Source organism: Pseudomonas putida (assembly GCF_025905425.1).
GTDB classification, from domain to species: domain Bacteria; phylum Pseudomonadota; class Gammaproteobacteria; order Pseudomonadales; family Pseudomonadaceae; genus Aquipseudomonas; species Aquipseudomonas putida_AF.
Genome location: NZ_CP109603.1, coordinates 3,817,893 through 3,933,235, shown reverse-complemented (window position 1 = coordinate 3,933,235; position 115,343 = coordinate 3,817,893). Strand labels below are relative to the sequence as shown.

General features: G+C 61.6%; 99 protein-coding genes and 1 pseudogene (2 of these 100 cut by a window edge). 64 read left to right on the top strand and 36 right to left on the bottom strand.

Going from position 1 to position 115,343, the window contains the following annotated elements:
* Positions 1-773: the 3' portion of an IS110 family transposase gene (locus OGV19_RS17500; protein WP_264309399.1), read on the top strand. It extends 163 nt beyond the left edge of the window; 773 of the gene's 936 nt are visible here — the last part of the coding sequence; its start codon lies off the left edge, out of view; its stop codon occupies positions 771-773.
* 115 nt (positions 774-888) lie between these two features.
* On the opposite strand, the gene map is transcribed toward OGV19_RS17500, so the two are convergent.
* Entirely contained in the window at positions 889-1,665 is a 777-nt protein-coding gene (map, locus tag OGV19_RS17495) for a type I methionyl aminopeptidase (protein WP_264309904.1), read from the bottom strand.
* A 290-nt stretch (positions 1,666-1,955) separates the two neighbouring features.
* Between map and OGV19_RS17490 the strand changes: the two genes are divergently transcribed.
* The 8 genes from OGV19_RS17490 to OGV19_RS17455 all read left to right on the top strand — a co-directional run bounded on the left by OGV19_RS17490 (position 1,956) and on the right by OGV19_RS17455 (position 12,726).
* Positions 1,956-5,987 carry a bifunctional nitrate reductase/sulfite reductase flavoprotein subunit alpha gene (locus tag OGV19_RS17490; protein WP_264309903.1) on the top strand — a complete coding sequence of 1,344 codons (4,032 nt, stop codon included), beginning with the start codon at positions 1,956-1,958 and terminating at the stop codon, positions 5,985-5,987.
* Between the two features lie 309 nt (positions 5,988-6,296).
* Positions 6,297-8,849 (top strand): nitrite reductase large subunit NirB, encoded by a 2,553-nt coding sequence (gene nirB / locus OGV19_RS17485; protein WP_264309902.1) that lies wholly within the window; start codon positions 6,297-6,299, stop codon positions 8,847-8,849.
* Positions 8,849-9,211: a nitrite reductase small subunit NirD gene (gene nirD / locus OGV19_RS17480; protein WP_264309901.1), complete on the top strand. Its 363-nt coding sequence runs from the start codon at positions 8,849-8,851 to the stop codon at positions 9,209-9,211. The genes nirB and nirD overlap by 1 nt, the downstream gene beginning before the upstream one ends.
* 46 nt (positions 9,212-9,257) lie before the next feature.
* Positions 9,258-10,190 carry a pca operon transcription factor PcaQ gene (gene pcaQ, locus OGV19_RS17475; protein WP_264309900.1) on the top strand — a complete coding sequence of 311 codons (933 nt, stop codon included), beginning with the start codon at positions 9,258-9,260 and terminating at the stop codon, positions 10,188-10,190.
* A gap of 222 nt (positions 10,191-10,412) precedes the next feature.
* Positions 10,413-11,201 (top strand): BamJ family beta-barrel-assembly machinery protein, encoded by a 789-nt coding sequence (locus tag OGV19_RS17470; protein WP_264309899.1) that lies wholly within the window; start codon positions 10,413-10,415, stop codon positions 11,199-11,201.
* Between the two features lie 280 nt (positions 11,202-11,481).
* Positions 11,482-11,922: a YkvA family protein gene (locus OGV19_RS17465; protein ID WP_027595901.1), complete on the top strand. Its 441-nt coding sequence runs from the start codon at positions 11,482-11,484 to the stop codon at positions 11,920-11,922.
* 100 nt (positions 11,923-12,022) lie between these two features.
* Entirely contained in the window at positions 12,023-12,361 is a 339-nt protein-coding gene (locus OGV19_RS17460; protein WP_264309898.1) for a helix-turn-helix domain-containing protein, read from the top strand.
* Positions 12,358-12,726, top strand: coding sequence for a hypothetical protein (locus OGV19_RS17455; RefSeq protein WP_264309897.1), 369 nt, complete (start codon positions 12,358-12,360; stop codon positions 12,724-12,726). The genes OGV19_RS17460 and OGV19_RS17455 overlap by 4 nt, the downstream gene beginning before the upstream one ends.
* Positions 12,727-12,825: 99 nt before the next feature.
* On the opposite strand, the gene OGV19_RS17450 is transcribed toward OGV19_RS17455, so the two are convergent.
* The gene (locus tag OGV19_RS17450) at positions 12,826-14,907 is read right to left on the bottom strand and encodes a carboxy terminal-processing peptidase (protein ID WP_264309896.1); all 2,082 of its coding nucleotides are present in this window, start codon (positions 14,905-14,907) and stop codon (positions 12,826-12,828) included.
* 138 nt (positions 14,908-15,045) lie between these two features.
* Here OGV19_RS17450 and OGV19_RS17445 point away from each other — a divergent pair, with 138 nt between their 5' ends.
* Entirely contained in the window at positions 15,046-16,008 is a 963-nt protein-coding gene (locus OGV19_RS17445; RefSeq protein WP_264309895.1) for an NAD(P)H-quinone oxidoreductase, read from the top strand.
* Between the two features lie 123 nt (positions 16,009-16,131).
* On the opposite strand, the gene OGV19_RS17440 is transcribed toward OGV19_RS17445, so the two are convergent.
* The 6 genes from OGV19_RS17440 to OGV19_RS17415 form a co-directional block, all read right to left on the bottom strand.
* A complete protein-coding gene (locus OGV19_RS17440; RefSeq protein WP_264309894.1) occupies positions 16,132-16,785 on the bottom strand; it encodes an HAD family hydrolase in 654 nt (217 codons plus the stop codon).
* 12 nt (positions 16,786-16,797) lie between these two features.
* Positions 16,798-17,787 carry an ABC transporter ATP-binding protein gene (locus OGV19_RS17435; protein WP_264309893.1) on the bottom strand — a complete coding sequence of 330 codons (990 nt, stop codon included), beginning with the start codon at positions 17,785-17,787 and terminating at the stop codon, positions 16,798-16,800.
* A 1-nt stretch (position 17,788) separates the two neighbouring features.
* Positions 17,789-18,583, bottom strand: a complete 795-nt coding sequence (locus OGV19_RS17430) for an ABC transporter permease (RefSeq protein WP_264309892.1) — start codon at positions 18,581-18,583, stop codon at positions 17,789-17,791.
* Positions 18,573-19,412 carry an ABC transporter permease gene (locus OGV19_RS17425; RefSeq protein WP_264309891.1) on the bottom strand — a complete coding sequence of 280 codons (840 nt, stop codon included), beginning with the start codon at positions 19,410-19,412 and terminating at the stop codon, positions 18,573-18,575. The genes OGV19_RS17430 and OGV19_RS17425 overlap by 11 nt, the downstream gene beginning before the upstream one ends.
* Positions 19,409-20,215 (bottom strand): alkaline phosphatase family protein, encoded by an 807-nt coding sequence (locus OGV19_RS17420; protein ID WP_264309890.1) that lies wholly within the window; start codon positions 20,213-20,215, stop codon positions 19,409-19,411. Before OGV19_RS17420 ends, OGV19_RS17425 begins: the two co-directional genes overlap by 4 nt.
* A gap of 137 nt (positions 20,216-20,352) precedes the next feature.
* A complete protein-coding gene (locus OGV19_RS17415) occupies positions 20,353-21,417 on the bottom strand; it encodes an ABC transporter substrate-binding protein (RefSeq protein WP_264309889.1) in 1,065 nt (354 codons plus the stop codon).
* 328 nt (positions 21,418-21,745) lie between these two features.
* Between OGV19_RS17415 and OGV19_RS17410 the strand changes: the two genes are divergently transcribed.
* Entirely contained in the window at positions 21,746-22,459 is a 714-nt protein-coding gene (locus OGV19_RS17410; RefSeq protein ID WP_264309888.1) for a UTRA domain-containing protein, read from the top strand.
* 79 nt (positions 22,460-22,538) lie between these two features.
* Here OGV19_RS17410 and OGV19_RS17405 read toward each other — a convergent pair whose 3' ends face one another.
* From OGV19_RS17405 to minC, 7 genes are all read right to left on the bottom strand, one after another.
* The gene (locus tag OGV19_RS17405) at positions 22,539-24,692 is read right to left on the bottom strand and encodes a mechanosensitive ion channel family protein (RefSeq protein WP_264309887.1); all 2,154 of its coding nucleotides are present in this window, start codon (positions 24,690-24,692) and stop codon (positions 22,539-22,541) included.
* A 44-nt stretch (positions 24,693-24,736) separates the two neighbouring features.
* Complete coding sequence (locus OGV19_RS17400; RefSeq protein WP_011532728.1) at positions 24,737-24,904, bottom strand: hypothetical protein; 168 nt, start codon at positions 24,902-24,904, stop codon at positions 24,737-24,739.
* A 209-nt stretch (positions 24,905-25,113) separates the two neighbouring features.
* Complete coding sequence (locus OGV19_RS17395; protein ID WP_264309886.1) at positions 25,114-26,403, bottom strand: M18 family aminopeptidase; 1,290 nt, start codon at positions 26,401-26,403, stop codon at positions 25,114-25,116.
* Between the two features lie 151 nt (positions 26,404-26,554).
* Positions 26,555-27,190, bottom strand: coding sequence for an RluA family pseudouridine synthase (locus tag OGV19_RS17390; RefSeq protein WP_264309885.1), 636 nt, complete (start codon positions 27,188-27,190; stop codon positions 26,555-26,557).
* Between the two features lie 157 nt (positions 27,191-27,347).
* Positions 27,348-27,602, bottom strand: a complete 255-nt coding sequence (minE, locus tag OGV19_RS17385; protein WP_003252572.1) for a cell division topological specificity factor MinE — start codon at positions 27,600-27,602, stop codon at positions 27,348-27,350.
* A gap of 3 nt (positions 27,603-27,605) precedes the next feature.
* Positions 27,606-28,418 (bottom strand): septum site-determining protein MinD, encoded by an 813-nt coding sequence (minD, locus tag OGV19_RS17380; protein WP_264309884.1) that lies wholly within the window; start codon positions 28,416-28,418, stop codon positions 27,606-27,608.
* Between the two features lie 100 nt (positions 28,419-28,518).
* On the bottom strand, positions 28,519-29,271 hold the full coding sequence (minC, locus tag OGV19_RS17375; RefSeq protein ID WP_264309883.1) for a septum site-determining protein MinC: 753 nt from the start codon (positions 29,269-29,271) through the stop codon (positions 28,519-28,521).
* A 111-nt stretch (positions 29,272-29,382) separates the two neighbouring features.
* Between minC and OGV19_RS17370 the strand changes: the two genes are divergently transcribed.
* From OGV19_RS17370 to OGV19_RS17360, 3 genes are all read left to right on the top strand, one after another.
* Positions 29,383-30,318, top strand: coding sequence for a lipid A biosynthesis lauroyl acyltransferase (locus tag OGV19_RS17370; protein ID WP_264309882.1), 936 nt, complete (start codon positions 29,383-29,385; stop codon positions 30,316-30,318).
* A gap of 150 nt (positions 30,319-30,468) precedes the next feature.
* On the top strand, positions 30,469-31,617 hold the full coding sequence (locus OGV19_RS17365) for a patatin-like phospholipase family protein (protein WP_264309881.1): 1,149 nt from the start codon (positions 30,469-30,471) through the stop codon (positions 31,615-31,617).
* Between the two features lie 249 nt (positions 31,618-31,866).
* Positions 31,867-32,802 (top strand): IS110 family transposase, encoded by a 936-nt coding sequence (locus tag OGV19_RS17360; RefSeq protein WP_264309880.1) that lies wholly within the window; start codon positions 31,867-31,869, stop codon positions 32,800-32,802.
* A 174-nt stretch (positions 32,803-32,976) separates the two neighbouring features.
* Here the strand turns inward: OGV19_RS17360 and OGV19_RS17355 are convergent, their stop codons facing one another.
* On the bottom strand, positions 32,977-33,720 hold the full coding sequence (locus OGV19_RS17355) for an MlaA family lipoprotein (protein WP_413470141.1): 744 nt from the start codon (positions 33,718-33,720) through the stop codon (positions 32,977-32,979).
* A gap of 73 nt (positions 33,721-33,793) precedes the next feature.
* The gene (locus OGV19_RS17350; RefSeq protein WP_264309878.1) at positions 33,794-35,092 is read right to left on the bottom strand and encodes a lipid asymmetry maintenance lipase MlaY; all 1,299 of its coding nucleotides are present in this window, start codon (positions 35,090-35,092) and stop codon (positions 33,794-33,796) included.
* Positions 35,093-35,283: 191 nt separating this feature from the next.
* Here OGV19_RS17350 and OGV19_RS17345 point away from each other — a divergent pair, with 191 nt between their 5' ends.
* Positions 35,284-35,652: a hypothetical protein gene (locus OGV19_RS17345; protein WP_264309877.1), complete on the top strand. Its 369-nt coding sequence runs from the start codon at positions 35,284-35,286 to the stop codon at positions 35,650-35,652.
* Between the two features lie 38 nt (positions 35,653-35,690).
* Here the strand turns inward: OGV19_RS17345 and OGV19_RS17340 are convergent, their stop codons facing one another.
* Positions 35,691-37,256 carry a glycoside hydrolase family 17 protein gene (locus tag OGV19_RS17340; protein WP_264309876.1) on the bottom strand — a complete coding sequence of 522 codons (1,566 nt, stop codon included), beginning with the start codon at positions 37,254-37,256 and terminating at the stop codon, positions 35,691-35,693.
* Between the two features lie 196 nt (positions 37,257-37,452).
* On the opposite strand from OGV19_RS17340, the gene OGV19_RS17335 reads away from it, so the two are divergent.
* From OGV19_RS17335 to OGV19_RS17295, 9 genes are all read left to right on the top strand, one after another.
* Entirely contained in the window at positions 37,453-38,313 is an 861-nt protein-coding gene (locus OGV19_RS17335; protein WP_264309875.1) for a glycine betaine ABC transporter substrate-binding protein, read from the top strand.
* A gap of 251 nt (positions 38,314-38,564) precedes the next feature.
* Positions 38,565-38,876: a DUF485 domain-containing protein gene (locus OGV19_RS17330; RefSeq protein WP_264309874.1), complete on the top strand. Its 312-nt coding sequence runs from the start codon at positions 38,565-38,567 to the stop codon at positions 38,874-38,876.
* On the top strand, positions 38,873-40,537 hold the full coding sequence (locus OGV19_RS17325; protein ID WP_264309873.1) for a cation acetate symporter: 1,665 nt from the start codon (positions 38,873-38,875) through the stop codon (positions 40,535-40,537). The genes OGV19_RS17330 and OGV19_RS17325 overlap by 4 nt, the downstream gene beginning before the upstream one ends.
* A 194-nt stretch (positions 40,538-40,731) precedes the next feature.
* Positions 40,732-41,211: a CS1 type fimbrial major subunit gene (locus OGV19_RS17320; RefSeq protein ID WP_264309872.1), complete on the top strand. Its 480-nt coding sequence runs from the start codon at positions 40,732-40,734 to the stop codon at positions 41,209-41,211.
* Between the two features lie 149 nt (positions 41,212-41,360).
* On the top strand, positions 41,361-43,814 hold the full coding sequence (locus tag OGV19_RS17315; protein WP_264309871.1) for a CS1-pili formation C-terminal domain-containing protein: 2,454 nt from the start codon (positions 41,361-41,363) through the stop codon (positions 43,812-43,814).
* Positions 43,815-43,951: 137 nt separating this feature from the next.
* Positions 43,952-44,689 (top strand): molecular chaperone, encoded by a 738-nt coding sequence (locus OGV19_RS17310; protein WP_264309870.1) that lies wholly within the window; start codon positions 43,952-43,954, stop codon positions 44,687-44,689.
* Complete coding sequence (locus OGV19_RS17305) at positions 44,686-45,873, top strand: hypothetical protein (protein WP_264309869.1); 1,188 nt, start codon at positions 44,686-44,688, stop codon at positions 45,871-45,873. Before OGV19_RS17310 ends, OGV19_RS17305 begins: the two co-directional genes overlap by 4 nt.
* 26 nt (positions 45,874-45,899) lie before the next feature.
* Positions 45,900-46,526, top strand: a complete 627-nt coding sequence (locus OGV19_RS17300) for a response regulator transcription factor (protein ID WP_264309868.1) — start codon at positions 45,900-45,902, stop codon at positions 46,524-46,526.
* A gap of 12 nt (positions 46,527-46,538) precedes the next feature.
* Positions 46,539-49,739 (top strand): transporter substrate-binding domain-containing protein, encoded by a 3,201-nt coding sequence (locus tag OGV19_RS17295; RefSeq protein ID WP_264309867.1) that lies wholly within the window; start codon positions 46,539-46,541, stop codon positions 49,737-49,739.
* On the opposite strand, the gene OGV19_RS17290 is transcribed toward OGV19_RS17295, so the two are convergent.
* A complete protein-coding gene (locus OGV19_RS17290; RefSeq protein WP_003252624.1) occupies positions 49,722-49,874 on the bottom strand; it encodes a DUF3309 family protein in 153 nt (50 codons plus the stop codon). The genes OGV19_RS17295 and OGV19_RS17290 overlap by 18 nt on opposite strands.
* Before the next feature lie 206 nt (positions 49,875-50,080).
* On the opposite strand from OGV19_RS17290, the gene OGV19_RS17285 reads away from it, so the two are divergent.
* Together OGV19_RS17285 and csrA are read left to right on the top strand one after the other, a co-directional pair.
* Positions 50,081-50,890, top strand: coding sequence for an SDR family oxidoreductase (locus OGV19_RS17285; protein WP_264309866.1), 810 nt, complete (start codon positions 50,081-50,083; stop codon positions 50,888-50,890).
* Between the two features lie 120 nt (positions 50,891-51,010).
* A complete protein-coding gene (gene csrA / locus OGV19_RS17280; protein WP_264309865.1) occupies positions 51,011-51,199 on the top strand; it encodes a carbon storage regulator CsrA in 189 nt (62 codons plus the stop codon).
* A 5-nt stretch (positions 51,200-51,204) separates the two neighbouring features.
* Here csrA and OGV19_RS17275 read toward each other — a convergent pair whose 3' ends face one another.
* From OGV19_RS17275 to mnmC, 5 genes are all read right to left on the bottom strand, one after another.
* Entirely contained in the window at positions 51,205-51,432 is a 228-nt protein-coding gene (locus OGV19_RS17275) for a YheU family protein (RefSeq protein ID WP_016501031.1), read from the bottom strand.
* An 82-nt stretch (positions 51,433-51,514) separates the two neighbouring features.
* Positions 51,515-52,699, bottom strand: coding sequence for an osmoprotectant NAGGN system M42 family peptidase (locus OGV19_RS17270; protein WP_264309864.1), 1,185 nt, complete (start codon positions 52,697-52,699; stop codon positions 51,515-51,517).
* 118 nt (positions 52,700-52,817) lie between these two features.
* Positions 52,818-54,563: an N-acetylglutaminylglutamine synthetase gene (ngg, locus tag OGV19_RS17265; RefSeq protein WP_264309863.1), complete on the bottom strand. Its 1,746-nt coding sequence runs from the start codon at positions 54,561-54,563 to the stop codon at positions 52,818-52,820.
* Between the two features lie 3 nt (positions 54,564-54,566).
* Positions 54,567-56,354 carry an N-acetylglutaminylglutamine amidotransferase gene (locus OGV19_RS17260; protein WP_264309862.1) on the bottom strand — a complete coding sequence of 596 codons (1,788 nt, stop codon included), beginning with the start codon at positions 56,352-56,354 and terminating at the stop codon, positions 54,567-54,569.
* A 174-nt stretch (positions 56,355-56,528) separates the two neighbouring features.
* Entirely contained in the window at positions 56,529-58,496 is a 1,968-nt protein-coding gene (gene mnmC / locus OGV19_RS17255) for a bifunctional tRNA (5-methylaminomethyl-2-thiouridine)(34)-methyltransferase MnmC2/FAD-dependent 5-carboxymethylaminomethyl-2-thiouridine(34) oxidoreductase MnmC1 (RefSeq protein ID WP_264309861.1), read from the bottom strand.
* Between the two features lie 121 nt (positions 58,497-58,617).
* Between mnmC and pap the strand changes: the two genes are divergently transcribed.
* Positions 58,618-60,111: a polyphosphate:AMP phosphotransferase gene (pap, locus tag OGV19_RS17250; RefSeq protein ID WP_264309860.1), complete on the top strand. Its 1,494-nt coding sequence runs from the start codon at positions 58,618-58,620 to the stop codon at positions 60,109-60,111.
* A gap of 125 nt (positions 60,112-60,236) precedes the next feature.
* Complete coding sequence (locus OGV19_RS17245) at positions 60,237-61,199, top strand: DMT family transporter (protein WP_264309859.1); 963 nt, start codon at positions 60,237-60,239, stop codon at positions 61,197-61,199.
* Between the two features lie 126 nt (positions 61,200-61,325).
* Here OGV19_RS17245 and OGV19_RS17240 read toward each other — a convergent pair whose 3' ends face one another.
* On the bottom strand, positions 61,326-62,720 hold the full coding sequence (locus OGV19_RS17240) for a class II fumarate hydratase (protein ID WP_264309858.1): 1,395 nt from the start codon (positions 62,718-62,720) through the stop codon (positions 61,326-61,328).
* Positions 62,721-62,874: 154 nt separating this feature from the next.
* Here OGV19_RS17240 and OGV19_RS17235 point away from each other — a divergent pair, with 154 nt between their 5' ends.
* The 7 genes from OGV19_RS17235 (at position 62,875) to OGV19_RS17205 (ending at position 70,724) form a co-directional block, all read left to right on the top strand.
* Positions 62,875-63,396 carry a DUF2059 domain-containing protein gene (locus OGV19_RS17235; RefSeq protein ID WP_264309857.1) on the top strand — a complete coding sequence of 174 codons (522 nt, stop codon included), beginning with the start codon at positions 62,875-62,877 and terminating at the stop codon, positions 63,394-63,396.
* Between the two features lie 10 nt (positions 63,397-63,406).
* Positions 63,407-63,703, top strand: a complete 297-nt coding sequence (locus OGV19_RS17230; protein WP_264309856.1) for a BolA family protein — start codon at positions 63,407-63,409, stop codon at positions 63,701-63,703.
* A 194-nt stretch (positions 63,704-63,897) separates the two neighbouring features.
* Positions 63,898-64,830: an oxygen-dependent tRNA uridine(34) hydroxylase TrhO gene (locus tag OGV19_RS17225; protein WP_264309855.1), complete on the top strand. Its 933-nt coding sequence runs from the start codon at positions 63,898-63,900 to the stop codon at positions 64,828-64,830.
* A gap of 3 nt (positions 64,831-64,833) precedes the next feature.
* Complete coding sequence (locus OGV19_RS17220; protein ID WP_264309854.1) at positions 64,834-65,466, top strand: DsbA family protein; 633 nt, start codon at positions 64,834-64,836, stop codon at positions 65,464-65,466.
* Positions 65,459-67,291: an ABC transporter ATP-binding protein gene (locus tag OGV19_RS17215; RefSeq protein WP_264309853.1), complete on the top strand. Its 1,833-nt coding sequence runs from the start codon at positions 65,459-65,461 to the stop codon at positions 67,289-67,291. Before OGV19_RS17220 ends, OGV19_RS17215 begins: the two co-directional genes overlap by 8 nt.
* Positions 67,292-67,419: 128 nt before the next feature.
* Positions 67,420-69,876, top strand: coding sequence for an EAL domain-containing protein (locus OGV19_RS17210; RefSeq protein WP_264309852.1), 2,457 nt, complete (start codon positions 67,420-67,422; stop codon positions 69,874-69,876).
* A gap of 62 nt (positions 69,877-69,938) precedes the next feature.
* On the top strand, positions 69,939-70,724 hold the full coding sequence (locus OGV19_RS17205) for an iron-containing redox enzyme family protein (protein ID WP_264309851.1): 786 nt from the start codon (positions 69,939-69,941) through the stop codon (positions 70,722-70,724).
* A 124-nt stretch (positions 70,725-70,848) separates the two neighbouring features.
* On the opposite strand, the gene OGV19_RS17200 is transcribed toward OGV19_RS17205, so the two are convergent.
* From OGV19_RS17200 to ubiG, 3 genes are all read right to left on the bottom strand, one after another.
* Positions 70,849-71,589, bottom strand: coding sequence for a YciK family oxidoreductase (locus OGV19_RS17200; protein ID WP_264309850.1), 741 nt, complete (start codon positions 71,587-71,589; stop codon positions 70,849-70,851).
* A gap of 148 nt (positions 71,590-71,737) precedes the next feature.
* A complete protein-coding gene (gene mupP / locus OGV19_RS17195) occupies positions 71,738-72,409 on the bottom strand; it encodes an N-acetylmuramic acid 6-phosphate phosphatase MupP (protein ID WP_264309849.1) in 672 nt (223 codons plus the stop codon).
* 2 nt (positions 72,410-72,411) lie between these two features.
* Positions 72,412-73,110, bottom strand: coding sequence for a bifunctional 2-polyprenyl-6-hydroxyphenol methylase/3-demethylubiquinol 3-O-methyltransferase UbiG (gene ubiG / locus OGV19_RS17190; RefSeq protein ID WP_264309848.1), 699 nt, complete (start codon positions 73,108-73,110; stop codon positions 72,412-72,414).
* Positions 73,111-73,220: 110 nt separating this feature from the next.
* On the opposite strand from ubiG, the gene mtnA reads away from it, so the two are divergent.
* From mtnA to rfbA, 29 genes and pseudogenes are all read left to right on the top strand, one after another.
* A complete protein-coding gene (mtnA, locus tag OGV19_RS17185; RefSeq protein ID WP_264309847.1) occupies positions 73,221-74,297 on the top strand; it encodes an S-methyl-5-thioribose-1-phosphate isomerase in 1,077 nt (358 codons plus the stop codon).
* A 347-nt stretch (positions 74,298-74,644) separates the two neighbouring features.
* Complete coding sequence (gene gyrA / locus OGV19_RS17180) at positions 74,645-77,410, top strand: DNA gyrase subunit A (protein ID WP_264309846.1); 2,766 nt, start codon at positions 74,645-74,647, stop codon at positions 77,408-77,410.
* Positions 77,411-77,614: 204 nt separating this feature from the next.
* Entirely contained in the window at positions 77,615-78,700 is a 1,086-nt protein-coding gene (gene serC, locus OGV19_RS17175; protein WP_264309845.1) for a 3-phosphoserine/phosphohydroxythreonine transaminase, read from the top strand.
* A complete protein-coding gene (pheA, locus tag OGV19_RS17170; RefSeq protein ID WP_264309844.1) occupies positions 78,700-79,794 on the top strand; it encodes a prephenate dehydratase in 1,095 nt (364 codons plus the stop codon). The genes serC and pheA overlap by 1 nt, the downstream gene beginning before the upstream one ends.
* 159 nt (positions 79,795-79,953) lie before the next feature.
* Positions 79,954-82,194 carry a bifunctional prephenate dehydrogenase/3-phosphoshikimate 1-carboxyvinyltransferase gene (locus OGV19_RS17165; protein WP_264309843.1) on the top strand — a complete coding sequence of 747 codons (2,241 nt, stop codon included), beginning with the start codon at positions 79,954-79,956 and terminating at the stop codon, positions 82,192-82,194.
* Positions 82,191-82,874, top strand: coding sequence for a (d)CMP kinase (gene cmk, locus OGV19_RS17160; RefSeq protein ID WP_264309842.1), 684 nt, complete (start codon positions 82,191-82,193; stop codon positions 82,872-82,874). The genes OGV19_RS17165 and cmk overlap by 4 nt, the downstream gene beginning before the upstream one ends.
* 127 nt (positions 82,875-83,001) lie before the next feature.
* Positions 83,002-84,678, top strand: a complete 1,677-nt coding sequence (rpsA, locus tag OGV19_RS17155; protein ID WP_003252673.1) for a 30S ribosomal protein S1 — start codon at positions 83,002-83,004, stop codon at positions 84,676-84,678.
* A gap of 101 nt (positions 84,679-84,779) precedes the next feature.
* Complete coding sequence (locus OGV19_RS17150; RefSeq protein ID WP_319026085.1) at positions 84,780-85,844, top strand: acyltransferase family protein; 1,065 nt, start codon at positions 84,780-84,782, stop codon at positions 85,842-85,844.
* A gap of 155 nt (positions 85,845-85,999) precedes the next feature.
* Positions 86,000-86,296 carry an integration host factor subunit beta gene (gene ihfB / locus OGV19_RS17145; protein WP_003252675.1) on the top strand — a complete coding sequence of 99 codons (297 nt, stop codon included), beginning with the start codon at positions 86,000-86,002 and terminating at the stop codon, positions 86,294-86,296.
* 18 nt (positions 86,297-86,314) lie between these two features.
* The gene (locus OGV19_RS17140; RefSeq protein WP_264309841.1) at positions 86,315-86,578 is read left to right on the top strand and encodes a lipopolysaccharide assembly protein LapA domain-containing protein; all 264 of its coding nucleotides are present in this window, start codon (positions 86,315-86,317) and stop codon (positions 86,576-86,578) included.
* A 103-nt stretch (positions 86,579-86,681) separates the two neighbouring features.
* Positions 86,682-88,112, top strand: coding sequence for an MBL fold metallo-hydrolase (locus tag OGV19_RS17135; protein WP_264309840.1), 1,431 nt, complete (start codon positions 86,682-86,684; stop codon positions 88,110-88,112).
* Positions 88,113-88,333: 221 nt separating this feature from the next.
* Positions 88,334-89,380 carry an LPS O-antigen chain length determinant protein WzzB gene (locus OGV19_RS17130; RefSeq protein WP_264309839.1) on the top strand — a complete coding sequence of 349 codons (1,047 nt, stop codon included), beginning with the start codon at positions 88,334-88,336 and terminating at the stop codon, positions 89,378-89,380.
* Between the two features lie 129 nt (positions 89,381-89,509).
* A pseudogene (rfbC, locus tag OGV19_RS17125) lies at positions 89,510-90,040 on the top strand (dTDP-4-dehydrorhamnose 3,5-epimerase); the annotation flags it as partial.
* Positions 90,041-90,082: 42 nt separating this feature from the next.
* On the top strand, positions 90,083-90,481 hold the full coding sequence (locus OGV19_RS17120) for a sugar 3,4-ketoisomerase (protein WP_264313961.1): 399 nt from the start codon (positions 90,083-90,085) through the stop codon (positions 90,479-90,481).
* Positions 90,474-90,944 carry an acyltransferase gene (locus OGV19_RS17115; RefSeq protein WP_264309838.1) on the top strand — a complete coding sequence of 157 codons (471 nt, stop codon included), beginning with the start codon at positions 90,474-90,476 and terminating at the stop codon, positions 90,942-90,944. The genes OGV19_RS17120 and OGV19_RS17115 overlap by 8 nt, the downstream gene beginning before the upstream one ends.
* Positions 90,937-92,043, top strand: coding sequence for a DegT/DnrJ/EryC1/StrS family aminotransferase (locus OGV19_RS17110; RefSeq protein ID WP_264309837.1), 1,107 nt, complete (start codon positions 90,937-90,939; stop codon positions 92,041-92,043). Before OGV19_RS17115 ends, OGV19_RS17110 begins: the two co-directional genes overlap by 8 nt.
* 9 nt (positions 92,044-92,052) lie before the next feature.
* A complete protein-coding gene (locus OGV19_RS17105; RefSeq protein ID WP_264309836.1) occupies positions 92,053-93,324 on the top strand; it encodes an O-antigen translocase in 1,272 nt (423 codons plus the stop codon).
* Positions 93,325-93,327: 3 nt separating this feature from the next.
* Positions 93,328-94,767 carry a hypothetical protein gene (locus tag OGV19_RS17100; protein WP_264309835.1) on the top strand — a complete coding sequence of 480 codons (1,440 nt, stop codon included), beginning with the start codon at positions 93,328-93,330 and terminating at the stop codon, positions 94,765-94,767.
* Positions 94,764-96,029: an O-antigen ligase family protein gene (locus OGV19_RS17095; protein WP_264309834.1), complete on the top strand. Its 1,266-nt coding sequence runs from the start codon at positions 94,764-94,766 to the stop codon at positions 96,027-96,029. Before OGV19_RS17100 ends, OGV19_RS17095 begins: the two co-directional genes overlap by 4 nt.
* Positions 95,989-96,837: a glycosyltransferase family protein gene (locus OGV19_RS17090; protein ID WP_264309833.1), complete on the top strand. Its 849-nt coding sequence runs from the start codon at positions 95,989-95,991 to the stop codon at positions 96,835-96,837. The genes OGV19_RS17095 and OGV19_RS17090 overlap by 41 nt, the downstream gene beginning before the upstream one ends.
* The gene (locus OGV19_RS17085) at positions 96,834-97,541 is read left to right on the top strand and encodes an acyltransferase (protein WP_264309832.1); all 708 of its coding nucleotides are present in this window, start codon (positions 96,834-96,836) and stop codon (positions 97,539-97,541) included. Before OGV19_RS17090 ends, OGV19_RS17085 begins: the two co-directional genes overlap by 4 nt.
* The gene (locus OGV19_RS17080) at positions 97,538-98,629 is read left to right on the top strand and encodes a glycosyltransferase family 4 protein (protein ID WP_264309831.1); all 1,092 of its coding nucleotides are present in this window, start codon (positions 97,538-97,540) and stop codon (positions 98,627-98,629) included. The genes OGV19_RS17085 and OGV19_RS17080 overlap by 4 nt, the downstream gene beginning before the upstream one ends.
* On the top strand, positions 98,619-99,728 hold the full coding sequence (locus OGV19_RS17075) for a DUF1972 domain-containing protein (RefSeq protein WP_264309830.1): 1,110 nt from the start codon (positions 98,619-98,621) through the stop codon (positions 99,726-99,728). The genes OGV19_RS17080 and OGV19_RS17075 overlap by 11 nt, the downstream gene beginning before the upstream one ends.
* Positions 99,728-100,717: a UDP-glucose 4-epimerase family protein gene (locus tag OGV19_RS17070; RefSeq protein ID WP_264309829.1), complete on the top strand. Its 990-nt coding sequence runs from the start codon at positions 99,728-99,730 to the stop codon at positions 100,715-100,717. Before OGV19_RS17075 ends, OGV19_RS17070 begins: the two co-directional genes overlap by 1 nt.
* The gene (locus tag OGV19_RS17065) at positions 100,714-101,727 is read left to right on the top strand and encodes an MraY family glycosyltransferase (RefSeq protein WP_264309828.1); all 1,014 of its coding nucleotides are present in this window, start codon (positions 100,714-100,716) and stop codon (positions 101,725-101,727) included. Before OGV19_RS17070 ends, OGV19_RS17065 begins: the two co-directional genes overlap by 4 nt.
* Positions 101,728-101,785: 58 nt before the next feature.
* Positions 101,786-103,783: a polysaccharide biosynthesis protein gene (locus tag OGV19_RS17060; RefSeq protein ID WP_264309827.1), complete on the top strand. Its 1,998-nt coding sequence runs from the start codon at positions 101,786-101,788 to the stop codon at positions 103,781-103,783.
* 116 nt (positions 103,784-103,899) lie between these two features.
* A complete protein-coding gene (gene rfbB, locus OGV19_RS17055) occupies positions 103,900-104,970 on the top strand; it encodes a dTDP-glucose 4,6-dehydratase (RefSeq protein ID WP_264309826.1) in 1,071 nt (356 codons plus the stop codon).
* Positions 104,967-105,863 carry a dTDP-4-dehydrorhamnose reductase gene (rfbD, locus tag OGV19_RS17050; RefSeq protein WP_264309825.1) on the top strand — a complete coding sequence of 299 codons (897 nt, stop codon included), beginning with the start codon at positions 104,967-104,969 and terminating at the stop codon, positions 105,861-105,863. Before rfbB ends, rfbD begins: the two co-directional genes overlap by 4 nt.
* Positions 105,864-105,868: 5 nt before the next feature.
* Complete coding sequence (rfbA, locus tag OGV19_RS17045) at positions 105,869-106,750, top strand: glucose-1-phosphate thymidylyltransferase RfbA (protein WP_264313960.1); 882 nt, start codon at positions 105,869-105,871, stop codon at positions 106,748-106,750.
* Between the two features lie 138 nt (positions 106,751-106,888).
* Here rfbA and OGV19_RS17040 read toward each other — a convergent pair whose 3' ends face one another.
* The 8 genes from OGV19_RS17040 to OGV19_RS17005 form a co-directional block, all read right to left on the bottom strand.
* Positions 106,889-107,968, bottom strand: coding sequence for a DUF6270 domain-containing protein (locus OGV19_RS17040; RefSeq protein WP_264309824.1), 1,080 nt, complete (start codon positions 107,966-107,968; stop codon positions 106,889-106,891).
* A 616-nt stretch (positions 107,969-108,584) separates the two neighbouring features.
* A complete protein-coding gene (locus tag OGV19_RS17035) occupies positions 108,585-109,559 on the bottom strand; it encodes a hypothetical protein (protein WP_264309823.1) in 975 nt (324 codons plus the stop codon).
* 368 nt (positions 109,560-109,927) lie between these two features.
* Positions 109,928-110,311, bottom strand: a complete 384-nt coding sequence (locus OGV19_RS17030; protein WP_264309822.1) for a hypothetical protein — start codon at positions 110,309-110,311, stop codon at positions 109,928-109,930.
* A gap of 72 nt (positions 110,312-110,383) precedes the next feature.
* Entirely contained in the window at positions 110,384-111,601 is a 1,218-nt protein-coding gene (locus tag OGV19_RS17025; protein ID WP_264309821.1) for a glycosyltransferase family 4 protein, read from the bottom strand.
* Positions 111,602-111,609: 8 nt separating this feature from the next.
* Positions 111,610-112,845 carry a glycosyltransferase family 4 protein gene (locus OGV19_RS17020; RefSeq protein ID WP_264309820.1) on the bottom strand — a complete coding sequence of 412 codons (1,236 nt, stop codon included), beginning with the start codon at positions 112,843-112,845 and terminating at the stop codon, positions 111,610-111,612.
* A complete protein-coding gene (locus tag OGV19_RS17015) occupies positions 112,842-114,578 on the bottom strand; it encodes a hypothetical protein (protein WP_264309819.1) in 1,737 nt (578 codons plus the stop codon). The genes OGV19_RS17020 and OGV19_RS17015 overlap by 4 nt, the downstream gene beginning before the upstream one ends.
* 42 nt (positions 114,579-114,620) lie before the next feature.
* Positions 114,621-115,034, bottom strand: coding sequence for a hypothetical protein (locus OGV19_RS17010; protein ID WP_264309818.1), 414 nt, complete (start codon positions 115,032-115,034; stop codon positions 114,621-114,623).
* 12 nt (positions 115,035-115,046) lie between these two features.
* Positions 115,047-115,343: the 3' portion of a glycosyltransferase gene (locus tag OGV19_RS17005; protein ID WP_264309817.1), read on the bottom strand. The gene runs 1,503 nt beyond the window's last position; only the last 297 of its 1,800 coding nucleotides appear in the window; its start codon lies beyond the right edge, outside the window; its stop codon occupies positions 115,047-115,049.

Below are 115,343 nucleotides of genomic sequence, written 5' to 3'. Positions count from 1 at the left end.
GTGGCTACGAGTGCAATGTCCTCAAAGCGCTGCAGGATGCCGATTTTCCGGTTTGCCGGATCAATCCCAGTCGTGCCCGGGACTTTGCCAAGTCGATGGGTAAACGCGCCAAGACCGATCCCATTGACGCAGCTGTTTTGGCTCACCTGGCTGAAGTTATGCCCCCACGGCCTTGCCAGGTGATGACACCCGAGCGGGCCTTGCTGCGCGAACTGCTTATGCAGCGGGATCGCTTCGTCCAACAGCGCGACGATGACAAGCGGCGCCTGAAGCAGGCGCGGGCTCCCAGTGTTTGTTTGCGGTTGGAACAACACATCGCCTATCTGAAGGGTGAAATTCGAGCGCTGGAACAAGAGATCGCACAGCAGGCAGCAGCTTTGCCTGATGACCGGGTTAAACAGCTCACTCAAGTCAAAGGAATTGGTCTGATTACTGCCGGAAAGCTGATGGCCTTGCTGCCAGAGCTGGGCCAGGTGGATAAGAAGGAAATTGCTGCCTTGGTCGGTGTTGCGCCGTTCAACCAGGACAGCGGCAAGCAGTCGGGCAAGCGTTCAATCTGGGGGGGGCGCTCACAAGTCAGGCGGGCGCTCTATATGGCCTGCTGGGTGGTGATACGGCACAACAAGGACTTCTGCGAGCGCTACAAAGCACTGCGAGCCCAGGGGAAGTGCGCGAAAGTATCGGTGGTGGCGTGTATGCGAGTATTGATAGTGAGGCTAAATGCGATGCTCAAGACCGGAACGCCCTGGAAGGAGCAAATAGCTCATTCGTAGGAGCAAGCCTTGCTGGCGATGCCCGGCACAGCCGGGCCTGGGGCGCTACGCGCCCCATCGCCGGCAAGGCCAGCTTCCACAAGAAGACAGTTGCTCCCACATGTTCGATGGCGCCTCAACGCTGGCGTTCTTCCTCCCGCAACGTCAGCACCTCAACCCCGTCCTCCGTCACCGCCACGGTATGTTCCCACTGCGCTGACAGCGCATGATCGCGGGTAATCACCGTCCACCCGTCTTTCAATGTCCGTGTTCCACGCCCGCCCTGGTTGATCATCGGCTCGATGGTAAACACCATGCCAGGCGTGAGCTTCATGCCCATGCCACGCTGGCCGTAGTGCAGCACTTCCGGCCCCTCATGCATCTGCTGGCCAATGCCATGGCCGCAGTACTCACGCACGACGCTGTAGCCCGCTGCCTCGGCATGGGCCTGGATGGCATGGCCAATATCGCCAAGCGTCGCGCCGGGGCGCACCTGCTCGATGCCTTTCCATAGCGCATCATAGGTGGTGTCGACCAGCCGCCGGGCCTCATCGCTGATCGCGCCAAGGCAGTACATTTTCGACGAATCGGCGATGTAGCCGCCCTGTTCCAGGGTGATATCGACATTGATGATCGACCCTTCCTTCAGTACTTCATCAGCCTTCGGCATGCCGTGGCAGACCACATGGTCCACGGAAGTATTGAGCGCGTAAGGGAAGCCGTATTGGCCTTTGCTCGCCGGGCGTGCCTTCAGGCTGTCGACGATGAACGCCTCGGCAAGGTCGTTGATCTGCATCGTGGTCACGCCAGGGCGTATGAAACGGTCGAGCTCGGCAAACACTTGGGCCAGTAATTGGCCGGCGTTGCGCATCAGGTCGAGTTGGGCGGGGGTTTTGAGGATCACCTGGGACATGGGGGGAGGGCAGTAACTCTGGCTGAAATGTGCCCCAGCATAGCGCCATGGGCCTTTGCGGTGCCACCGCATGGTGCGGCAAACCGGCCCTGCAAGCGCTTGAACCTGTACCAGGGCTTTCTCACGAAGCGGCCTGCACAGCTGGCCCGGTAATTGCTGACCTGCTCCTATCAAGGGCAATCAATGCCGATTGCCCGCACATTCTCACGACAAAGGCGCCGTGTTGCCCTGCTTGCCATGCGAGCCGGAGCAGCCGGCGCCTTTTGCGTTTCCAAACAGGAGACCGGCCCATGAGCAGCAGCGAAACACGCAGTGTCTGCCCGTATTGCGGTGTCGGCTGCGGCATTGTCATGAGCGTTGCCGATGGCAAGGTCGTCAAGATCAGCGGCGACAAGCAGCACCCCAGCAACTTCGGCCGCCTGTGCACCAAGGGCCTCACCGCGCACGTGCCGCTGACCGCCGCCGGGCGCATGGAGGATGCCTACCTGCGCCAGCAGCGCAGCCAGCAACCGGCGCGCACGGGCCTGGACCAGGCCATCAGCCAGGCCGCCGAGCGCCTGCGCGGCATCATCGAGCAGCACGGCGCCGATGCCGTGGCGTTGTATGTGTCCGGGCAGATGTCGCTGGAGGCCCAGTACCTGGCCAACAAACTGGCCAAGGGCTTTATTCGCACTCGTCATATCGAGTCCAACTCGCGGCTGTGCATGGCCAGTGCCGGTAGCGGCTACAAGCTGTCGTTGGGCGCCGATGGCCCGCCCGGTAGCTATCAGGATTTCGAGCGTGCCGACGTGTTTCTGGTGATCGGCGCGAACATGGCCGACTGTCATCCGATCCTGTTCCTGCGCCTGCTGGACCGGCTCAAGGCCGGGGCCAGGCTGATCGTCGTCGATCCACGGCGCACGGCCACCGCTGACAAGGCCGACTTGTTCCTGCAGGTACGCCCAGGCACCGACATGGCCTTGCTCAATGGCCTGCTGTACCTGCTGCACCAGAACGGCCAGACCAACGCTGACTTCATCGCCCGGCATACCGAGGGCTGGGAAGATCTGCCGCCTTTTCTAGAGGACTACAGCCCCGAGCGCGTCGCTGCCATCACCGGCCTGAGCGAAGCCGACATCCGCACCGCCGCCCAATGGCTCGGCGGCGCCAGGGACTGGATGAGCTGCTGGACCATGGGCCTTAACCAGAGCATTCATGGCACTTGGCACAGCAACGCCATCTGCAACCTGCACCTGGCCACCGGCGCCATTTGCCGCCCTGGCAGCGGCCCGTTCTCCCTGACAGGCCAACCCAACGCCATGGGTGGCCGCGAGATGGGCTACATGGGGGTGGGCCTGCCGGGCCAGCGCTCGGCGCTGGTGGAGGCCGACCGCGCTTTTGTCGAGAACCAGTGGAACCTGGCCCCTGGCAGCCTGCGAAGCGAAGGTGGCGAGGGCACCGTGGCGCTGTTCGAGCAGATGAAGGCCGGTGAGGTGAAGGCCTGTTGGATCATCTGCAGCAACCCAGTGGCCAGTGTCGCCAACCGCCAGCAGGTGATCGACGGCCTGCGCCAGGCTGAACTGGTGATCACCCAGGACGCGTTTCTCGACACCGAAACCAACCGTTACGCCGACATCCTCCTGCCGGCGGCGCTCTGGGCCGAAGGCGAGGGGGTGATGATCAACAGCGAGCGCAACCTGACCTTGATGCCCCGCGCCGTGGAGCCTCCAGGCCAGAGCCTGCCGGACTGGCAGATCATCGCCCGGGTCGCTTGTGCCATGGGCTATGCCGATGCCTTCGACTACCCCGATGCCGAAACAGTCTACGAAGAGATTCGGCGCTTCCATAACCCCGCTACCGGCTACGACCTGCGCGGCATCGGCTACCCCGACCTGCGCACGCAACCGCGCCAGTGGCCCTGCGCGCCAGGCCATGAAGCGCCGCGCAGCCCGCTGCGTTATCAGAACGACGGCAGCAGCCAACAACTGCTGCAGGACGCCGAGGGCAACCGCCCGGCGCTGGCATTCCCTACGGCCAGTGGCAAGGCGCGGTTTTTCGCACGGCCCTGGCTGCCCGCGTCAGAGCTGCCCGATGCTGACTACCCGATAGTGCTCAACACCGGCCGCGTGCAGCACCAATGGCACACCTTGACCAAGACCGGCAAGGTGCCTGCGCTGAACAAGCTCGAACCTGGCCCTTTTGTCGAACTTCACCCTGACGATGCCGCGCGCCTGGGTATCCGCGACAAGGACCAGGTGGCCATCCGCTCGCGGCGCGGGCAGGCGCTGTTACCCGCGCGCATCACTGATCGGGTCATGCCGGGTAACTGCTTTGCCCCCTTTCACTGGAACGATGTGATCGGCGAGCAGTTGGCCATCAATGCCGTGACCTGCGATGCGGTCGACCCACTGTCGCTGCAGCCCGCCTTCAAACACTGCGCCGTGGCCCTTGAGCGGGTTGCCGGCGAACGTATCGACGCCCTTGACCTGAGCGCCGCCACTGCCAACCCGGAGCCTGCCCGCATGCCGACCGCCACCCTGTCCCGTCTGCTTGGCCTGGACACCTTGCCGGCCCCGGTTCTGGCCGAGGAAGAGCGTCTTTACCTGCAGGGTTTTTTGCTCGGCCTGGACCAGGGCCGCGCTGAGGGTGTACCCAGCCTGCCGGCCAGTGCGCCGCTGGCCGCAAGCCGGCGGCTGTTTGTCGATGGGCTGTTGGCTGGCGTGTTCGCGCAGCCTTCGGTAGTGCCCAGCCTGACGCTGGCGGCGCCGCAGCACCAGGTGCTGTGGGCCTCGCAAACCGGTAACGGCGAGGCACTGGCCGAGCGCTGTGCCGAACGCCTACGTGGCGCCGGCCTTGCCGTGCAGCTCAGTTGCATGGACGCGGTCAGCCCGCAGCACTTGCACGGCGCCGCCAGTGTCGTGCTGATCGCCAGCACCTTCGGCGATGGCGATGCGCCCGACAGTGCGACGGCGTTCTGGCAAGCGCTGCAAGGCGAGGAGGGCGCTCACTGTGCCGACGTGCCCTATGCCGTGTTGGCTTTGGGCGACTCCAGTTACGACCAGTTTTGCGGGTTTGGCCGCAAGCTCGATCAGCGCCTGGCCGAACTGGGTGGGCGCAGGCTGCTGCAACGGGTGGATTGCGAGCCGGACTTCGATGAAGCGTTCGCCACCTGGCTCGACGCCTTGTCATCGCAGTTGGGTAGCGCCGCCGCGCCCCAGGCAAGCAGTGCGCCCTTGCCCGTGGAGGCCTACAGCAGGCAGCAACCCTGGTCGGCCACCTTGCTGGAAAACCGCGTGCTCAACGCCCCAGGTGCCAGCAAGGAGACCCGCCAATTGGTATTCGATCTGTCTGGCAGCACGTTTACCTACCAGGCGGGCGACGCCTTGGGCGTATGGCCGCGCAACTGCCCGGCACTGGTCGAAGAGTTGTTGGCGTTGATGCGCCTCGATGGCCAGGCCTTGGTTCACATCAAGGGCCAACCTGCGCTGCCGCTGGCCGTTGCCTTGGAAGCGCACCTGGAAATCGCCCAAGTCACCCCTGCACAGTTGCAGGTGTTCAGCCAGCGTGCCGAGGGCCTGCGCCGGTTGCTTGAGCCTGAGCACAAGGCCGAACTGCAAGGCTGGTTGTGGGGGCGGCAGTTGGCCGACGTCCTGCGCGAGTTCCCGCAGGACCTGCCCTTGGCCACTTGGCTCGACCTGCTCAAACCCTTGCAACCGCGCCTGTACTCGATCAGCTCCAGCCCGTTGGCGCACCCCGGCCAGGTTCATCTGACCGTCTCCACGGTGCGTTACGGGCAGCGCAAAGGTACCTGCTCGACCTTCCTCGCCGACCGCGCGCAAGGCATCAAGGTGGCGATCTTCCCGCAGGCATCGAAGCACTTTCGCCTGCCTGAAGACGACAACGTAGCGCTGATCATGGTCGGTCCGGGCACTGGCATCGCGCCGTTTCGGGCGTTTCTCGAAGAGCGCGAAGCGCGTGGGGCCAGCGGGCAGAACTGGCTGTTCTTCGGTGAGCAGTATGCTGCCAGCGACTTCTATTACCAGCAGCAGTTGCAGGCCTGGCAGGCGACCGGCCACGTGCGCCTGGAGACTGCGTTCTCCCGAGACCAGACCGAGAAAATCTATGTGCAGCAGCGCATGCACGAGCAGGGCGCTGACCTTTGGCGGTGGCTGGAAGCGGGGGCGTTCTTTTATGTGTGCGGCGATGCTCAGCGCATGGCCAAGGATGTGGACAGTGCCTTGCGCGCGATCGTCGCCGAGCATGGCGGTATGAGCGCGGCGGCGGCGGATGCTTATGTGGCGGCGCTGAGCAAGGCCAAGCGCTATCGGCGCGATGTGTATTGAGTGCACCGGGATGGTGAGGTGTGCACCTTGGCTGTGCGGTGTGTGTTGCTTGTGCCGGCCTCTTCGCGGGCAAGCCCGCTCCCACAGGATCTCTACTGATCCTGAAGCAGTGGGGATCCTGTGGGGGCGGGCTTACCCGCGAAGAGGGCCTAACAGGCGCTGCAGCATTTGGCACATTCCCTGCTTTACCAGATTCACAAACACGCCCCACTGATCAACGGCGATCAACCAGGGGCACACCCTGATGAGTACAGGCAAAGGCGCCTGGAGCTTCGGCTCCAGGCGTTTTTTTTTGATCGAGGATCGGCTATGAAGGCAACAGCGAACGGCGGACAACGAGAGAAACTGGTCATTGTCGGCAACGGCATGGTCGGCCACCACTGCGTCGAACAACTGATCGAGCGTGGCGCCTTGCAGCACTTCGAGGTGCGGGTGTTCGGCGAAGAGCGCCAGCGGGCCTACGACCGTGTGCACCTGTCCGAGTACTTTGGCGGCAGCTGCGCCGAAACCCTGGCCATGTGCGAGCAGGGCTTCTACACAAGTCAAGGTGTGCACCTGCACCTGGGCGAAGCCGTGCAGGAGATCGACCGCACGCGCCGCGAAGTGGTCACCGCCGAAGGCCGCTATGGCTACGATCAGTTGATTCTGGCCACCGGTTCCTACCCATTCGTGCCCCCGATCGAAGGCTCCAGCGGCAATGCCCGCCTGGTCTACCGCACCCTTGACGACCTCGACGCGATCCGCGCCGCCGCCCACGATGCCCGCCGAGGCGTGGTGGTTGGCGGGGGCTTGTTGGGCCTTGAAGCGGCCAATGCACTCAAGTCGCTAGGCCTGGAAGCCCATGTGGTGGAGTTCGCCCCACGCTTGATGCCGGTGCAGCTGGACAGCGAAGGCGGGGCGGCACTCAAGGCCCAGATCGAGGCGCTGGGTGTGGGGGTGCACCTGTCCCGCGCTACCCAGTCGATCAGTGCCGGCGAGGGCTATCGCTACCGCATGAACTTCGACGGCGGCGAGCACCTGGAAACCGACCTGATCGTGTTCTCCGCCGGTATTCGCCCGCAGGATGCCCTGGGGCGTGCCTGCGGCCTGGAAATTGCCGCACGCGGTGGGGTGGTGATCGACAATCACTGCCGCACCAGCGACGCGCGCATCTTCGCCATCGGTGAATGCGCTTCGTGGAACGGCAGCGTGTTCGGCCTGGTTGCGCCGGGCTACAGCATGGCGCGCAACCTCGCGGCGTTGCTGGTAGGGGACGCCGCGGTCGCGTTCACCGGCGCCGACATGTCGACCAAGCTCAAGCTGCTGGGCGTGGATGTCGGCTCGATCGGCGATGCCCATGGCGCCACGCCGGGCTCGCGCAGCTATCGCTTCATTGACGAAGCCAACGCGGCCTACCGCCGGCTGGTGGTGGATGCCAGCGGCAAGCATGTGCTGGGCGCGGTACTGGTCGGCGACAACAGCTACTACGACACCCTGCTGCAATACGCGCAGAACGGTATCGCCCTGCCTGCCGACCCCGCAGCACTGATTTTGCCGCAGACGGGTGGCGTACCCGCCCTGGGCGCCGATGCCCTGCCCGACAGCGCGACCATCTGCTCGTGCCACAACGTCAGCAAGGGCGCGGTGTGCGCTGCCATCGACAGTGGCTGCAGCGACCTCGCTGCAGTCAAGGGCTGCACCAAGGCCGCCAGCGGCTGTGGCGGCTGCGCGGCCCTGCTCAAGCAGGTGTTCGAGCACGAACTCACTGCACGCGGCGTGACGGTCGACAAGAGCCTGTGCGAGCACTTCGCCTACACCCGCCAGGAGCTGTACGGCTTGGTGCGGGTCGGGGGGATCCGCACTTTCCATGATCTGCTGGTTCGCCATGGCAAAGGCCATGTGGGTTGCGATATCTGCAAGCCGGCAGTGGGCAATATCCTCGCCTCGTGCTGGAACCAGCCGATCATGGACCCGGCGCTGGTGTCGCTGCAGGACACCAACGACACCTTCATGGCCAACATGCAGAAGAACGGCACGTATTCGGTGGTGCCGCGCATCCCCGGTGGCGAAATTACCCCGGACAAGCTCATCGTCATCGGCCAGGTGGCGAAAAAATACGACCTCTACACCAAGATCACCGGCGGCCAACGCATTGACCTGTTCGGCGCCCAACTGCACGAATTGCCGCTGATCTGGGGTGAGTTGATCGAGGCCGGCTTCGAGACGGGCCATGCCTACGGCAAGTCGACGCGCACGGTGAAGTCGTGCGTGGGCAGCACTTGGTGCCGCTATGGTGTGCAGGACAGCGTCGCCATGGCCTTGCGCCTGGAAGACCGCTACAAGGGCCTGCGCAGCCCGCACAAGCTCAAGTTCGCGGTCTCTGGCTGCACCCGCGAATGCGCCGAGGCGCAGAGCAAGGACATCGGCGTGATCGCCACCGACAAGGGCTGGAACCTGTATGTGTGCGGCAACGGCGGCATGCGCCCGCGCCACGCCGAGCTGTTCGCCACCGACCTGGACGACGAGACCTTGGTCCGCCTGATCGACCGTGTGCTGATGTTCTACATCCGCACTGCCGACAAGCTGCAACGCACCTCGGTGTGGCGCGAAAGCCTGGAGGGCGGGCTGGATTACCTCAAGCAGGTCATCCTCGACGACAGCCTGGGCCTGGCCACTGAGCTTGAGGCGCAGATGCAGCATGTGGTCGATCACTATGAATGCGAATGGGCCAATGCCCTCAACGACCCGGAGAAGCTCAAGCGCTTCCGCACCTTCGTCAACGACCACCGCGCCGACCCGGACGTGCACTTCGTCCGCGAGCGCGAACAACGTCGCCCTGCTGCACCCTTGCACCTGATCCCCACTGTCGAGGAGGCTGTCTGATGAACCTGTCCAATACCGCTGTAGCGCACCAACCCAACTGGCAAACGGTCTGCCAGGCCCATGACCTGGTTGCTGATTCCGGCGTGGTGGTCTGGCACGCGGGTGCCCAGGTGGCGCTGTTTTATCTGCCAGGGCAGGAGCAGGCGTTGTATGCGCTGGACAACCGTGACCCGCGCTCTGGCGCCAACATCATCGGCCGCGGGTTGGTGGGGAGTGTGCAAGGGCAGTTGGTGGTGGCGGCGCCGCTCTACAAACAGCATTTCAGCTTGCACAGCGGGCATTGCCTGGAGGATGCGGGGCAACGGCTGCGGGTGTGGCCGGTGCGGATAAATGGCGACGCGATAGAGTTGGCGGTGGCCTGAGCGGTAGCGCGCTGCATGGGGCCTGCGATGCGGTAAGCTTGGGGCCATGAACCTCGACACCCGCATCAAGTACCGCCACCTGCTGTGTTTCCTGGAGATTGCCCGGCAGGGCAGTCTGGCCAGGGCTGCAGACATCCTTGCGATCAGCCAGCCCGCGATTTCCAAGACCCTCAAGGAACTCGAAGCGCTGCTTGAAACACGCCTGTTCGAGCGCAGCCGGCAGGGCGTCGAGCTGACCCCGGCCGGCACCCGCTTCATGCGCTACGCCGGGCCCAGCGTACAGGCCCTGCGCGATGGCGTGAGCAGCCTGCGCGGCGAGGCACGTGCGCCGTCTCAGGTGCGCATCGGCGTGCTATCCACGGTCGAGGGCTTGTTGATGCCCGAGGTGCTGTGCCGCCTGCATCAACGCCATGAGGCGTTGCTGATCAGCGTGGTGACCGGCGCCAGTGCGCAGTTGCTCGGGCAGTTGCGCCTGGGTGAGCTGGAACTGGTGGTTGGGCGCATGACCGACAGCCCGCAGATTCAGGGGCTGTCGTTCGAGCACTTGTACAGCGAGTCGATGAGCCTGGTCGTGCGGCCGGGGCACCCGCTGCTGGCGAACACGCCAGTGGAGCGGGCGCAGGTAGGGCGTTATCCATTGGTCTTGCCACCCCCTGGCACCACCATTCGCCAGCACGCCGACAGCCTGTTCGTTCAATGTGGTATCCAGATGCCTGCGCAGCGGCTGGAGACCTTGTCGCTGGCCTTGAGCCGCCGCTACCTGCTGGGCAGTGATGCGGTGTGGGTGGCACCGCGTGACGCCGTGCTGATCGACCTTGGTCGCGGTGAGCTGGTCGAGCTCGACCTGGGTGTGCGTGAGCCGGGCGGCTCGGTGGGAATCTGTCGCAATGCGGCGTTGGCGCAGAGCCTGCCGGGGCAGTGGGTGTGCGAGGTGCTGCGCGAGGTGGCGGGGCAGTACCGGGAAGGCCAATACCCCTGACGCTTCAGAACACTGTGAAATAAACAGCCCTTAAACCCAGGCGAATTCGGCCCAAAGGGTCAATACTGGCCAGTGGCTGTAATGCGTCAGATGAATCATCGTTTAACTACTGAACTTCCTTAGCAAAACCCGCTCCTATGCCGGTAGCCATTGGTCATGGCCGCCTGCTAAGCTCGCGGCTTTACCCTGATTGCCCTTATGGCGCATGAACAAGGAAATAGCATGAAACAGCATCGTTTGGCGGCTGCGGTTGCCCTGGTAGGCCTGGTATTGGCTGGCTGCGACCAACAGGCCAGCAGCCCCGAGCTGAAGACTCCGGCACAGAAAGCCTCCTACGGTATCGGCCTGAACATGGGCAAGAGCCTGGCTCAGGAAGGCATGGAAGACCTTGATTCGAAAGCGGTCGCCCTCGGCATCGAAGACGCCGTCAGCAAGAAAGAGCAACGCATCAAGGACGAAGAGCTGGTAGAAGCCTTCACCTCGCTGCAGAAGCGCGCCGAAGAGCGTCTGGCCAAGGCCAGCGAAGAAGCCGCCTCCGCCGGCAAGAAGTTCCTTGAAGACAATGCCAAGAAGCCAGGCGTGGTCACTACCGCCTCGGGCCTGCAGTACGAAGTGATCAAGAAGGCCGACGGCCCGCAGCCTAAGCCGACTGACGTCGTCACCGTTCATTACGAAGGCAAGTTGACCGATGGCAAGGTGTTCGACAGCTCCGTCGAGCGCGGCAGCCCGATCGACCTGCCCGTCAGCGGCGTCATCCCGGGTTGGGTTGAAGGCCTGCAGCTGATGCACGTCGGCGAGAAATACAAGCTGTTCATCCCGGCCGAACTGGCCTACGGCGCCCAGAGCCCTAGCCCGCTGATTCCGGCCAACTCGGTATTGGTGTTCGACCTTGAGCTGATCGCCATCAAGGACCCGGCACAACTGCAAGGTGCAGAGCCGGAAGCCGAAGCACCGGCGCAAGCGCCAGCAGAAGCTCCAGCTGAAGCGCCAGCAGAAGAACCTGCCAAGTAATATTGGCTGGTTTGCGTAAAACGCCCCGTCTTGACGGGGCGTTTTCGTTTTGGCGCCAGATGCTTGGAAGAACCTCTGTCGGCTGGTACTGTCCGAGCAATAGCAGCGTGATGAAGTAGGATGCTTCTGACGCAAATCGTTTGCGGAACTGAAACGACTGTGTAAAAAACGCCCGATCTGACCGGGGCCCTTGCTTCGTGGGCACCTGACGTCAGAAACTTCGCCCTGTTCACAAGGTTATCCACAATAAATGTGGATAACCCTCCCTCTCGGAGGCTCCATGAGCGCACCCTGGAATTTCGCCCGTTTCCTGCCGCTGGCCGAGCGCCTGCTCAGCCGCGGACGGTTGCCGGCCCTGCTGTTCGCCGTGGCCCGCAAAGGCCCGCGGATCGGCCAGCTGCGCGAGGATGTAAAGCTGCTGCAGTCGCTGTGCCTGGCCTGGTGGCGTGGCGAATACCGCGCCATCAGCCCCAAGGCGTTGGTGACCATCGTTGCCGGCCTGTTGTACTTCGTCAGCCCTATCGATGCCATCCCCGACTGGTTGCTGGGCGTGGGTTTTCTTGACGACATCGCCGTGCTTGGCTGGGTACTGAAGACTGTCGCCGATGAGCTGGCGCGTTTCAAAGCCTGGCGCGACAGCCAGGCCCCAGAGCGGTTGCGGGTGGTCGAGCGGTTGCCGGATACCCCAGAAGCGTTGCGCTTGGAACGCAATACGCAGTGAAATCAGCCTGAGCTGCACAGACTCCCGTACTTGGTAATATAATTGGCATAAGGATTATGCCTACGGATTACATGCCGTAATCCTACGTAAGGGGGTTGTAATGGGTATTCAGGTTATTAGCAGGGACGGTCAGCCCGAGTACGCCGTCGTTCCCTGGGAGCAGTACCAGGCACTGCTCAAGGCAGCGGGGCAGGCGCCCGTCGAAGCGAATCTGAGTGAAGCGCAGGACAGTACCGCCAGTGCACCTTTGCCAGCTTTTGGCGAGGTTGCGCAGATCCGTCAGGCCAAGGGCATCGCCCCAGAGCTATTGGCGCGCAATGTGGGTGTAAGCCCAGCGTACCTGGCCATGATCGAGTCAGGCGAGCGACTGCCGGACGCCGCTATCCGCCGCGCCCTGGCCTGGCACCTGGGTGTGGCGGGTTGGAGTGAGCCATCATGAGCCAGGTCAGGATCAGCCGCCAGCATTGGCAGAGCCTGCTGGACGAGCTTGACCTGGCCCGTCGTCAACGTCATTTGCTGACGTATCGCGCGCTCATCGAGCGCTTGCAATTGCCCAGCCCGGCCATGCAGACGCTGACCGCCGCGCTGGAGTACCTGGCGGTGCTCGACGCTCGCGCCGAGCAGCCGTTGCGCAGTTCGTTGGTGATAAGCCAGGGCGCCAGCCGCCTGCCACGCACCGGCTTTTTCGAATGTGTCGAGCGATTGGGCCGCTTTGCCGGGCCAGTTGATGGCATGGAGGCGGCGTCGTGGCATGCCTCGGAAGTCGTCAGGGTATTTGAATACAGTTATCCGGAAACCGCCTGACACCCACCGCGCTCCTGTGCTGCGCGTTTTCAAACGGGTTGATAACAGAAGGGCCGGGTGCTTTCGCACCCGGCCCTTCTGTTTAACCCACGCCTAGCCTCAGTGCTTGGCCACCTGCGAGCTTGCGCTCAGGTAGTCGAGCAGAATGCGCCCTGTCTCGGACAAGTAAGCGTCGTCTTCCGGCTTGGTATTTTCATCTTCAGCCGGCAGAGCGTCTTCGTCTTCCTTCTTCAGCTCTTTGAGCGGCTCTTCGCCCTTGGCCTTGCGACGGATGTTCTCCAGGGCCAACTGCTTGCCCTCGATCTCATCGTGGCGGGCACGACGTTCCTGTTCGTTGAGGCTGACGGTTTTCTCGTTCATCAGCTTCTGGGCCAGGGCCAGGCGGTCGCGGATGTAAGTGAATTCGGCATCCTTGGCGCTGCGCGCTTCATGCTGTGCCTTGAGCTGGCTCAGGTACGGCTTGAACGGGTCGGCGGCCGGCTTGACCACCGGGCGGATGGTGTCCCACGGCATGGCCTCGGGCAAGGCGCTCTCACCGATTTCCTTGGTGTCGATGATCGACGGGTAGTCGATGTCTGGCAGCACGCCCTGGTGCTGGGTGCTCTGCCCAGACACCCGGTAGAACTTGGCCAGGGTCAGTTTCAGCTCACCATGGTTGAGCGGCTGGATGGTCTGCACGGTGCCTTTGCCGAAGGTCTGGCCACCGATGATCAGTGCGCGGTGGTAGTCCTGCATCGCGCCGGCGAAAATCTCCGAGGCCGAGGCCGAGAGACGGTTGACCAGCAGTGCCAGCGGGCCTTTGTAGAAGGCACCTGGGTTTTCGTCCTCAAGCACATCGACACGGCCGTCACTGTTGCGTACCAGCACGGTCGGGCCCTTGTCGATGAACAGGCTGGTCAGCTCGGTGGCTTCCTGCAGGGAGCCGCCGCCGTTGTTGCGCAGGTCGATGACCACGCCATCGACTTTCTCTTTCTGCAGTTCGGTGAGCAGTTTCTTCACGTCACGCGTGGTGCTCTTGTACTCCGGGTCACCGGCACGGTAGGCCTTGAAGTCCAGGTAGAAGGCCGGGATCTCGATGATGCCCAGCTTGTAGTCACGGCCATCCTGCTTGAGCTTGAGCACCGACTTTTTCGCGGCCTGCTCTTCAAGCTTGACGGCTTCGCGGGTGATCGAAACGATCTTACTGGTCTGGTCGCTCGGGGCATTGCTCGCCGGGATGATTTCCAGGCGCACGACCGAGCCTTTCGGGCCACGGATCAGCTTGACCACTTCATCCAGGCGCCAGCCGACCACATCGACCATTTCCTTGTTGCCCTGGGCCACGCCGATGATCTTGTCGGCCGGGGCTACCTGCTTGGTCTTGGCCGCAGGGCCTGCCGGCACCAGGCGCACGATCTTGACCTGGTCGTTGTCGCTTTGCAGCACTGCGCCGATGCCTTCGAGCGACAGGCTCATGTTGATGTCGAAGTTTTCCGCGTTGTCCGGCGACAGGTAGTTGGTGTGCGGGTCGTAGGACTGGGCGAAGGTGTTGATGTAGGCCTGGAAGATATCCTCGGCACGGGTCTGGTCCAGGCGCGCCAGTTGGTTCTTGTAGCGCTTGGTCAGGGTTTCCTGGATCTGCTTGGGCTCTTTGCCAGCGATCTTCTGGCGCAAGACTTCGTCTTTGACGCGTTTGCGCCAGAGGTCGTCGAGCTCGGCCTGGCTCTTCATCCACGGGGCGTCCTTGCGGTCGATCAGCAAGGTTTCCTTGGCGGTGAAGTCGATCTTGTCGACGCCCTTGTTCAGCTCGGCCAGGGCAAAGTCCAAGCGCTGCTTGACGCGGTCAAGGTAGCGTTTGTAGATGATGAAGCCAGGGTCGAGGTTGCCGCTCTTGAGGAAATCGTCGAACTGCGTCTTCCACTTGTCGAACTCGGCGATGTCGGCTGCGGTGAAGTAGCTGCGCGCAGGGTCCAGCAGCTTGATGTAGCTGTCGTAGATGATCACCGAGCGGGCGTCATTGAGCGGCGGCTTGCTGTAATGGTGGCGCTTGAGCAGCTCTACCACATTAAGGCTGGCAACGATCTCGTCGCGGTCCGGTTGCAGGCTGTCCCATTTGTTGGCGGCCGCCGCATTGCCGCCGAGCGTGAGGCTACCCAGGCCAATCATCAGGGCCAGGGCGGTGCTTGGAAGGAAATGCTTCATGCTGATTCGACGTGGGGGCAATTGATCACGCATAGTAGGCCGTCTATTCCGTTGCCGGTTCCATGGATCCGGACAAATACTGCAAAAAGCCTGGGGTAAGCGCCCCAGGCTCAGTCATGATTCAACTATGGAGGCACTGTGAAGGCATTGCAAGGCGAAGACGGACATGTGGAGTGGGTCGAGGCCGAGCGCCCGGTCCTTGACGCCGGCCAGGTACGCATTCGCGTGGCGGCTGCAGGGCTGAACCGCGCCGACCTGTTGCAAATGAAGGGCCTGTACCCGCCGCCGCCTGGCGCCAGCCCTTATATGGGCCTGGAATGCGCCGGTGTTATCGCCGAAGTGGGGCCGGGTGCCGACTGGCGTGTGGGCGAGCGAGTATGCGCGCTACTGGCCAGCGGCGCGATGGCCGAGGAAGTGGTGGTCGATGCCCGCCATGTGCTGCCGGTGCCGGAAGGCCTGAGCCTGCAAGAGGCGGCGGCGCTGCCCGAGGTGTATGCCACGGCGTGGTTGAACATCTTCCAGTTGGGCGCCGTTAAAGCCGGTGAGAAGGTATTGGTACACGCGGGGGCCAGCGGCGTTGGCTCGGCGGCGATCCAGCTGTGCAAGGCGTTTGGCAACCCGGTATATGTCAGTGTTGGCTCGCAGGATCGCCTGGCGTATTGCCAGGCGCTGGGCGCTGCCGGCGGTGTGGTGCGTAACGAGAACCTTGAAGCGCTGGAAGGCCTTGGGCCGTTCGACGTGATTCTAGACCCGGTCGGTGCCAGCTATGGGGCGCTCAACCTCCAGCTGCTGGCACGTGACGGGCGCTGGGTGATCATTGGCCTGATGGGCGGGCGCAAGTTTGAACTGGACCTCGCGCTGGTGCTGGGCAAGCGCCTGGAGATCACCGGGTCTACGCTGCGCAACCGTGACGATGGCTTCAAGGCCGAGTTGCTGCGTGAGTTGCTGCAGCAGGTGTGGCCGCTGTTCGCCGAAGGGCGGTTGTCCCCGCAACTGGTGGATACCTACCCGGTGGCGTTCGCCCAGGCAGCGTATGCCGCGCTTGAGAGCAATCAGGTGTCGGGCAAGTTGGTGATGGTTATCGATTCAAGCCTGGTATAAGCAGGCCCGGCCTCTTCGCGGGGCAAGCCCGCTCCCACAGGATCACTGCAATCCTTGAAGGTTGCGGTGATCCTGTGGGAGCGGGCTTGCCCCGCGAAGAGGCCAGTATGTTCAGCGCAATGATCAGCGCCAATTCAGAATCGGCCAGCCATTGATCTCTGCATGCTCCCTCAGCACCGAGTCAGGGTTCACCGCATGGGGATGATCCACCTTCAACAACAACGGCAGATCGTTCCGCGAATCGGAATAAAAACTCGCCCCCTCGAGGTTCTCCTGCTCCTGATCCAGCCATTCCAGCAAGCGGGTGATCTTGCCTTCACGGTAGGTCAGCACCCCATGGGTCTTGCCGGTATACACCCCGTTCACCGCCTCCAGTTCGATAGCCAGGTACTCGTCCACGCCCAACCGCGCCGCAATCGGCCCGACCAGGTGCGTACCTGAGGCGGAAATGATCAGAATACGGTCACTGCGCTTGCGATGCTCGGCGATGCAGCGGCAAGCATCGCCGAAGATGATCGGCTCGATAACATCCTCTACCCACGGCTCCACCAGATGCTCGACCTCTTCCAGAGTACGCCCGGCAATCGGCTCCAGGCTGAAGGCCATGTAGTCCTCCATCGCCAGGTGGCCTTTGCCATAGGCTTCCATCAATTCATGGTCGCGACGCAGGAAAGCTTTGCCATCGACCCAGCCCAGCCGGGCCATCTGCTCGCTCCACAGTGACGCGCAGTCACCGTGGATCAGGGTTTCGTCGAGATCGAAAATTGCCAGTGCCATTGTTGCTGTCTCCTAGGCCACTTCACGTAGCGCCGTGGGATCGATCGACAAGGATACCCGCTGGCCGTCCGCATGCAGGTCGGCAGACGAGCGGTTGAGCACGTCGACCACCAGCTCCACATCGCGCACCCGCACCCGGTAACGGATGACGTTGCCCAGCAGGCTGTGGCTGCGCACTTCACCGTCCAGCTCGCCATTGCGGCCCAGTGTGATGGATTCCGGGCGGATGGCCAGGCGGTTGGCCACCGGGCGTTGCAGCAGGCGGCTGGCGCTCTCTGGGTCGAGCAGGTTGTAGTTGCCGATAAAGCCCGCGGCGAACAGGTCCACAGGGGCGGTATAGAGGGTTTCGGCGTCGCCGCTCTGCACGATACGGCCCTGGTTCATCAGGAAGATGCGGTCTGACATGGTCAGCGCTTCTTCCTGGTCATGGGTGACGAAAATAGTGGTCAGCCCCAGTTCACGCTGGATCGCGCGAATCTGCTCGCGCAGGTGCTTGCGGATGCGCGCATCCAGCGCCGACAGTGGCTCGTCCAGCAGCAGCAGGCGCGGGCGGGTCACCAACGAACGGGCCAGGGCCACGCGCTGGCACTGGCCACCCGACAGCTGGTGCGGGTAGCGCCCGGCGAAGCTGCCCAGCTCCACCAGGTCGAGCACCTCACGCACCCGCGTCTGGCTCTCGTCGGCCTTGACCTTTTGCATGCGCAAGCCAAAGGCGACGTTCTGTTCCACGGTCATGTTGGGGAACAGCGCGTAGCTCTGGAACACCATGCCGATGCCGCGTTTCTGTGGGCTCAGCGGCACGATGTCCTGGCCATCGAGCAGGATGCGCCCGCTGTCCACCGGGGTCAGCCCGGCGATGCAGCGCAGCAGGGTGGACTTGCCGCAACCGGAAGGGCCGAGCAGGGTGACGAACTCGCCGCGTTCGATCTGGCAGTCGATGTTCTCGAAAACCGGCGTGCCGGCATAGCGTTTGTGCAGTTGCTGTACGCTGACGAAGCTCATGTCAGGTCTTGTCCTTGTTCAGGCGGTTGGCGACCCAGGTGAGTACCAGCACGAAGGCGAAGTAGGAGATCACCAGCGCGCTGTTGAAGTGGCCGCTGCTGTTGCGCATGTTGTTCAGGTACACCTGCAAGGTCTCGTAGCGGGTGCCGACCAGCAGGTTGGCGAACACGAACTCGCCGAACAGGAACGAGAACGACAGCAGCAGGGCCACCATCAGGCCTTTGCGCAGGTTCGGCAGCACCACCAGAAACGCCGCCTGCCAGGTGCTGGCCCCGAGCAGTTGGGCGGCGTCCATCAGGTCGCGCAGGTTGATCGCCTGCAGGTTGTTGGTGATCGCCCGGTACATGAATGGCAGGGCGATGGTGAAGTAGCAGCCGATCAGGATCCACGGCGTGCCGACCATGGCCATCGGCCCGCTGCCATACAGCTGCAGCAGCCCCACCGCAGATACCACCGGCGGCACCGCGAAGGGCAGCAGGATGAGGATGTTCATCAGCGCGTCGAGCTTGGGGAAGTGGTAGTGCACCACGAACAACAGCGGCAGAATCAGCACCACCGACAGCAGCAGCGCCCCCACGCACACCAGCAGCGACTGGCCGAAGGCCGCCAGAAAGCGCGGCTCGCTCCACAGCGCCACGTACCACTTCAGGGTCAGGCCGCTGGGCAGCAGGGTGGCCGACCAGCTGGTGGCCAGGGAGTAGAGCAAGGTGCCGGCCAGGGGCAGCAGCAGGATCAGGAACAGCAGGTACACCACCAGGCGGTGGTAGAGGCTGCTGGCGTTGGATTCAGCGCGCATGGTAGCTCCTTTTCAGCAGCCATTGATGAACCACCGTGACCAGCGTCATCAGGCCCACCAGTACCATGGCCAGGGCACTCGCAAGGTTCGGGTCGAGGCTGATGTCACCCGCGACCAGGCCGGCGATGCGGATCGGCAGCACGTTGAAGTTACCGGTAGTCAGCGCATACACCGTGGCATAGGCGCCCAGGGCATTGGCCAGCAGGATGACGAAGGTGCCGAGCAGCGCCGGGGTCAGCACGGGCAGGCCGATATGGCGCCAGAACTGCCAGTGGTTGGCACCGAGCAAGGCGGCCGACTCACGCCAGTCTTCACGCAAGGCGTCGAAGGCCGGGTAGAGCAGCAGTACCCCCAGGGGGATCTGGAAGTAGGTGTACACCAGGATCAGGCCGCTTTTGGAATAGATGCTGAAGTCTTCCAGCAGGCCGATCTGCTTGAGCAGCAGTGTCAGGGCGCCGTTGAAACCGAGCAGGATGATAAAGGCAAAGGCCAGCGGCACACCGGCAAAGTTGCTGGTCATGTTGGCGAAGGCGCTGACGAAGTCGCGCAGGCGTGAATCCACCTGGCGCAGCGAGTAGGCACCGAGGGTGGCGATGACAATGCCGAACAGGCTCGACCAGAAGCTGATTTCCAGGCTGCGTTGCAAGGCCTGCAGGTAGAACTTGGAGGCAAACACCTTGCTGAAGTTTTCCAGCCCCCAACCTGCCTCGGACTGCACGCTGTTGATCGCCACCCAGGCCAGTGGGGCGATCTGGAAGACGATGAAGAACACAGCGAACGGCAACAGGCAGAGCAGGGCAAGGTAACGGCCGCGATGGCTGGCATTCACGTGAGCAGCTCCCGGCACACGGTCTTGTCGTGGGCCACACCGAGCAGTTCGCAGATGGTCCCGCACAGCTCGGTTTGCAGCGGTTTGGCGGCAGGGTCGAGGCTGAAGCCATCGCCAAAGACGAACAGCGGGACCTCGCGCTCCTCGGCCAGCAGGCCATTGTGCGAGCGGTCGTTGTTCATGCCGTGGTCGGCGGTGACCAGTACCTGATAGCCCTCTTCGAGCCAGCGCGGCAGGTAGTCGGCCAGGAGGATATCGGCACTGCGTGCGGCGTTGCGGTACTGGCTGCTGTCCAGGCCGTGGCGGTGGCCGACGTCGTCGATGCTCATCGGGTGCACCAACAGGAAGTTCGGTGCATGCCGGCGGCGCAGGTATTCGGCGTCGGCCAGCAAGTGCGAATCGGGGTAGCGGTCGTCCCAGTAGAACAGGCCATGCTGGATCGGCAGCTTCGGCGCATGGGTATGGCGGTCTCGCTGCGCATCGAAGGGGGAGCGGTTATACAGCTCGCTCATCCAGTGATAGGCCGCCGCCGCCGTGCCCAGCCCGGCCTCGCGAGCGTAGTGGAACACGCTGCGCTGGTTGGACAGGCGGTTGACGTTGTTGTGCACGATGCCACTGTCGATCGGCGACACGCCGGTGAGGATGCATTCGTACAACGGGCGCGACAGTGACGGTAGCTCGCACTCAACGCGGTACAGCGCGGCGCGATCGGCCTCGACGTAGGCGTGCAGGTGGCCCATGGCGTGGTGGGCGACCTGGTGGTTGAGGCCGTCGAGCAGGACCAGGATGACATTGTGTTGCATGGTGGCTCCAGTCATTACCGCGTTGTTCTCTTCGCGGGCAAGCCCGCTCCCACAGGACCTCCATAGCGCTCAAGGCTATTGTGGGAGCGGGCTTGCCCCGCGAAGAGGCCGGATCAGGCACTAGAAAATCCAGGCCGTTATTCCATCTCGATGATCACTTGTTCCTGCCACATCTGCGGCAGTTTCTTCGAGGTCGCTTCCCAGGCCTCGGCATTCTTGATCGGCTGCGCAGCGCCGTACTGCTCGTTGGGCAGCAGCTTGGCCTGCACATCGGCCGGCAGCTTCAGGTGCTCGGCGCGGATCGGCCGGGCGTGGCCGATGGCCAGGTTGGTCTGCCCGGCATCACTGAAGATGTACTCACGCGCAAGCTTGGCCGCGTTCGGGTGCTTGGCGTATTTGTTGATGATGGTGGTATAGCCCGAGATCACCGAACCGTCCGACGGGATCAGTACTTCGAAGCGCTTGGGGTCGATCTGTTGACGGTAGCTCAGGCCGTTGAAGTCCCACACCACGCCCACTTCAACCTCGCCCTTCTCCAGGGTCTGGATGGTCGGGTTGGCCAGCGACAGGCGCTTCTGCTGGGCCAGTTTGGTGAACAACTGCAGGCCCGGCGCAATATTGGTTTCGTCGCCCTTGTAGGCGATGGCGGCAGCCAGCACGCCGTTGGCGGCCTGGGCAGCGGTGCCGACGTCACCGATCGCGACCTTGTACTTGCCCTTTTCCAGGTCATGCCAGGTTTTAGGGCGTTCCTCTTCCTTCACCAGGTCCTTGTTGATGATGAAAGCGATGGTGCCGGTATAGGCCAGCGCCCAGTGGCCGTCCTTGTCCTTGGCCCACGCTGGCACCTGGTCCCAGGTGCTCGGTTTGTACGGTTGGCTCACACCCTTGGTGACGGCAATCGGGCCGAAGGCGGCGCCGACGTCACCGATGTCGGCGCTGGCGTTGTCCTTTTCGGCATCGAACTTGGCCAGCTCCTGGGCCGAGCTCATGTCGGTGTCGCTGTGCTTGAGGTCATACTTGCTGGCCAGGTCTTCCCAGGTACCTTTCCAGTTGGCCCAGGCATCAGGCATGCCCACGCTGTTGACGGTGCCTTCCTTGCGGGCGGCGTCTTCCAGGGCCTTGAGGTCGGTACCGGCGGCCATGGCCGTGGTACACAAGGCGATGGCCGAACCGAGCAGTGACGCCATGAAGAACTTTTTCATCCGAAGCTCCTTGGGTGGGTGCCGTTTGCGATCGTTGTCATGAATGAAGTGGTAGCCAGCGACCTTTGGTCTAGGTCAGCAAACCTTGAGCCAAGGTAGGCCGCTTGCGTGACAGTTTGATGTAGGGGAAGGCTTCAACCGATGGATCCGGCTGCCTGAAAATACAGCGTAGACCAGATCACAAGCCCTGATTTAGCGGGCCTGGCCCGATTCTGGCAAAGCCCTTGTGGCGCCTTTGTCACAGGATGTTCATCAGCCCTGCCTAGGCTTGCACTACGCTCCAAGTGCCCCGTCATGGGGCTGGACTAGTCCAGATAGGTAACCTTTGATGCAACCGATGCCACCGCGTGCGGTAACAGCCATCTGCCACGCCCTGCAGGAGCAGATCGAACACGGCCTGCTGGCGCCGGGTGGCAAGCTGCCGGCCGAACGCAAGCTCAGCGAGGTGTTCGACACCACGCGCATCACCCTGCGCGAGGCCCTGGCACAGTTGGAGGCCCAGGGTCTGATCTATCGGGAGGAGCGCCGTGGCTGGTTCGTCGCGCCCGAGCGGCTGACCTATGACCTGATCGAGCGTAGCCACTTTCATGCCATGGTGCGTGACCAGGGGCGGGTACCGAGTACCGAGTTGTTGTCGGCGCGGCTGCAGCCTGCGTCGGCGGTTGTCTGTGCGCGGTTGCAAATGCCGGCGTTGTCCAGTGTGGTGCGGATCTGCCGGTTGCGGCGGATTGACGGGCGGGCCGTGCTGTATGCCGAGCACTACCTCAACCCACGGTATTTTCCCGGCATTCTCGAACAGGACCTGGCGCAGTCGCTGACCGAGATCTATGGCCGGGTCTATGGCATTGGCTATGGACAGGTGTGCTTCGAGATCCTACCGACTGCCTTGCCGATCGAGGCAGCAGCTGCTTTGAAGGTTTCGGTCGGCAGCCCAGGGCTGCACATCACCCGGGTAAACAGTGACCAGCAGGGGCATCTGATCGACTGTGACCTGGAGTATTGGCGGCACGATGCGATCCGCATTCGCGCCCAGGCCGGGTAATGGGGTGGCGTCTTCGCGGGCAAGCCCGCTCCCACAGGATCACCACAGCTGTGGGAGCGGGCTTGCCCGCGAAGAGGCCCTAACTGGAGGAACCGGTTTCGCTCATACCGCCACCGCCCGCCGTCACCACCTGCACCGACAGCCGCGGCGTCGCCAGGTCCAGCCCCGCTTCATCCAGCTGGCGCTTCAACGCCAGGTTGAACGCCCGCGACACTTCCCACTGCTTGATCGGCGCGGTCTTGAACCGCGCCCGCAGGATCGCTGAGCCCGACTCGAAGCTCTCTACCCCCTGCAGTTCCAGCGGCGACCAGATATTGCGGCGCATCAACGGGTCGTTACGCAGTTTCTGCCCCACCTCGCGGATCAATGTGATGGCCTGGTCGATGTTCATGCTGTGCGGGATCGCCACGCGGAAAATCGCGTAACCGAACTCGCGCGAGTAGTTTTTGATGCTCTTGATCTCGCTGAACGGGATGGTATGCACGATGCCGTCGATGTCGCGCAGGCGCACGGTGCGGATGGTCAGCCCTTCGACCGTCCCCAGGTGCCCGCCGACATCCACGTAATCGTCGATGGCCAGCGAATCCTCTATGATGATGAACAACCCGGTGATCAGATCGGCCACCAGGGACTGCGCGCCAAAACCGATGGCCAGGCCAATCACACCGGCACCGGCCAGCAGCGGGGTGACGTTCATGCCCATGTTGGCCAGGGCGACGATCACCGCGATGATGAAAATGGCCACGAACATCACGTTGCGGATCAGCGGCATCATGGTTTGCGCACGGGCGTTGGCCAGGCCCCGTCGCGAACGCACCAATGCATGGTGCACGGCCGTGTCGGCCAGGATCCACACCAGCCAGGCGGCGATCAGCGTGCCGGCCAGGCCCAGCAGGCGCAGGCTCACTTCATGGCCCTCACCCTCGGCGAAGGTGATCATCGACAGGCCCCACACGCGCAGCCCCAGCTCGATGAACAGCAGCCAGATGAGCAGGTGCACCAGGGCGTAGGCGAAGTTGCGCAGGCGTTCGGTGTACACCGCCTGGCGCTTGTTGGCGCGCTTGGGGTTGGCGGCGTGGCGGCGTACCAGGCCGTTGAGCACCATGCACACCACCACCAGCACCGTGCACATCAGCGATTGGCGCAGGGCGGTACTGGTGTCGCCAGCCGAGACGAAGGTGGCGAACAACGAAATGCCCACCAGGATCAATGCGGGCGCGAACCAGAAGCTGCCGAGAATCTCGATGGTGTCGCTCAGGGTGCGCCGGGTCAGGCGCCGGTCCAACGGCTGGTTGCGGATCAGGTGGGCGATCGGGCGGCGGAAACGCAGGATGAACAGCCCGGTGCAGATCGCCGCGATGACGTTGGCCAGGGTGGCCAGGGCATGTGCCAGGTGGGTGCCGAGGGCGACGGTCAGGCGCGGGTCGCTCATGGCCTCGCCGAAGGCGGCGAAGCTGCCGATCAGCCACAGGGGGCGGAAGGCCTGGTGCCGCAGGATGTGCAGGGCGCGGTGGCGGTGGGGGCCGTCGAGCAGCGAGAAGGCGATCACGCAGATGGCCGAGAAGCAGGTGCCGACCACCAGCGCGTACGCCAGCACCATGGCCATCGATTTGCCCAGCGAAGAGGGCAGGGCAAAGCTCAAGTACACGGTGAACACCAGGGCCACCAGCCAGGGCCCGAGTTTGCGCAGGGCAAAACGCACCAGGTCCCAGGTACGGGGGTGCTGGGGCAGTTCCTCGGTGAGGCCGAAGCGCACCCGTACCCGGTGGCCGATCCAGTTGAAGGCATACGCCAGCAGGCTCCAGACGGCGATGATCGCGGCAAAGCCGAACAGGATCGCCGGCCACTGGTGCACGGGTACCATCAGTTCGGTCAGTTCCGCCTGGGCCTGGTCGATCTCCATTGCCCAGCGGTGGAACGGGCTGGCATCGCCGCTGAACTGCTGCTCCAGATCATGCAGCGCACCCCCGATCAGGCCCAGCACGCCCTGTTCGACGGTGGGTTGCGATTGCTGGGTGGCATCACGCAGTTTTTTCAGGTCGGCCAGCAGCTTTGCGCGCTGCTGGTCGTTTTCCAGGTTCTTGATCACTTCGTCCAGTGACTTGCCCAGCGGCTCGGTGGCTTGGGGCTGGGCAGGCGTACTGGAGCCGAGCAGGCTCGGTAGGCCTGCGGCCTGAACCGGGGCGATGAATAAAAGCAGCAGCAGGGACAGGCAACGCAGGAGGGCAGGCACCGGGAAATCTACCTCAGGTCAAACGATTGACCGAGTGTAGAGGTTTATGTGGGCAGTTTCTCCAGGATCTTCCAGCAGGTGAGGCCGAAGATGCCCAGCGTGCCGATCCACATCATCAGCACGCCGATATTGCGCTCGCGCAGGCTGAAACCGATGGTCAGCAGCATCAGAAACAGAAACACCGGCACGAACAGGGACAGAAAGGGGGACATGAACAGCAATCCTTTTGCAGTGGGGCCATGTAACAAGCATAGCGGGTAGCAGACGAAGCGGGATTGATCCCGGACAGCTGTGGTGTCAGCGCTGGCCGCTTCGCGGGGCAAGCCCGCTCCCACAGGGAACTTCCGCCAGATTCAGAACAGCGAGGTTCTTGTGGGAGCGGGCTTGCCCCGCGAAGAGGCCGGTGCTTACAACTGCAATCTCAAGGCAATTCGCGGCTGCGGTAGAACGCCGTCAGCACCTTCACCAGGTGCGCCAGGTCATGGCTGCCGCACAACTCGCGGATCGAGTGCATGGCAAAGGTCGGCAAGCCGATATCGACCGTGCGCACGCCCAGGTGGCTGGCGGTGATCGGGCCGATGGTCGAGCCGCAACCCATGTCGCTGCGCACCACAAAGCTTTGCACCGGGACTTCCTCGGCCATGCACAGGTGACGGAAGAACCCGGCGGTTTCGCTATTGGTGGCGTAGCGCTGGTTGTTGTTGACCTTGATCACCGGCCCTGCGTTGAGTTTGGGCCCGTGGTTGCCGTCGTGCTTGTCGGCGTAGTTGGGGTGCACACCGTGGGCGTTGTCGGCCGAGACCATCAGCGAGCGCTGGATAGTGCGTACGTAGCTGTCACCCTCGGGCAGCAGGCGCTGCAGGGTCTGTTCGAGCATCGGGCCGTCGGCGCCACAGGCCGAGCACGAGCCGACCTCTTCGTGGTCGTTGCACACCAGCACACAGGTCTCGTCGCTGTCGGCAGCCAGCAGCGCCTGCAGGCCGGCGTAGCACGACAACAGGTTGTCCAGGCGGGCACCGGCGATGAAGTCGCGGTTGAGGCCGATCAGCGCGGCATCCTGGGTGTCGTAGAAACTCAGTTCGTAGTCCAGCACCACGTCGGCGTTGAGCTCGTGCTCACGCGCCAGCTGCTCGGTGAGCAGGGCGCGGAAGTCGATACGCTCGTCGCCTGCGACCTGGGCCAGGATGGGCGGCAGTTCGTTCTGCGGGTTGATCTGCCAGCCTTCGTTGGCGGTGCGGTTGAGGTGAATCGCCAGGTTGGGGATGACCGCGATGGGCAACTTGAAGTCGATCAGCTGGCTCTCGACCTTGCCGTCCCGGCGGAAGGTGACGCGGCCGGCCAACGACAGGTCGCGGTCGAACCAGGGCGCCAGCAGCGCACCACCGTAAACCTCGACGCCCAACTGCAGGAAGCCTTGGCGCTGCAGTTCGGGTTGCGGCTTGACCCGCAGGCACGGGCTGTCGGTGTGGGCGCCGACCATGCGGATACCGCCAAGCAGAGGCGATTGCCTGCCCAGTTTGATGGCGATGATCGAGGAGTCGTTGCGGGTGACGTAATAGCGACCACCCGGCACCGTGGCCCAGCTGTCGCGTTCGTCCAGGCGCTGGTAGCCGGCCGCCTCAAGGCGCTGGGCCAGGCTGGCGGTGGCGTGGAAGGGCGTAGGGGAGGCCTTGAGGAAATCGATCAGGCCAGTGTTCAGTGCTTCGCGCATAACTCACTCCAGACAGCAGTGGCGCGAGTTTAACGCAGATAGATCACAAATTGTGTCGACCTCTTCGCGGGCAAGCCCGCTCCCACAGAGACCTCGCAAACCCTGTGGGAGCGGGCTTGCCCGCGAAGAGGCCGCAACTGCCACCCATCAATCAGAACGGTGCCGGGCACTCGAACTTCAACCGCTCCCCGCTGACCGGGTGAGTAAAGCTCAGCATCGCGGCATGCAGGCACAACCGCTCATGCGCCGCCAAGGCCTCAGGGTTGGCATACAACCGGTCGCCCAGCAGCGGGTGCCCGATCGACAGCATGTGCACACGCAACTGGTGCGAACGCCCGGTAATCGGCGTCAGCTCGACCCGGCAGTAGTCGCCGCAGCGTTCCAGGACGCGCCAGAAGGTCAGGGCATGCTTGCCCTGCTCGTGGTCCACCACATGCCGTGGCTTGGTCGGCGGGTCGTAGCGCAAGGGCAGGTCGATGCTGCCGCTGTCCAACGTCGGCTGGCCCCAGCACAGGGCGGTATAGGCCTTCTCGGTCTCGCGGTCGTGAAACTGGCGCGACAGCTCGCGGTGGCTGTCGGCATCGCGGGCCAGCAGGATGATGCCGGAGGTTTCCCAGTCCAGGCGGTGCACGATCAGCGCATCGGGGTAGCCGTTTTCCTGCAGGCGGGTGATCAGGCAGTCCTTGTTGTCGTCGGCACGGCCGGGCACGGACAGCAGCAGGGTCGGCTTGTTGACCACCAGGATGGCGGCGTCTTCGTGAAGGATCTGGACGTTTGACAGCGGCATTGCGTGGTCTCGGTTAAATCGGGGGAAACCATTGGGGCCGCCTTGCGGCCCTTCGCGGGCAAGCCCGCTCTCACAGGATCAACACAATACCTGTGGGAGCGGGCTTGCCCGCGAAGGGCTGCAAAGCAGCCCCAATGATCCAAGCCAGAACGCTGAATCAGCGATCAGGCAAGGTGATGTTCAGCTCCAGAATCGAGCAGCTACCCTGGTTTTCCAGCTCGATGTGCACATCATCGTTGCCGATGTTCACATACTTGCGGATCACTTCGAGCAGTTCTTTCTGCAGTGCCGGCAGATAGTCCGGTTCGCTGCGTTGGCCGCGCTCATGCGCCACGATGATCTGTAGACGCTCTTTCGCCACCGACGCGCTGGTCTGTTTCTGTCTGCCACGAAAGAAGTCAAAAAGGTTCATGGTTTACTTGCCTCCAAACAGGCGCGCGAAGAATCCTTGCTTCGGCACTTCAATGAACCGCAGGGGCTTGTCTTTGCCCAGCAGACGGTCGACGGTGTCGCTATAGGCCTGGCCGGCATCGCTCTGGTCGTCGAGGATGACCGGGATGCCCTGGTTGGACGCCTTGAGCACTGCCTGGGACTCGGGGATCACGCCCTTGAGCTTGATCGCGAGGATGTCGGTGACGTCGTCGATGCTCAGCATCTCGCCTTTCTCGACGCGTTCAGGGTGGTAACGGGTGATCAGCAGGTGTTCCTTGATCGGCTCCTCGCCTTTCTCGGAACGGCGCGACTTGCTCGACAGAATGCCCAGCATGCGGTCCGAGTCACGTACCGAGGAAACTTCAGGGTTGGTCACGACGATGGCTTCGTCGGCGAAATACATCGCCAGGTGCGCGCCTTTCTCGATACCGGCCGGGGAGTCGCAGATGACGTACTCGAAGTCATTCTTGAGTTCCATCAGCACTTTTTCGACGCCTTCCAGGGTCAGTGCGTCTTTGTCACGGGTCTGGCTGGCGGCCAAAACGTACAGATTCTCGAGGCGCTTGTCCTTGATCAGGGCTTGCTGCAGGTTGGCTTCGCCATTGACCACGTTGACGAAGTCATACACCACGCGGCGCTCGCAGCCCATGATCAGGTCGAGGTTACGCAGGCCGACGTCGAAGTCGACGATGACTGTCTTGTGGCCGCGCAGTGCGAGGCCGGTGCCGATGGCGGCGCTGGTGGTGGTCTTGCCCACACCCCCCTTGCCGGAAGTAACGACGAGAATCTTGGCCAAGGTGTTTCACCCCTAAATAAGTCGGGACAGATGTCCCAGCAATATGCAAAAAAACGGCAACAGGTAAAAAAGTTGCTCTAAAAATGACGGCAAGTATCCGTTAAAGACGGGTGATGTTCAACACGTCACCAGACAAGCTGACTTGCACGCCGGAGCCCCACAGCGGGTCGCGGCGCAGGTCTTCGCAGACCTTGTACTGGCCAGCGATCGAGACCATTTCGGCAGTCATTTGCTGGCAGAAAATGCGCGCTTTGGTGTTGCCTTTGATGCCCGCCAGGGCGCGGCCACGCATGGCGCCGTACACATGGATGTTGCCATCGGCCAGAAGTTCCGCCCCCGGGCTGACCGAAGCGGTCACCACCAGGTCGCCACCCTGAGCATAGATCTGTTGGCCACCACGCACGGGCGCTGTGATGATGCGGGTCGGGCGGATTTCAGGCTCAAGTGCGGGCGCCGGGGCTGGCTCGGGCTTTTTCACCTCGGGTTCCGGCTCCAGCGGGCGCTCGCGGGCGCCAGACGGCGGCAGTACCGGCAGGTCGATGGCGATCGCCGCCGCGATGTCTTCGATGCGGTTGGCGCGGATTGCCAGGGTACGCAGGCCGTGATGGCGGCAGATACGCATCAGGCCGGGCAGGTCGATCGCGCCTTCACTGGCCGGCAGTTTGTCCAGCGCCAGCACCAGCGGCGTGTTGCTGAAGAAGTTGGGTGCCTGGGCGACTTTGGCCGCCAATTGGCGGTCGAGGGCTTCAAGGTCATTGCGCGCCAGTTCCAGCACTGTGATGGCGAGCATGCTGCCCTTGAGCTGGAACACGGAGGCGGTGTCGGGGGTCTGGTTTGGGCTCATGGTCTGCATAGACGGCTTGTTGCGAGAAAAGTGCCCTGACTTATAACGAGAACACCCGTTGCCCGCAACATGCGCTGATCCGTTGTAGAATGCGCGGCCTTTGTCTTTCCGGAAGCTTCAATGGAACGCCCGCGTTTTCGTCCCTATTTCCTCCACCCACGATTCTGGGGCCTGTGGCTGGGCCTGGGCCTGTTGTGGCTGGTGGTCCAGCTGCCGTACCGGGCCCTGTTGTGGCTCGGCACCGTCCTGGGCGCGCTGATGTACCGGGTGGCCGGTGAGCGTCGACGCATTGCCGCACGCAACCTGGAACTGTGCTTCCCGGAACTGTCTGTCGACGAACGGCAGCGTTTGTTGAAGGCCAACTTCGCCTCCACCGGTATCGCCTTCTTCGAAATGGCCATGAGCTGGTGGTGGCCCAAGGCCAGGCTTGCGCGCCTGGCCCATATCGAGGGCCTTGAGCACCTGCAGGCCGCCCAGCAGGCGGGGCAGGGCGCGATTCTGATGGCCGTGCACTTCACCACCCTGGAAATCGGCGCCGCGTTGCTGGGCCAGCAACACACCATCGATGGCATGTACCGCGAGCACGGCAACCCGCTGTTCGACTTCATCCAGCGCAGCGGCCGTGAGCGGCATAACCTCGACTCGCTGGCGGTGGAACGCGAAGACGTGCGCGGCATGCTCAAGTTGCTGCGTTCCGGCCGGGCGATCTGGTATGCGCCCGACCAGGATTACGGCGCCAAGCAGAGCCTGTTCGTACCGCTGTTCGGCATCCCGGCGGCGACCGTGACGGCCACCACCAAGTTTGCCCGCCTGGGCAAGGCGCAGGTCATCCCCTTCACGCAGAAGCGCCTGGAGGATGGCAGCGGCTATCGTTTGGTGATCCATCCGCCGCTGGCGGACTTCCCTGGGGAAAGCGAAGAGGCGGATTGCCTGCGCATCAACCAGTGGATCGAAGGCGTGTTGCGTGAGTGCCCCGAGCAGTACCTGTGGGCGCACCGGCGCTTCAAGTCACGGCCCGAGGGGGCGCCTAGGCTGTATGACAAGAAGAAGCGCTGATATTTGTGTGTTGTTAGTACTGGCCTCTTCGCGGGGCAAGCCCGCTCCCACAGGATTTCCACTGGTTTCTGGCATTTTAGAGATCCTGTGGGCGCGGGCTTGCCCCGCGAAGAGGGCGGGCCTGACAGCCGATAACCCAGGGAGCAATACATGGCACCCGCCCCAGTAACTGGCCTGATTCTCTCTGGCGGCGGCGCCCGTGCCGCCTATCAGGTCGGCGTATTGGCCGGCATTGCCGAGTTGCTGCCACCCGGCGCACCCAACCCCTTTCCGGTCATTGTCGGCACGTCGGCCGGCGCCATCAATGCGGTCACCCTCGCCAGCGGCGCTACCCGCTTCACTGAAACCGTGCGCAACCTCACTGCGTTCTGGCAGAACTTTCGCAGCCACCTGGTGCTGCGCAGCGACTGGCCGGGGGTGATACGCCAGGCCAGCCGCTTCGTCAGCCATAGCCTGCTGGGCCTGGGTGGCCACGCGCCAGTGGCGCTGCTCGACAGCAGCCCCTTGCGCGGCCTGCTGCAGGCGCACCTGGACCTGGATGGCATCGGCCACGCCCTGGCCACCGAACAACTGCGCGCCGTCGCGGTGACTGCATTCGGCTACGAGTCCGGGCAGGCTGTGACCTTCTACCAGGGCCGCGGCACCATTGAAGCCTGGTTGCGCCACCGCCGTATCGGCGTACCCACGCCGTTGACCATCGATCACCTGCTGGCCAGTGCGGCGATCCCGCTGTTGTTCGCGCCGGTCAGGCTGGGTGATGAATACTACGGTGATGGCGCGGTTCGCCAGTCGGCACCGATCAGCCCGGCGTTGCACTTGGGGGCCAGCCGGGTGCTGGTGGTCGGGGTCAGCGGCAACCCGCAGCGGCCATCGCCACCTTTGCCAACCCAGCGTGTGTTCAGTGGGCAGCAGCCGAGCCTGGCGCAGATCGGTGGGCACATGCTCAACAGCACCTTTATCGACAGCCTGGAGGATGACATCGAGCTGCTCCAGCGCCTCAATCACCTGAGCCATTTGCTGCCTGCCCACCTCGATGCACGGCGCTTGGGGCTGGCGCCGGTGGACGTCCTGGTGGTGGCGCCCAGCCAGCCGCTGGACGAAATCGCGGCACGCCACCGGCGTGAATTGCCGGCGGCGTTGCGGTTGTTCTTGCGCGGGCCGGGGGCGACGCGGACCAGTGGGGCGGGGGTGTTGAGCTATCTGCTGTTCGAGGCGAGTTATTGCAGTGAGCTGATCGAGCTGGGGCGGCGCGATGCTCTGGTCAAGCGGCGGGAGCTGGAGCAGTTTCTGGGGATTTGAGCCCACCTGTGCTGGCCTCTTCGCGGGCAAGCCCGCTTGTGTCTTGGAGAGGGAATAGAATCTGAAGTGAGAGCGGTGAATGGCAAGCTGATAGCCCGAGGTGCCCAGAGCACGTGTGGGAGCAAAAGCTGCCATTCACCGTTCCACTTTGGCGAGAGCCCGAACAGTTGGATGAGGGGCGTAATCTCGAATCACAAGCGTGGGCCAAGCCAAAGCGCTCTCACTCCTTGAGTTTAAGAGGGTTTGGCCATGTCTTCCTCTGTCGGCATCGATGTTTCCAGTGCCACACTTGCTGTTCACATCCGTCCTGAGGGGGTGAACTTCAGTGTTTCCAATGACTTGAAGGGATTCCAACTGCTCGTCGAAAAGCTTGGCGAGTATGCAATTTCAATGGTCTTGCTCGAAGCTACCGGTGGCTACGAGTGCAATGTCCTCAAAGCGCTGCAGGATGCCGATTTTCCGGTTTGCCGGATCAATCCCAGTCGTGCCCGGGACTTTGCCAAGTCGATGGGTAAACGCGCCAAGACCGATCCCATTGACGCAGCTGTTTTGGCTCACCTGGCTGAAGTTATGCCCCCACGGCCTTGCCAGGTGATGACACCCGAGCGGGCTTTGCTGCGCGAACTGCTTATGCAGCGGGATCGCTTCGTCCAACAGCGCGACGATGACAAGCGGCGCCTGAAGCAGGCGCGGGCTCCCAGTGTTTGTTTGCGGTTGGAACAACACATCGCCTATCTGAAGGGTGAAATTCGAGCGCTGGAACAAGAGATCGCACAGCAGGCAGCAGCTTTGCCTGATGATCGGGTTAAACAGCTCACTCAAGTCAAAGGAATTGGTCTGATTACTGCCGGAAAGCTGATGGCCTTGCTGCCAGAGCTGGGCCAGGTGGATAAGAAGGAAATTGCCGCCTTGGTCGGTGTTGCGCCGTTCAACCAGGACAGCGGCAAGCAGTCGGGCAAGCGTTCAATCTGGGGGGGACGCTCACAAGTCAGGCGGGCGCTCTATATGGCCTGCTGGGTGGTGATACGGCACAACAAGGACTTCTGCGAGCGCTACAAAGCACTGCGAGCCCAGGGGAAGTGCGCGAAAGTATCGGTGGTGGCGTGTATGCGAGTATTGATAGTGAGGCTAAATGCGATGCTCAAGACCGGAACGCCCTGGAAGGAGCAAATAGCTCATTCGTAGGAGCAAGCCTTGCTGGCGATGCCCGGCACAGCCGGGCCTGGGGCGCTACGCGCCCCATCGCCGGCAAGGCCAGCTTCCACAAGAAGACAGTTGCTCCCACAAGTCCCCCACTGCCCTCAGACCCAATGATATCCCTGTGGGAGCGGGCTTGCCCGCGAAGAGGCCGGCAGCTATTTACTCAGCAATCTGCAGCTTACGCGCCTGGGTATACACATACCGCACCTTCTCATACTCGAACGGCGAGTTGAGCTGGCCATAGCGGAAGTTGGTGGTGTAGCGCTTGTCCACTACCCGCAGGGCAAAGATTTCCGGGTGGTCGGTACTGGCTTCGGCGACATTCAGGAAGTTGACCGCTTGCTCGCCCGCATAATCCACCACCAGCCCGGTGGTATCGCGCAGGTTCGATGGCCCCAGCACCGGCAGCATCAGGAATGGCCCGTCTGGCACGCCGTAAAAGCCCAGGGTCTGGCCGAAGTCTTCGCTCTGCCGGGGCAGGCCCATCTTGGTGGCTGGGTCCCACAGCCCACCTACGCCGATCAGGGTGTTGAACATCAACCGCGCGGTGATTTCTGCCGAGCGCTTGGCCTTGAGTTGCAACACACTGTTGAACAGGTTTGGCACATCACCCAGGTTGTTGAAGAAGTTGCTCACCCCGGTTCGCACGAAACGCGGTGTTACATATTGATAGCCGCTCACCACCGGCAGCAGCACCCATTGGTCGAGGCGGTAGTTGAAGTGGTAGATGCGCCGGTTGATCGATTCCAGTGGGTCGTAGACGTTCAGCGCCTCCAGGGTGGAACGTTCGAATTCGCGTTGGTCCAGGCCTGGGTTGAATTTCAGCGCACGCAGCGGGTCGAGGAAGCCATCGGACTCCGGTGCCAGCGGCGCGGCGGTGACCTGCGGGTCGGCCTCGATCACGCTGGCCCGCGGTGCGGTCTCTGCGGCCAGGGCGTTGCCAGCGACGAGCAGGGCAGTGGCGAAGAGGAGTTTGTTAACCACGGAAGAACTCCAGCATGGCGTCGCTGTTGACGCGGTAATTGAGGTTGCCGCAATGGCCGCCATGGGGGTAAAGGGTCAGGCGATCGCCGAACACCTTGCGCAAGAAACCGATATCGCCCGGGCCGAGGATGACGTCGTCGGCGTTGTGCATCACGGCGATCTTGGGGCTGTCGCGCAGGTAGTCTTCCAGCGCATACAGGCTGACCTGGTTGACCAGTTGCAGGATGCTGTTGCCATCGGTGCGGGCGCGCCACATGGGGATCACCTGCTCGGTCATGTAGCAGTCGAAGTCGCACTGCAGGGCCCGCTTGAAGAACGGCGTGAGGCTGCTGCCCTCGGTGATCGGAAACTTCGGCGGAATGATCAGGCCACGGCGGTTGATCAGGTCGGAGGTAAAGGCGATGTCAGCGGCCGAGAAGCGGAACGACGTGCCGATCAGCATGGCCATCTGCTCGTTGGACAGGTGCTGGCGCGACTGCTGGAAGTCGTACAGCAGGGCTTCGTTGAGGTCGATATAGCCCTTGTCCTGGAAGTAACGGGTCAGCTTGCTCAGCATCAGTTCGTAGAACGTGGTGCTGCGGTCGATGCCCTTGACCTGGGTCTGCACCAGTTTGTCGAGGTTGTTGATCGAGGTGTACAGGTTGACCGGCGGGTTGAGCAGCAGCACGCGCTTGAAGTTGAAGCTGCGCCGGGTTTCGTCCAGGTGGCTGACAAACGCTGCGTCCAGCGCGCCGAGGCTGTAGCCGGTGAGGTAGAAGTCGCTGATTGGCAGGCGTGGGTGCTGGGCACGCACGGCCTGCATCACCCGGTACATGTCTTCGGCGTCTTCCTGGCTGATGCCCGGTGTGGCGAAGCGCGAGGCCGCACTTATGAAGTCGTAGCTGGTGGGCGAGGACAGTTGCACCACGTGGTAGCCGGCCTGGTAGTACAGCTTTTTCAGGTATTCGTTGATGCTGCTCGAATACGGCGCACCGGTGCCGGCGATTAGAAAGATGAGCGGCGCTTCGCGGTCCTGGCGGGCCAGGCGGTACTTGAGCTTTTTCACTGACCAGAAGTTGTCGGGCAAGGTGAATTCACGTTCGGGGCGCAGGTTGAGGCTGTAGTCGGCCTGGTTGATTTCATCGTCGCTGGGCAAGGTCGGGCGTTGCTCTGGCGGCGTGGTGGCGATGGTTGCCTCGAACGGGTTGGTCAAGGGGTAGCCATAGCTCGCGGCGTCGATGTCCCGCGCCGAAGCGGCCACAGCCATGAGCAGGCCGCCGAGCAGGGCAGCGAGGCGCAAAGATCGAAGCATGTAATCCCCCAAAAGAAACACAAGGTGGTGCAGTGTGCGAGCTAGGACCACGGCTGCATGGGCAAAGTTGCCAGATGCGCTGGCCTTTGCTGTGCTCGTTATCTGCAACATAGCTGCAGGATTGTGATTTTGCCTTAGAACAGGCCTTGGGCGATCATGCACGATTTCGATTACCGCTATTGGAGAACTGGATGTCTCGTTCGCTGCCGGTCATTGCCCTGCTGCTGTTCCTGCCCTTGTGGCTGGCCGCCAGCTATGGCGTGCGTTATGGGCTGATGGAGGATGCGCAGTGGGTGGGGCTGTGCGCGGCGCCTGGGGCGTATTGGCAGTGCCAGGTGAGAGCGCTGCTGGGGCTCGGTATCCACTTTCAGGTGATCGCCTGGGGAGGGCTCGGCCTGGCGCTGTTGGCGCAGGTGGTTGCAGGACGGGTTGGCTGGTGGCTGGCAGGCTTGGCGCTGGTGTTCGCGATACCGGCGTTGGTTTTGTATACCGCAAGCATCGCGGTGTTTGCTGTGGTGCTGGCGGGGTTGCGCCTGGTGCGGCAACCGCAGCGCGGCTGACAGGGGCTGCGATGGGCCGCACAGCGGCCCCAGTGATATCAACCCGTGCGCAGTCTCAAACTCCGCCACAGCGCCGCAGTCATCAACACACTTACCACCGCCCAGCCCCAGGCTTGCTGGTTCTCCAGCCCTTCCAGGTACAGCTGCGGCGCCACCCCCGCCCCCACGATAAACGCCAGCAACCCCACTTCGGCCCGTCGTGCCAGCACCGGCCGCACCAGGTAAACCACCGCCGGCAACGCCAGTGCAGCCGTGGGGAAACTGCGATAACGCGGGTCGAACACCAGCGCCAGCATGCTCACCGCCGCCGCAAAGCCCGCCGCGAGCAACAGCCAGCCCGCACGCACCTCAAGCCAGGCGAACAGCCGCTCACGCCACCCTTCACGGCGTGCCAGCGCCAACGCAGCGTGGGCCAGCACCAACAGGTTGAGCCCCACCAGCAGCCCGGCCCACAGCCATTCGCCGGCGAAGCGTGCATGGCTGCGCATCAGCTCGCCCCACAACCCCAGGCAGCCCGCACCGAACGCCGCCAGCACCGGCAACAGCAGGGCCGCGACGGTAGTCGCGGGGCGCCCGGCCAGCAGTAGCACAACCAGCATCAACGCCGCGCTGGCCAGCAGCCACTGCGGCCAGTAGTGCAGGTTGCTGACCGGCCCTTCGAGCACGCCCTTGTCCTGCCGGTCGGCGTCGTAAAGCCCCCAATAGCCGCCCACGGCGCCTTCACTGGTGCGTTTCCAAGGCTGGTCGAATGCCTCGATCAGGTTGTACTGCCAGCCATTGTGTTCGGCCAGGCTGACGAAGCCGCGGATGAAGCGCGCTTCGTTGGCGCGGCTGGGCACGGCGGTTTCCCGCTGACGGCCTTCGCTGGGCCAGCCGGTCTCGCCGATCAAAATGCCCTTGGGCGCAAAGCGCGTACCGAATACGCGGCGCACGTCGGCGACGTGGGCCAGGGCATCGTCAATGCCGCGCGGGTCGTCTTCCCAGTAAGGCAGCAGGTGAATGGTCAGGAAGTCGACCTCCGGGGCCACCTGTGGATGCTGCAGCCAGAACTCCCAGACGTCGGCATACGTGACCGGTACCGTGACCTGGCGTTTGACCTTGGCGATCAACCCGGCCAGGCGCGTGCCGGTGACCTCCTTGCGCAGCAGCGCCTCGTTGCCGACGATCACCGCGCTGACCACATCGGGGTAGGCGTTGGCGGCGGCGATCAGCAAGTCCACTTCCTTTTCGGTGTCCACCGGGTTGGCGTTGACCCAGGCGCCGAGCATCACCTTCAGGCCATGCTTGCGTGCCAGCAGCGGGATCGCCTCAAGCCCGCTCATCGAGTAGGTGCGAATGCACTGAAAGCGTTCAGCCAGCAAGGCCAGGTCGGCGTCCATGCGCGCCGGGCGCAGGCGCAACGGTTGGTCGAAGGGCGACTGATCCTTGTCGAACGGTGTGTACGAAGCACACTGCAGTTTATGCGTGGGGCTGGCCGCATCGGGCAGGTGTACCGGCTTGCCAAGCCCGTACCAGAGCGCCCCCAGCCCAATCAGGGCAAGCAGGCAGGCTAACAGGTACAGGGGGCGGTGCAGGCGGGCAGGGCTGGGCATCGGGCGGTCCATCGTCAGGCGCAAAAGGGTAGATAGTAGCCCGGCGCCAATCCTTTGGCATGCAAGGATCGCGCAGACTGGCGTGAGCCGATGACGCTAATGGCACAGTGCTGTCGCACATGAGTGGTTACAGGTCGTACACGGAGCAGGTCGCTGTTTGTTGCAGGAAGATGATGCAATCTCCGAGACCTGACGAGGGGATGCTTTGATGGCGACTTTGAAGAAAGTGCGACGTTTCCTGGGTGTGGGCACCGCCCTGGTAATGGCCATGAGCGCTGCACAGGCAATGGCCAAAGAAGTAAGCATTGGTTACGTGGATGGTTGGTCCGACAGCGTGGCGACCACTAACGTGGCCGCCGAAGTGATCAAGCAGAAACTCGGCTACGACGTGAAGCTGCAAGCCGTGGCCACGGGCATCATGTGGCAGGGCGTGGCGACCGGCAAGCTCGATGCGATGTTGTCGGCCTGGCTGCCGGTAACCCACGGCGAGTACTGGACCAAGAACAAGGACAACGTGGTTGATTACGGTGCCAACTTCAAGGATGCCAAGATCGGCCTGATCGTGCCTGAGTACGTGAAGGCTGCGAGTATCGCCGACCTCAAGACCGACACCAGCTTCAAGCAGAAGATCGTTGGCATCGATGCCGGCTCAGGGGTCATGCTCAAGACCGATCAGGCCATCAAGGACTACGACCTGACGGGTTACAAGCTGCAGGCCAGTTCCGGCGCCGCGATGACGGCCGAGCTGGGCCGTGCCTATGCCAAGCAGCAGTCGATTGCTGTGACCGGTTGGGTACCGCACTGGATGTTCGCCAAGTGGAAGCTGAAGTTCCTCGAAGACCCGAAAGGTGTGTATGGCGCGGCTGAAACCGTCAACAGCATCGGCAGCAAAGAGTTGGCGACCAAGGCGCCGGAAGTGGCGGAATTCCTCAAGAAGTTCAGCTGGCAGTCCAAGGACGAGATTGGCGAGGTGATGCTGGCGATTCAGGAAGGTGCCAAGCCTGAAGCAGCGGCCAAGGATTGGGTGGCCAAGCATCCGGACCGGGTCAAAGAGTGGACCGGTAAGTAACTGATTTAGTGTTTCCAAAGCGGGGCCGCTTGGCGGCCCTCTCGCGACACAAGGCCGCTCCTACAGGCGTTACGCAATTCCCTGTAGGAGCGGCCTTGTGTCGCGAGAGGGCTGCACAGCAGCCCCGCTTTGTTACTTAATCGGTAAAACACTGTTGCATCTAAGACTAAGGTCGTCTGGTTGGCGTCCAGCGGCAGCATAAAGTGAGGGTGTGGGTTTCATCCCCTATCTGTGCTGCTAGGACAAAAACAATGAACGACAGCATTTACCTCTCGATACAAAACAGCCCGCGCTTCAAGGAGCTGGTTACCAAACGCGAACGGTTCGCCTGGATTCTCTCGGCGATCATGCTCGGCCTGTACTGCGCCTTCATTCTCCTGATCGCCTACGGTCCTCATCTGCTGGGCACCAAGCTCAGCCCTGAGTCGTCGATTACCTGGGGCATTCCCCTGGGCGTCGGCCTGATCGTTTCGGCATTCGTCCTGACCGCCATCTACGTGCGCCGCGCCAACGGCGAGTTCGATGAGCTGAACAAGGCCATCCTCAAGGAGGCGCAACAATGATTCGCCACGCCAAAGCCCTGGCCGTACTGGCCTGCGGCGTTTTCGCACCCGCCGTGTGGGCCGCCGATGCCCTGACCGGCGAGGTGCAGAAACAGCCGCTTAACGTGTCTGCGATCGCCATGTTCGTGGCCTTCGTCGCCTTCACCCTCGGCATCACCTACTGGGCCTCCAAACGCAACAAGTCGGCGGCGGACTACTACGCTGCCGGGGGCAAGATCACAGGCTTCCAGAACGGCCTGGCGATTGCCGGTGACTACATGTCGGCTGCCTCGTTCCTGGGTATTTCCGCTCTGGTGTTCACCTCGGGCTACGACGGCCTGATCTACTCGATCGGTTTTCTGGTCGGCTGGCCGATCATCCTCTTCCTGATCGCCGAACGCCTGCGCAACCTGGGCAAATACACCTTCGCCGACGTGGCTTCGTACCGCCTCGGGCAGAAGGAAATCCGCACCCTGTCGGCGTCCGGCTCGCTGGTCGTGGTGGCGTTCTACTTGATCGCGCAGATGGTCGGCGCTGGCAAGCTGATCGAGCTGCTGTTCGGTCTCGACTACCACGTGGCGGTGATCCTGGTTGGCATCCTGATGTGCCTGTACGTCCTGTTTGGCGGCATGCTCGCCACCACCTGGGTACAGATCATCAAGGCCGTGCTGCTGCTGTCCGGTGCCAGCTTCATGGCGCTGATGGTGATGAAGCACGTCAACTTCGACTTCAACACCCTGTTCTCCGAGGCGATCAAGGTGCACGCCAAAGGCGAGGCGATCATGAGCCCGGGCGGCCTGGTCAAGGACCCGATCTCGGCCTTCTCGCTGGGCCTTGCGCTGATGTTCGGTACCGCTGGCCTGCCGCACATCCTGATGCGCTTCTTCACCGTCAGCGACGCCAAGGAAGCGCGCAAGAGCGTGCTCTACGCCACAGGCTTCATCGGTTACTTCTACATCCTGACCTTCATCATCGGCTTCGGCGCGATCCTGCTGGTCAGCACCAACCCGGAGTTCAAGGACGCCGCAGGCGCCCTGCTGGGCGGCAACAACATGGCGGCGGTGCACCTGGCCAATGCCGTGGGTGGCAGCGTGTTCCTCGGCTTCATCTCGGCGGTGGCCTTCGCCACCATCCTGGCGGTGGTTGCTGGCCTGACCCTGGCCGGTGCCTCGGCGGTGTCCCATGACCTGTATGCCAGTGTATGGCGCAAGGGCAAGGCCAACGACAAGGACGAGATCCGCGTGTCGAAGATCACCACCATCGCCCTGGGCGTGCTGGCGATCGGCCTGGGGATTCTGTTCGAGAAGCAGAACATCGCCTTCATGGTCGGCTTGGCATTCTCGATTGCTGCCAGCTGCAACTTCCCGGTACTGCTGCTTTCGATGTACTGGAAGAAACTGACCACCCGCGGCGCCATGATCGGTGGCTGGCTGGGCCTGGTGAGTGCAGTGGGCCTGATGATCCTTGGCCCGACCATCTGGGTGCAGATCCTCGGTCACGAGAAGGCGATCTACCCGTACGAGTACCCGGCGCTGTTCTCGATGCTGATTGCCTTCGTCGGTATCTGGTTCTTCTCGGTCACCGACAAGTCCAAGGCGGCTGAGAATGAACGTGCGCTGTTCTTCCCGCAGTTTGTGCGTTCGCAGACTGGCTTGGGGGCGAGTGGGGCGGTTTCTCACTAACGTTTGAGCAGTTGAGCACAACGCCCCGCCTGTCGGGGCGTTGTCATGTCTGGGTGACTGCACTTTCACGCCGCTGGGAAATTTCCCAAGCCCGCTCGGAACGGTCCTGGTCATTTCGACGGATCGACGCTGAATAATCTCCTTGCTCGCCGGGAAACCCCAGCAGGCATTAGCCTTTCAAGGAGATCAGATTCGTGAAACGTTCGTTACTTGCCCTTCCTCTGGCCATGGTATTTACCGGTGCTGCCTTTGCCATCGACCCGATCGAGAAACAGGTGCTGGTTACCGCTGTTGTGCCAACGGCGGCGTTCTATGTCGAGCCCATTGGCAGCGATTGGATGAATGATCCGCAAGAGCTGCCTTGGAACCCGACGAAATCCAGCTTTGGCGAGATCCGCCATCAGTTGCAAGCCAAAAGCACCGTTGGGCCGATTACAGGCTACCTGCTGAATGCACCCGTCATCACCAGCGGCCTGGATGCCATCGACCTGAACGTCAAAGTCGGCAAGACCGACCTGCAAACCACGCCGAATGAAATCCTGACTGCCGCCCAGGCCCTGCCCGGTGCGGTCATGGACTTCGTGATTACCGCCAAGACGCCTGCTACCGGGGGCTACATCCCCGGCAACTACCAAGGCTTGGTCAGCATGATGTTCGAAACCGCCGCACCCTGATCTACCCGCCAAAGCACGCCTTTTCATCCCATGTGTCCAACCCTGCCCGCAAGCCTGTCCTTGGGCGGGGGAGGGCATTGCTTGCAGGCAGGGTCATGAGCAAATTCTCCCCTTTTTTTTCAACAGGCGGCGCGTTGCTGGCCGCCCTCATGAGCGCGTACTCCATCAGCGCCGCAGGCGATGCATTACCCGCAGCGCTCGGCACACTGGCCCAGGCCCAGGGGCTGCCTCGCGAGTTTGAAGCACACTTTTTCGACGTGCCCCTGGCCGTGCGCGTCGAGCTCGACGGCCGTTTTCTGGGCGATGCCATGGTGGTGCTGAGTCGGGATGAGCGTGTGCAGTTGCTGGAGTTCACAGATATTCAAGACAGTCGTGAGCCCGTCGCCGTACGTCGGCGCTGGCAGGCACGCCTGGCAGAAGGCCGACCGCTTGGCGACTGCCAGGCCGACTGCGCAGAGGGCTTGCGCGCGATTCACTACAGCCTGGTCAATTCGCAACTCTCCGTGCTGACCTCCGATGCCGAACAAAAGGGGGCGGCGAGCCTCTATCACGGCCTGCCGGAACACGGCAGCTACGGCCTACTCCTGCGAAATCAGCTCAATCTGGTCAGCAATGGCAGTGAAACCAGCGGGCGCTATGCCGTGCAGGGGCAGGGTAGCCTGGGCAATTGGACAACCTTGGCTGATGCCCAGCTCGATCGTGGCAGCGATCAACGCGAGGGTACCCGCTACCGTCTGGATCAGCTCTATGCCGAGCGGCTGGTCGACGAGCATTTTTATCGCTTGGGCTACTTTACGCCGAGCGCCCAAGGCCTTACCCGGCAACCACGCCTGCTTGGCAATAGCCCCGATACCACCCTGGGGCTCATGTTCGGCAGCAGTGACAGTTTGCTGGTGGACAGCGGCCAGGCAAGTTCCACGCCGGTTTACGTCACGCCCAATCGTCAGGGCATCGCCGAGATTTACCGCAATGGCGTGCTGATCAATAGCCAGCCGGTTCAGCCAGGCTTGCAGACCCTCGACACCCGTGTGCTGCCTGGCGGCATCTATCAGGTCGAAGTGCGCCTGATAGAAGACGGCCAGGAAACGTCGCGAAGCGAAGCATTCATCTACAAGCCCTCGAATTGGGGCAACAGCCAGAGCCGCTGGCGATACAACCTTTTCCTTGGCCAGCAGACCAGTGCCTTGAGCAACTGGGACGACGAGCACGATGACAGCCTTAGCGGCGGCGTCATGTTCAATTACCTGGTGCACCCGCGTGCGGTGGTCGGCGTGTCGGCCCAGCAAGTCGATGAGGCGATGCAGTACGCCACGTCACTGGACTGGGATGTACGCGACCGCCTGAAACTGTACGCCAACCTCAACCAGACCCAGGGCCTGGGCAATGGCTACGACTTGCAGGGTATCTTCAACCATGACGCAGGTTCGATGGTGTTCAGCCATAGCCGTGCCTGGACGTTCCCCAGCCACAGCGTGCGCGGCCCGCTGGCGCGCCAGGAGGAAATCAGCCAGACGTCACTGTCGCTCAGCCACCGTGTGACCTCGCGTAGCACTGCCACCTTGCGTCTGTCGCACAGCACGGGTGCGGCCAGCGGCTTGGGTGTCGACCTTGGTTGGACGCAGTTCGGCAAGCTGGCAGGTTCGGATGCCAACTGGCGCTTTTCGCTTTTCGACCGCCCCGGCACCGCCAGCACCGGCGAGGCCCGCAATCGCGGCGTCAACCTGAGCGTGAGCATGAGCCTGGGTAGCCCAGGCCGGCGTTTGGCCGCCACCTTGGGCAGCCGCACCTCGCGCGATGGCGGGCGCGATCAGAATGTCTCGGTCGCCTATCAGCAGGATGTGGATTACGGCGCGCTGCGCACCCTGGGGGCCACAGCCAGTGTTGACCGCTATGGCACAGGCATTGGTGCAAATGCGCAGTTCGAAAGCCGCCAGCTCAATGGTGATGCTTATGGCCAGACCTCCTCCTACAACGGTGAGCTCAGTGCCGGCCTCAACCTGCAGAGCGTGGTCGCATTGGGCGCCGGCAAACTGGCAGCCAGCGGGCAGTTTCTTGCCCACGAAGCGGGGCTGATCGTCGATGTGGAATCCGATATCGACGGGCTGGAATTACGCGCTGACGACTTCCAGGGCATGAGCGCAGGCTTGCGCCCCGGGCGCAACGTGCTGCCCGTCATGCCCTACCGGCCGGGCCATGTGCAGGTGGACTTTCGCGACAGCCATGCACCATCGGCCGTGATCCAGCCCAACGGTTTCGAGTACCACCTCAACCGCGGCGGCATTGAATACCGCCAGTTGCGGGTGATGCGCACGGTCACGGTGCTCGGGCGCCTGCTCGATAACGACGGCGCGGGCATCAGCGGTGCACAGGTGATCAACCACGCCAGCCGCAGTGTGACCGAAGCCGACGGTTACTTCACCGTGGAGATGAGCGAGTCCACACCAGTGCTCGAAGTACGCCTGGCTGGCCAGGCCGTTTGCCTGCTGAGCCTGCAGCCTGAGCGGCTGACCCGGGAAAGCGATGTCCTGTTGGCCGGTGACCAGCGCTGTCGCTCCGAGAGCTTGGCCGGCGCTGGTACCTCCCGGCAGGGCAGTGGCTCATGAGGGCAATTTGTCGGGAAAACGCTGTAGGAAATTTCTGCATTAGCACTGGGAAGCGTACTGAAGTTTCTGGACCCGGTTTTTGTGTGCTTTCAACGGCTAATACTGTTTGGCTATCTCGCGAAGAACAAGGAGTCAGGATGATCAGATGTCTCTGTTGCACAGTAGTGATGGCATTGCTGTTGCCGCTGCAACTACAGGCTGCGCCCGAGCTGAATATCGGCGGCCTGTACGATTACATCGACGCGGGCAAGAGCACGTTGCTCAAGCGTGTGCGCAATGGTGGCGACACCACCGCTTTCGTCAAGGTCAGCGCCGCAGAGCTGGTGTATGACGAAGAGGGCACGGCACGTGAAATCAGCCTGGAATCGCTGCCGCTGGAACAGCGCGGCCTGGTGGTAAGCCCTGCACGGCTTATCGTGCCGGCGCGCGGGTTGCAGTCGGTGCGGTTGTTGTACCGTGGGGCGCGCGACCGCGAGCGGTATTTCCGCGTGCGTTTTATTCCAGTACTGCCGGAGGTCAATGACGGCTTCGCAGTAGATGAGGCCGAGGTAGACGCTTACCGCAATAGCCTGAAGGCCGGGGTCAACTTGCTGGCCGGCTATGGCTCGTTACTGTTCGTGCGGCCGGCTGATACTCGCTTTGCGACCAGTGCCCAAGCTGAGGGGGGCAAGTTGACCGTGGTTAACAAAGGCAACAGCACCTTGGTGCTCGATCATTTTCGTGTATGTCAGGCGGGGAATGGACAGTGCGAGCAGGCCACCAAGCACCACTTGCTGCCGGGGCGCACCCGGCAGTTCGAGGCGGAACAGGGTCGGGTCTTCCACTTCGAGCTGCAGGAAGGTGAGCGGCGCCAGCAGATGACGGTGCAAGGATGAGCAGGGCCGCAGGTTTACGTGCTCGACGGCTATGGCTGGCGGCTGTGCTCGTCCTCGCCGCGCCGGTGCAGGCACTGGAGGTTACGCTCAGTGCGCAGTATCGCGGTGAGAGCTCGGCGCAGTTTGAACACACTACGCCACCAGCTTCCGCGTGTGCGATTTTACCTACCATGTGCAGGAACAAGTTATCGGTCACGCTGCCTGTCACTTACACCAAACTCACCCAGGTCACGACTGTACCGCGTGAGAACTTCTATGTCAGAACGCCAGCGCCTAAGCAGGTGGACATCTACCACGATCAGTCTGGCGAAACACATCAAGTTCAGCTCAACTTTCCGACCATTTCGCAACGGGTCGCGAGCCCCCGCAGGGACCGTAATCCTGCTGCTACTCCGTACAGAGCAGGGGGCGACTGCCAAGTTCAGAATGGAGCGTGGATCTCCCAAACTGAATTTCTCACGCGGTGGAATATGCCGCGTGCTCCGGGGGAATGCTGGACTCGAGCTCAGTGGAGTGGTGAGGGCCAGCGAGAAACAGTTACCACGTCGGAACTCAGTGTTGTTTATACCCTCGGCCTGCCACCCCCTTATAGGCTCAAGCCTGGCATCTACCGCGGCAGTGTCACCTACACCCTAGGCGCCGGGGGCGATTTCGACTTCGGCAATGACGTGACTGCGCTGAACAGTAACGACATCACCGTCAATATCGTCATCGACGTGCAGCACAGTTTTCGGCTGGAATTCCCCCTCGGTTTCGACCACGCGGTGCTGGAGCCGCCAGGTGGCTGGGCCGCCTGGCTCGATGGTGGGCGAGTGCCGCCGCGGCTGTTCAACGACCTGTCGATGCGGCTGTGGTCGACAGGCCCGTTCAAAGTCTACAAACAGTGTGAATTCGATGTCGGCGATGGCTGCGGTATTCGCAACCGCCGTGGTGAGGAGGTTGCCCTGAAGGTGGCGATTACTATGCCGTATGGCGTCCTCTATCAAGGCTGGCAGTCGGTCACCAAAAAACCGCTGCCAACTGGGCGCGCTGCTGCATTGGGGCTCGAGGCATTTTTGCCGACAGCCAACGGCCCCAGCCAACTGCATTTTGAAGTGGCCCAGGCTGATCTGCGGCCCATGCTGGACCGCGCTGGCGAAAAGTACAGCGGCAAGGTCACTGTGATTTTCGATGCAGAAATCTAGGGCGCACTTGCCAGTAAGGAGGGGGCATGTACAAAGCAGTCGTGGTTGACGACCATCCCTTCATCCGCGCCACGGTCTGCATGCTGCTGCGTCAGGACCGCGTGGAGGTACTCGGCCAGGCCGACAATGGCATTGATGCGCTGCGCCTGGCGCGTGAGCAGGCGCCCGACCTGATCATTCTCGATATCGCCATGCCAGACCTCGACGGCCTGCAAGTGATCGCCCGGCTCAAAGCCTTGCAGCACCCAGGCAAGATCATCGTGTTGACTTCGTTGCTGCCAGAGGCCTATTCGCTGCGTTGCCTGCAGGCGGGCGCTGCGGGTTATGTGTCGAAAACCGATGACCTTGGCGAACTGAGCAAGGCCGTGCGGGCAGTGCTCTCGGGTTATACCTACTTCCCCGAGGTGGCGCTCAGTTCGGTCAATTGCCAGGACCTGCGCACCAGCGAGGCGCAATGCATCGCCAGCCTCACCGACCGCGAACTGATGGTGCTGCAGTATCTGGCCCGTGGCCTGAGCAACAAAGTGATCGGCGAGGCTATGCTGCTGAGCAACAAGACCATCAGCACCTACAAGACCCGCCTGCTGGAAAAGCTCAGGCTCAGTTCGTTGATTGACCTGGCGGACTTCGCCCGTCGCAATCAACTCATCTAACCCAGTTTTCGCGTGCCGCTGCGTGCCTTACTGTTGGCGTTGGCCTGTGCTCTGCTGGGGTTCCCCTGTGCTCTGCTGGCGTTGCCCGTACAGCCCGCCCCGCAGTTGCATGCTCGGGCAACCCTGGACGGGCCCCGCCATGAACCCGACGATGCTGGCATACGCTGGTTGTGGCAGCGCAGGCAGTTGCGCCTGGGCGTATTGGCGCGGGACAACCCGCCGTTCGATATCCTCGGTACGGGCAATGCCTACGAAGGCATAACCGCCGATTATGCCGGGCTGCTGGGCGAACAGTTGAACCTGGACGTTCGCGTTCAAGTCTACGCGTCCTTCACCGAGGCGGCCGCAGCGCTGCGTGACGGCACGCTCGACCTGCTGGGGTCGGTGACCGCCCAGCAGGCCCAGAAAGCCGGCCTGCTGCTCTCGCAGCCCTACGCCCAGGACTGGCCCATGCTATTGGGCCAGGAAGCGCTGAGCAGCGAGCAGGTCGACAGTGCGCAGGGCTTCGACCTGGTGATGGTCGAGGGTTACCGCAACGCGCGACAGGTTCGCCAAACATACCCCCAGGCGCGTGTGCAACTGCACCCCTCGCCATTCAGCGCCCTGGCCACCCTCGCGCTGGGCCAGGCCGACCTGTATCTGGGCAATGGCCTGGTTGCACGCTACGTGCTGGGCCGCAGCCAGCTGGGTGGCGTCGAGGAGGTTGGCCACGCGGGCTTACCCCAGCAGGGCATCGGCTTTGCCATGTTCGATGGCGACACGCCGCTACCGCGCCTGGTGGATGCCGCCCTGGCCGGCCTGAGCGCGCGTCAGCACCTGGGTATCGAGCAACGCTGGAGCCCGGTTGCTGGCGCGGCGCACAAGCCCGAGCCCCTGCAGTTGACTGATGCTCAGCAGCGCTGGCTGCACGCCAACCCGGTCATCCGGGTAGGGGTGGATGAGCATTTGCTGCCCTTGAGTTTTACCGATGGCAAGGGGCAACTGCGAGGCCTGAGCCTTGATGTGCTGCAACTGATCAGCCGGCGTACCGGCCTGCAGTTTGAGGTGCAGGCCGGTGGCAAGCTGCAGCGCATGCTTGAACAACTGCAACAGGGGCAGGTCCAGTTGATTGCCGGGGTGCCGCGTAGTGCGGCACTGGAACGCCAGGTGAGCTTCAGCCGGGCCTACCTCAGTGCCTCGCGGGTGCTGGTGACGCGTGACAGCGCTGAGGCACCGACTCGCCTCGCGCAGTTGGCCGGCCAATCGCTTGCAGTGATTTGGGGCAGCGCGGTGCAGGAAGAACTCACCCGGCATCACTCGCAGGTCGTGCCGCTGATAGTGCCCGGCCCGGTCCAAGCGCTGCATGCAGTGGCTCGCGGTCAGGCGGCTGCTGCCGTGCTGACATTCGATGATGCCCGGCCACTGATCGCCCGCTGGTATCCAGGGCGCCTGAAAATCAGCGCCAGCCTGCCCTTGCCACCTGCTCATTTTGCCCTGGCCAGCACGCACGGGGCGGTGGAGCTGCAGGGGATTCTCGACACAGCATTGCTCAGCCTCTCGCCGCGCGAAACCGACCTGCTGGTACGCCGCTGGCGCAACCCGATGATCGTCGCTGATGGCGCCTGGCCACGTTATCGGGCAAGCATTCTGCTCGGCTTTGGCACGGCCTTTTCATTACTGGGCCTGGCCCTGTTGTGGATCCGCTACCAGCGCCGCCTGCACGTGCAACTGCAGCAGGCCAAGCGCGAGGCCGAGGCGGCGAACCAGGCCAAGACCCAGTTCCTTACCACCATGAGCCATGAAATCCGCACACCGCTGCATGCCGTGCAGGGCATGCTTGAACTGGCCCGGCGCAAGGCCGAGCAGGGCGTGCTCGACCATCTGGCTCTGGAAGTAGCCGATGACGCGGCGCGCGGCCTGCTGGAACTGATCGGTGACATCCTTGACATCACCCGCATCGAGTCGGGGCACCTGCACATGGCCCCGCAACGGGTGTGCCTGCGCGAGCAGGTTGTGCGGGTGCTGCAGTTGTTTGAACAGCAGGCACGCGGCAAGGGCCTGGAGCTGCGCTTGCACACCCTGGGTGAGGTGGACGCCCAGGTCATGCTGGACCCTTTGCGCTTCAAGCAGGTGCTGGCCAACCTGCTGAGCAATGCCATCAAGTTTACCGAACAGGGCGGGGTGACCGTCACGCTGTCGGCAACCCCCGCCGATGGCTACCTGGCGATGGCGCTGAAGGTGAGCGATACCGGTGTCGGTATCGACCCAGGCGAGCTGTCGCAGTTGGGCCAACCGTATCGCCAGGCCAGCAACCAGCAGCACTCACCGCGTTGTAGCACTGGCCTGGGCCTGGGCATCAGCCGCAGCTTGTGCGAAATGATGGGCGGCAGCCTGCGCCTGCATAGCGTGCTGGGGCAGGGCACCGAAGTGGATGTGCGCCTGAGCGTGCCGCAGTTGAGTGCCGCGCACGCTATACCTGCCTGCGCTGGCGATGATGCCCGGTACTCGGTGATGCCGCTGCGCCTGCTGGTGGTCGATGATTACCCCGCCAATCGCCTGCTGCTGGCCCAGCAGCTGGATTATCTCGGGCACCAGGTGCGGGTCACCGAAGACGGTGCCCAGGCCTTGCGCTTATGGCTGGCCGAACACTTCGATGGGGTGATCAGCGACTGCAACATGCCCCGGCTCAATGGTTACGCCCTGGCCCGCGCTATCAGGGAGCACGAACGGCGCAGCGGCAGGCCACGCTGCCAGCTGATCGGCCTGACGGCCAGTGCCACCGAAGTGGAGCGCCAGCGCTGCCGCGCGGCGGGCATGGATGATTGCCTGTTCAAGCCCCTGGGGTTGGACAGCCTGGTTCAGGCATTGGCCCGTGCTCGGCCGGCGATGCTCGACCTCGTGCATATGCGACGGCTGGTGGCCAACGATGAACCGGCGTTACGCGCGTTGCTGGCCGACCTGCGTACCAGCACGCTGCAGGACCTGCAGCAGCTTGAGCAGTCAATGGCAAACCCAGCGGCTTTGGCCATGCTGGCGCATCGTATCAAAGGCGGCGCGCGCATTGCCCGGGCTAAGCGTGTGGTGGAGCTGTGCGAGCGGTTAGAGCGCAGCTGTAACGAAAAACCGCTCGCACGGGAGGGTGTGAAGAACGATGTGAAGGCATTGTGCGAAGCCATGGTGCAGCTGGAGCGGCAATTGGCTTTGTATGCCCTGCAGTCAAATCATGCCAAGTAACAACAACACCAGCAGAATCACCAACACCACGCCGATAATGCCGGAAGGGCCATAGCCCCAACTGCGCGAGTGTGGGAAGACGGGTAAGCCACCGATCAGCAGCAGGATCAGGATGATGATGAGGATCGTGGTCATGGCGGAGTCCTTGCGTGGTTAGGGGTCAAGGGCCTCGGACTGCTGGCCTCTTGTTAAATCGGACCAATGCGCTTGGCTAAAGATTCCATTTGCTCGGTACTGACCGCTTGGTCATGCCCATTCATTCACTGCCCTGATGAACCCTCCCTCACGGCAACGCCTTGATTAGACTCGCCTGACAACCCATCAGAACAAGGCCTGCCACCATGCAAAACCGCATCATGATTACCGGCGCCGGGTCCGGCCTGGGCCGCGAAATGGCCCTGCGTTGGGCACGCGAAGGCTGGCGCCTGGCGTTGGCCGACGTCAATGAGGCAGGCCTGCGCGAGACGCTGGAAATGGCCCGTGAGGTTGGTGGCGAAGGGTTTGCCCAGCGCTGCGATGTGCGCGACTACAGCCAGCTTACCGCCCTGGCCCAGGCGTGCGAGGAGCGGTTCGGCGGCATCGATGTGGTCGTCAACAACGCTGGCGTCGCCTCAGGCGGTTTCTTCGCCGAACTGTCGCTTGAAGACTGGGACTGGCAGATCGCGGTCAACCTGATGGGGGTGGTCAAGGGCTGCAAGGCTTTCCTGCCGTTGCTGGAGCGTAGCAAGGGGCGAATCATCAACATTGCCTCGATGGCCGCCCTGATGCAGGGCCCAGGCATGAGCAATTACAACGTGGCCAAGGCCGGTGTGCTGGCCCTGTCGGAAAGCCTGCTGGTCGAGTTGCGCCAGGTGCAGGTGGCGGTGCATGTGGTGTGCCCGTCGTTCTTCCAGACCAACCTGCTGGATTCGTTCCGAGGGCCGAACCCGGCCATGAAGGCCCAGGTGGGCAAGCTGCTGGAAGGCTCGCCGATCAGCGCGGTCGATATCGCCGAGTATATCCACCGGCAAGTGGCGGCTGGCGAGTTCCTGATTTTGCCGCACGAGGCCGGGCGCCAGGCCTGGCAGCTCAAGCGCGAGGCGCCCGCGCGGCTGTATGACGAGATGGCCGAAATGGCGGTGAAAATGCGTGCCAAGGCCCCTGCGCGATGATCGGTCTGTAGGGGGAATTACCTATGAATGTAGGGTGCTTCTGAATTGCCGTGGAGCTATTGAGTAGCCTTATGTACCCGAGGCAGTCTCCGGTTTTCCCTTACGCTGGAGGATCGGATCATGCTGGTAATAGGGCGCGCAGTTGGCGAAGTCATCACCATTGGCGATGACATCCGCATCATGGTGGTAGAGACACGGGACGGGATGGTGCGTTTCGGGGTGAGTGCGCCCCGCGAGGTGCCGGTGCACCGCGCCGAGGTATACAAGCGCATCAAGGAGGGGGAGGAGCGCAAGGGGTGTGGCGCGTGAGGGCGTCAGTCGAGCAGCTCGCGTGGCACATCATGTTTGGCCAGGAGCTGGCATTGCTGGCTTTCCGGGTCAAACAGGATGAACGCCTGGCCCTTGGCCAACGCCTGGCGCACCCGCAACACGCGGGTTTCCAGGGGGGTATCGTCGCCGTTGTCGGTGCCGTCGCGGGTGACGAAGTCTTCGATCAGCAGGGTCAGGGTTTCGGCTTGCAGTTGGTCGTAGGGGATTAGCATGGTGGGCGATTCTGGGGAGTTGAGTGTGGGCATGCTACGCGAAACGTTCGAGAATTTGGGGCCGCTGTGCGGCCCCAAAATATCAGCCTTTATTCCCAACCAGGCTATCCACCGCCGGCACCCGTGTATCGCTCTCCATCTGCGCATCGTGCTCAAGCTGATGGCTGAAACGCTCGAGTGAGGCGTTGGCCGGCTGCGAGTCGCTGGCAAACACCGGTGGGCTCAGCAGGTACGCCGACAGCAACCGGCTGAGCGCCGCCAGGCTGTCTATATGGGTGCGCTCGTAGCCGTGCGTGGCATCGCAACCGAATGCCACCAGCGCGGTACGGATGTCATGCCCGGCCGTCACCGCTGAGTGGGCGTCGCTGAAGTAGTAGCGGAACAGGTCGCGCCTGACCGGCAAATCGTGGTCGCCCGCCAGTTTTAGCAGATGACGTGACAGGTGGTAGTCATAAGGCCCCGAGGAGTCCTGCATGGCCACGCTCACCGCATGCTCGCTGGAGGCTTGCCCTGGCGCCACCGGGGCAATGTCGATGCCGACGAACTCGCTGACGTCCCAGGGCAAGGCCCCTGCGGCGCCAGAGCCGGTTTCTTCGGTGATGGTGAACAGCGGGTGGCAGTCGATCAGCGGCTGTCGGCCACTTTCCACCACCGCCTTGAGCGCCGCCAGCAACGCGGCCACACCGGCCTTGTCGTCCAGGTGGCGGGCACTGATGTGGCCGCTTTCGGTGAACTCCGGCAACGGGTCGAACGCCACGAAATCGCCGATCGATACCCCCAGGGCTTCGCAGTCGGCGCGGGTCGCGCAGTAGGCGTCCAGGCGCACCTCGACGTGGTCCCAGCTGACCGGCATTTGGTCGATGGCGGTGTTGAAGGCATGCCCGCTGGCCATGAGTGGCAACACGCTGCCACGCAACACACCGGTGTCGGTGAACACACTGACCCGGCTGCCCTCGGCAAAACGGCTTGACCAGCAGCCTACCGGTGCCAGGGCCAGGCGGCCGTTGTCCTGCAACTGACGCACGCTGGCGCCGATGGTATCCAGGTGCGCGGAGACGGCGCGGTCGGGTGAGGTTTGCCGCCCCTTGAGGGTGGCGCGGATGGTGCCACGGCGCGTTAGCTCGAAGGGGATGCCCAGTTCATCCAGGCGTTCGGCCACGTAACGCACGATGGTGTCGGTGAAGCCGGTGGGGCTGGGGATGGCGAGCATCTCCAGCAGCACGCGTTTGAGGTAGTCGAGGTCGGGTTCGGGGTGGTGTTCGGACATGGGTACTCCTTACTGGCCTCTTCGCGGGGCAAGCCCGCTCCCACAGGTACCCCACAACACTCAAGAGCGGTGGGTCCCTGTGGGAGCGGGCTTGCCCCGCGAAAGGGCCATCATTGATTTACGCCAATCCCCGGCTATGCGGGAACAACAGGTCGATAAACCGCTCAGCCGTCGGCTGCGGTTCATGGTTGGCCAGGCCGGCGCGTTCGTTGGCCTCGATGATCACGTAATCCGCCTGTTCGGCATCACGCACCATGAAGTCCAACCCCACCACCGGGATCTCCAGCGCCCGTGCAGCCCGTACTGCGGCATCGGCCAGCACCGGGTGCAGGCGTTCAGTAACATCCTCCAGGGTGCCGCCGGTGTGCAGGTTGGCGGTACGCCGCACCGCCAGGCGCTGCCCGACAGGCAATACGTCGTCATAGCCCAGCCCCGCCGCGCGCAGGGTGCGCTCGGTTTCATCGTCGAGCGGGATGCGGCTCTCGCCACCGGTCGCTGCCTGGCGCCTGCGGCTTTGGGCTTCGATCAGCGCGCGGATGTCGTGCTTGCCATCACCCACTACTTGGGCCGGGTGGCGTATGGCAGCCGCCACCACTTCAAAGCCGATCACCACGATGCGCAGGTCCAGGCCTGCGTGGAAGCTCTCCAGCAGCACACGGCTGTCGAACTGCCGAGCGTGCTCCACCGCCTGGGTGATGTCTTCGAGGGTGGTGAGGTTCACCGCCACCCCTTGGCCTTGTTCGCCATCCACCGGTTTGACCACGACCGCGCCATGCTCGTCGAGAAACGCCAGGTTGTCGTCGGCATTGCCCGCCAGTTGCTGGGCCGGTACACGCAGCCCGGCGTTGCTCAACGCATGCTGGGTCAGGCGCTTGTCCTGGCACAGGGTCATGGTCACGGCGCTGGTCAGGTCGCTCAAAGACTCGCGGCAGCGAATGCGGCGCCCGCCCAGGTTCAAGGTGAACAGCCCGCCTGCGGCGTCGTCGACCTGCACCTCGATACCACGGCGCAGTGCCTCGTCGACGATGATCCGCGCATAGGGGTTGAGCCCCGCCTCGGGGCCTGGGCCGAGGAACAAGCGTTCGTTGATGCCGTTCTTGCGCTTGACGGCGAAGGTCGGCAGGTTGCGAAACCCGAGTTTTTCGTACAAGCGCTTGGCCTGGCGGTTGTCATGCAGCACCGACAGGTCCAGGTAGGCCAGGCCACGGCTCATGCAGTGCTCAATCAGGTGACGCACCAGCACTTCACCCACGCCCGGGCGGGTGCAGTGCGGGTCGACGGCCAGGCACCACAGGCTGCTGCCGTGCTCGGGGTCGTCGAACGCCTTGCAATGGTTCAGGCCCATCACGCTGCCGATCACCGCGCCACTGTCTTCATCCTCGGCCAGCCAGTAGACCGGCCCACCCAGGTGACGTGGGGTGAGCCGCTCGGGGTCGACCGGCAACATGCCGCGTGCCTGGTAGAGGGTGTTGATCGCCTGCCAGTCCGCCGGGTTTTGCGCCCGTCGCACGCGAAAACCACGGAACACCCGCTGCGCTGGGCGGTAGTCGGTAAACCACAGGCGCAGGGTGTCGGAGGGGTCGAGAAACAACTGCTGCGGCGCCTGGGCCAGCAACTGCTGCGGCGCGGCCACGTACAGGGCGATGTCGCGCTCGCCAGGCCGCTCGTCGAGCAGGGCTTCGGCGAGCGTGACCGGGTCGGGGTAGGTGTGACCGATCAGCAGCCGCCCCCAGCCACAGTGCACGGCACGTGGCTGGTCGTGGGGCTCGCTGCCATCGCCGGCCAGGCGCGCCTGCAAGCGCTCGTAGGACGGTGCCTGGCCGCGCAACAAGCGCTGGCCGTAGGCGATTTCGTGGGCTTTCATCGGTCAGATTCCTTGTTCGCTCAGCCACAGGTTGAGCGCCGCCAGCTGCCATAACTTGGAGCCCCGCAAGGGGGTCAACTGGCCATGCGGATTGCTCAGCAGGCGGTCGAGCATGGCCGGGTTGAACAGCCCTCGGTCCTGGCTGGGGTCGGTCAGCAGTTCGCGCACCCAATCCAGCGTCGCGCCTTCCAGGTGCTTGAGGCCAGGGACCGGGAAGTAACCCTTCTTGCGGTCGATCACCTCATGCGGGATCACCCGCCGGGCAGCCTGTTTGAGCACCTGCTTGCCACCGTCGGGCAGCTTGAAGCGTGCCGGGATGCGGGCCGACAGTTCCACCAGGCGGTAATCGAGGAACGGCGTACGCGCTTCCAGGCCCCAGGCCATGGTCATGTTGTCGACGCGTTTGACCGGGTCGTCGACCAGCATCACCGTGCTGTCCAGGCGCAGGGCCTTGTCTACCGGGTGGCGGGCGCCAGGGCGGGCGAAGTGCTCGCGGACAAAATCGCCGGCCGCGTCGGTTTCCAGCAGCCAGGGTGCTTGCACGGTGTCCCGGTACTCGGCGTGGCTGCGGTCGAAGAACGCGTCGCGGTAAGCGCCAAAGGCATCCTCGGCGCCATCGACCTGCGGGTACCAGTGGTAGCCGGCGAACAGCTCGTCCGCGCCCTGGCCGCTTTGCACGCCTTTGCAGTGCTTGGCCACTTCCCGCGACAGCAGGTAGAAGGCAATGCAGTCATGGCTGACCATGGGCTCGCTCATGGTGTGGAACGCAGCCGGCAGTTGCTCGATGATTTCGTGCTCGGCAATGCGCAGCTGGTGGTGGCGGGTGCCGTAGTGGCGGGCGATGAGGTCGGAATACTCGAACTCGTTGCCACGCTCGCCGCCGGCATCCTCGAAGCCGATGGAGAAGGTCGACAAGTCGTCCACACCGGCTTCACGCAGCAGGCCGACCAGCAAGCTGGAGTCGACACCGCCGGACAACAGTACCCCGACATCCACCGCGGCGCGCTGGCGGATCGCCACGGCATCGCGCGTCGCGTCGAGCACGCGGGTGGTCCAGTCTTCCAGGTCCAGTTCACGCTCGTCCGGGTGGGTGCCGTACTGCAGTTGCCACCAGGTCTGGCGTTGGACTTCGCCGTGGCGGTCGACGCGCATCCAGGTGCCGGGCTCAAGCTTTTGCACATTGGCCAGCAGGGTGCGCGGGGCGGGTACCACGGCGTGGAAGTTCAAGTAGTGGTTGAGCGCCACCGGGTCGATCACCGGGTCAATGTCGCCGCCCTTGAGCAGCGCCGGCAGCGTTGAGGCGAAGCGCAGGCGCTCACCGTTGCGCGACAGGTAAAGGGGTTTGACGCCGAGGCGGTCGCGGGCCAGGAACAGGCGCTGGTTGTCGCGCTCCCAGATGGCCAGGGCGAACATGCCGTTGAGCTTGGGCAGCAAGGCCGCGCCCCAGGCGTGGTAGCCCTTGAGCAGCACTTCGGTATCGCCGTCGGACCAGAAGGTGTAGCCCAGGTCCTGCAGCTCCTGGCGCAGTTCGGGGAAGTTGTAGATGGCGCCGTTGAAGGCCAGCGAGAGGCCCAGGGTATTGTCGACCATCGGCTGAGCCGAGCCGTCGGACAAATCCATGATTTTCAGCCGGCGGTGGCCGAGGGCGATCGGCCCCTGGCTATGAAAGCCCCAGGCGTCCGGGCCGCGAGGCGCCAGATGGTGGGTGATGCGCTCCACCGCAGCCAGGTCGGCCGGGCGTGGGGCTTGGTCGATGGGGGTGAAACGTAACTCTCCTGCTAATCCGCACATAAGTCCTTACCGGTTTTTCCGTTGGGGAGGCGGTGCCCAGAATCAGGGCGCCGTAAGGAACTGACCGGTGAGGTTTGCAGGAGTTTTAGAACGATCTGTTATATGGGGCGCTTGGCTGGGGGGGGCGCTCGATCTCACAGCCGCAATCTATCTCCCGCCATGCCCCCAGCCCTCTCACTTCCCCCGAATCAGCTTGCGCAAGGCAAACCGGTTCGGATGGCAAGCCTCAGCCACTGCCCGAGGTACCGGCAAAGGCTCCCCGCACACCCAGGCCGCAATCAATTCACCCGCCAGCGGCGCCGTGATCAACCCCCTCGACCCATGCCCGCTGTTCACATACAGCCCGTCGAGCCAAGGGCACTCCACCTCCGGCACCTGCCGCGCATCCTTGCTCAGTGCGGCGTAGGCTTCGATAAACGCCTGCGGGTCGGCCATCGGCCCGACGATCGGCAGGTAATCCGGGCTGGTGCAGCGAAACGCTGCGCGGCCCTGCAACTGCTCAGGGTCGAGCGCGGCAGTACTCAGGCGCTGCGCCAGGTCCGTGGAGATTTCATCCAGCAGCGCCAGGTTGCCCTTGTGCTCGGCAACGGTCGGCGCCAGGTCTTCGCTGTGGAAATCGAAGCTTGCGCCCAGCGTGTGTTCGCCTTCCCGAGGCGGTGCCACATAACCGTCCGCGCACACCACGGTGCGCAGGGCGCGGCTGCTGGCGGTCGCCGGCAAGCGGGTGATTTGCCCACGGATGCGTTTGAGCGGCAGCTGTGCACAGGGTGCGAAACGCCGTACATCGGCGGCGCCTGCCAGCACCACCAGGGGGGCGCTGGCCAGCAGGCGCTCGCCATCCCAGGCCTGCCACAGGTCATCGACCTTGCGCAGTTCCACCACCTCATGGTGCCCCAGCAGTTGAATCCCGGGGTGCTGCAACTGCGCCTGGCACAAGGCCGGTGGATGTACCCAGCCGCCTTGCGGATAGAACAGGCCGCCCGCCGGCAATGCCACACCGGCAATGGCCTCGGCCTCTTCACGTTCCAGCGAGCGCAACAGGTCAGGGTCAAAGGCTGCGGCCAGCTTGCCCTGGCGTTCGGCCTCCTTGCTGTCGAACGCCAACTGCAGCACGCCGCAGGCATCCCAGTCGCGGCCACGCTGCAGGCGCTCAAGCTGGCGCCTGGTATAACCAAAGCCGGCCAGGATCATCTGCGAAAGGGCCGTGCCATGGGCGGACAGCTTGAGGTACAGCACCCCTTGCGGGTTGCCCGAGGCTTCGCGGGCGGGGGCATCGTGACGCTCCAGTACCGTGACCTGCCAGCCACGCCTGGCCAGGCTGGCGGCAGTGGCGCTGCCGGCGAGCCCGGCCCCGATCACCAGGGCCTGGCGTGGCCCCGCCTCACAGTGCGGGCGGCCATACCAGGGCACGTACTGACGTGTGGCTGCCGGCCCGGTGTAGGCGCCGCTCATTACCTCCCATTTCTTGCCGATGCCCGGCACCTTCTTCATGGCGAAGCCGGCTTCGACCAGGCTGCGTCGCACCCAGCCGGTGGTGGTGAAGGTGCCCAGCACGGTACCCGCGTGCGACAGCCGCGCCAGTTGCGCGAACAGCGCTGGGGTCCACATGTCGGGGTTCTTGGCCGGGGCGAAGCCATCGAGGAACCACACATCGATCTGTGCATCGAGCTGCGGCAGTTGTTCGAGCACGTCGCCGATCAACAGCGTCAGGGTGACCCGACCGTTGTCGAAGGTGAACTGCTGGAACCCCGGGTGCACGGCCACGTACTGCTCCAGCAGCGGCTCGGTATAGGCCGCCAGTTCTGGCCACAGGCGCACTGCGCGGGCCATGTCATCGTGGCCGAGGGGGTACTTCTCGACGCTGACGAAATGCAGGCGGGCGTCGCTAGGCGCTTGTTCGTTGAACAACTGCCAGGCGCAGAAAAAGTTCATGCCGGTGCCAAAACCGGTCTCGCCGATGACCAGGCAGGCGTGCGGCGCCAGCTCGGCGAAGCGTTCGCCCAGACGGGTCTGGCCGAGGAAGACGTGTTTGGTTTCTTCGATGCCTTCGTTGACGGCGAAGTACACATCGTCGTACTGCCGCGAATGGGGGCGGCCCTGGTCGTCCCAGTCGATCTGGGCATGCTGGAGGAGGGTGGACATGGTGGGCTCGGTTGCAGCGGATGCCGGGATTTTATGCCATCTGCGCTTTTTGCGCTGGTCGCTCGGACACAGCCACGGCACAAATCCGCTAGTCTTGTTTATCCATTGAAGGAGCCACTGCATGTTCGAATCCGCTGAAATCGGTCACAGCATCGACAAGGAGGCTTACGACGCCGAGGTACCCGCTTTACGCGAGGCCCTGCTCGAAGCCCAGTACGAACTCAAGCAGCAGGCGCGCTTTCCGGTGATCGTGCTGATCAACGGCATCGAAGGCGCTGGCAAGGGCGAGACGGTCAAGCTGCTCAACGAGTGGATGGACCCGCGCATGATTGATGTACTCACCTTCGACCAGCAGACCGACGAGGAGCTCGCCCGGCCGCCGGCCTGGCGCTACTGGCGGGCCTTGCCACCGAAGGGGCGGATGGGGGTTTTCTTTGGCAACTGGTACAGCCAGATGCTGCAGGGGCGTGTGCATGGGGTGTTCAAGGACGCCGTGCTCGATCAGGCCATTACCGGTGCCGAACGGCTGGAGCAGATGCTGTGTGACGAAGGCGCGCTGATTATCAAGTTCTGGTTTCACCTGTCCAAAAAACAGATGAAAGCCCGTCTCAAGGCGCTCAAGGATGACCCGTTGCACAGCTGGCGCATCAGCCCGCTGGACTGGCAACAGTCCGAGACCTACGACCGCTTCGTGCGCTTTGGCGAGCGTGTGCTGCGCCGCACCAGCCGTGACTACGCGCCCTGGCACGTGATCGAGGGGGCCGACCCGCATTACCGCAGCCTGGCGGTAGGGCGCATTCTGCTGGACGGCCTGCAAGCAGCCCTCGCCAACAACCCCAAGGGCAAGCACCAAGGTAACGTCGCGCCGCTGGGGCGCAGCATCGACCAACGCAGCCTGATCGGTGCCCTGGACATGACCCTGCGCCTGGACAAGCAGGATTACCAGGAGCAACTGGTGACCGAGCAGGCGCGCCTGGCCGGCCTGCTGCGCCACAAGCACATGCGTCGGCATGCGCTGGTGGCGGTGTTCGAAGGCAACGACGCGGCCGGCAAGGGCGGTGCCATCCGCCGCGTGGCGGCCGCGCTGGACCCGCGCCAATACCGTATCGTACCGATTGCCGCGCCCAGCGAAGACGAGCGCGCGCAACCGTACCTGTGGCGTTTCTGGCGGCAGATTCCGGCGCGGGGCAAGTTCACCATCTTCGACCGGTCCTGGTATGGCCGGGTGTTGGTGGAGCGGGTCGAGGGGTTCTGCAGCCCGGCCGACTGGATGCGTGCCTACAGCGAGATCAATGATTTCGAAGAGCAGTTGGTGAATGCGGGCGTGGTGGTGGTGAAGTTCTGGCTAGCGATCGACCAGCAGACCCAACTGGAACGCTTCGAAGAGCGTGAACAGATCCCCTTCAAACGCTACAAGATCACCGAAGACGACTGGCGCAACCGCGAGAAGTGGGACCTGTATACCGAGGCGGTGGGCGACATGGTCGACCGTACCAGCAGCGAGATCGCGCCGTGGACACTGGTCGAGGCCAATGACAAACGCTGGGCGCGGGTGAAGGTATTGCGCACCATCAACGAGGCGCTGGAAGCGGCGTTTGCCAAGGACAAGAAATAGTTGCCTGTTCAGCCATGCCACGGTGGAATGACCTGATGAATTCTTTTCCCGGCTTATCCCCCCGCTGCCTGCCGCCAAGCCCGTAGAATCCAACCACCCCCACCACGGGCTTGATCGAGGGCTTTATGCACACCACTTCCGGACGCTGGGTCTATGGCCTGTTCCTGGCACTTCTGACCGCGCTGCTGTGGGGCATCCTGCCGATCAAGCTCAAACAGGTGCTGCAGGTGATGGACCCAGTCACCGTCACCTGGTACCGCCTGCTGGTGTCCGGCGGGCTGTTGTCCGCCTGGCTGGCGGCCAATCGCCGGCTGCCATCGTTCGGCAAGCTCGGGCGCAAGGGCAAAGGGCTGGTGGCCGTGGCCGTACTTGGCCTGATGGGCAACTACGTGCTGTACCTGATTGGCCTCAAGCTGCTCAGCCCGGGCACCGCGCAACTGGTGGTACAGGTCGGCCCGGTGTTGCTGCTGGTGGCCAGCGTACTCGTGTTCAAGGAGCGTTTCAGCCTGGGGCAGGGGCTGGGCCTGGTGATTCTGGTCGGCGGTTTCGGCCTGTTCTTCAACCAGCGCCTGGAAGAGCTGCTGACCTCGCTCGGCACGTACACCACCGGGGTTTTGACCATTTTGTTGGCGACCAGCATCTGGGTCTTCTACGCCCTGAGCCAGAAACAGCTACTGACGGTATGGCACTCGCAGCAGGTGATGATGGTGATCTACCTGTGCTGCGCCGCGCTGCTGACGCCTTGGGTGCATCCATTGGAAGCGCTGCAATTGACGCCGCTGCAAGGCTGGCTGCTGCTGGCCTGTTGCCTGAATACCCTGGTGGCCTATGGCGCCTTTGCCGAGGCACTGGCGCATTGGGAAGCCTCGCGGGTGAGCGCGACGTTGGCGCTGACCCCACTGGTGACCTTTGTGGCGGTGGCGCTGGCGGCTTGGATGTGGCCGGCGTATGTGCATGCCGAGGACATCAATGCCCTGGGGTATGTTGGCGCGCTGACGGTGGTGCTGGGGTCGGCGCTGGTGGCGCTCGGGCCTTCGTTGGTTGCGGGGTGGCGCGCAAGAAAGGCGCGGTTGGCACAGGTTAATTGATGACCTGTTCCGGCCTCTTCGCGGGGCAAGCCCGCTCCCACAGGTTGACCGCAGCATTCGAGCCTGTGGTGATACCAGTGGGAGCGGGCTTGCCCCGCGAAGAGGCCGGAACAGGCACCCGCTAAATCAGCCCTTGCCACCCGGTGCCAGCATGTTCTCCGGCCTGACCCACTGATCGAACTGCTCATTGGTCAGGTACTTCAACTCCAACGCCGCCTCGCGCAGGGTCTTGCCTTCGGCATAGGCCTTTTTGGCAATTTCCGCCGCCTTGTCATAGCCAATGTGCGGGTTCAGTGCCGTTACCAGCATCAACCCCTGTTCCAGGTGCGCCGCCATCTGCTCGGCATCCGGCTCGATCCCGGCCACGCAGTGCTGCTGGAAGTTGCGGCAGCCGTCGGCCAGCAATTCCACCGACTGCAACAGGTTGTGGATGATCACCGGCTTGAACACGTTCAATTGCAAGTGACCCTGGCTTGCGGCAAAACCGATCGCAGCATCGTTGCCCAGCACCTGGCAGGCCAGCATGGACAGCGCCTCGCACTGGGTCGGGTTGACCTTGCCAGGCATGATCGAGCTGCCCGGCTCGTTGGCCGGCAGGCGTACTTCTGCCAGCCCCGTGCGCGGGCCAGAGCCAAGCAGGCGCAAGTCGTTGGCGATTTTCATCAAGGCAACAGCCAGGGTCTTCAGCGCCCCCGCCAGGCTGGTCAGCGGTTCATGGCCGGCAAGGGCTGCGAACTTGTTGGGCGCGGTGACGAAAGGTAGCCCGGAAAGCGCGGCCAGCTCGGCGGCGATGGCTTCGGCGAAGCCGTGTGGCGCGTTCAGCCCGGTGCCGACGGCCGTGCCGCCCTGGGCCAGCTCGCAGACCGGCGGCAGGGTAGCGCGGATGGCGCGCTGGGCGTAATCAAGCTGGGCGACGAAGGCGGAAACTTCCTGGCCGAAGGTGATCGGCGTGGCGTCCATCATGTGTGTGCGGCCGGTCTTGACCAGTTTTTGGTGGCGCGCTGACAGTTCGGACAGCCCCGCGGACAGCTCGGCGATCGCCGGCAGCAGTCTTTCATGTACCGCCTGGGCAGCGGCAATGTGCATGGCAGTGGGGAAGCAGTCGTTGGAACTCTGCGAGCGGTTGACGTGATCGTTGGGGTGTACGGGCGCCTTGCCGCCACGGCCTTGGCCGGCCAGCTCGTTGGCGCGGCCGGCGATGACTTCGTTGACGTTCATGTTGCTCTGGGTGCCACTGCCGGTCTGCCAGACCACCAGCGGGAACTGATCGTCATGCTGGCCGTCGAGCACTTCGTCGGCGGCCTGCTCGATCAACCGGGCGATTTCAGCCGGCAGGTCGCCGTTGCGATCATTGACCCGTGCCGCGGCTTTCTTGATCAGTGCCAGGGCGTGCAGCACCGCGAGCGGCATGCGTTCCTTGCCAATGGCGAAGTTGATCAGCGACCGCTGGGTCTGCGCACCCCAGTAGGCGTCGTCAGGAACTTCGACCGGGCCCAGGCTGTCTGTCTCGATACGGCTCATTCTGCGCTCACTCCTTTGTGGTTCGAAATCGCAGTTTAGGCCCTGATTCGACAGAGCGGTTCCATCGCTCGTCGTACCCACTTGAGCACATCGCCACCACAGCGCAGAATGCTCTACTCTGAGGTACCCGCCTCCCTCTTTTGAAGGAAATGCAATGACCCGTCTCCGTGTCCTCTGTGCCGCCGTCGCCCTGGCCTGTGCCAGCGGCCAGGTACTCGCTGCCACCCCAGCCCACAACGCTGCCGCCGAGAAATTCCTGACCCTGGCCAACGCCGACAAACTGGGCACTCCGGTCTATATGCAAGTCCAACAGATGTTCGCCCAGCGCTTCGCCCAGACCAAGGCACCTGCCGCCAAGCAGCCGGTGCTGCAAAGCTACCAGGCCAAGGCCAACGCCGCCCTGGACAGCGCCATCGGCTGGAACAAGCTGAAGCCGAAAATGGTCGACCTGTACACCGCGACCTTCACCGAGGCCGAGCTCAAGGACCTGGTCAAGTTCTACGAGTCGCCGCTGGGCAAGAAAGTCCTGCGCGAAATGCCCAAGGTTACCCAGCAGTCGGCCCAGCTGACCCAGCAGAGCCTGGAGCCTGCGGTACCGGTGGTGAACAAGCTGCTCGAAGACATGACCAAAGAGCTTGACCCGAACGCTGGCAAGGCCGCCCCCGCCAAAAAGTGAGTAACGCGAGATGAGCATGCAGCACCGCATCGAGCAGCAACTGGCAACGCTGGCGCCGCAACACCTGGAAGTGCTCAATGAAAGTCACATGCACAGTCGTGGTCAGGAGACCCACTACAAGGCAGTGATCGTCAGCGAGCAGTTTGCCGGGCTGAACAGCGTCAAGCGTCACCAGAAGGTCTACGCCACCATGGGCGAGCTGATGGGCCAGATCCATGCCCTGGCCATTCACACCTACACCGCTGAAGAGTGGGCCAAGGTCGGTGTCGCACCGGCCTCGCCGGTGTGTGCAGGCGGCGGGCACTGATTCCTTTTTGCCGTTCTGGTAGAATCCGCAAAAATCCCAAAAGGGGGCCGCTTTGCGGCCCATCGCAGGCAAGCCAGCTCCCACACCCTGTACCTGTGGGCGCTGGCTTGCCTGCGATGGGCTGCAAAGCAGCCCCCTGTTTTTGTTACCCCGGTCCGCCCCTTACGAGGGCAACCACCTGGAGATTCACGTTCATGTCACAACCGATCGTCGTCGCGGCGCTGTACAAATTCGTCACCCTGCAAGACTACGTCGAGCTGCGCGAGCCGCTGCTCAAGGCCATGCTCGACAATGACGTCAAAGGCACCCTGCTGCTGGCCAACGAAGGCATCAATGGCACCGTGTCGGCCACCCGCGAAGGCATCGACGGCCTGCTCGCCTGGCTGCGCAATGACCCGCGCCTGGTGGATGTCGACCACAAGGAATCCTACTGCGACGAGCAGCCGTTCTACCGCACCAAGGTCAAGCTCAAGAAAGAGATCGTCACCCTCGGTGTGGCGGGCGTGGACCCCAACCAGCAGGTGGGCACCTACGTCGAGCCCAAGGACTGGAACGCCCTGATCAGTGACCCTGAAGTGCTGCTGATCGATACCCGTAACGACTACGAAGTGGCCATTGGCACCTTCAAGGGCGCCCTCGACCCCAAGACCGAGACCTTCCGCGAGTTCCCCGAGTACATCAAGGCCAACTTCGACCCGAGCAAGCACAAGAAGGTGGCGATGTTCTGCACCGGTGGCATCCGTTGCGAAAAAGCCTCCAGCTACATGCTCGGTGAAGGCTTCGAGGCGGTCTATCATCTTAAAGGAGGCGTGCTGAAGTACTTCGAGGAAGTGCCTCAGGAAGAAAGCCTGTGGGATGGCGACTGCTTCGTGTTCGACAACCGCGTCACGGTGCGTCATGACCTGAGCGAGGGCGAGTACGACCAGTGCCACGCTTGCCGCCACCCGATCAACGCACAAGAGCGTGCGTCCGAGCACTACTCGCCAGGTGTGAGCTGCCCGCACTGCTGGGACAGCCTGAGCGAGAAGACTCGCCGCAGCGCCATTGACCGGCAGAAGCAGATCGAGCTGGCCAAGGCGCGCAACTTGCCGCACCCGATCGGTTACAACTACAAAGCCGAGGCCTGATGCATGTCTGCACGCCTGCTTTATGTGATGGACCCGATGTGCTCCTGGTGCTGGGGTTTCGCGCCGGTGGCCGCGGCCCTGATCGCCCAGGCACGTGAAGCCGGCGTGCCGACCCGCCTGGTGCCGGGTGGCCTGCGCACCGGCGGCAGCGCCCTGGATGCGTCGACCCGCAAGTACATCCTCGAGCATTGGCAAGCGGTGGCCGACGCCACCGGTCAGCCGTTTCGTTTCGAGGGCGCCATGCCCGAAGGCTTTGTCTACGACACCGAGCCTGCCTGCCGCGCCCTGGTCACTGCCCGCGAGCTGGATGCCGAGCGCGTCTGGCCCCTGCTGGCGCTGATCCAGCGCTCGTTCTACGAGGCCGGTGTCGACGTCACCACCGCGCCGCACCTGGTTGAACTGGCCGAACAGGCAGGCTTTGACCGTGCGGCATTCGCTGAGGCCTTTACCCGCGCCGACACGCGTACGGCCACCGCCGCCGATTTCGGTTGGGCGCAGGGCCTGGGCATCGCCGGGTTCCCCACCCTGCTGGCCGAGCGCAATGGCCAGTTGGCCTTGCTGACCAACGGCTACCAGCCGCTGGAGCGCCTGCAACCCTTGCTCGGCCGTTGGCTGCAGCAGGCCGCCTGTGCTTGATGTGCCTGGGTCGCCCGACCCTGTGCCAGGGAAGCCTCACAGTGCGGCCGATCGACTGAGCTGGGCGGAAATCCGCCGCCTGGCGTTGCATCACAAGAAAAACCTCTGGTCCGCCAACCTGATTGCCGTGCTCGCGGCCTGCTGCAGCGTGCCGATTCCCTTGCTGCTGCCGCTGTTGGTGGACGAAGTGCTGCTCGGCCACGGCGATGCCGCGCTGAAGTGGATGAACCAGCTGCTGCCGGCCAACTGGCAGGTCGCGGCGGGCTACATCGGCCTGATGCTGGCACTGACGCTTTGCCTGCGCCTGGCCGCCCTGGCCTTCAACGTGGTGCAGGCCAAGCTGTTCGCCGGGCTGGCCAAGGACATCGTCTACCGCCTGCGCATCCGCCTGATCGAACGGCTCAAGCGGATTTCCCTCAAGGAGTACGAAAGCCTGGGCAGCGGCACGGTGACGACGCACCTTGTCACCGACCTGGACACCCTCGACAAGTTCGTCGGTGAAACCCTCAGCCGCTTCCTCGTGGCCATGCTGACCCTGACCGGCACGGCGGCGATCCTGATCTGGATGCACTGGCAGCTGGCGTTGCTGATCCTGTTGTTCAACCCGCTGGTGATCTACTTCACCGTGCAGTTGGGCAAGCGGGTCAAGCACCTGAAGAAGCTTGAAAACGACAGCACCGCACGCTTTACCCAGGCGCTGTCGGAAACCCTCGATGCGATCCAGGAAATCCGTGCCAGCAACCGTCAGGGTTACTTCCTCGGTCGGCTTGGCTTGCGCGCGCGGGAAGTGCGCGACTACGCCGTGGACTCGCAATGGAAGAGCGATGCCAGTGGCCGCGCCAGTGGGTTGTTGTTCCAGTTCGGCATCGACATCTTCCGCGCCGCGGCAATGCTCACCGTGCTGTTCTCCGACCTGTCGATTGGCCAGATGCTGGCCGTGTTCAGCTACCTGTGGTTCATGATCGGGCCGGTTGAGCAACTGCTCAACCTGCAATACGCCTACTATGCCGCTGGCGGTGCCCTGAGCCGGCTCAACGAGTTGCTGGCGCGGGCCGACGAGCCGCAGTACCCGGCGGCCAGTGACCCGTTCGCGGGCCGCGAGACAGTGGGCATCGAGGTGCGCGACCTGCGGTTCGCCTATGCTGACGAGCCGGTGCTCGAACACCTCGACCTGTCCATCGCCCCAGGTGAGAAGGTGGCCATCGTGGGCGCCAGCGGGGGCGGCAAGAGCACCCTGGTGCAGTTGCTGCTGGGCCTGTACAGCGCCCAGGCGGGGACCATCCGCTTTGGCGGTGCCAGCCTGCAGGAGATCGGCCTGGAGACCCTGCGCGAAAACGTCGCGGTTGTGCTGCAGCATCCGTCGCTGTTCAACGACAGCGTGCGCGCCAACCTGACCATGGGCCGCGAGTGCAGCGACGAAGCCTGCTGGCAGGCGCTGCGCATTGCCCAGCTGGACGCCACCATTGCCGCCTTGCCACAAGGCCTGGACAGCGTGGTCGGGCGTTCCGGTGTGCGCTTGTCCGGTGGTCAGCGGCAACGGCTGGCCATTGCCCGGATGGTGTTGGCCGAACCCAAGGTGGTGATCCTCGACGAAGCCACTTCGGCGCTCGATGCCGCCACCGAATACAACCTGCACAAAGCCCTGGCACGCTTCCTCAATGGCCGCACCACGCTGATCATCGCCCACCGTCTATCGGCGGTGAAGCAAGCGGACCGGGTGCTGGTGTTCGACGGTGGGCATGTGGCTGAAGATGGCGACCATCAACAGCTGATTGCCGAGGGTGGGTTGTACGCAAAACTGTACGGGCACCTGCAGCAGACCTGAGGCGCTTGGTGGCGGTGCAAACCGCCCGATTCCTTGTCATAAAAAACCCCTCCGCACAGATGGCAAATGGCCTACGCTGTGCTTGTCTGGGTTGATTCGAGCCTTATCTGCTCTGTGACAGGGAATCCATGAAGGGACATCGCACTCTAGAAGCGCCGAAGCTGCTCGGTATCATCTGGCCCTTCATCGCCGTCGTGGTTTTCCAGGCGGCGCTGGGCAGTCTCAGCCTTTATACGCTATCGGCGGTGCGGGCTTATGTGGCGGGCGAGAGCTTGTGGTCCAAGGCTCAAAAGGATGCCATCTACTACCTCAACCTATACGCCGACAACCGCGATGAGGGCACGTACCAGCGCTACCGCCAGGCCATCACCGTGCCCCGCGGCGATCATCAACTGCGCGTGGTGCTCGATCAGCCCAACCCCGACCTGAACGCCGCACGCGAAGCCGTGCTGCAAGGCGGCAACCACCCCGACGACGTCGAACGCATCATCTGGTTTTATCGCAATTTCCGCAGCATCAGCTACATGCAGACGGCCATCGACTATTGGGACATTGGCGACAGGTACCTGGGCCAGCTGGACGTGCTTGCGGGTGAAATGCGCAAAGGGTTTGCCCGTGGCCAGGTCGATGACCGCACGATCGCCGATTGGCAGGCCCGCATCGTCACCATCAACGAAGGTGTCACCCCGGCCGCCAAGGCCTTCAGCGATGCGCTGGGAGAGGGGTCGCGCATGGTGCTGCGGGTGCTAATGATCACCAACCTGCTCACCGCGCTGTTTCTCATCACCATCGCCTGGCGCCGTTCCAGCAAGCTGCTGGCGCAGCGCCAGGCGTTCGCCAATGCCCTGCAAGAAGAAAAGGAGCGGGCGCAGATCACCTTGCAGGCGATTGGCGATGCGGTCATTACCGCCGATGTAGAGGGTTGCATCGGCTATATGAACCCGGCCGCCGAACAGCTTACCCACTGGCAGGCGGGCCAGGCCCAGGGCCTTTCGCTTTCCGCGTTATTCAGCCTGGTGGACGAGCAGGCCGAAGAGGATGGCCGAAGCTTGGTCGAGCAGGTGCTCAGTGGCAGTCTGAGGGGCGGCGCCGAGCACGCCAGGCTGATCCAGCGCCTGGATGGCAGCACCGTGTCGATCAACCTGGTGGGGTCGCCCATTCTCAATGACGGGCAGGTCAGCGGTATCGTGCTGGTGCTGCACGACATGACCCAGGAGCGCCAGTACATCGCCAACCTGTCCTGGCAGGCGACCCATGATGCCTTGACCGGCCTGGCCAACCGCCGCGAATTCGAGTACCGCCTGGAACAAGCGCTCAATGGCCTGGCGCGCCAGGCTGGGCGGCATTCGTTGATGTTTCTGGACCTGGACCAGTTCAAGCTGGTCAATGACACCTGTGGCCATGCCGCCGGCGATGAGCTGCTACGCCATATCTGCGCCGTGTTGCAGTCGGGCCTGCGCGAAGGCGATACCCTGGCTCGGCTGGGCGGTGACGAATTCGGCGTGCTGCTGGAAAACTGCCCGCCGGATCAGGCCGAGCGTATTGCCGAGCAGTTGCGTCAGATGGTTCAGAGCCTGCATTTTGTGTGGAAGGGGCGGCCGTTCGTCACCACCGTGAGCATTGGCCTGGTGAACCTAGCGCAGGCCCCCGCCACGCTGGAAGCCTCGTTGCGTGCTGCCGACATGGCCTGCTACATGGCCAAGGAAAAAGGCCGCAACCGGGTTCAGGTGTATCACGCCGACGACAGCGAGCTGTCCATGCGCTTTGGCGAGATGGCCTGGATCCAGCGCTTGCATGTGGCGCTGGAAGAAAACCGCTTCTGCCTGTATGCCCAGGAAATCGCCGCACTGAAGGTCATCGAAGGCCCTGGCCATATCGAGATCCTGCTGCGCCTGCATGACGAGAGCGGCCGTACCATCCTGCCCAGCAGTTTCATCCCGGCAGCCGAGCGCTATGGCTTGATGACCGCCCTCGACCGCTGGGTGGTGCGCAATGTGTTTCAGGTCATTCGCCAGTGCCTGGACGAAGGGCGTGAAGGCCCGCTGTCCATGTGCGCGATCAACTTGTCGGGGTCGAGTATCGGTGACGACAAGTTCCTCGAGTACCTGCAGCGCTTGTTCGTCGAGTACGCTATCCCGCCGCGGATGATCTGTTTCGAGATCACCGAAACCAGCGCCATTGCCAACCTTGGCAGTGCCATTCGCTTTATCAATGAGCTGAAAGGGCTGGGTTGCCGGTTCTCGCTCGACGACTTCTGTGCCGGCATGTCGTCGTTCGCCTATTTGAAGCATTTACCTGTGGATTTTCTGAAGATCGACGGCAGTTTCGTCAAAGACATGCTAGATGATCCGATCAATCGAGCCATGGTCGAGGTCATCAACCATATCGGCCATGTGATGGGTAAACGGACCATTGCCGAGTTTGTCGAAACCCCTTTGATCGAGCAGGCCCTGCAGGAAATCGGTGTGGATTACGCCCAGGGCTATCTGATCGAGCGCCCTCAGGTGTTCACCTGTGACAGTCTGCAGCGCCAGCGGATCGCCGCAAGGCCTCTGTTGCAACGGGCACCTGGCACGTTTCGCTAGCTAGACAGCGGCTTTCGCTGACACAAAACGTCCGAAAAATCACAAGGATCAAGGAGCTCAAAGTGATTGATGCATTCGTTCGTATCGGGCCATTGATGGACCCCGCCAGTTACCCTCAATGGGCCCAGCAACTGATTGAAGAGTGCCGTGAGAGCAAGCGCCGGGTGGTGGAGCATGAGCTTTACGAACGCCTGCGCGATGGTCAGCTCAAACCCTCGACCATTCGTCAGTACCTGATCGGTGGCTGGCCGGTGGTCGAGCAATTCTCGCTGTACATGGCCCACAACCTGACCAAAACCCGCTATGGCCGGCACCCTGGCGAAGACATGGCGCGGCGCTGGTTGATGCGCAACATCCGCGTCGAACTCAACCATGCCGACTACTGGGTGCATTGGTGTCATGCCCATGGCGTTCATTTGCACCAGCTGCAGGCTCAGGAAGTGCCGCCTGAGTTGAACGGGCTCAATGACTGGTGCTGGCGGGTGTGCGCCACCGAGAACCTGGCGATTTCCATGGCGGCCACCAACTACGCCATCGAAGGCGCGACCGGAGAATGGTCGGCGGTGGTGTGCGCGAGTGACACCTACGCCATGGGCTTCCCTGAGGATCAGCGCAAGCGCGCCATGAAGTGGCTGAAAATGCATGCGCAGTATGACGATGCGCATCCGTGGGAAGCGCTGGAAATCATCTGTACCTTGGCGGGGGAGAACCCGACGCTGGGGCTGCGTACCGAATTGCGCCGGGCGATCTGCAAGAGTTACGACTGCATGTACCTGTTTCTGGAACGCTGCATGCAGCTGGAGGGGCGTCAGCAGGGGCGGGTGCGGCCGGCGTTGGTAGCTGGCTGAGGGTTCACCGGTACCGGCCTCTTGGCGGGCCCGCTCCCACAGGGTTGTCACTGCCTTTTGGCATCGTGCAAATCCTGTGGGGGCGGGCTTGCCCGTGAAGAGGCCAGCACCGGCAACCCACAAATCACTGCGCGTTGAACGCCTGCCCATTCACCCCGGTACTGTCCGGCCCCATCAGGTACAGGTACACTGGCAAGATCTCCTCAGGCAGCGGGTTGTTCAGCGGGTTCTCGCTGGGGTAGGCCTGGGCCCGCATCGCCGTGCGCGTGGCGCCTGGGTTGATGCTGTTCGAGCGCACCGGCGCAACCCCTTCCAATTCGTCGGCCAAGGTCTGCATCAGGCCTTCGGTGGCGAACTTCGAGACACCGTAGGCACCCCAGTAGGCCCGGCCTTTACGCCCGACACTGCTGGAGGTGAACACCACTGAGGCATCCTCCGACAGCTTGAGCAGCGGTAGCAGGGTGCTGGTGAGCATGAAGGTGGCATCGACGTTGATGTGCATCACACGCATGAAGTTGTCACCCGACAACTGCTCCAGGGGTGTGCGCGGGCCGATGATCGAGGCGTTGTTGAGCAAGCCGTCGAGGCGCCCGAACTGGTCTTCGATCATGACCGCCAGCTCGTCGTACTGGTGGGGCAGGGCGGTTTCCAGGTTGAACGGGATGACCACCGGTTGTGGGTGCCCGGCGGCCTCGATCTGGTCGTAGACCTCGTTGAGGTTGGCCTCGGTCTTGCCCAGCAGCAGCACGGTGGCACCCAGTGCAGCGTAGGCCTTGGCGGCAGCGGCACCGATGCCGCGGCCGGCACCGGTGATCAGGATGACCCGGCCTTGCAGCAGGTCGGGACGGGCGGTGTAGTCGAACATCAGATTTTTCCCTTGTTCATTGGGCTGTGCCGTTCCTTGTGGGAGCGGGCTTGCCCCGCGAAGCAGGCGGCGCGGAGGATGGCACGGGCTTCGCCCGTGTTCGCGGGGCAAGCCCGCTCCCACAGGCCCTGCTGACTCCAGGTCTCGATCAGCAGCCGCACAGCGCGCTGTCGATCACCTTGCGCAGTTCCAGCGGGTGGTCCACCACCACGTCGGCACCCCAGTTGTTCGGGTTGTCTTCTGGATGAATATAGCCGTAGCGCACCGCCGCCGTGCGGGTGCCGGCGTCGCGGCCAGACTCAATGTCGCGCAGGTCGTCGCCGACGAACAATACGCTGGCCGGGTCCAGGTTCAGCGTCTTGCAGGCCAGGATCAGCGGCTCGGGGTCAGGCTTGCTGTTCTTCACGTGGTCCGGGCAGATCAACAGTGCCGAACGCTCGGCCAGGCCCAGGCGCTGCATGATCGGCTCAGCGAAGCGCACTGGCTTGTTGGTGACCACGCCCCACAGCAGATTGCCTTTCTCGATGTCGGCCAAGAGCTCGGCCATGCCGTCGAACAGCTTGCTGTGCACCGCGCAGTCGCGCTGGTAGCGCTCCAGAAACTCCAGGCGCAGGGCCTCGAAGCCTTCGGCCTCCGGGTCCATGGCAAAGGTGACGGCGACCATGGCACGGGCACCGCCGGAAATCACCCCACGAATCAGGTTGTCGTCGATTGCTGGCAAGCCGCGTTCGGCAAGCATGGCCTGGCAGATGGCGATGAAGTCCGGCGCCGTGTCGAGCAGGGTGCCGTCCATGTCGAAGAGTACTGCTCGCAAACGCATGCTCATTCCTCGCGCAGGGTCTGGATCATGTAGTTGACGTCCACATCGCCGCAGAGCTTGTAGTGCTTGGTCAGCGGGTTGTAGGTCAGGCCAATGATGTCCTTGACTTCAAGGCCGGCAGCGCGGCTCCAGGCGCCAAGCTCCGAGGGGCGGATGAACTTCTTGAAGTCGTGGGTGCCGCGCGGCAGCATCTTGAGGATGTACTCGGCGCCGACGATGGCCAGCAGGTAGGCCTTGGGGTTGCGGTTGATGGTCGAGAAGAACACCTGCCCGCCAGGCTTGACCATGCGGTAGCAGGCACGGATCACCGACGACGGGTCAGGGACGTGTTCGAGCATTTCCAGGCAGGTGACCACGTCGAACTGCTCGGGCATCTCTTCGGCCAGGGCTTCGGCGGTGATCTGCCGGTACTCCACTTCGACGCCGGATTCCAGCTGGTGCAGTTGGGCAACCGCCAGCGGTGCCTCGCCCATGTCGATGCCGGTCACCGTGGCGCCGCGCAGGGCCATGGATTCGCTGAGAATGCCGCCACCGCAACCTACGTCCAGTACCTTCTTGCCAGCCAGGCCGACCCGCTCGTCGATCCAGTTGACGCGCAACGGGTTGATTTCATGCAGCGGCTTGAACTCGCTTTCACGGTCCCACCAGCGGTGGGCCAAGGCTTCGAACTTGGCAATTTCGGCGTGGTCGACGTTGCTCATTTAAGAGTCCTCTGAAACTTCGCTAAATTGGGCCGGAGTATACCCGAGCGCTCAAGGCCGAGGGTCGCTATAATCGCCGGCTTTTGATATCCGAACGACGGGGAGAGGCGATGCGCGAGCGACTTTTGGCGGCGGAGAAGGTGACCGCGATCCGCTGGCAAGGCGGCGTCCTGCATCTGCTCGACCAGCGTCTGCTGCCGTCGCAGGAGGTTTGGCTGGCCTGCGACAATGTCGCGCAGGTAGTGGCCGCGATCCGTGACATGGCCGTACGTGGCGCTTCGGCCATCGGCATTGCCGCGGCCTACGGCCTGGTCCTGGCCCTGGAAGAGCGCCTGGCCGAGGGTGGCGACTGGGAGCTGGACCTGGAAGAAGACTTCCTCAGCCTGGCCGAGGCGCGCCCCACCGCTGCCAACCTGTTCTGGGCACTGAACCGCATGCGCGAGCGCCTGCAGCGTCTGCGCCCGGAAGACGACGTGCTGGCGATGCTGGAGGCCGAGGCGGTGGCGATCCATGAAAGCGATCGCGAAGCCAACCTGACCATGGCCCAGCACGGCATCGAACTGATTCGCCGTCATCAGGGCAATGCCCAGACCCTGCTTACCTACGGCAATGCCGGTGCCCTGGCCAGCGGCGGTTTTGGCACTGCGCTGGGGGTGATCCGCGCGGGGTACCTGGAGGGCATGGTCGAACGCGTGTACGCCGGCGAAACCCGGCCCTGGCTCCAAGGCGCGCGCCTGACCGCCTGGGAGCTGGCCAACGAAGGTATTCCGGTGACCCTGTGTGCCGATTCGGCCCTGGCCCACTTGATGAAGAGCAAAGGCATTACCTGGGTGGTGGTCGGTGCCGACTGCATCGCCGCCAATGGCGATGTGGCCAGTAAGATCGGCACTTACCAGCTGGCGGTCAGTGCCATGCACCACGGTGTGCGCTTTATGGTGGTGGCGCCGAGCACCAGCATCGACCTTAACCTGGCCACGGGCGAGGACATTCCGCTCGAAGAGCGCGATGCTGACGAGCTGCTGGATTACGCCGGAACCCGTGTGGCGCCGGATGTCGAGGTATTCAACCCGGTATTCGACGTGACCCCGGCTGACCTGATCGACGTGATCGTGACCGAAAGGGGCGTGGTCGAGCGCCCGGATGCCGCCAAGCTGGCCCAGCTGATGTGTCGCAAGCGTTTGCATTGATTTCTGTAGGAGCGGCCTTGCCGGGGCGCCGGACCGGTCGGAAAGGGGCGCGCAAGGCCCCAGCAATCTATGTCGCAACACAAATCCTGGGGCCGCTGCGCGCCCCTTTCCGACCGGTCCGGCGCCCGGCTAGGCCGCTCCTACACATCTCCCCACCAGCACCGCCTTTGTGATAACATCCGGCAGTTTCCAAGACCGCCCATCACGGCGGCCAAATTTGCGCAGATCCATGGCACAACTCATTGATTTGTCGTAAGTCGTCGCACCACTGCGCGTCGCGGCGGCGAGCTTCGTTCGGCCCTTGATGGCGCTGCGAAGTTTCACCAGAAAAAGGAATCAGGCTTCTCATGGGCGAACTGGCCAAAGAAATCCTCCCGGTCAATATCGAAGACGAACTGAGACAGTCTTACCTCGACTACGCGATGAGCGTGATTGTCGGGCGAGCGCTGCCCGATGCACGTGACGGCTTGAAGCCCGTGCATCGTCGCGTTCTCTATGCGATGAGCGAACTGGGCAACGACTGGAACAAACCGTACAAGAAGTCCGCCCGTGTGGTCGGTGACGTGATCGGTAAGTACCACCCGCACGGCGACACTGCGGTCTACGACACCATCGTGCGTATGGCCCAGCCGTTCTCGCTGCGCTACCTGCTGGTCGATGGTCAGGGCAACTTCGGTTCGGTCGACGGCGACAACGCCGCGGCCATGCGATACACCGAAGTGCGCATGTCCAAGCTGGCCCACGAGCTGCTGGCCGACCTGCACAAAGAGACCGTCGACTGGGTGCCCAACTATGACGGCACCGAGCAGATCCCGGCGGTCATGCCGACCCGGATCCCCAACCTGCTGGTCAACGGCTCCAGCGGTATCGCCGTGGGCATGGCGACCAACATTCCGCCGCACAACCTCGGTGAAGTCATCGATGGCTGCCTGGCGCTGATCGACAACCCGGAAGTCACCATCGATGAACTGATGCAGTTCATCCCTGGGCCGGACTTCCCGACTGCCGGTATCATCAATGGCCGTCAGGGCATCATCGAGGCCTACCGTACCGGCCGTGGCCGCATCTACATGCGCGCCCGCTCCGAGATCGAAGACATCGACAAGGTCGGTGGCCGTCAGCAGATCGTCGTCACCGAGCTGCCGTACCAGCTGAACAAGGCGCGTCTGATCGAGAAGATCGCCGAGCTGGTCAAAGAGAAGAAGATCGAAGGCATCACCGAGCTGCGCGATGAGTCCGACAAGGACGGTATGCGCATCGTCATCGAGCTGCGTCGCGGCGAGGTGCCGGAGGTGGTGCTCAACAACCTCTACCAGCAAACCCAGCTGCAGAGCGTGTTCGGTATCAACGTCGTGGCGCTGATCGATGGTCGCCCGCGTCTGCTCAACCTCAAGGACCTGCTCGAAGCGTTCGTCCGTCACCGTCGTGAAGTGGTCACGCGCCGTACCGTGTTCGAGCTGCGCAAGGCCCGCGAACGTGGCCACATCCTTGAAGGTCAGGCGGTTGCGCTGTCCAACATCGACCCGGTCATCGCCCTGATCAAGGCCTCGCCGACGCCATCGGAAGCCAGGGAAGCGTTGATTGCCACTGCCTGGGAATCCAGCGCCGTGCAGGTCATGGTCGAGCGCGCAGGCGCCGATTCCTGCCGCCCTGAAGACCTGCCAGAGCAATACGGCCTGCGCGACGGCAAGTATTACCTGTCGCCGGAACAGGCCCAGGCGATCCTCGACCTGCGTCTGCACCGCCTGACTGGCCTGGAGCATGAGAAGCTGCTGGCCGAGTACCAGGAAATTCTCGAGCAGATCGGCGAACTGATCCGCATCCTCAGCAGCGCCGAGCGCCTGATGGAAGTGATCCGCGAAGAGCTTGAAGCGATCCGCGCCGAATACGGCGATGTTCGCCGTACCGAAATCCTCAACGCCAGCCATGACCTCAACTACGGCGACATGATCCCGGAAGAAGAGCGCGTGGTGACCATCTCCCACGGTGGCTACGCCAAGACCCAGCCGCTGTCCGCCTACCAGGCCCAGCGCCGTGGCGGCAAGGGCAAGTCGGCGACTGGCGTGAAGGACGAGGACTACATCGAGCACCTGTTGGTCGCCAACAGTCACGCCACCCTGTTGCTGTTCTCCAGCAAGGGCAAGGTGTACTGGAAGAAGACCTACGAGATCCCCGAGGCCTCCCGTGCCGCCCGTGGCCGCCCGTTGGTCAACCTGCTGCCGCTGGAGGAAGGTGAGCGCATCACCGCCATGCTGCAGATCGACCTCGAAGCCTTGCAGCAAAGCGCCGATCCGGATGAAGAGCTGGAAGACGGCGACGAGGGTGTGATCGAAGGTGAAGTGGTAGAGGTCGAAGAAGTCGACGAAGAAGACGGCGACACCCCAGAGTGGGTGGCAGAGCCGACTGGCGCGTACATCTTCATGGCGACTGCGTCCGGTACCGTCAAGAAAACCCCGCTGGTGCAGTTCGCCCGTCCGCGCTCCAACGGCCTGATCGCCCTGAAGCTAAAAGAAGGCGACACCCTGATTGCTGCGGCCATCACCGATGGTGCCAAAGAAGTCATGATGTTCTCCGACGCCGGCAAGGTGATCCGCTTCGCCGAGAGCGTGGTGCGCGAAATGGGCCGTACCGCCCGTGGTGTGCGCGGCATGAAGCTGGGCAAGGGGCAGCAGATCATTTCGATGCTGATCCCGGAATCCGGCGCGCAGATCCTCACCGCCTCCGAGCGTGGCTTCGGCAAGCGTACGCCGCTGTCCAAGTTCCCGCGTCGCGGCCGTGGTGGTCAGGGCGTGATCGCGATGGGTACCAAGGGTCGCAACGGTCTGTTGATCGGTGCCATCCAGGTCCAGGAAGGCGAAGAGATCATGCTCATCTCGGACCAGGGCACCTTGGTGCGGACACGGGTTGGCGAAGTTTCCAGCCTGAGCCGTAACACCCAGGGTGTGACGCTGATCAAGCTGGCGGCTGACGAAACGCTGGTAGGCCTGGAGCGTATCCAGGAGCCATCCGAGGACGAGCTCGATGAGGTGATCGAGACGGACGAGGAGGGCGTCGAGGCTGAAGCGCCAGACAATGAAGACGCTGCGGGTGCCGAAGAGGCCCCGCAGGAGTAAGCAAGCGTAAACCCGAACGGGGCGACCAAGGTCGCCCCGTTTGACTGATTAGGCCGGGCAATGCCTGGCCCTGTGGGAGCGGGCTTGCCCGTGACCAGGCGGCGCGGTGTTTGGCACCGGCTTCGCCGGTGTTCGCGGGGCAAGCCCGCTCCCACAGGGTTCCCGCAGAACTAGCTGTTTAGATCTATTAGAGCGAGAGTGGATGTGAGCAAACGAGCCTTTAACTTCTGCGCAGGCCCTGCCGCGCTTCCTGACGCTGTCCTGCAGCGCGCCCAGGCCGAAATGCTGGACTGGCGTGGCAAGGGTTTGTCGGTGATGGAAATGAGCCATCGCAGCGACGATTACGTGGCCATCGCCGAGAAGGCCGAGCAGGACCTGCGTGACCTGCTGTCCGTCCCCTCCAACTACAAGGTCCTGTTCCTGCAGGGCGGCGCCAGCCAGCAGTTCGCTGAAATTCCGCTGAACCTGCTGCCGGAAAACGGTACCGCCGACTATATCGAGACCGGTATCTGGTCGAAGAAGGCCATCGAGGAAGGGCGTCGTTTCGGCAATATCAATGTTGCCGCCAGCGCCAAGCTCTACGACTACCTGGCCATCCCGGGGCAGAATGACTGGAACCTGACCAAGAACGCAGCCTACGTTCACTATGCGTCTAACGAGACCATTGGTGGCCTGCAGTTCGACTGGGTGCCAGAGACCGGTGATGTTCCGCTGGTGGTCGACATGTCGTCCGACATCCTCTCCCGCCCGATCGACGTGTCGCAGTTCGGCCTGATCTACGCCGGCGCGCAGAAGAACATCGGCCCAAGCGGCTTGGTGGTGGTGATCGTTCGCGAAGACCTGCTGGGCCATGCCCGCAGCAGCTGCCCGACCATGCTCGACTACAAGGTCTCGGCTGACAACGGCTCGATGTACAACACCCCGGCTACTTATTCCTGGTACCTCTCGGGCCTGGTCTTCGAGTGGCTCAAGGAGCAGGGCGGCGTCGAGGCCATGGAGCAGCGCAACCGCGCCAAGAAAGACCGCCTGTACAGCTTCATCGATGCCAGCGACTTCTACACCAACCCGATCAGCCTCAACGCCCGGTCGTGGATGAACGTGCCGTTCCGCCTGGCCGACGAGCGCCTGGACAAGGCCTTCCTGGCCGGTGCCGACGCCCGTGGCTTGCTCAACCTCAAGGGCCATCGCTCGGTCGGCGGCATGCGTGCCTCGATCTACAACGCCCTGGGCCTGGAGGCGGTTGAAGCGCTGGTTGGCTACATGGCCGAATTCGAGAAGGAGCACGGCTGATGTCCGAACACGAGCTCAAGGCGCTGCGCGTACGCATCGACAGCCTCGACGAGAAGATCCTCGAGCTGATCAGCGAGCGTGCCCGTTGCGCCCAGGAAGTGGCCAGGGTCAAGACCGCCTCGCTCGCCGAGGGTGAAAAGCCGGTGTTCTATCGCCCTGAGCGTGAAGCAGCCGTGCTCAAGCGGGTGATGGAGCGCAACAAGGGGCCGCTGGGCAACGAAGAGATGGCGCGGCTGTTCCGCGAGATCATGTCGTCCTGCCTGGCCCTGGAAGAGCCGCTGAAAATCGCCTACCTGGGGCCTGAAGGTACCTTCACCCAGGCAGCAGCGATGAAGCACTTCGGCCATGCCGTGATCAGCCGCCCGATGGCGGCCATCGACGAAGTGTTCCGCGAAGTGGCGGCCGGTGCCGTCAACTTCGGCGTGGTGCCGGTGGAAAACTCCACCGAGGGTGCGGTCAGCCACACCCTGGATAGCTTCCTCGAACACGATATGGTGATTTGCGGTGAGGTCGAGCTGCGCATCCACCACCATTTGCTGGTGGGCGAGAACACCAAGACCGACAGCATCACCCGCATCTACTCCCACGCCCAGTCCCTGGCCCAGTGCCGCAAGTGGCTGGATGCGCATTACCCGAACGTCGAGCGTGTCGCGGTTTCGAGCAACGCCGAGGCGGCCAAACGGGTCAAGGGTGAATGGAATTCGGCAGCGATCGCCGGCGACATGGCGGCAAACCTGTACGGCCTGACCCGTCTGGCCGAGAAGATCGAAGACCGCCCGGACAACTCGACGCGCTTCTTGATGATCGGCAGCCAGGAAGTGCCACCGACCGGCGACGACAAGACTTCGATCATCGTCTCGATGAGCAACAAGCCGGGTGCCTTGCACGAGCTGTTGGTGCCGTTCCACGAGAACGGTATCGACCTCACCCGCATCGAGACCCGTCCGTCGCGCAGCGGCAAGTGGACCTACGTGTTCTTCATTGACTTCGTTGGTCACCACCGTGACCCGCTGATCAAGGCGGTGCTGGAGGCGATCAGCCAGGAGGCTGTGGGGCTGAAGGTGTTGGGGTCTTATCCGAAGGCGGTGCTTTGACTGAAGGCCGCTGGGGCTGCTGCGCACCCCTTCGCGGGGCAAGCCCGCTCCCACAGGGGCATTGTTGTACCTGTGGGAGCGGGCTTGCCCCGCGAAGGGGTACGCAGCAGCCCTTGCGGTCTCAAAGACTGTCTTGATTTCTGAACAGGGTTCGCACAAGTGGTAGATGCAGTAATAACCAAACCCGCACCGCTCATCGGTCGCCTCGTCGTCGTAGGCCTGGGCCTGATCGGCGGCTCCTTTGCCAAGGGCCTGCGCGAAAGCGGCCTGTGCCGCGAAGTGGTCGGTGTCGATCTGGATGCCCCTTCGCGCAAGCAGGCCGTGGCCCTGGGTGTGGTCGATCGCTGCGAAGAAGACCTTGCCGCCGCCTGTGTCGGTGCCGACGTTATCCAGCTGGCCGTACCCATCCTGGCCATGGAAAAACTCCTTGCACGCCTGGCCCAGCTCGACCTCGGTGATGCTGTCATCACTGACGTCGGCAGCGCCAAGGGCAATGTGGTGCGTGCCGCGCGCGAGGTCTTTGGTGCGCGCCTGTCGCGCTTCGTTCCCGGTCACCCGATCGCCGGTTCCGAGCAAAGCGGGGTAGAGGCCTCCAATGCCACCCTGTTCCGCCGCCACAAGGTCATTCTCACGCCGCTGCCGGAAACCGACCCGGACGCCTTGGCCAAGGTCGACCGCCTGTGGCGTGCATTGGATGCCGATGTCGAGCACATGCCGGTCGAGCGGCACGACGAAGTGCTGGCCGCCACCAGCCATCTGCCACACCTGCTGGCCTTCGGCCTGGTCGATTCGCTGGCCAAGCGCAATGAAAACCTCGAGATCTTCCGGTACGCTGCGGGAGGCTTCCGCGATTTCACGAGAATCGCTGGCAGCGACCCGACCATGTGGCACGACATCTTCCTCGCCAACCGCGAAGCTGTCCTGCGCACGTTAGATACATATCGCAGCGATCTCGACGCCTTGCGCGACGCGATCGATGCAGGGGACGGGCACCAGCTGCTGGGTGTGTTCACCCGCGCGCGTGTTGCCCGCGAGCATTTCAGTAAAATCCTGGCCCGCCGGGCCTATGTGGACGCTATGAACGCCAACGATCTGATTTTCCTGGCCCAACCGGGTGGCCGCCTGTCCGGGCGAATCCGCGTACCGGGCGACAAGTCGATTTCCCACCGCTCGATCATGCTCGGCTCGCTGGCCGAAGGCACGACCGAGGTCGAAGGCTTCCTTGAAGGTGAGGATGCGCTGGCGACCTTGCAGGCTTTCCGTGACATGGGGGTGGTCATCGAAGGCCCGAACCACGGTCGCGTGACCATCCACGGCGTCGGCCTGCACGGCCTCAAGCCGCCACCTGGGCCAATCTACGTGGGTAACTCCGGCACCTCGATGCGCCTGCTCTCCGGCCTGCTGGCCGGTCAGTCGTTCGACGTGACCATGACCGGTGACGCCTCGCTGTCCAAGCGCCCGATGAACCGTGTGGCCAACCCGCTGCGCGAAATGGGTGCAGTGGTCGAGACCGGCCCTGAAGGCCGTCCGCCGCTGACCATTCGCGGTGGCCATCCGCTCGAGGCGCTCACCTACACGCTGCCGATGGCCAGTGCCCAGGTCAAATCCTGCCTGCTGCTGGCTGGCCTGTATGCCGAAGGCAAGACCACGGTCACCGAGCCTGCGCCGACCCGTGATCACACCGAGCGCATGCTGCGCGGCTTTGGTTATTCGGTCGAGTCCAACGGCCCGGTGGCTTCGCTGCAGTCCGGCGGCAAGCTCACTGCAACCCGCATCGAAGTGCCGGCCGACATCTCGTCGGCGGCGTTCTTCCTGGTGGCGGCCTCGATCGCCCAAGGCTCGGAGCTGGTGCTTGAGCATGTCGGCATCAACCCGACCCGTACCGGCGTCATTGACATCCTGCGCCTGATGGGCGGCGACATCACCCTGGAGAACCAGCGTGAAGTCGGCGGCGAACCTGTGGCCGACCTGCGTGTGCGCGGCGCCCAGCTCAAGGGTATCGACATCCCTGAGCACCTGGTGCCGCTGGCTATCGACGAATTCCCGGTGCTGTTCGTTGCTGCTGCCTGTGCCGAAGGGCGCACCGTGCTGCGCGGGGCTGAGGAGTTGCGGGTCAAGGAATCCGACCGCATCCAGGTGATGGCCGATGGCCTGATCAGCCTGGGCGTGAAGTGCGAACCGACCCCGGATGGCATCATCATCGACGGTGGCCAGATCGGCGGCGGTGAGGTGCATGGCCACGGTGATCACCGTATCGCCATGGCGTTCAGCGTTGCCTCGCTGCGCGCCAGTGCGCCGATCCGCATCCATGACTGCGCCAACGTCGCCACCTCGTTCCCCAACTTCCTGGCGCTGTGCGCCGAGGTCGGCATTCGTGTGGCTGAAGAGGGCAAGTCGTGAGTGCCCAGGCGCCAGTCATCACCATCGACGGGCCAAGCGGCTCGGGTAAAGGCACGGTTGCCGGCCTGCTGGCCCGCGAGCTGGGCTGGCGGTTGCTGGATTCCGGCGCGCTTTATCGTTTGCTGGCCTTCAATGCCAGCAATCACGGCGTCGACCTGACCAACGAAGAGCTGCTCAAGCAGCTTGCCGCCCATCTGGATGTGCAGTTCATCGCGGCTGAGCCCGGTAAGCTGCAACAAATCATCCTCGAAGGCGAGGACGTCAGTAACGTCATCCGTACCGAAACCGTCGGTGCGGGCGCCTCGATGGTGGCTTCGCTGCCTGCCGTGCGCGATGCCTTGCTGATGCGCCAGCGCGCATTCCGCGAAGCGCCGGGCCTGATCGCCGATGGTCGCGACATGGGTACCGTGGTGTTCCCGGACGCGCCTTTGAAGGTGTTTCTCACCGCCAGTGCGGAGGAGCGGGCACGTCGCCGTTACCTGCAGTTGAAGGGCAAGGGCGAAGATGTTAGTCTGTCGAGTCTGCTGGATGAGATTCGTGCACGCGATGAGCGTGACACCCAACGTGCAGTGGCCCCGCTGAAACCAGCGGCTGATGCCATTCAGTTGGACTCTACCGAGTTGTCCATCGAGCAGGTGTTGGAACGTATCAGGAGTGAGATCGCGCTTCGCGACCTTTAACTGATAGCCAGGAGAGCAGGCAGGTGCACCAGTCAACGTCCTGCCGGCTTTCCTTTACATAACGAAACCCACATTGTCTGGAATGTGGCGAGGGGCGTCTGTTTCGCCCAAATCTACAGGAATTAAAATGAGCGAAAGCTTTGCAGAACTCTTTGAAGAAAGCCTGAAAACCCTCAATCTTCAGCCGGGTGCGATCATCACCGGTATCGTTGTCGACATCGACGGCGACTGGGTTACCGTACACGCTGGCCTGAAGTCCGAGGGCGTCATCCCGCTCGAGCAGTTCTACAACGAAGCTGGCGAGCTGACCATCAAGGTCGGTGACGAAGTTCACGTTGCGCTGGACGCGGTCGAAGACGGCTTTGGCGAAACCAAACTGTCCCGTGAAAAAGCCAAGCGCGCCGAGTGCTGGATTGTTCTGGAAGCAGCTTTCGCCGCCGAAGAAGTGGTCAAGGGCGTTATCAACGGTAAGGTTAAAGGCGGCTTCACTGTCGACGTTAACGGCATCCGTGCGTTCCTGCCGGGCTCCCTGGTTGATGTCCGCCCTGTGCGCGACACCACCCACCTGGAAGGCAAAGAGCTGGAATTCAAGGTCATCAAGCTGGACCAGAAGCGCAACAACGTTGTCGTTTCCCGTCGCAGCGTGCTGGAAGCCGAGAACAGCGCCGAGCGCGAAGCCCTGCTGGAGACCCTGCAGGAAGGCCAACAAGTCAAAGGTATCGTCAAGAACCTCACCGACTACGGCGCCTTCGTGGACCTGGGCGGTATCGACGGCCTGCTGCACATCACCGACATGGCCTGGAAGCGCATCAAGCATCCTTCCGAAATCGTTAACGTTGGCGACGAAGTCGACGTTCGCGTTCTGAAGTTCGACCGTGAGCGCAACCGCGTTTCGCTGGGTCTGAAGCAGATGGGCGAAGATCCGTGGGTTGCTATCACTGCCCGCTACCCAGAAGGTACTCGCGTACAAGCTCGCGTTACCAACCTGACCGACTACGGCTGCTTCGCTGAGCTGGAAGAAGGCGTTGAAGGTCTGGTACACGTTTCCGAAATGGACTGGACCAACAAGAACATCCACCCGTCGAAAGTCGTTCAGGTTGGCGACGAAGTGGAAGTCATGGTTCTGGACATCGACGAAGAGCGTCGTCGTATCTCCCTGGGCATCAAGCAGTGCAAGTCCAACCCATGGGAAGACTTCTCCGGCCAGTTCAACAAGGGTGACAAGATCACCGGTACCATCAAGTCGATCACCGACTTCGGTATCTTCATTGGTCTGGACGGCGGCATCGACGGCCTGGTTCACCTGTCCGACATCTCCTGGAACGAAACCGGCGAAGAAGCCGTACGTCGTTTCAAGAAGGGCGACGAGCTGGAAACCGTCATCCTGTCGGTCGACCCAGAGCGCGAGCGCATCTCCCTGGGCATCAAGCAGCTGGAAGACGATCCGTTCTCCAACTTCGTTGCTGTCAATGACAAGGGCGCTATCGTCAAGGGCATCGTGAAAGAAGTTGACGCCAAAGGCGCCATCGTCACCCTGGCCGACGACATCGAAGCTACTCTGAAAGCTTCCGAAATCAGCCGTGACCGCGTTGAAGACGCGCGTAACGTTCTGAAGGAAGGCGAAGAGATCGAAGCCAAGATCATCAGCGTTGACCGCAAGTCCCGCGTTATCAGCCTGTCGATCAAATCGAAAGACGACGCTGAAGAGCGCGAAGCCATCCAGAGCCTGAAAAACGCTCCGGAAGCGGCTGCCGACACCACCATGGCTGCGCTGCTGCGCGAAGCAATGGCCAAGCAGAACTGAGTTCTGTTTGATCGGTAAAAAAGGGCGACCCTCGGGTCGCCCTTTTTTTGTGTCGGAAGAATGGCGGTATAGTCGGCTTGGGCCATATCGGGGGTGTGGTGATGTTGATGTTTGGCGACGTCATGAAAGGTCGCGGGCGGGACAATAACTTCCTGATCATCAGGTTGCTTGCGGCAACGGCGGTTGTGGTGGGGCACTCCTTCGCGCTCTCTTATCTGGAGTGCCTGAGCTGTGCAGACCCGGCGCTGCAGCTAGGTGTGCCTGTTCCAGTCCACAGCCTGGGAGTGGAAGTGTTTTTCATGGTTAGTGGTTTTTTGATTGCTGCCAGCGGCGAAAGAAATGGCGTCAGGGACTTCTACCTGGCGCGTGCATTGAGGATCTTGCCTGGGTTGCTGGTGTGCCTGTTCCTCATGGCCTTTGTGTTAGGGCCGCTCGTTACCTCGCTGCCGCTTGCCGAGTACTTCTCTAAAGGCCAGGTTTACAACTATTTCTACAGCCCATTGCTGATTTTCAAGGATGCCCAGTTCGTGCTGCCTGGGGTGAGTTTTACCCCGAGATTCCAAGGGGTTTCGGTCAATGGCAGTTTGTGGACCATCCCGCTGGAAATGCGCATGTACTTGGTGCTGGGGGTGCTGGTTGTCTTGGCCAGAGTTTGCCGCTGGCCAATGGCGGGGTTGGCGCTGCCGGTAATGCTGATTGCGCTGGGGCTTCATGCCCTGTACCCGGCCTTTGCGGTCTACCCGTTCAAGTTGGTGGTGTGTTTCCTGGCGGGGTCGGCGTTTTATGGGTGCCGGGCAGTGATTCCGCATGCCGGCTGGCTGTTGCTTGCCTGTGCTGCGGTGTTCTTGCTGAGCAAGGGAGGGCGCTTTGAGGTTTTCACCTTCGCCGTCCTGACGATTTACGCCACCTTGTACTTCGCCTACTGCCCACAGTTGAAGCTTCCTTCGTTTGTGCAGGATTACTCCTACGGCATTTATCTGTATGCATTTCCGATCCAGCAGCTGTTGGCTGGGGCGATGCCGTGGGCTGGGCCTTATTGGTTGATGTTGGCTGCAGTGCCTGCCTCCTGGTTGGCAGGGTATGTGTCGTGGGAGTTGGTCGAAAAGCCTGCCCTGGCGCTAAGGAAGCGCTTTTCGCGCGTATCGCCCCAGCAGCAATTGGCTTGAGCGCTCGTGTACGGGCCTTGCGGCTTAGACCATTCTTGTAAAACATCAATCTTGAATTTTTTTATTAAGTCAAGAAGCGCCCTGTTCAAATCCTTCTCGGCGTGCTACAAACTGGTTAAGCAATGATCTAGCTGCTTGATAACGAAGGGAAAAATATGACGAAGTCGGAGCTGATCGAACGTATTGTCACCCATCAGGGGCTGCTCTCGTCCAAGGACGTGGAGCTGGCCATCAAGACCATGCTTGAGCAGATGTCACAATGCCTGGCCACGGGCGATCGCATCGAGATTCGCGGTTTTGGCAGCTTCTCGCTGCACTATCGCGCACCTCGTGTCGGCCGCAACCCGAAAACCGGCCAGTCGGTCAGTCTCGAGGGCAAATTCGTGCCGCACTTCAAACCGGGCAAGGAGCTGCGTGACCGGGTCAATGAAGAAGATGAGGCCGAGGCCTGATCATAAAGGAGCAGTCTGATGCGTAACCTCAAGCGCGCCCTGGCGGCGTTGTTCGTGCTGCTGTTGGCGGCTGTGGTGTTGTTCTTCGTGCTGGAAAATCAGCAGACTGTCTCGCTGGTCCTGTTTGGCTGGTCGGCACCGGCCTTGCCGGTTGCGGTGCTGGTGCTGGCGGCACTGGTCATTGGTTTGGCAGTTGGGCCTTTGCTGGGGGCCTACGGCGTGCAGCGCAGCAAGCGCAAGATCAGGGCTTCTGCTCGTCAGGCAGCACTGAACGGCAATTAAGGGATAATTCCTACAGTTACATGGGAAAGCGTCACCTATGCCTGCGTCGGTCGTCATGGAGTAATAGCGCACTTCATTTTCGGCCCAGGCGAGCGTGCGCAGCATGGAATATCCCGTCCTTTCCCACCACGGTGGGACCCGAGGCGTAACCGGGTCCTGTCACCAGCTTCATCTGGGTCACGCTACCAGCCTGCTGATCGATTGTGGTCTGGAGCAAGGGGTCGATGCGCCATCGGATGCTGGGGCCGCACCGCTGGGTTTCGAGGTGAGTGGCATTCAGGCGCTGATCGTCACACACGTGCATCTCGACCACGTTGGCCGCATCCCGGCACTTCTGGCCGCCGGTTACCGCGGCCCCATCCTCTGCAGTGAGCCATCTGCCAAGCTTCTTCCGGTAGTACTGGAGGATGCCTTCCGCTTGAGTGTCAGCCGTGAGCCGGTGCATGTGGCGCATTATCTCGCCCTTCTCGATGAGCTGATCGTACCGGTGCCGTTCGAGCATTGGCATGACCTTGTAGACCCTACCGGGCTCACTTGCCGTATCCGCTTGCAGCGGGCTGGCCATCTGCTGGGGTCTGCCTATGCGGAATGCCATGTGGAAAATGAGCAGGGTAGTACGCGTTACGTGTTCTCGGGCGACCTTGGTCCATCTGCCAATCCCTTGCTGCGCCCGCTGCAGCCCCCAGAGCGAGCAGATGTGCTGGTGCTCGAAAGCACTTATGGCGATCGCCTGCACCCCTGTCTTGGCGACCGCAGGCAGAGGCTCGAAGCAGCCATCGATCGCGCCCTGGCTGACAAGGGAGCGATTCTTATCCCGGCATTCAGTTTGGGCAGAACCCAGGAGTTGTTATACGAGCTTGAAGACATCCTTCACCATAAGTCCCTGCTCAGAGGTTCGGATGGTGCTACTGGTGAGGATTCACTCGACTGGTCACAACTGCCCATCATTCTTGACTCTCCTTTGGCCCAGCGCATCACTTCGATTTACTCGCAGTTGCATGATTACTGGAATGAGGAAGCCAGAGCTCGTTTGGACGAAGGCCGCGACCCGCTTGGTTTCACGCAGCTGATCAGCGTGGACACCCATGCCAGGCATCAGCAAGTGGTTAATTACCTCAAGAGCACTGGGCGCCCGGCGATAGTCATTGCCGGCAACGGCATGTGCTCGGGTGGGCGCATCGTCAATTACTTCAAGGCCATGCTGGGTGATCCCCGGCACGAGGTGATGTTCGTCGGCTATCAGGGCAAAGGCACACCGGGGGCGTTGATACAGGCGAGCGAGGGGGCAGAAGGGGGCGTGCAGATCGACCTGGATGGGCAGATGCACGAACTGCGGGCAAAGGTCATGACCTTGCCGGGTTATTCGGCGCACGCCGACCAGAAAGGCTTGGTGAGGTTCGCCCTGGGTGGTCAGGTGAAGCCCGCCAGCGTGGTGTTGGTGCATGGCGAAAAAGGCGCGAAAAAGGCGCTGCAAAGGGCTTTGCGTCAGGAGGCTGAGCGGGTGGGTGTGAGCCTGGCGGTTACCATACCCTGAACCCTTGGTCTGACAGCGGTGTGCTGGCCGACGCAAGGCGGGAACTATTGCGGGTGGGGTTTATCTACTGCGACTAACCCTGATGCTGGATGGGCTATATGTTGGCATAATGCCGCTACACTGAGAGAGCGCGCGTCTTGCCAGCCTCCATGCAGTGGCTCGTGTTGTTTTGGTATGCCAGAAACCGTGTGCACAGTCAGACCCAAGGAAAGACACAAGAAATGCGCAATGACCTTGAGCGCCACAGTAGTAATAGTGATGAAGTTGACCTGTTGGAGTTTCTGGAGGGGGTGTGGCGGCAAAAGTTTCTCATCTTTCTAGTGACGATTGCTGTCACCGCGGTTGCCGTGGCTTATGCACTGTTGGCCAAGCCGGTTTATGAGGCCAAACTTTTTCTGGCGGCACCGTCATCCAGTGATATTGCCGACCTGAACTATGGGCGTACCCGGCAGACCGGGCTGGAGCCTTTCACGTCCCGGAAGGTCTTTGATACCTTCATCGAACATTTGAACGGTGAGACCCTGCGCCGTCAGTTCTTCAAAGAAGTTTACTTGCCTTCCCTGCCTGCGGGGCAGGGTACACAAGGCGCATTGTATGCAGCGTTCAACAGCGCCTTTGACGTCGTGCAATTGGCGGGTGAGCCGGCGCGGGCCTACGTGGCCTTCCGCGGTCGTGACCCGGCCGTGGCGTCGAAGTGGGCTGCCGCCTATGTCGACAAGGCCAGTGACGCCGCCAAGGTCGAGGTGTTGCACGATGCGACCAAGGAGGCTGAGGTCCGCGCCAGCGCGCTGCAGTTGGAGGTCGACAACCTGCGTGAAAACGGCCAGCTTCAACGTGAAGACAAGATCATTCGCTTGCAAGAGGCGTTGCGTATTGCAACTACTATTGGCCTGGAAAACCCACCGCTGATTAGCGGGGAAGTGTCCAAGGCGTTGTCGTCGAAGATGGACGGCGAACTGACGTATATGCGTGGCAGCAAGGCGTTGGCCGCTGAAATCGCTAATTTGCAACAGCGTAAAAGCGAAGATCCCTTTATTGCTGAGCTCCGGGAAGTGCAAACGAAACAGCAGTTCTATCAGGGGATCGTTGCGACCAAGCGAACGGTGAGTGTCTATCAACTGGACGGGACGATAGAACAGCCGGATGTGCCGATTAAGCCACGGCGCAACTTGATTATTGCGCTGGGTGTGGTTGTTGGTTTTGGCCTGGGCTGCCTGGTAGCGACCCTGCGATATGCCCTGCAAAATGTGCAAAGGCGTCGGGCCTGACCTTGGGAAACGAGCAGGGCAGCGCACGTGGAATTTTGCGCGAGACATTTACCGTGTTAACGGTGAAACTACTGAAGTAAAGGGGGCCGGCCTCACTGGCTCCGAGAAAAACATGCGAAAGGTTTGCCGATGAAGCTTGTTCAAACGAACATTCCCGATGTAGTCATAGTGGAACCCGCCGTGTACGAGGATGATCGCGGGTGGTTCACGGAAACCTTCAATGAAACCCGCTTTCATGGCGAATTGCTCAAGCTTGGCTTGAGCAAGCCCCGGGCGTTCGTCCAAGACAACCATTCGATGTCCCATCGCGGCGTTTTGCGCGGGCTGCATTTCCAGCGTGCACCGCACGCCCAAGGCAAACTCGTCAGGGTGGTGCGTGGTGCGGCCTATGACGTAGCAGTCGATATCCGCCCTGGCTCCCCGACGTTCGGGCAGTGGGTGGGGGTGGAGCTGACCGAGCGCAACAACCGTATGCTGTGGATTCCCGAAGGGTTCGCGCATGGTTTTATCGCCCTCGAGGACGAAACACACTTCCTGTACAAAACCACGGATGTGTACAACAAGGCCGCCGAAGGCAGCATTCACTGGGATGACCCAGACCTGGCGATTGACTGGCCCATGCGTGACGGCCTCATCGTCAGCGAAAAAGACAACCTGGCCCCACCCTTCAGGCATCACCTCAATGCCGCCGGGGAAGGGGCCTTGTCCCAGCTCGAACTGTTCAAAGTCCTGGGTGATCACCGCGGCCAGTTGGTGGCCTTGCAAGCCCTGGATAACGTGCCGTTCGCAATCCAGCGTGTCTATTACCTGACCGAGACGCTGCCCGGTGTTGCCCGCGGGTTTCACGCCCACAAGGCGCTCAATCAACTGGCCATCTGTGTGTCTGGGCGCTGCCGGATGATCATGGACGACGGTGCGAACCGCACCGACCAATGGCTGGATACCTTCAACAAAGGCATCCTGATTCCGCCTATGGTCTGGCACGAAATGCATGATTTCAGCCCGGATTGTGTCCTGCTCGTACTGGCCGACGCCCATTACGACGAGGCCGACTACATTCGTGACTACACAACGTTCACGGAGTTGAAACGCGATGCCTAGCATTCATCAACTGGCAGATGTGCAAAGTGATGCCATCGGCGAAGGCACCAGAGTCTGGCAATTCGTGGTGATCATGAAAGGTGCGCAGATCGGGCGTAATTGCAACCTGTGCGCACATACCCTGATTGAGGGCGATGTGGTGCTGGGCGATAACGTGACGGTCAAGTCCGGCGTTTACCTGTGGGACGGTACGCGCGTTGCGGATGACGTATTCATCGGCCCCAACGCCACCTTTACCAACGATGCGATGCCGCGCTCCAAGCACTACCCGGAGCAGTTCAACGGTATTCGCCTGGAGCGCGGGGCCAGCATTGGTGCGAATGCCACCTTGCTGCCAGGCGTTGTCGTTGGCGAGTACGCCATGGTGGGGGCCGGGGCGGTCGTGACCAAAGACGTCCCGCCCTATGCAGTGGTTGTAGGGAATCCAGCAAAAATTATCAGGGTGATAGACCGCAATGGTTAAGTTTCTCGATCTGCAGGGTGTGAATGCGCAATACCGTCAGGCATTGATTGATGCCTGCACCGATGTCATCGACTCGGGCTGGTACATCATGGGCGAAAAACTCAAGCAGTTTGAGGCCCAGTTCGCCAGCTACTGCGGGGTGAAGCACTGCATTGGTGTGGCCAACGGCCTGGACGCCCTGACCCTGACTTTGCGTGCCTGGAAACTGCTGGGCCGTATCGCCGAGGGCGACGAGGTAGTGGTGCCTGCCAACACCTATATCGCGACCATCCTCGCGATTACCGAGAACAAGCTGGTACCTGTGCTGGTGGAGCCCGATGAGGGCAGCTTCAACCTGGGGGCACACAACTTGGCGCAAGCACTGACGCCGCGCACGCGCGTGATCATGCCTGTGCACCTGTACGGGCGACTGGCCGACATGCCCGCGATCAACGCATTCGCCGGTGAGCATGATCTATTGGTGCTGGAAGACTCTGCTCAGTCCCACGGTGCCGAGCTGGACGGTCGCCGGGCGGGTGCCTGGGGCGATGCGTCGGGCTTCAGTTTCTACCCGGGCAAGAACCTGGGGGCGCTGGGTGACGCCGGTGCGGTCACCACCAACGACGATGCGCTGGCCGAGACGCTGAAGTCGCTGCGCAACTATGGTTCGCACGTGAAGTACATGAACATGTTCCAAGGGGTGAACAGCCGCCTGGATGAACTGCAGGCTGCCTTGTTGAGCGTGAAGCTGCCGTACCTGGATGAAGAGACACGGCTGCGCCAGCAAGTTGCGCAGCAGTACCTGGCTGGCATTCGTAACCCGGCCATCCAGTTGCCTGATCCGGGCGCTGCCGGCCAGCATGCCTGGCACCTGTTCGTGGTGCGCAGCGATTGCCGTGAGCAGTTGCAGCAGCACTTGGCACAGCAGGGTGTACAAACCCTGGTGCACTACCCCATACCGCCGCACCGGCAGCAAGCCTATCCTCAGCTGGCCGACCTGTCGCTGCCGCTGACCGAACGCCTGCATGAGCAGGTGCTGAGCCTGCCCATGGACCCGACCCTGACTGCGTCCTCAGTCCAGCACGTCATTGACGCCTGCAACAGCTTCTCGCGTCCTTGAGTGCCAGGTATGACCCTGATCAGAACTAGCCTGCTCAATGCCATCGCGGTCGCGGTGAAGATGGCCACCTTGTTGGGCCTCAACAAGGTGCTGGCCCTGTACGTAGGGCCGTCTGGCTACGCGGCCATCGGCCAACTGCAAAATGCGGTGACGATGTTCACCACCCTGGCCAGCGGTGCCGTCAGCACCGGCGTTACCAAATACACGGCGGAATTCGCCGAACAGCCCGAGCTGCAACGCAAGATATGGAAAACCGCCGGGACACTGTCGGTGCTGGTGTCGCTGCTGCTTGCGGTGTTCATCATCGTGCTGCGCAAGCCCCTGGCCAGCTGGTTCTTCAATGACGAATCGCTGGCTACGGTGTTGCTTTGGTTTGCCGCAACCCTGGTGTTTTTTGCGTTCAACTCGTTGCTGCTGGGTGTGCTCAATGGCAAGAAGGATGTGGCCCGCTATGTGCTGGCCAATATCCTCGGTAGCCTGATTTCGCTGGTCGTCACCTGTGCGCTGACCATTCAGCTAGGGCTGTATGGTGCATTGGTGGCCCTGGCGGTGTACCAGTCCTTGAGTTTTGTGGCCACTTTGCTGATCTGCATGCGCACCCCATGGTTCCGCCTTGCCGACTTTTTTGGTGGCCTGGACCGGCTAGCGCTGGCCCGGCTCTCGAAGTTTGCCCTGATGGCCGTGGTCACGGCCTGTTCGCTGCCGGTTTGCCATGTGTTCCTGCGGGACTACCTGGGCAACACGTTCGGCTGGGAGCAAGCCGGGTACTGGGAGGCCATGTGGCGTCTGAGCTCAGCGTACCTGATGCTGATCACCACCACCCTGGCGGTGTATTACCTGCCGAGGCTTTCCGAACTGGCGGATGCCGGTGAGCTGCGCCGGGAAATCCTGCAGGGCTACAAGCTGATCCTGCCCATGACCATTTTCGCCGGGCTGGTGATCTACCTGCTGCGGGACTTCATCATCCTGGTGCTGTTCTCTGAGTCGTTCCTGCCGATGCGCGAGTTGTTCGCCTGGCAAATGGTGGGCGACAGCCTGAAGATCGCCAGCTGGCTGATGGCGTACTTGATGTTGGGCAAGGCCTTGACGCGGTTGTACCTGGTGACTGAAATCCTTGCCACGCTGTCGCTGTATGGCTTGACCGTGTACCTCACGCAACTCTGGGGGTATGAGAAGGTCACACTTGCCTACGCCGTCAATTACCTGTTGTACGCGATAGTCATGTATTTCACGGTTTTCCGGCGTCTACCGTCGATTGTCGCTAATTCGGCTCGGAGCTGAGTGATGAAGGAAGTGCTAGAGCAGCTTCAGGCACGAATACTCAAAGCAGCGCCAGGGCCGGCACTGGTCCAGGCGCAGGTCTATGGCGCGTTGCTCTGGGCGGTGGACTTGAACCTCTACGAAGCGGCCGCGCTGGAGCGCCACCTTGTGGCCCAATGTGCCAGCCAGGTCAGCGTACCCCCCGCCAGCGGCGTATCGCGGGGCTGCTTGCATGTGGTCAGCGAACCCTATCTGCAAGGCGGTCACACCCGGCTGATGGAGCGCCTGGCGCATATGCACGAGGGGCCCGTGGACCTGCTGGTGACGCGCAGCGCCAAGCCCCAGGTGCTCGAGCGCCTGGCTGGCTACTTCGCCCATATCGAGGTAGCGCGCGGTAATGGCCCTTGTGAGCGGTTGCAGTCCATCGTCGACACCCTGGGCCAATACGACAAGGTGGTGCTGCACATCCACCCGGACGACATCATTACCACCGTCGCCTGCGGCCTGCTGAAGCAGCAGCGTGGCGCTGCGGTGACCGTGTATTTCGTCAACCACGCGGACCATGTATTCAGCTTCGGCGCTTCAGTGGCCGATGTGTATTTTGAGATCAGCGCCTACGGGCACCACCTGGACAAGAAAAAGCACCTCACCTGCCAGAAGAGCTTCCTGGCGATCCCCATCGAAACCAGCGCTGCCATCGTTTCGGACGCGGCGCCCACGCACGAGCGGATCAAGATATTCAGTGCAGCCTCGGCGGCCAAGTACAAGCCACACGGCGGCCTGGACATGCGCCCGTCGATCACGGCAATTCTGGACCGGTTCCCAAATGCCGAGTGCTGGATCATCGGGGCCAACCCCTTGACCAACATGTGGTGGTGGACAGTGAAGCTGCGTTACCCCACGCGCTTTTTCATCCGCCGCCATTTGCCGTACAAGGACTACCTGGCGTTTGCGGAAAAGGCCGATTTCTACCTGGACAGCTACCCTATACCCGGTGGCACTGCGTTCGCTGAGCAATTGCTCAAGGGCCGGCGTTGCGTGGGGCTGGTCGCGCCGATCCAGGGGTATTCCCCTGCAGATGGCTTGAAGGTTGCCACTATCGGACAGCTGCTTGCCAGCATCGAACAGCCCCGGCCCAGTGCCCCGGTGGTCGAAGCGGTACAGCGGGTGAACTCGGTGGAGGCCGTGAAAGCACGTTACCTGGCCTGCATCGAGCGAGGCGAGTACAGCGAAAACCAACTGGCGGCCATGCTGCCGTGGACGGGTAACCTCGATTTCATGAAACCGACAGGAAAGGTCACTAGCATGATCCCTGCGGATGTCTTCGATACCCTGTGCCGCATAGACGCAAACCTGGCGCTGCGAACGCTGCTTTCCTACGCCTGGGTGCCAAGAATCAAGATCTTGATCAAGGTCACGCTGTTCCGGCTGGCCAGGCTGACTAGAGCGCGAGGGGGAGTGTGATCAAGATCTTTATCGGCGTGCTGTTCGGCCTGCTGTTCTTCAGCGATTTTGCCGTGTTGACGCTGGGACTGAGCAGTGTCTTTGCCGGTTGGCGAGAAATGATCAGCCTGCTGATAATCATGTGGCTGCTGCTGCGCGCGCTGGCCACCGTCACGGCGCGTGGCACGGTCAACCTCGACGTTGCGCGGTCATTGCTGATCGTGCTGTTCTTTGCCTTTTTGTACCTGCTGTTCGGCGACCTGAGTGCGTCGTCCTTGCGCATGTTCCGCGCATTGGCCGTGCCGGTCTTTGTCGGTATGGCGGTGGCCATCTGGGCGCAGGCCATGTCGATAGAGAAAAAACTGCGCCATGTGTACTGGTCGGTGCTGGCCATGAGTGTGCTCACCGGCGTGTATGCGTTGTACCAGTACCTGACTATCGCCTCGGCCGAGCAGTTCTGGTATTGGCCATTGCTTTCTGCCAAAGGCTATGAGCTGCAACCCTATAACTCGATGCGCGACGGGCTGCCGCGTGTATCCGGCTTTTTCACCGGCACGCTGGAGTTCTCTGCGGTGATTCTCAACACCGCCGCCATGACGCTGGCCGTGCTGCTCAGCGGGCGAAACTGGTCGTTGGCCCGACGCCTGCTGCTAAGCGCTGCATTTGTGCTGTTGTGTGGGCTGATCGTGATCGGTTCAGTACGCACGGCAATGATCGGCCTGGTGTGCATCTGCATGATGCTGGTGGTGGCCAGAGTGCTGCGCACGGCCTGGCTGATCTCGATGCTGGGCTACCTGCAGTTCGTTGTCCTCACCGTGGCCATTTTCGCCTACCTGTCGATGGGGTACACCCAAGACCTGTCGGCGCTGGACCGCGAGCGCCAGTGGCTGCACATGTACCAGGTGCTGACCGCGCATCCAATGGGTTACGGCTTTGGTGCGGTAGGCCCGGGCCAGCCGCACTGGTTCGATTCGTTCTGGCTCAACCTGCTGGCCACGTGCGGGGTGGTTGGTCTGCTGATCATGGCCGGGTTGATCCTCTGGTATCACAAACTGGTGACGATCATCGTCCGGGACCGGCCCCATGCCAGCGCCTGGAAGAACGGGCTGGGCAACTTCGTGATTGCCAGCTACCCGTTCTTCCTGAGCTCGTTCTTTTTCCAGTCCTATACGAACAGCGTGGTCCTTTACATTTTTGCGGTTGTGGTGATGGTGATCATTGGTGAAAACAGAAGAAAAAAAGTTGAGCTTGGCAGTACTGATCGTTCTGTATCGGAAAGCTAGCCAGGACTCGATTGCCCTGCAGTCGCTGCTCACGCAGCAGGCGCTGCTGCATGGCGAGGGGATCGACCTGCAACTGTACGTCTGGAACAACTCCCCCGGCGTTGCGCAGCCGTGCCCGGGTGTGCGCTGGTACGAGGCCGACAACCTGCGCTTGTCGGCGATCTACAACCAGGTGGCCAAGGAGGCGTTTGCCGCCGGGGTCGACCTGTTCATGATTTCGGACGACGACACCAACTATTCGAACATACGCCTGTCCAGCTGCCTGACGCAGATCGCCCAGGTCCGTAGCGCGCCGGGTGGCGACCAAGTGGGCGTGTTCATGCCCCGGCTGGTCAGCCACGGCCAATTGGTCAGCCCTGGCAAGCGCTGGCTGTTCATGGGCCGCCTGACGCCAAGCGTGGCGGCGGGGCTGGTCGATTCGAAAAACCTGCTGGGGATCAACAGCGGGCTGATCTTCACCCGTGAGTGCTTCCAGCGCATGACGCCTTTCTATGACGAGCGGCTGCGTTTCTATGCCACCGACACCGACTTCTTCATTCGCTACGAGGGGTACTTCCCCAAGGCCTGCGTGCTGGATGTGGAGATTGCCCACGACCTCTCCGAGCACAGCGCGGATACGCCGGAGCGCGCCTTGTTCCGCTTCGAAGAAATGATCCACGGCCTGCGTATCAGTTTCCATTCCCATGGCTTGCTTGAGCGCGGCCTGCTCGACCTGTACTTGGTCTATGCGGCCATCCGCAAAGCTGTGGCCTACCGCAGCCCGGCCTTCGTCAAAGCCTTGTTTACCCAGGTGAGGGCCGTGAAATGATGCATGCCTTGCTCGAAAGGCTGGTGCTGTTGGTCAAGAAACGCCACTTGACGGTCGACCGACGCATCTCGTCGGGCTACTTGCTGGGGCTGTTCGTGACCAAGCTGGTGATGGCTTGCCGCGGCGTGATCCGTCTGCGCCGGCGCCAGCTGGCGTTCATTGGCTCGGGGGTGACCCTGAAGGAAGTCGGCAAGATCGAGTACGGCCCTGGGCTGGTGATCGACCAGGGCTGTTTCGTCGATGCCTTGTCCAATGACGGCATCCGCTTCGGCACTGCTGTGTCGCTGAACAAGCAGATCATCATCGAGTGCACTGGCAGCCTGGCCAACATCGGCAAAGGCCTGGTGATCGGTGACAACGTCGGCCTTGGCGCTGGCTGCTTCCTGGGGTGCGCCGGCGGCATCGAAATTGGCAGCGACACCATAATCGGCAACTTCGTCAGCTTCCATTCGGAAAACCACAACTTTGAGGACCCGCACCAGCCCATCCGCCTGCAGGGCGTGACTCGCCAGGGCATCAAAGTGGGTCGCAACTGCTGGATCGGCGCCAAGGTGACCGTGCTCGATGGTGCGGTGATCGAGGACGGTTGCGTGTTCGCCGCAGGGGCGGTGGTGGCGGCGGGGGTATACCGCAAGAACTCGATTTATGGCGGTGTGCCGGCCAAGTTCATCAAGGCGCGTGTCGCTGAAGAAGGGGTGGCATGAAAACCTTGCACTTTGTCCATCTGCTCAATGACTACAGCGGCAGCCCCCGGGTACTGAACCAGACCATTACCGCGCTGCAGCAAAGTGGCGCCGACTGCACCCTGCATGTGGGCTCCAGCGGCCACGGCGTGCTTGACGAGCTGCAGGTGCCGACCTGCAAGTTTGCCTACAAGCGCTTCGATAACCGCTGGCTGACCTTGCTGGCGTATGCCGGCTCACAGGTGGCGTTGTTCTTCAGTTTGTTGCGCCGAGTGCGGCCGGGGTCGGTTGTACTGGTCAACACCATGCTGCCCTTTGGTGCCGCCCTGGCTGCCCGCTTGCGCGGTGCCAAGGTGGTTTACCATGTACACGAAACCTCCATCCGGCCTGCTGTGCTCAAGGCGTTTTTACGCCGGGTGATCGCCGGCTGTGCCAGCAAGGTGGTCTACGTCTCCAAGTATCTGCAGGCACAAGAGGCAGTGGCCGGGGTGCCGTCGGTGACCGTGTACAACGGCCTGGCCGAGGGTTTCCAGCAGCAGGCCATGGCCACGCCTTACCAGCACCTGCACGGGGGGCGCTTCAATGTACTGATGCTGGCGTCGTTGAAAGCTTACAAGGGGGTGGACGAATTCGTCGCGCTGGCCTGCGCACTGGCCGCCGACCCCTTGATGAAGTTTACCCTGGTGCTCAACGCCAGCCCGCAGGAAGTGGACCATTACTTCGCCGGCATGGCGCTGCCAGCAAACCTCACGCTGAGCCCGGCGAGTGCCGATGTGGCGCGGTTTTACCGCGAAGCCAGCCTGGTGCTTAACCTCTCCCATGTGGATGGCTGGGTAGAAACCTTCGGCCTGACCATTCTTGAGGCCATGGCCTTTGGCATACCCACCATCGTGCCGCCGGTAGGTGGCCCGGTCGAACTGGTAAGCGATGGTGTAGAGGGCTACCAGATCGATTCGAAGAACCATGAACAGCTGGTGCGCACGGTTGCGCGCCTGTCGCAAGACCCTCAGGCGTGCCAAGCGTTGTCTGAGCGAGCACGTATGAAAGCGAGTGAGTTTTCCACCGCCAACTTCCAGAAAAATATCGTGATGGTGTTTGATGACCTATAAGATTGCAGTGATTGGAACGGTAGGTTTGCCGGCTCAATACGGTGGCTGGGAAACACTGACCGAACAATTGGTGCGCAACCTGCCGAGTGACTGCGAACTCAGCGTGTATTGCAGTGCGCCACATTACCCTGAGCGCCCGACGTTTTTCGAGCGTGCCCGTCTGGTGTACATCAATCTTAAAGCCAACGGTATTCAGAGTATTCCTTACGATGTTCTGAGTATGCTGCACGCCTACCGCAAGCATGACCTGATGCTGATTCTCGGTGTCTCCGGTTGTATTGCCCTGCCGTTTATCCGTCTACTGACCCGCAAGCCAATCGTGGTCAATATCGATGGCTATGAATGGAAGCGGGCCAAGTGGTCGAACTTCGCCCGCTGGTTCCTGAAGTTGTCGGAAGCGATGGCAGTGCGTTTCGCCCATGCGGTCATCACCGATAACAAAGTGCTGCAGGAATACGTAACCGCGCAATACAACAAGGCCAGCGAACTGATTGCCTATGGCGGTGACCAGGCCAGGGCGGGGGAGCCGACGGCACACGCACGCCAGGCGTACCCCTTCCTTGTGGCGCCCTACGCTTTCACAGTGTGTCGGATCGAGCCTGAGAACAACATCCATGTCATTCTCGAGGCCTTCGCCGGCTCTGGCATGCCGTTGGTGATCATCGGCAACTGGAACCACAGCGATTACGGCGTGCAACTGCGCAAGCAGTATGAAGGGGTGAACGGCATCTACCTGCTAGACCCGATCTACGAAGTGGAGCAACTGAGCCCGCTGCGCAGCAACGCAACGGTATACCTGCATGGCCACAGTGCCGGAGGTACCAACCCCTCGCTGGTCGAAGCCATGTGGTTAGGCTTGCCTATTGTTGCCTTCGATGTTTCGTTCAACCGCGCCACCACCGAAGATCAGGCCTTGTACTTTGCCGACAGCGCCTCCTTGCGCAACCATGCGCAAGCGCTGATGGAAGATGAATCGCGGCGTGCGCAGTTGGCCGAGCGTCTGCATGAGATCGCCAATCGCCGCTACCGTTGGTCTGTCGTTGCCGACCAGTATCGGGCCGTGTTCACCCGTCTGCTGAGCCGGGCGGGGAGAGGGTGATGGCCGACCAGGACAACGCCCAGCACCGAGCGATTCTAGTGACCGGTGGCAGCGGATTCGTAGGCAAGGCCCTGCTCGAACGTCTGGCCGGCAACCCGGTATGGGCAACAAGGGCGCTGGTCAGAAAGCCGCCAGTGCAGCGGGTGCAGGCCGTCGATTACCGCCTGTTTACTGAGCTGTCGGCAATCGACGCCACTTCGAAGCATTTAGAGCAGGTCGACACCGTGATCCATCTTGCGTCGCGGGTCCACGTGATGCATGAAACCGCTGAAAACCCCCTGGCTGAGTTTCGCCGGGTCAATGTCGAGGGCACGCTGGCGCTTGCCCGGACGGCAATTGCAGCGGGCGTCCGGCGTTTTGTTTTTGTAAGCTCGGTCAAGGTCAACGGAGAGACCACCGACGGCCGTTTGCCCTTTCTGGCCGACGAGGCGCCCGCACCGCTGGACCCGTATGGTATCTCCAAACGCGAAGCCGAAGATGGCCTGCGGTTGTTGGCGACGCAGAGTGCGCTTGAAGTGGTGATCGTGCGCCCCGTCCTGGTATATGGGCCGGGAGTCAAAGCCAACTTCCACAACATGATGAAATGGCTCAGCAAGGGCGTGCCTCTGCCCTTTGGCGCCATTCACAACAAGCGCAGCCTGGTGGCGCTGGATAACCTGGTGGACCTGCTGGTGACGTGCATTGACCACCCGGCAGCGGCTAACCAGACCTTTCTTGCCAGCGATGGGGAAGACCTCTCCACGACTCAGTTGCTTCAGCGACTGGGCCGGGCACTGGGCAAGCCTGCAAGGCTGCTGCCGGTTCCCGATGCCTTGATCAAGGGCGCGGCAAAGCTGGCAGGCAAGGGCGGGTTATCCCAGCGCCTGTGCGGATCGCTGCAGGTGGACATCGCCAAGAACCGTGAACTTCTGGGCTGGGTACCGCCGCTTGATGTCGACCAGGCACTGCGGGCCACGGCTAACAACTTCCTGAAAGAGCAAGACAAATGACGGCATGGTGGCTTATTCCCCTTGTTGCAGGGGCATCCCTGCTTTTGACCGCAGCACTGCGGCGCTACGCCCTGAACAAGCAGATCATCGACGTGCCCAATGCGCGCAGTTCACACACCGTGCCCACCCCACGGGGCGGCGGTGTGGCGATTGTGCTGAGTTTTCTGGCCTGCCTGCCGGTGCTGGGCCTGGTGGGTGCAGTGCCACTGCCGGAGCTGGTCGCCATTGGCGGGGCAGGTGCGCTGATCGCGGTGATCGGCTTCATGGACGACCACGGCCATATCGCCGCCCGCTGGCGCTTGCTCGGCCACTTTGCCGCAGCCGCCTGGATGTTGTACTGGCTGGGAGGCCTGGCGCCGTTGCAGGTATTCGGCTTCAGCGTTGACCTGCAGTGGTTCGGCTATCTGTTGGCGGCTTTCTACTGCGTGTGGATGCTCAACTTGTACAACTTCATGGACGGCATCGACGGCATTGCCAGTGTCGAAGCCGTCACCGCCTGCTTGGGGATGGTGCTGCTGTCGGCCCTGGCCGGCGCGCCGCAGCTGATGCCGCTGCCGCTGTTACTGGCCGCTGCCACGCTCGGTTTCCTGTTCTGGAACTTCCCCCCAGCCAAGATCTTCATGGGCGATGCTGGCAGCGGCTTCCTCGGCATCGTGCTCGCGGGGTTGTCGCTGCAGGCTGCCTGGGCAGCGCCGCAGTTGTTCTGGTGCTGGCTGATCCTGCTGGGCGTGTTTGTGGTGGATGCCACCTTCACCCTGATCCGCCGCCTGCTGCGTGGTGACAAGGTGTACGAAGCTCACCGCAGCCATGCCTACCAGTTCGCCTCGCGCCATTACGGCAAACACTTGCCGGTGACACTGGCGGTGGCCGGGCTCAACCTGTTCTGGTTGCTGCCGGTGGCCCTGTGTGTGCTGTTGCTGGGCCTGGACGGCGTGTGGGGCGTGATCATCGGCTACCTGCCATTGGCGTATCTGGCCGTGCGCTGGCGCGCCGGTGAACTCGAACACTAGCTAAAGTGATAGGAAGAAGGCGTTAGAGATGTCACTTTGGAATGCACTCAGAGGTTCTATGGATAAGCTGCGCTCAAGACTGCTGGGACTGCCTCGACGCCATAAACGGCTGATTCAGGTAGCGACCGATGTCGTGCTGGTCTGGTTCGCGCTGTGGCTGGCGTTCGTTGTGCGCCTGGGTATCGATGACCTGGCCAACCCTGTCCGTGACCACACCTGGTTGTTCGTCACCGCGCCGCTCATCTCGATCCCGCTGTTCATCCGCTTTGGACTGTACAGAGCGGTAATGCGCTATTTCGGCAATGACGCGCTGATCGCGATCATCAAGGCCGTGACCCTGTCAGCGCTGATTCTGGGCTTTATCATCTACTGGGCCAGCAACCACCAGAACGTGGTGCCGCGCTCCATCACCTTCAACTATTGGTGGTTGAGCCTGATCATGGTCGGTGGCCTGCGCCTGGCCATGCGCCAGTACTTCCTCGGTGACTGGTTTGCCACCGCGGTGCAGCATGTGCCTTTTGCCAACCGCGACGACGGCCTGCCACGGGTTGCCATCTACGGCGCCGGCTCGGCCGGTAACCAGCTGGTGGCCGCCCTGCGCATGGGTAAAGCCATGCGCCCGGTCGCGTTTATCGACGATGATGCCAGCATCACCGACCGGGTCATTGCCGGCCTGCAGGTGTACCAGCCGCAGCAGTTGCAACGCATGATCGACGACACCGGCGCCGAAGAGGTTCTGCTGGCGCTGCCCTCGGTCAGCCGCAGCCGCCGCCGCGAAATCCTCAACCTGCTCGAAGGCTACCCGCTGCACGTACGCAGTGTGCCCGGCTTCATGGACCTGGCCAGCGGCCGGGTCAAAGTGGACGATATCCAGGAAGTGGACATCGCCGACTTGCTGGGGCGCGATGCGGTGCCTGCGCAAGGCGATCTGTTGCAGCACTGCATCATCGACCAGACAGTGATGGTGACCGGTGCCGGTGGCTCGATCGGCTCCGAGCTGTGCCGGCAAATCCTGGGGCAGACGCCGCGTATCTTGCTGCTGTTCGAGCACAGCGAATTCAACCTCTACAGCATCGCCAGTGAACTTGAGCAGCGCATCGTCCGAGAGGGGTTGTCAGTACAGTTGATCCCGATATTGGGGTCGGTCCGCGACCAGGCGAGGATGCTCGATATCATGCGGGCCTGGCAGGTCGATACGGTGTACCACGCGGCGGCCTACAAACACGTACCCATGGTCGAGCACAACATTGCCGAAGGCCTGGCGAACAATGTCTTTGGCACCTTGTATACCGCTCAGGCGGCCTTGCAGGCCGGCGTGGCCAACTTTGTGCTGATTTCTACCGACAAGGCCGTGCGGCCGACCAATGTGATGGGCAGTACCAAGCGCCTTGCCGAAATGGTACTGCAGGCCTTGAGCCGGGAGTTGGCCCCCGTGCTCATGGGCGACGCCGGGAACGTCTCGCAGGTCAACAAGACCCGCTTCACCATGGTGCGCTTCGGTAACGTGCTGGGCTCTTCCGGCTCTGTCATCCCGTTGTTCCACAAACAGATCAAGGCCGGTGGGCCGCTGACCGTGACTCACCCGAAGATCACCCGCTACTTCATGACCATCCCCGAGGCTGCGCAACTGGTGATCCAGGCAGGCTCGATGGGGCAGGGTGGCGATGTCTTCGTTCTGGACATGGGCGAGCCGGTGAAAATTGTCGAACTGGCAGAAAAGATGATTCACCTGTCAGGTTTCAGTATTCGCTCGGAACGCAACCCGTTGGGGGATATCTCCATCACCTTCACAGGCTTGCGTCCTGGCGAGAAACTGTATGAAGAGCTGCTGATCGGCGAGAACGTGATTGCTACGCGCCATCCGATGATCATGAGCGCAAATGAGGACTACCTTTCCTGGGATGTGCTCAAGCAGCGCCTGGACGCGTTGAAGGCAGCGACGGCTGACGAAGACTTCAAGACGGTACGCCAGTTGCTGAGGGATACCGTCAGTGGTTATTCACCCGGCGGCGAGATCGTCGACTGGCTGTATCAGCGTCGGCGCCTGGAGCCCTGAGCACGGGCCAAGCGCTACGCGTGAAAATACAACAAGCGTTGCCGACAGTGCGGCGCTAGACAGACGAACTTCACACACTGCGAAGTTTGTCAGCGGATATTGGGAAGAACGGAACGATGACTATTCTTGTAACGGGTGGTGCTGGCTTTATCGGTGCGAACTTTGTCCTGGACTGGCTCGCCAACGGCAATGAGCCTGTGGTCAACCTCGACAAGCTCACCTATGCGGGCAACCTGCAAACCTTGAGCAGCCTGCAAGGTGATGAGCGGCATATCTTCGTGCACGGTGATATTGGTGACTCGGCGCTGGTGGAGCAGCTGCTGAAGGATCATCAACCCCGGGCCATCGTCAACTTCGCAGCCGAGTCCCATGTCGACCGCTCGATTCACGGCCCTGAAGACTTCATAGAAACCAACATTGTTGGCACTTTCCGTCTGCTCGAGGCGGTGCGCGGCTACTGGAAAGGGCTAAATGACGAAGCGCGGGCGGCATTTCGCTTTCTGCACGTTTCCACCGATGAAGTGTACGGCTCGCTGTCTGCAGACGAACCGGCGTTCACCGAAACCCATCAGTACCAACCGAACAGCCCTTATTCGGCGAGCAAGGCGGCAAGCGACCACCTGGTGCGCTCCTACCACCACACCTACGGCCTGCCAGTACTGACCACCAACTGCTCGAACAACTATGGCCCGTACCACTTCCCGGAAAAGCTCATTCCGCTGATGATCGTCAACGCTCTGGGCGGTAAACCACTGCCGGTGTACGGCGATGGCCAGCAGATTCGCGACTGGTTGTACGTGAAGGACCATTGCAGTGCCATTCGCCGTGTACTCGAGGCAGGGCAGACCGGCGAGGTGTACAACGTGGGTGGCTGGAACGAGAAGCCAAACCTGGAAATCGTCAACTGCGTATGCGCGCTGCTGGATGAGTTGCGCCCCCGCGCGGACGGCAAGCGCTACGCCGAACAGATCACCTACGTCACCGACCGCCCCGGGCATGACCGCCGCTATGCCATCGATGCCCGCAAACTTGAGCGCGAACTCGGCTGGAAACCAGCCGAAACCTTCGAAACTGGTATTCGCAAGACCGTCCAATGGTACCTCGCCAACCAGGAGTGGGTAGAAAACGTACAGTCCGGCAATTACCGTGACTGGGTCGAAAAAAACTACGCAGGGCGCACCGTATGAAGATTCTCCTGCTTGGCATGGACGGCCAAGTCGGCTGGGAATTGCAGCGCAGTCTGGCCCCACTCGGGCACTTGCTGGCGCTTAACGCCAGAAGCCAGGAATACTGCGGTGATCTGTCGAACTTGGCAGGGTTGGCCGAGACCGTCCGCCGCTATGCGCCTGATGTAATCGTCAACGCCGCGGCCTATACCGCAGTGGACAAGGCCGAGTCGGATCGCGAGCTGGCGTTCAAGGTCAATGCTGAGGCGGTTGAAGTGCTGGCGCAGGCTGCGGCCGAGTGCGGCGCGCTGCTGGTGCATTACTCCACCGACTACGTGTTCCCAGGCACGGGGACCGAGGCTTGGCGCGAAGAAGATACCGTTGGCCCAGTCAATGCCTATGGCGAGAGCAAGCTGGCAGGCGAACGGGCGATCCAGGCCTCTGGCTGCGCCCATTTGATATTCCGCACCTGCTGGGTATACGCCGCACGCGGCAACAATTTTGCCCGCACCATGCTGCGCCTCGCCGCTGAAAGGGACAGCCTGGGCGTGATCGATGACCAGTTTGGCGCCCCGACGGGCGCGGAGCTGATCGCAGACGTGACTGCCCACGCCATCACTGCAACCCTGCGTGACCCCAGTCTGGCCGGCGTGTACCACCTGGCCGCTGCCGGTGAAACCACGTGGTGCGGCTATGCCCGTTTCGTCCTGGCGCAGGCGTCAGCCCTCGGCGTACCCCTGAAAGTCGCTGCCGAACAGGTCAACCCATTGACCACCGACGCCTACCCGACCCCGGCCAAGCGCCCGGCGAACTCACGTCTTGATATCAATAAACTGCAGAAAGCTTTTGCCCTGACGCTGCCTGATTGGCGCCTGGGTGTGGCTCGCATGCTTACGGAAATAAACGAGAAATGAACAACATGAACCGTAAAGGCATCATCCTGGCAGGCGGGTCGGGTACTCGTCTGCACCCTGCGACGTTGGCAATTTCCAAGCAGTTGCTGCCGGTCTACGACAAACCGATGATCTACTACCCGCTCACCACGCTGATGCTGGCGGGCATTCGTGACATCCTGATCATTTCCACCCCGCAAGACACCCCGCGCTTCGAGCAGTTGCTGGGCGATGGCCACCAGTGGGGCATCAACATCACCTACGCCGTGCAAGCCTCCCCGGACGGCCTGGCACAGGCGTTCCTGATTGGTGAAAGCTTCATCGGCAACGACCTGTCGGCGCTGGTGCTGGGTGACAACATCTATTATGGCCATGACTTCCAGCAGCTGCTGCGCAATGCCATGGAACGCGGCGAAGGCGCCAGCGTTTTTGCCTACCATGTGCACGACCCCGAGCGTTACGGCGTGGTCGAGTTCGACGCGCAGGGCAAAGCGATCAGCCTGGAAGAGAAGCCCACCCAGCCGAAGTCCAGCTATGCCGTGACCGGCCTGTACTTCTACGACAAAGACGTGGTCGAGATCGCCAAAGGCATCAAGCCGTCTGCGCGCGGTGAGCTGGAGATTACCGACCTGAACCGTGTGTATCTGGAGCAGAACCGGTTGTCGGTGGAGATCATGGGGCGGGGGTATGCCTGGCTGGATACAGGCACGCACGACTCGTTGCTGGAGGCCAGTGGGTATATCGCTACCATTGAGCGTCGGCAGGGGTTGAAAGTGGCGTGCCCGGAGGAGGTATCGTTCCGCCAAGGGTGGATTGGGGCGGAGCAGTTGTTGAAGCTGGCTGAGCCGTTGGCTAAGAATGGGTATGGGCAGTATTTGAAGCGGTTGGTGCAGGATACGGTGTATTGAGCGGGATTTGAGACTCCGCTTTGATGTACAGACCGCGAAGGGCGCAAGTGCTGGATCCGTAAGTGTAATGAAACCTGCCAGCCTAAGTGATAGGCGCTTGCTGGCAGGTTCCACATGTGATCTAACGCATTGCTCTATTCAGGATAAGGTCAATGGCAATACATCACATTTCAATGTGATTGTTTTGTCTTCATCGTCTTTGTAGAACGCCACAACGGTCAGCTCGCCAGGTTGGTTAGGTACAAGGAAACGCGCGCTTTCTGACGCGTCGTACCAGCGAGCGTCATGGCGATTGCCATCATTTAAGAGATAGAAAGCAAAGTTACCGCTGTCACAGATTCTTCCATCGAGGATCAAAGAACAGTGAGCAAAGACTTCTCGCTCGGTGCGATAAGCCGCTACCGAAAGCTTCACCCCGGAAGAAACCGGAGGCGAGTCAGTGCCAAAGGTCGTGTTTGGCATATCCATTTCGCCTTCCACTTTTTGTTTGGAATTAATCTGCGATAAAGCTTCTTGATAATACCGTTCGCAATAATGGAACGGAGAAGCGCCCCAGCGGTGAAATGCATCAGCTGTTAGGAGTTCGGGCTCGAAGTGCAAGAACTGACTGTCATCTAGTTCGTTGCCGAGTTGTTCGTACATCCATTCAAGCTCACGGTTGGCCTTGTCGACTGCCGCAGAAGTGACAGGGAAGCTTGAGTCGCTTTCTTGCTCGAATTTTGATGCCCAAAATACCTTGTTTACAATGACGCGGTCTAGCTTGTTGTGGTTCTTTAGTGCCTCGAAAAGCAGGTGCATGCCTTGCAGCCAGAGTGCTCGATGTTCATCAGAGCCATGCGGGATTACTCTAAAACCTTGAGCGCCTTTCTCGTCTAGCAGGCCGCTTGCAGTGAGCTCGCTTGAGTAGGTGATGATGTGCCCTGTCGGTAACGCTATAAGATCAAATCTTTCATCGATCAAGTCAATTAAGACAGTGTGTGCTTTGGCGAGTGCATGCGCCGACGTTATAAGTTCTTTGGAGAAGTCATAGGCCACCATGCGGCGCTGGAAAGCCGAGGGAATTCGATTTAAAGCGGCTGTGTTGTTATAGGGTTCACTGCACAAGGAAGCCATCGAGGATCTTGCGAAATAGCCCGTTAACTTAAAGTTACGGCTTTCCTTGAGGTTGAATATATCTCTAGATACGCAGCTACCGTAGATCAGTAAGTTCTTGATCACTATTTATGCCAGCCTTTTGTACTGATGCTATGGTCAACATTGCATAATAAGCATGGCCATAAGTTCAATAATTCCCTGCAATGGCGAATGGGCAGCTTGTGCGTGCGAGCTGCGCGCACTGCCGAACGGCCAGCGCTCATTGTAGGGGTGAACATAAATGCTCCAGCGAATGCCATGTGTATGTCATTGAAAATTCATTATCCATAGCTGGGCGAGGAATGCAACGCGCTCGTCTCTACAAAAACGCTGAGCGCTTGGTTGCGCTGGTCGAACTGAGTAAAAACGAGAGGCGTTCTACAATTTGGTAGGTGCCCGCGCTATCGTGCTGTGAGTGTCAGAGAGCCATGACAGGCGCGGAGAGCTATGTAGGGCCCGGCATCATGGTATTCGCCATTGCTCGGGTTTGCAGAAGAGGACGCGGTACTCGCCGTCACCAACCGGCGCATGATTGACTCTGCGGCATTGTGTGCGGTTGCACTGTTGATCAAGATTGCCGCAGTAGAGTCGGTGTTAATACTAAGTAAATAGTTATTTTTATTATCGGGTGAATTCATGGCGCTTGGCAGTATGTCTTAAGGGGCCTTGCCGGTGCCATGAGAACGTCGAATGCATAGGCTCATGCTTTCAGTGGGGTGTAGAGGTCCAGTGCTGATTTTCTCCCCGCCTGATAGATTTCTTGTTCACACGCCTTCAGGGACTCGTTGTAAAAAGTATCAAACGCCTCATGAGTGAGCTTCAGAGTTTTGTCGTCTGTTGCTTCGGCAAGGTGTTTGGCCAGATGGACAGCTCTCTTCTGTCCGTAATCCGGTAACACAGCGGCCTCAATTGAGTAAGAAAAATATTTTTGCTTAAAAAGTTGTAAATTTAAGTTTTTGGACATGGTCAGAATGGACTGCTCAATCGCTTCATCAACAAAGCTCATGCTGGTGTGCTTTCTGAATTTCATTAATGCGAAAATCGCGGCAATGTGGCCGTTGAAAACGCGAAAACGCATTCTGCCGTCTTCTTGGATCTCAGTGCCGATGTCTTTGAGATAATTTAATTCAGTTTCTTGTGGGGTGAACACATATTCGTAGAGCCAAAAATCTCCGTCGGAATCACGATTGGAGAGTTGTATTTGTGCGTCTTTCGAGGTTAGGGTCGTTATTAATTTGAGCGCCTTATTGAAGTACTTGTCGTCACCGGTGGCTTCGTGCAGCTTGATGTAGCCGTACGCAGTGTAGGCATTCATAAAGGCGCCATAAAAAGGCTTTTTCATGGTGGCCCAGTACATGGGGAAATCAAAGTCGTTTCTGATGTAGGTATGGTTACCAATGGTTTCAGTGTAACTGCTTGCCGCTAGGTCGAGATAGTCAATTTGGTCGAGTATGGTTTTAAGGGCGCCATGCGTTTTGCATGAAGTTGCCAGTGCGCACGCATTAATCGCAAATGCAAAGGGGTTAAATGGTTGATGATAGTGGTTGACGTACTTTTCGGGCCACGGCCTAAAAAGGTCAAGGTGGTGTTTCGGAATCCAGCCTGATTTGTGGGGCCCTGTGCTTAAGGCTTTGTCGAACCAGTCCTGTGTTAGTGTTTCATAATGTATTTTCATGTGCTGTGCTACCTGGCTTCCATGGGGGTAGTTTTTGATGTTTGCGGTGGTGTAGCGGCAAGCTACTAGCGCTAATTAGCCTGTTTTGTAGGGCGGGCGCTTGCGCACTGTGAAGCTTTTGGCCGTTGTATTAGGTTGAGCTTCGGTAGTCTCAGTAGGCGTGCCGAGTGATGATTGTCACCTGTTTGAAGGTTCAAGGTGATAAGGTTTTTGTAGGAAAATTCCTTATTCGTGCCTTGAAGGTGCCTCGGATGCAATTTGAGGCGGAAGGGATATTATTCAACTCAAAAATATTCCCATTGAGATTTCATCTGCAATGGGAATATTGATGCCTGCCACCTGCAGGATTTCATTTAATCAGCAGGCTATTATTGCTGCTTTTCCTGCCAGTAAATGCTGACCAGCGCCGGGTTCTTGTCGTTGATCAACACGCCAATGGTAGGCGAGTTTTTCTTCATGTAGTGAACCTTGAGCGTAGTCGACCCGGTGTTTGGCTGTTCGGCAGCGACGTAGCCCAGTGCCTTGAAACGCTCGTCCACTTTGGCCTTGGCTTCAGCCTGAGCCAGGTTGTACTGGATGTCGAAGGTTTTCAGTGTACCGTTTTCGATAGGCTTGGTAGCATTTTTAGTCATGTTACCTTGGAGCGTCAGCTTTTCGCCGGAAGGAAGTTGGATGTCAGTCCCTTTTTCTTCATTGCAGCCGCCCAGAGCGAGCAGGCAGGACAAAACCGCGACGTAGGTGATTTTTTTCATGTTAAGCGTTAGACCTTGGGTTCGTTAATGTAGATGCAAAATCTGAATTCTAGCAAACTTATCGGCGGGTGACTATTCAGTCTGCTCGAACTTCGAGTGCTTGGGTGATGTTGTCAGCAAGTCGAAGGCCATCCTCCTTTTGATAGCTGTTCGCGAATATTTTTGTATGAAATCATTTCGAGCTGTGGGGCCGAGTTCCAGGCTCCTGAATGATTTGATGGCGGCTTCGAGGTCACAGGGGTTGAACACAGCCGTATTGTGAATGCGTCTGCTGGCAAAGCGACCGGGGTACCCAGACAAGCCAGCCAGAATCGGCTTCTGTGTGGCTGCATATTCGAACAGCTTGGACGGCAACACCCGACGGAACGCCTTCATGTCATTCAAATGCAAGAACAGTACATCAGCCTCACGATAAAGCTTCAGCAAAGAGTCACGCTTCATCGGGGGCGCAAGGTAGACGTTTGTCACCTGCTCGCGGGCAAGTGCTTTTTTAAGCCGTTCAATGGCGCCGCCAGACCCGATCAGATGAAAGTCCGCTTCACCCTCCAGGTGCTTGGCCAGTTGCGGAACAATCAGGTGAAGGCCTTGCCCGGTGCCAATATTGCCGGCGTATACAATCTTCAGTCGGCGCGGCAGTGCCGGCAGGTTTGGCGTGACGGCCGGAGCGGGAGGTGGGGTCAGGAAAAGCTCATCGATCCCGTTGGTATGCAAGGTGAATACCTTGTCGGGGTAGCGCTTGTTAAAGTACGGCGTAAATCCAGGTGAAATAAGATTAACTTTGTCAGCCTGTCGGATGGTGGTAGCTTCAATGGATGAAAACACCATAGACGCTATTTTACCGAGGGCGGGCGGTAGTACCCCTTGCAGGGTATCGACAAAAATATCGCGAATATCCAGGTACAGCTTGGTGCCTGTTCTTCGAGAGATGTAAGCGCCCAACGAGGCTGTCATCAGGCGCGAGGACGTGGCAAAGATCAGGTCGTAGTGTTTGCTTTTGGCAACTTTGCACACTTGGTAGGCAAACGAGCCGAACGAAAACGCCTGGTCTATGAAGCCACTTTTGTGCGCAGGCACTGCGAGTCGTCGCACCGTCAGGCTAGGTGATTGTTCAAAGCTGGAGGCACTGGTCTTGAACGTATGGTATCGATTGGGCTGTGTGGTGATTACATCGATTTCCACATGGTCGCCGACATTCTCCAAGAGTGCTTTTACCAATGCCTCAGCACGGAAGGAGCCCGCCGACAGATCCGGCGGGTAGTAAAAGCTCAAAAAGAGAATGCGTGTTTTCACGGCCGGGGTCACCTGGTGTGAGCGGGGGTGAGTAACACCCGCTCGTAGAGATCAACTAAACACTTTTCCTGGCTTTCCCAATTCAAGTTTTGAGCCGTCTTCCTGGCGTTGCTGGCGAAGTGTGCGCGCAGCGCGCGGTCTTCCAGCAGTTGAATGATCGTGGTGCCGAGGGCCTGCTCATTATTTGCCGGCACCAGCAGGCCGATGTCATTGTTCCTGACAATCCTGCGGATTTCAGGGAAGTCAGTTGCGATCACCGGTAGGCCGGCAATCACATATTCGAAGAGTTTGTTCGAGTCGGTGGTGTAATGATTGAGGCAGGTGTTTTCAATGGGCTGTACGCCCACGTCAGCAGATGCCGTATAGCTCGGCAGCTCGGCCAGCGCCACCGTTGGAATGAAGTGCACTTTGTGCTGCAGGTTCAGTTCTTGCGCCAATTGCATCAGCGGTTGGGTCAGCCGGCCTCCGCCGATCAGCACGAAGTAACAATCAGGCACATGCTGCGCGGTGCGGACCAGCTTTTCCAGGCCGCGGCCTTGCTGTAAACCACCCTGATAGAGCACGATCGGCCACGGTTCAGCAAGGCCGAGTTCATCTCGAATACGGTTTGAGGGTGGGCTTTCGATCAGCCTGGGGCGGTTTTGTAAAACCAATGGCCGCTCCACGCCGTAGGCGCGAGCGAAATACTTGGCGCGTGCGTCGGTTGTGGTGATCGTGCCATTTGCCGAAGGCATCAGCCGTTTTTCTACAAACCCTACGACCTTTCTCAGGCTATTGTAGCCTTCTCGGCTTGTGCTGATTTCGTGTGCGTCGTACACCAGCTTAGCGCGCGACAGTTTTGCCGCAAGCCAGGCAGTGGGGAGGGTGTTGACATCATGCGAGTGCACCACTGTTGCCCGGTACTCCAGCATCTTGAACAGCAGCGCGAGGTGCGTCCACCCGCGTGAAATGGCTCTTAGAACGAGCAGTTTCAAGCTGGGTTTTACAGGCGCGGACTGATGCGATTCGCCGCTGGCTTTCATGGCCGGTTGCAGGTTCTTCTTACGCAGTTTCCACAAGGGCGAGCGGGCGACGCGAACCACTTCTATGCCATCGTCCAGAACCACCTGCTGTTGGGTGACGCCAGGGGTGTGCAGTGCGAACACTCGAACTTGATAACCCGCCCGTTGAAGCGTTTGAGCTTCCTTCATCACACGCGCGTCGTTGAGGAATTCATTCCATACAATCATCGAGACTTTCGTCATTGCGTCGCGCCCTCTACCGCTGTGGGTGTATCAAAAATCTCGATGCAGCTGACGATTTCAGGTGTCAATGCAAGGGCTGCCGAATAGTCTTTTCGCACAATATGTCGTTCCAGCATGTACATCAGTGCGGCCAGCCAGACCTTTTGCTGCTCGGCGCCAGCAAGTGCCGGGCGCTGGTCGCCAGAACTGAGCGTTTCAAAAAGCGCGTCTTTTTGAGTGATTGGCCAACTGCAGCCAATCGCTTCAATACGCCAGTTACTCCAGTGGCTGAGGACAAAGCCGGAGGTGGGGGACGCCAGTAGTGTGTTGTTGGTGATATCCAGCGGCACGATCTGGCGAGGCAGCTCGGCCAGTTGCCGGGTAATGGAGGGCAGGTTACTGATGATGCGTTCGACACGTTGGGTGTCGTCATCATTGATACAGGCCAGGCGAAGTGAGCTGATCATGGCTTCATCCAGGCGCTGTTCGAGGTACAGGCGCGTGCGGGTGAATTGTGCAATGAGCGCGGCAGCGGGCTCCAGCAGCATCAGCTTCTGTGCCACGCCCAGTATGCCTTCCCCAATCTGCCGACCGGCCAGCTTGTCAGCCGCTTCAAAGCGATACACATGGCAGTCGATATCGCTGACCTTGTAGTGGCCTACAAAGGGTAATACCGGCAATCCGCGTTGTGTGGTCAGCAGTGTTCTTTCCTGCAGGGCGGAAGACGAAATGTTATTGCCAAACACCTTGACCAGCAGGCTGTGTTCAACCGGCCCATCGCTAAACTGCAGGGTAAAGGCATAGATATCGGTAAAGCCCACCTGGTGCCAATGCATCTGATAGCTTTCGACCGCCTCGGCCTTGAGTTTTTGCAGCAGTGCCCGGACCCACTTGTCTCGGTTTTCTGCCTCAAGAATGTAGTCCAACCCATTGCTTTGCGGGCGCAGCTCGATGAGGGGCTGAGACTGATAGAACAGCGCATTGACCTGCCGATGCTGAATACGCAGGCCAATCACGTCCAGCATCATGCCCGACAGCCTCTGCAAGCCCTGGCGCATGATCAGAACGGCAATGACAGCGTTGAAAATCTTGGTGTGCTGGAAGTACAGGAAGTCAGTCACCAGAAAGAAGAAACTTAGCAGAAAGCCTGTTGCCGCCAAGGCATTCAGAATAGGGCTGTAGTGCTGATGGAAGCGCTCTCGAATGCTCTTTATGTGGTTGTATGCCAGGACGCAGATGGTCGATGCTATGGCCAGATACGCGAAAATCGCCAGCAGCAGGCTCGGGTATACAAAGGCCAGTGCCACCGTGCTCAGGCCAAAAAAGACGCCACCTGCCATCGCTCGGTTAAAGCGAGAGTAGGCATTGGTAGCAATTTTTTCCTGATTCTCGAACAAATTGAGCTTGGAGGTGCGAGCGAGGAGTCTCTGCGTGCCTTTGCGGCACAGCAGTGCGGTCGCCAGTTCGGCCAGAAGATAGGCGATATACGAAAGGGCCGCCGCGGCCGTCAACGCATAGATCAGATGATCCTTCTCCAGCGCATGCAGGATCGAAGGAAAATAGGCAGGCGTTTTTTCGGACCCTAGCAGAATGATGACTTTAAGGGGCAGAAAGAAGGCCAGCAATAGAAATATCTGGCTCGCCAAGGTACTGATTTGCACCAGCCCGGTAATGATCGGCACGACCTTGACGAATTTCACGCCCAGGGAAATGCACCAGCCGATAGTGGCTTTTATCTGTTGCTGGAGTTTCATGCTAAACCGAAACCGTGTGCGCAACTGTGCGGCGAGCGTTCATCATTTCTCCTGCCAATAAATACTGGCGAGGGTTTCGTGCCCGTCATCCTTGGTACGGGTAACAAATATCGCCCCGATCGGCGGCAGCGACTTTTTGTAATACTGCACTTTGAATTGGCGTGCGTCGTTGAGGATGATCTTGCGCGTGTACCCGTTGTTTTTCAGAACGGCGTAAACGTCATTTTCAGCGATCTTGTCAACGCCGGCATACACAAACTCATGCATGCTCATGAACCCCGCGCTGTTCGGCTTCTTGTGCGATTTCTGATGGGTGCCCCTGAGGAGCACTTCAGTGGCGTCACTCAGGCGCAGGATATTTGCCGACTTTTGCGCTGGCGTTACCTCGCCTGTTGGCGCTTGGTCGCAACCGGCCAACATTGTCAGGAGTGCAATAAGAAACAGGTACGGTTTCATGGTGTGATCACTTCAATTGATGATCCGCGCCAACAATTGTTTGGCGAGGGTTCTGTAATAGGTGCCGTGGTAGTAGTAGGGGCAAAACGCCCATTTGTGCTCGTTTTTCGAGACGTACTGCACCATCTTGGCAAAGGCTTGTTTGGCGATGGTTCTGTAGTACGTGCTGTCATAGTGATACGGGCAGTAGGCCCAGCGAGGCGCCGCTCCCCCGATCAAGCCAGCGTCCTTGCCGCCGATTCTCTCAACGGGGATCGTCGAGTTCTCCAAGCCTTCCAGCATCGGGTCGATGATTGCGTTGTTGAGGTC

What these genes read in the sequence shown, in the direction of transcription:
- map (WP_264309904.1), bottom strand. Translation starts at nt 1,665, where the DNA reads ATGTCCCAGGTGATCCTCAAAACCCCCGCCCAACTCGACCTGATGCGC.
- OGV19_RS17490 (WP_264309903.1), top strand. Translation starts at nt 1,956, where the DNA reads ATGAGCAGCAGCGAAACACGCAGTGTCTGCCCGTATTGCGGTGTCGGC.
- nirB (WP_264309902.1), top strand. Translation starts at nt 6,297, where the DNA reads ATGAAGGCAACAGCGAACGGCGGACAACGAGAGAAACTGGTCATTGTC.
- nirD (WP_264309901.1), top strand. Translation starts at nt 8,849, where the DNA reads ATGAACCTGTCCAATACCGCTGTAGCGCACCAACCCAACTGGCAAACG.
- pcaQ (WP_264309900.1), top strand. Translation starts at nt 9,258, where the DNA reads ATGAACCTCGACACCCGCATCAAGTACCGCCACCTGCTGTGTTTCCTG.
- OGV19_RS17470 (WP_264309899.1), top strand. Translation starts at nt 10,413, where the DNA reads ATGAAACAGCATCGTTTGGCGGCTGCGGTTGCCCTGGTAGGCCTGGTA.
- OGV19_RS17465 (WP_027595901.1), top strand. Translation starts at nt 11,482, where the DNA reads ATGAGCGCACCCTGGAATTTCGCCCGTTTCCTGCCGCTGGCCGAGCGC.
- OGV19_RS17460 (WP_264309898.1), top strand. Translation starts at nt 12,023, where the DNA reads ATGGGTATTCAGGTTATTAGCAGGGACGGTCAGCCCGAGTACGCCGTC.
- OGV19_RS17455 (WP_264309897.1), top strand. Translation starts at nt 12,358, where the DNA reads ATGAGCCAGGTCAGGATCAGCCGCCAGCATTGGCAGAGCCTGCTGGAC.
- OGV19_RS17450 (WP_264309896.1), bottom strand. Translation starts at nt 14,907, where the DNA reads ATGAAGCATTTCCTTCCAAGCACCGCCCTGGCCCTGATGATTGGCCTG.
- OGV19_RS17440 (WP_264309894.1), bottom strand. Translation starts at nt 16,785, where the DNA reads ATGGCACTGGCAATTTTCGATCTCGACGAAACCCTGATCCACGGTGAC.
- OGV19_RS17435 (WP_264309893.1), bottom strand. Translation starts at nt 17,787, where the DNA reads ATGAGCTTCGTCAGCGTACAGCAACTGCACAAACGCTATGCCGGCACG.
- OGV19_RS17430 (WP_264309892.1), bottom strand. Translation starts at nt 18,583, where the DNA reads ATGCGCGCTGAATCCAACGCCAGCAGCCTCTACCACCGCCTGGTGGTG.
- OGV19_RS17420 (WP_264309890.1), bottom strand. Translation starts at nt 20,215, where the DNA reads ATGCAACACAATGTCATCCTGGTCCTGCTCGACGGCCTCAACCACCAG.
- OGV19_RS17415 (WP_264309889.1), bottom strand. Translation starts at nt 21,417, where the DNA reads ATGAAAAAGTTCTTCATGGCGTCACTGCTCGGTTCGGCCATCGCCTTG.
- OGV19_RS17410 (WP_264309888.1), top strand. Translation starts at nt 21,746, where the DNA reads ATGCAACCGATGCCACCGCGTGCGGTAACAGCCATCTGCCACGCCCTG.
- OGV19_RS17400 (WP_011532728.1), bottom strand. Translation starts at nt 24,904, where the DNA reads ATGTCCCCCTTTCTGTCCCTGTTCGTGCCGGTGTTTCTGTTTCTGATG.
- OGV19_RS17395 (WP_264309886.1), bottom strand. Translation starts at nt 26,403, where the DNA reads ATGCGCGAAGCACTGAACACTGGCCTGATCGATTTCCTCAAGGCCTCC.
- OGV19_RS17390 (WP_264309885.1), bottom strand. Translation starts at nt 27,190, where the DNA reads ATGCCGCTGTCAAACGTCCAGATCCTTCACGAAGACGCCGCCATCCTG.
- minE (WP_003252572.1), bottom strand. Translation starts at nt 27,602, where the DNA reads ATGAACCTTTTTGACTTCTTTCGTGGCAGACAGAAACAGACCAGCGCG.
- minC (WP_264309883.1), bottom strand. Translation starts at nt 29,271, where the DNA reads ATGCAGACCATGAGCCCAAACCAGACCCCCGACACCGCCTCCGTGTTC.
- OGV19_RS17370 (WP_264309882.1), top strand. Translation starts at nt 29,383, where the DNA reads ATGGAACGCCCGCGTTTTCGTCCCTATTTCCTCCACCCACGATTCTGG.
- OGV19_RS17365 (WP_264309881.1), top strand. Translation starts at nt 30,469, where the DNA reads ATGGCACCCGCCCCAGTAACTGGCCTGATTCTCTCTGGCGGCGGCGCC.
- OGV19_RS17360 (WP_264309880.1), top strand. Translation starts at nt 31,867, where the DNA reads ATGTCTTCCTCTGTCGGCATCGATGTTTCCAGTGCCACACTTGCTGTT.
- OGV19_RS17350 (WP_264309878.1), bottom strand. Translation starts at nt 35,092, where the DNA reads ATGCTTCGATCTTTGCGCCTCGCTGCCCTGCTCGGCGGCCTGCTCATG.
- OGV19_RS17345 (WP_264309877.1), top strand. Translation starts at nt 35,284, where the DNA reads ATGTCTCGTTCGCTGCCGGTCATTGCCCTGCTGCTGTTCCTGCCCTTG.
- OGV19_RS17340 (WP_264309876.1), bottom strand. Translation starts at nt 37,256, where the DNA reads ATGGACCGCCCGATGCCCAGCCCTGCCCGCCTGCACCGCCCCCTGTAC.
- OGV19_RS17335 (WP_264309875.1), top strand. Translation starts at nt 37,453, where the DNA reads ATGGCGACTTTGAAGAAAGTGCGACGTTTCCTGGGTGTGGGCACCGCC.
- OGV19_RS17330 (WP_264309874.1), top strand. Translation starts at nt 38,565, where the DNA reads ATGAACGACAGCATTTACCTCTCGATACAAAACAGCCCGCGCTTCAAG.
- OGV19_RS17325 (WP_264309873.1), top strand. Translation starts at nt 38,873, where the DNA reads ATGATTCGCCACGCCAAAGCCCTGGCCGTACTGGCCTGCGGCGTTTTC.
- OGV19_RS17315 (WP_264309871.1), top strand. Translation starts at nt 41,361, where the DNA reads ATGAGCGCGTACTCCATCAGCGCCGCAGGCGATGCATTACCCGCAGCG.
- OGV19_RS17310 (WP_264309870.1), top strand. Translation starts at nt 43,952, where the DNA reads ATGATCAGATGTCTCTGTTGCACAGTAGTGATGGCATTGCTGTTGCCG.
- OGV19_RS17305 (WP_264309869.1), top strand. Translation starts at nt 44,686, where the DNA reads ATGAGCAGGGCCGCAGGTTTACGTGCTCGACGGCTATGGCTGGCGGCT.
- OGV19_RS17300 (WP_264309868.1), top strand. Translation starts at nt 45,900, where the DNA reads ATGTACAAAGCAGTCGTGGTTGACGACCATCCCTTCATCCGCGCCACG.
- OGV19_RS17290 (WP_003252624.1), bottom strand. Translation starts at nt 49,874, where the DNA reads ATGACCACGATCCTCATCATCATCCTGATCCTGCTGCTGATCGGTGGC.
- OGV19_RS17285 (WP_264309866.1), top strand. Translation starts at nt 50,081, where the DNA reads ATGCAAAACCGCATCATGATTACCGGCGCCGGGTCCGGCCTGGGCCGC.
- csrA (WP_264309865.1), top strand. Translation starts at nt 51,011, where the DNA reads ATGCTGGTAATAGGGCGCGCAGTTGGCGAAGTCATCACCATTGGCGAT.
- OGV19_RS17275 (WP_016501031.1), bottom strand. Translation starts at nt 51,432, where the DNA reads ATGCTAATCCCCTACGACCAACTGCAAGCCGAAACCCTGACCCTGCTG.
- OGV19_RS17270 (WP_264309864.1), bottom strand. Translation starts at nt 52,699, where the DNA reads ATGTCCGAACACCACCCCGAACCCGACCTCGACTACCTCAAACGCGTG.
- ngg (WP_264309863.1), bottom strand. Translation starts at nt 54,563, where the DNA reads ATGAAAGCCCACGAAATCGCCTACGGCCAGCGCTTGTTGCGCGGCCAG.
- OGV19_RS17260 (WP_264309862.1), bottom strand. Translation starts at nt 56,354, where the DNA reads ATGTGCGGATTAGCAGGAGAGTTACGTTTCACCCCCATCGACCAAGCC.
- mnmC (WP_264309861.1), bottom strand. Translation starts at nt 58,496, where the DNA reads ATGTCCACCCTCCTCCAGCATGCCCAGATCGACTGGGACGACCAGGGC.
- pap (WP_264309860.1), top strand. Translation starts at nt 58,618, where the DNA reads ATGTTCGAATCCGCTGAAATCGGTCACAGCATCGACAAGGAGGCTTAC.
- OGV19_RS17245 (WP_264309859.1), top strand. Translation starts at nt 60,237, where the DNA reads ATGCACACCACTTCCGGACGCTGGGTCTATGGCCTGTTCCTGGCACTT.
- OGV19_RS17240 (WP_264309858.1), bottom strand. Translation starts at nt 62,720, where the DNA reads ATGAGCCGTATCGAGACAGACAGCCTGGGCCCGGTCGAAGTTCCTGAC.
- OGV19_RS17235 (WP_264309857.1), top strand. Translation starts at nt 62,875, where the DNA reads ATGACCCGTCTCCGTGTCCTCTGTGCCGCCGTCGCCCTGGCCTGTGCC.
- OGV19_RS17230 (WP_264309856.1), top strand. Translation starts at nt 63,407, where the DNA reads ATGAGCATGCAGCACCGCATCGAGCAGCAACTGGCAACGCTGGCGCCG.
- OGV19_RS17225 (WP_264309855.1), top strand. Translation starts at nt 63,898, where the DNA reads ATGTCACAACCGATCGTCGTCGCGGCGCTGTACAAATTCGTCACCCTG.
- OGV19_RS17220 (WP_264309854.1), top strand. Translation starts at nt 64,834, where the DNA reads ATGTCTGCACGCCTGCTTTATGTGATGGACCCGATGTGCTCCTGGTGC.
- OGV19_RS17210 (WP_264309852.1), top strand. Translation starts at nt 67,420, where the DNA reads ATGAAGGGACATCGCACTCTAGAAGCGCCGAAGCTGCTCGGTATCATC.
- OGV19_RS17200 (WP_264309850.1), bottom strand. Translation starts at nt 71,589, where the DNA reads ATGTTCGACTACACCGCCCGTCCCGACCTGCTGCAAGGCCGGGTCATC.
- mupP (WP_264309849.1), bottom strand. Translation starts at nt 72,409, where the DNA reads ATGCGTTTGCGAGCAGTACTCTTCGACATGGACGGCACCCTGCTCGAC.
- ubiG (WP_264309848.1), bottom strand. Translation starts at nt 73,110, where the DNA reads ATGAGCAACGTCGACCACGCCGAAATTGCCAAGTTCGAAGCCTTGGCC.
- mtnA (WP_264309847.1), top strand. Translation starts at nt 73,221, where the DNA reads ATGCGCGAGCGACTTTTGGCGGCGGAGAAGGTGACCGCGATCCGCTGG.
- gyrA (WP_264309846.1), top strand. Translation starts at nt 74,645, where the DNA reads ATGGGCGAACTGGCCAAAGAAATCCTCCCGGTCAATATCGAAGACGAA.
- pheA (WP_264309844.1), top strand. Translation starts at nt 78,700, where the DNA reads ATGTCCGAACACGAGCTCAAGGCGCTGCGCGTACGCATCGACAGCCTC.
- rpsA (WP_003252673.1), top strand. Translation starts at nt 83,002, where the DNA reads ATGAGCGAAAGCTTTGCAGAACTCTTTGAAGAAAGCCTGAAAACCCTC.
- OGV19_RS17150 (WP_319026085.1), top strand. Translation starts at nt 84,780, where the DNA reads ATGTTGATGTTTGGCGACGTCATGAAAGGTCGCGGGCGGGACAATAAC.
- ihfB (WP_003252675.1), top strand. Translation starts at nt 86,000, where the DNA reads ATGACGAAGTCGGAGCTGATCGAACGTATTGTCACCCATCAGGGGCTG.
- OGV19_RS17140 (WP_264309841.1), top strand. Translation starts at nt 86,315, where the DNA reads ATGCGTAACCTCAAGCGCGCCCTGGCGGCGTTGTTCGTGCTGCTGTTG.
- OGV19_RS17135 (WP_264309840.1), top strand. Translation starts at nt 86,682, where the DNA reads ATGGAATATCCCGTCCTTTCCCACCACGGTGGGACCCGAGGCGTAACC.
- OGV19_RS17130 (WP_264309839.1), top strand. Translation starts at nt 88,334, where the DNA reads ATGCGCAATGACCTTGAGCGCCACAGTAGTAATAGTGATGAAGTTGAC.
- OGV19_RS17115 (WP_264309838.1), top strand. Translation starts at nt 90,474, where the DNA reads ATGCCTAGCATTCATCAACTGGCAGATGTGCAAAGTGATGCCATCGGC.
- OGV19_RS17110 (WP_264309837.1), top strand. Translation starts at nt 90,937, where the DNA reads ATGGTTAAGTTTCTCGATCTGCAGGGTGTGAATGCGCAATACCGTCAG.
- OGV19_RS17105 (WP_264309836.1), top strand. Translation starts at nt 92,053, where the DNA reads ATGACCCTGATCAGAACTAGCCTGCTCAATGCCATCGCGGTCGCGGTG.
- OGV19_RS17100 (WP_264309835.1), top strand. Translation starts at nt 93,328, where the DNA reads ATGAAGGAAGTGCTAGAGCAGCTTCAGGCACGAATACTCAAAGCAGCG.
- OGV19_RS17085 (WP_264309832.1), top strand. Translation starts at nt 96,834, where the DNA reads ATGATGCATGCCTTGCTCGAAAGGCTGGTGCTGTTGGTCAAGAAACGC.
- OGV19_RS17080 (WP_264309831.1), top strand. Translation starts at nt 97,538, where the DNA reads ATGAAAACCTTGCACTTTGTCCATCTGCTCAATGACTACAGCGGCAGC.
- OGV19_RS17075 (WP_264309830.1), top strand. Translation starts at nt 98,619, where the DNA reads ATGACCTATAAGATTGCAGTGATTGGAACGGTAGGTTTGCCGGCTCAA.
- OGV19_RS17070 (WP_264309829.1), top strand. Translation starts at nt 99,728, where the DNA reads ATGGCCGACCAGGACAACGCCCAGCACCGAGCGATTCTAGTGACCGGT.
- OGV19_RS17065 (WP_264309828.1), top strand. Translation starts at nt 100,714, where the DNA reads ATGACGGCATGGTGGCTTATTCCCCTTGTTGCAGGGGCATCCCTGCTT.
- OGV19_RS17060 (WP_264309827.1), top strand. Translation starts at nt 101,786, where the DNA reads ATGGATAAGCTGCGCTCAAGACTGCTGGGACTGCCTCGACGCCATAAA.
- rfbB (WP_264309826.1), top strand. Translation starts at nt 103,900, where the DNA reads ATGACTATTCTTGTAACGGGTGGTGCTGGCTTTATCGGTGCGAACTTT.
- rfbD (WP_264309825.1), top strand. Translation starts at nt 104,967, where the DNA reads ATGAAGATTCTCCTGCTTGGCATGGACGGCCAAGTCGGCTGGGAATTG.
- rfbA (WP_264313960.1), top strand. Translation starts at nt 105,869, where the DNA reads ATGAACCGTAAAGGCATCATCCTGGCAGGCGGGTCGGGTACTCGTCTG.
- OGV19_RS17035 (WP_264309823.1), bottom strand. Translation starts at nt 109,559, where the DNA reads ATGAAAATACATTATGAAACACTAACACAGGACTGGTTCGACAAAGCC.
- OGV19_RS17030 (WP_264309822.1), bottom strand. Translation starts at nt 110,311, where the DNA reads ATGAAAAAAATCACCTACGTCGCGGTTTTGTCCTGCCTGCTCGCTCTG.
- OGV19_RS17020 (WP_264309820.1), bottom strand. Translation starts at nt 112,845, where the DNA reads ATGACGAAAGTCTCGATGATTGTATGGAATGAATTCCTCAACGACGCG.
- OGV19_RS17015 (WP_264309819.1), bottom strand. Translation starts at nt 114,578, where the DNA reads ATGAAACTCCAGCAACAGATAAAAGCCACTATCGGCTGGTGCATTTCC.
- OGV19_RS17010 (WP_264309818.1), bottom strand. Translation starts at nt 115,034, where the DNA reads ATGAAACCGTACCTGTTTCTTATTGCACTCCTGACAATGTTGGCCGGT.